We start from the raw sequence: 115343 nt of genomic DNA on the forward strand, positions 1-115343 counted from the left end.
TGTTATACCCCTGAAACTCACGGGTATGAATCACGCAGGCGGGATGACGGCAACCAAATTAACAGGTCCAGAACCTAGGGATTGTGCCGCTCAAAGGCGATAGGGCTGGCTAGGACGGTTGGCAAGATCGCGATGTGGCCAAGATCTTGGAGAAAGCTAACAAGTATAGAAGTGGCTACCTTGCCCGCGCAATCAGGCGCCGGGTAAGTGAAGTTTTTGCTAAGTATTAGCTAGAGCTTCACGCCGCCGCGACTGGGCCTGAAGTCCGAACCTTTTGGCCGTTGCTATCAGCGGACCCGGTTTCGGTTGGCGTTCCCTTGGCGACTTGCACCTGATTGCGCCCTTTGTCTTTTGCCATATACAGCGCGTCATCGGCGGCGCGCATTAAATCTTGCGGCATGGTGCCGTGCGCCGGGTAATGCGATAAACCAACCGAAATCGTTATTCGCGGCAGCGACTTGTCACCGTATCGGACCGAAACCGCTTCGACCGACTGCCGTAATTTCTCGGCACGGCTCACCGCGTCATCCGGGGTGTTGTCCGGCAAGATCAGCATGAATTCCTCACCACCAATACGGCAGGCAACCTCGTCCCGGTCACAGCCCTGTTCCAAGGCGGCTCCGACTGCGCGCAGCACCATGTCGCCTGCATCATGGCCATGAGTGTCGTTGAACTTCTTGAAATGATCGACATCAACGGCGATCAGGCTCAGCGGTACACCGGTCTGTTGACTGCGTGAAATAGACTTGCGCAGGGTTTCCGTCATATGACGACGGTTGAACAGTCCGGTCAAAGGATCACGCACGGACTGGTCGTGCAGCTGATCGCGCATCCTCACATTTGCAATGGCCATGCTGATCTGTTCAGCACAGAGCTGCGCCAGTTTCCTGCTGACGTGAAACTCTTCTTCGCAGTTTTCATGTGCCCGAAGATGCAACAATCCAACCGTCTCGCCATGAGCCAGAATCGGAAAACAGAAATATTGGCGCCCGTCATGCGGTTCCGCATGTTCGCAGATGAAATCAATCTCGGAGGCGCCGAATTCATAGGTACGCCCCCGGCGCAGACCCCAGCACCCCTCGGGGTGGATATGTGCCTTATGGGTGCCGCCGTTCCAACTGGCACAGCCATCAAGCACATCGCGCGAGTTCGAGTAGACGTAAACGCTGCCCTCTGCTTCGGGCAGGATATGGGTCATAAAGCGCGAAACCATATCGAACAGTTCATCCAGCGAACGGCTGGATTGCAGCCATTCGTTCAGCTCCCCTAGCAGCCGCACCTCACGCGCCAGGCGGAGCTGGTCTGCCATCAGATCACGCTCTTTCTCGGATTGTTTGTGCAAAGAGCGCAGTTGCGCCCGGTTGGTCCTGTAGGTCACCAATGACACCATCGCCAGCGCCAACAGGGCCACACCGCTTAGAACGATCAGCGAAATTCTCAGCCGGGTTATGAAGGTCGCCCGCAAACCCGAGATATCGGTAAAAAACTCTATCGCACCGATGAAGCGACCGTTTTTGGTAACCGGCATAAAGACTTTGACTATGTGATGCGCACTGGAGTTCTGAATGTTGCCTGTGTGCAAGTCCAAGCCGTCAATCTCGGATAGGGGCACAACCTCTTGTAAATAGTACACCATTCCCCGGGCAACATCGGCGCGAAAGAACGCGCTGTCTTCGCGCAGGCCGACCTCACCTTGACGAGTGGACCAGACCACGCGTCCACTCGTGTCGAACAACCTGAACCGGTAGACATCCGATGCTTCGGGCATCGAGGTCAGAAACTCTGCGTCATGCCCATCTATATGGCCGGTTCGCAGCGTTGTTTCGGGGTCTTCAAGGTGCAAAACAACCCTGCGTTTCCACAATTCTGACTGTTTGAGGATATCTGTCCGCAGCATCCGTTCCACCAAGGGCGCAGGGAGCCTATAGACACCCCAGCCCGCTCCAATGGCGAGGCTGATCAGTAATAGGGTGATCCCGGTCCATTTGAGTCGATGATTGATCGTCCCCCGCTCAGCCAATGCCATATCCATGTGCTCCCAAACCTTTGGGCCAAGCATCTGACCTAAGGCTTTACAGAGAGTTAATGGCATCAGTCGAACACCGCTTCATTTGGTTAGAATTGAACGCTAGGAAAATCTTAAAAGCTTGTGAACAAGCCGTGAACAAAGCCTTTCCCTTTGCGCCCATCCGGCGTAGTTTAAGCGTATGAGCAGTTTTGACGAAATGGACGCCTTCGAGGGCGCATCGCTGTCGGCGCGGGCGATGGCGAGAAGGACTCCGCCGGACGACCTTCATCTAAAAGAATTGAATCCCGCACAACGGCAAGCTGCTGAGCAGGTCGCTGGACCTGTCCTAATTCTTGCCGGTGCCGGAACTGGAAAAACAAAAACCTTGATGGCGCGGGTGGCGCAGCTCATCAAATATGACCACGCTTTACCGCAGCAAATACTCGCGGTGACCTTTACAAACAAAGCGGCGCGCGAGATGGCTGATCGGCTGAGAAAAACGCCGTTCGCTTTGGATCACCCGATTAAATGGATGGGTACCTTCCATTCGCTCAGCGCGAAATTATTGCGCCGCCACGCCGAACTAGCAGGCTTGAAGTCGAATTTCACCATTCTGGACACAGACGATCATCTTCGCCTGTTAAAGCAACTACTTAAAGTCAACAATATTGATGACAAACGCTGGCCCGTGCGGATGCTGGCGGGGATCATCGACGACTGGAAAAACCGCGCGCTGACGCCAGATAGAGTGCCTGCTGCGGATGCCGGAGCTTATAATAACAAAGGCATTGAGCTTTATGCCCAATACCAGACCCGCCTGCGTGAGCTGAATGCGGTGGATTTCGGCGATCTGCTGTTGCACATGGTCACGATTTTCCAGACTCACCCAGACGTCTTGGAACAATACCAGCGCTGGTTCCGCTACATCCTGGTGGACGAATATCAGGATGCCAACGTCGCGCAGTATCTCTGGCTGCGTCTGCTGGCCGGGGGGCATAAGAATATCTGCTGTGTTGGCGATGACGATCAGTCGATCTATGGCTGGCGCGGGGCCGAGGTGGGCAACATCCTTCGGTTCGAGAAGGACTTTCCCGGCGCCTTCGTGGTGCGGTTGGAGCAGAACTATCGCTCGACCCCGCATATTCTGGCGGCGGCTTCGAACGTTATTCGGGGCAATGAAAGCCGGTTGGGCAAAGAGCTTTGGACCGACAGAGAAGAGGGTGAAAAGGTTCGCCTGATTGGACATTGGGATGGTGAGGAAGAGGCGCGTTGGATCGGAGAAGAGATCGACGCGATGCAGGGCGGGACGCGTGGCGTGCGCCCGATGAACTTGGACGAAATGGCTATCCTCGTGCGCGCGTCGCACCAGATGCGCGCGTTCGAGGATAGGTTTCTGACCATTGGGATGCCCTACAAGGTGATTGGCGGGCCGCGGTTTTATGAGCGGATGGAGATTCGCGATGCCATGGCCTATTTCCGGCTGGTGGTCAGCCCCGAGGATGATCTGGCGTTTGAGAGGATCGTTAACACGCCCAAGCGCGGCCTTGGTGACAAGGCGCAGCAGACCATTCAGGTGGTGGCGCGTGAAAACGGGGTGTCCCTGGTCGAAGGGGCGCGGATCGTGGTCGAACAGGGGCTGATCAAGGGCAAGGGTGGCAAGGCGCTGCGCGAGTTGACCGACGGGCTGGCTCGGTGGAATGCGATGACACGCGGACCACGTATCGAAGTGGATGATGACACCGTCATTGATGACGGGGTGTCTCCGATCCGCTATGGCGCGCCCGAGCACACGCATATCGAACTGGCGCAGATCGTGCTGGATGAATCCGGCTATACCGCCCATTGGCAGAATGAGAAAACGCCCGAGGCGCCGGGGCGGCTGGAAAACCTCAAGGAACTGGTCAACCAGCTGGACAATTTCGAGAACCTGCAAGGGTTCTTGGAACATGTCAGCCTGGTCATGGACAATGAAAAGGAAACGGATGGGGCAAAGGTCTCGATCATGACACTGCATGCGGCCAAGGGGCTGGAGTTTCCCGCCGTGTTTCTGCCGGGTTGGGAGGATGGCTTGTTCCCGTCGCAGCGGTCGATGGACGAGACCGGAATCAAGGGGCTCGAAGAGGAACGGCGCCTGGCCTATGTGGGCATCACCCGTGCCGAAGAGGTCTGTACGATTTCCTTTGCCGCCAACCGCCGGGTGTTCGGGCAATGGCAGAATTCGATGCCATCACGGTTTATTGACGAACTGCCCGAGGAGCATGTCGAGGTTCTGACGCCTCCGGGACTCTATGGCGGGGGGCAGCCCTCGGCCGGGATCGAAACCCGTGCGGCTGAGGCAAATGTCTATAACTCACCCGGCTGGAAACGGCTGCAGGCGCGGCAGGGACAATATGGCATGTCGCAACCGCGCGAAACCCGCAACACGGTGATCGACGCAACCGCAGTGGCAAGTTTCACGCTGGGCGAACGGGTGTTTCACAAGAAATTCGGCTATGGCGCTGTGGAGGGCATCGAGGGCGACAAGGTTGAGGTCGCGTTCGACAAGGCGGGCACCAAGAAGGTTGTTGCCCAGTATCTTTTTCCGAAGGACGACGTTCCGTTTTAACCAAAAGGAATGCGCCTGACGGCGCATGCTCAATGTTTTGAAAGGCGCCTGGGTGGGCGCCTTTTTCTTTGGGAGAAACGAAAAACGGCGGTTCCCAGGGAGGAGGAAGGAAACCGCCGTTCTTTTCAACACCAGGGCAGGGAGGAGGAGAGCCCCGATGTATCCGAACCCGGGTTTGATCCCGGTATGAGGAAGACGCGGCGACGTCAGGGAGGAGGAGAGACGTCGCCGCGTACTTTCAACATCAGGGCAGGGAGGAGGAGAGCCCCGATGTATCTGCTTCCGGCGTTCAGGGCCGGTATAAAAGGCGGCAACGTCAGGGAGGAGGAGAGACGTTGCCGCAGATTGCAGACCCAAGGGAGGAGTAGGGTCTGATCTCTGTATTGCTGTGCGCTTAACGCGCGAATTGTTCTTCTGCGGCCTGCATTGCCAGCCGACGGATCATTGAGCGGTGCAGGCCCAGGTCGGCCAACTCGCGATCGGACAGCTCGGACAGTTCGTTAACCGTCTGGCGGTAGGCTCGATAGCGTGCAAACCGGGTCTTTGCGGTTTCGATCATCGAAGCCAGGCCGAATGCCGGAGCGCTTCTCAGAGCGGTTTGTTGTGTTGCTACACCCATCTGCGTAACCCGTTTCGTATGTTGGTGCCGAAGTGTTTCGGCGTTTGCTTGAGGATGAAAATAAGCAAATGCTGCGATTGCACAATAGTTGACGTCGTCAATGCTGCTATGCAGCAAATGCATGGATATCAAAGAGTTGAATGTTGGCAATCGAATATGCCTTAAAAATATGGGTTTGAGTTGCGCCAAGGGTGTCGCTTCTAATGCGGTTCCACTGAAAACCATAGGATCGTGACGTAAGGTCCGATTGCTTCGGTACGGTTATCGAAGAAGCCGAACGGCTGTGCTCGTGCGTATATGGGAAATCGTGGGTTCAGGTGGTTTTTAGTGACTTGGGGGTGCATGGGAGCCGAGCCACCTTTGTTGATTCGTAGTTTGGAATGGAGGATTTGCTGGCTCTATCTACGGGGAATCGACGAAAGTAAAAAAATGTTGGGAATTCATGGGACGCTCAGAATTTCTCTGATTTATCTATATATGGTTACTATAAGGTAGTTGTATCCTAATTCTGGTGTATAAATTGAGTTTCCATTCATTTTCTTATCGATTACATTGTGAGCTGGGGCATGAGTGTGAGAAATTTTCTATTGATTTCCATGAATTCCCATGCCATCCCTTAGTTATCCGATGAGGACGAGGCACATGGGGCGCTAAACGACCCCGAACCAATAAAATCAGGTTTCATACAGGCTTCTCGCTTTCATCAATCAAGAGATCCGGCGCGCGGGCGAGCAGACATCCCCCCAGGTGGCGCGCGCAGCTGGACATCCCGCAAAGCGGGTCAATGCGGCGGGTTGATCAGTGGCAGCAGATCAACCCGCCGTTTTAATTCTGGGGGGAGTGAGAATTTCAAGTGGGGCGCAAGCGAAAGGGACAGTCGTCTTGGCGCGCAGGTTTAGAGGTGAAAGCCACCATAAGGTGGACACGAAGGGCAGGGTATCAATCCCGGCCTCGTTTCGCCGTGTGCTTGAAGCTTCTGATCCCAACTGGAAGCCCGGTGACAATCCCGAACTTGTAATTGTTTATGGCGACCACAGGCGCAAATTCCTTGAATGCTATACTATGCAGGCGATTGACGAGGTTGACGCCAAGATCGATGCGCTTCCGCGCGGTTCGATGCAGCGGAAAACCCTGCAGCGTATGTTCCACGGGCAATCCTTTCCGACCAATGTGGACGAGACCGGGCGTCTGGTCCTGCCTGCCAAGCTGCGCAGCAAGATTGACCTAGAGGGCGAAGCCTTCTTTATTGCTGCCGGCGACACGTTCCAGATCTGGAAGCCTGAAACCTATGAGTCTGATGAATTAGCGGCGGCCGAAGAATGGCTGGATGATCAGCCCGAAGATTTTGACCCTCTGGTGTTCCTAGATGGCGTCGGGGACGCGTGACGGCATGGCCGGTGCGCAACCCTCTTCTGACAAACCACATATTCCGGTATTATTGCGCCCTTTGCTGGCTGCGGTCTCTCCGGTGTCGGGTGTTTGGTTGGACGGAACCTTTGGTGCCGGGGGATATACCCGTGGCCTGCTCGAGGCAGGCGCGGACAAGGTCGTCGGCGTTGATCGTGATCCGCTGGCCTTTGAAATGGCTGCGGACTGGGCCAAGGGCTATGGCGATCGGCTGGTGATGCAGCCCGGCGTCTTTTCGCGTCTGGACGAATACGCGCAGGACTTAGACGGGGTGGTGCTGGACCTTGGGGTTTCCTCCATGCAGCTGGATTTGGCCGAGCGTGGCTTTTCCTTTATGAAGGACGGCCCGCTGGACATGCGCATGAGCCAGGACGGCGAAAGCGCGGCTGATCTGGTCAACACCGCAAGCGAAGCGCAACTCGCCGACATCCTGTTTCACTATGGTGAAGAACGCGCCAGCAGGCGAATTGCCAGGTCTATAGTCAAGGCGCGGGCGGAAGAGCCGATCACAACCACTTTGCGGTTGGTGGGGCTTATCGAATCCTGTCTGCCCAGGCCCAAACCCGGTCAATCGCATCCCGCGACACGCAGCTTTCAGGGGCTGCGCATCGCGGTGAATGCAGAATATGAAGAATTGTTCCAGGGCCTGATGGCCGCTGAGCGCGCGCTGAAACCTGGCGGGCAGCTGGCTGTTGTGACGTTTCATTCGATCGAAGACCGCATGGTCAAGCGGTTCTTTCAGTCGCGGGCGGGCAAAACAGGCCGGGCAAATCGCTATGCGCCCGAAATTGCGCAGGACCAGCCGCAATTTACGCTCAAAACCCGTAAGGCAGTGGGGCCGGACGAGCAGGAATTACAAGAAAACCCGCGTTCGCGCTCAGCCAAGCTGCGTGTTGCTGTGCGCACTGAGGCTCCGGCGGGGGAAATTGAAGCCCGCGCCATTGGGATGCCGCAATTAGGGGGAAGGGCAAAATGAAGAGTGTATTGTATGTGTTGACTGCCTTGGCCGTGTTCGGGGTGGCCCTTTGGGCGTATCAAGAGAACTACCGCACCCAGCAAGTTGTGAAAGAAACGCAAACACTGCAACGAGAGATCGGCGTGGCGCAGGTCCGACTGGCCGTTCTGAATGCGGAATGGGCTTATTTGAACCGTCCTGATCGTCTTCGAGAGCTGGCGGATCTGAATTTTGAACGTCTCGGCCTGCTGCCCTTGCGAGCAGAGCAGTTTGGGCGCGCGGATCAGGTTGCCTATGCCGAGGATCCAGATCTTCCGATTGTCGATCCCATCGAATTGCAGGCGATAACCAACATTAAGGCGTTGGGAGAGGTTCAGTTCCCATGACGCGCACGCCCCTCCGCCCTCTGGCCCGTGTCCTGGATGCGCGTGCACGCGGTGAAAATCCCAAGGTTATCGAGCGCGAAAACATCCAGAAGCGCCATGAAGATATGAAGGACAGGGCCCGTGCTCGGGCCGAGGGCCGTTTGCTGGTGCTGGGACTTTTCTTCTTTTGCGCCTTCTCGGTGGTTGGTGTTCGGATGGGGATGCTTGCGACATCCGAGGCGCAAGAACCCTTGGCCAACGCCCCCGGTGCCACAATCGCGATGCAGCGCGCCAATATTGTTGACCGCGAAGGGCGCATTCTGGCCACCAACCTGGACACCTATTCCGTCTATGCCCAGCCGCCGTTGATGATCGATCCGATTGCCGCCGCGGATCAACTGGTGGCAATCTTCCCGGATTTGGAAAAAGACCGTCTGATCAAGGATTTCACCGGCAATCGCAAGTTCCTGTGGATCAAAAAGCGCATCTCGCCCGAGCAGAAGCAAGCCGTGCATGACATCGGTGATCCAGGTATTCTGTTTGGCCCCCGCGAAATGCGCCTTTACCCGAATGGCAAGCTGGCGGCACATATCCTTGGCGGGTCAGGTTTTGGACGTGAAGGCGTGAGCGCTGCCGAGGTGATCGGCGTGGCCGGGATTGAAAAGCAGTTCGACGATTATCTGCGGGACCCTGCCAACGGAAACAAGCCGCTGCAACTCTCGCTGGATCTGACCGTACAGGCCGCTGTCGAACAGGTGCTTTTTGGTGGCATGAAGATCATGAACGCCAAAGGCGCCTCAGCCGTTTTGATGGATGCGCATACGGGCGAGGTCATCTCGGCGGCGTCGCTGCCATCCTTTGATCCTAATGATCGCCCGCGCCCCCCGACGTCGGGGTTTGACCCTTCGGACAGCCCCTTGTTCAACCGCTATGTGCAGGGCGTGTACGAGTTGGGATCGGTGTTCAAGATATTCACCGCCGCGCAGGCAATTCAGCTTGGTCTGGTGAATTCTGAAACGATCATCGACACCTCGGGTCCGATGAAAATCGGTCGTTTTCCGATTGGTGAGTTCAACGGCAAGAATTACGGAAAGATCAGCGTGGCGGATGTGATCGTCCACAGCTCGAACCGGGGTACTGGGCGTCTGGCGCTGCAAATTGGCGCGCAGCGGCAACAGGAATTCCTGCGTTCGCTGGGCATGTTCGAACCGACCCCGTTCGAGATTGTCGAAGCAAAAGGTGGCGAGCCGCTCAAGCCCAAGAAATGGGGTGAGCTGAGCACAGTGACCATTTCTTATGGCCATGGCTTGTCGACCAGCCCGATGCATCTGGCGGCGGGATATGCGGCGATTGCCAATGGCGGGTATTATGTCAGCCCAACGATTCTGCGCAGGAGCGGGTCACAATATGGCCCGCGCGTGATGTCTCTGGGCGCTGCGACGCAGGCGCAGAAGATGCTGCGCAAGGTTGTCACCGACGGCACAGCGAGCTTTGGCGATGTCGCCGGCTATGACGTGGCAGGTAAAACCGGTACGGCAGACAAACCGAAGCCGCGCGGTGGGTACTATGATGACAAAGTCATCGCCACTTTTGCGACGATCTTCCCGGCCTATGATCCGAAGTACGTACTTATCGTCACTCTGGATGAACCTTCCATCGTGGCCTATGGCGAAAAACGCCGTACAGCAGGGTGGACAGCCGTACCTGTGGCTGCGGAGCTGATCGGGCGTGTCGCGCCCTTGTTGGGATTGCGCCCCCGGCTTGAGCCTGAGGCACGCGCTGCTATAACGCTGACCTCGAATTAGGCGTCCGGCGAAAGGTGGGTCATGGGCACTAGGACTAAGAAACTCAGCCAACTGGCCCTGACCGCACGTGCGGGTGCAAACCCTGAGATTACCGGGTTGGCCGTTGATAGCCGCGAGGTCAAAGACGGTTATCTGTTTGCGGCACTTCCGGGAACGCGGGTCCATGGCGCAGAGTTCATTCAATATGCTCTGCGCATGGGGGCCGCCGCAATCCTCACCGATGCCGAAGGGGCCGAGGTCGCAGCGGGCGTGCTTGCGGGGTCGGATGCCGCGCTGGTGGTGGTTGAAGACCCAAGGCAGGCGCTGGCAGGATGCGCAGCACTGTGGTTCGGAAAGCAGCCTCAGACCATCGTGGCTGTGACGGGGACCAATGGTAAAACCTCTGTCGCGACCTTTGTCCGCCAAATCTGGATGGAACTGGGTCATGCGGCCGTCAACCTGGGCACAACCGGGGTCGAGGGCGCATGGACTGCCCCTTTGGCGCATACAACGCCCGAACCGATCACCCTGCATCGGTGTTTGGCCGACGCGGCTGAGAACGGTGTGACACATGCCGCGATGGAAGCATCCTCGCATGGTCTCGAGCAGCGCCGCCTCGACGGGGTACAGTTGGCGGCAGCGGGTTTCTCGAATTTCACCCAGGATCATCTGGATTATCACGAGACTTTTGAGGCGTATTTTGCCGCCAAAGCAGGACTTTTCGACCGCGTGTTGCCTCAGGACGGCACGGTTGTGGTCAACATGAGCGATCCAAAGGGTGGGCAGGTTCGTCGTATCGCTGAAACCCGTGGGCAAAATGTGCTGACCGTTGGATTGGGTGATGCAGATCTGTGTCTGCTCAATCAGCGCTTTGATGCAACCGGGCAGGATCTGCGGTTTTCGTGGCAGGGTAAGGTATATCAGACCCGATTGAACCTGATCGGTGGGTTCCAGGCTGAAAACATCCTGCTGGCATGTGGGCTGGTGATCGCTGGTGGCGAAGATCCCACGCGTGTTTTCGAGACCCTGCCGCATCTGACGACGGTCCGGGGACGGATGCAACTGGCTGCGACGCGTGAAAACGGAGCTGCTGTGTTTGTCGATTACGCCCATACGCCAGATGCTGTGGCCACGGCACTCAAGGCTTTGCGCCCTCATGTTATGGGCCGGCTGATTGCCGTCATCGGTGCCGGCGGAGATCGTGATGCGACCAAGCGACCGCTGATGGGCAAGGCTGCGGCCAATAACGCTGATGTGGTATTTGTTACCGACGACAATCCCCGCACCGAAGACCCAGCTACCATTCGTACTGCGGTGATGCTGGGCGCGCCCGAGGCAACCGAAGTGGGTGATCGTGCCGAAGCCATCCTGCGCGGCATAGATGCCCTGCAACCGGGTGATGCGCTGCTGATCGCCGGTAAAGGACACGAGACAGGCCAGATCGTGGGCGATCAGGTTTTACCTTTCGACGACGTAGAACAGGCCAGCATCAGCGTGGCCGCCCTCGACGGGAGGGTAGCATGACGCTCTGGACTGCGGCCGAGGCTGTTGCGGCCACTGGCGGGCGTGCCACCGCCGATTGGCAGGTCAATGGCGTATCCATCGACACCCGCACATTGCAGCCCGGAGATCTATTTGTTGCGCTGAAGGCGGCGCGCGATGGTCACGACTTTGTGACGCAAGCGCTTGAGAAGGGCGCAGGCGCCGCGCTGGTCTCGCAGATACCCGAAGGCGTTTCCCCGGACGCGCCGTTACTGATCGTCGAGGACGTGCAGACCGGGCTTGAGGCGCTGGGACAGGCGGCTCGTGCCCGGACAGAGGCGCGCGTGGTCGGTGTAACCGGCAGCGTCGGCAAGACATCGACCAAGGAAATGCTAGCCAATATTCTGGAAACGCAGGGGAAAACTCATGCCAGCGTTGCCAGCTACAACAACCATTGGGGTGTGCCGCTGACGCTGGCGCGGATGCCGCGCGATACCGAATTCGCTGTGATCGAGATCGGGATGAATCATCCCGGAGAGATTGCTCCGCTGGCGCGTCAGGCCCGTCCACACGTGGGAATGGTCACCACAGTTGCGGCAGTCCATCTGGAAGCATTCGAGTCGGTTGCAGGTATAGCGAAAGAGAAAGCCGCGATATTCGAAGGGTTGGTCCCGGGCGGTGCGGCCATCGTGAATGCGGATATCGAACACGCCGACATCCTGCGCCAATACGCAGATGAGGCCGGAGCAGGGATCGTCGATTTTGGGCGCGCTGCGTCAGATTACGTGCTGACCGGAGTTGTGCAAAAACCTGACTCGGTCCATGCAACGGCCGGCGTCGACGGAAAAGACATCTCTTTTGATGTGCAATCAGCAGGCACTCATTTCGCCATGAATGCGCTTGGGGCATTGGCCGCCTGCGTTGAACTTGGTGTTGACCTGAACGACGCCATCACCGGCCTGCGCAACTGGTCGCCGGTAAAAGGTCGCGGCGTTCGCGAGCAGATTTCGCTGGCCGGTGGTGGTCAGATCGAATTGCTGGACGACAGCTATAACGCCAATCCAACTTCGATGGAGGCTGCCTTGGAAGTTTTGGCCGCCTCACAGGGCATGCGCCGGATCGCGTTTCTGGGTGATATGAAAGAGCTGGGCGCGCAAGAGATCCCCATGCATGCAGCGATGGCGAATGTCGCGGCTATGACGCAGATGGATCAGGTTCACTGCATTGGCCCGCTTATGAAAGCGCTTTACGATGCGTTGCCAGCGGAAAAGCGCGGACTTTGGTTTGAGACCAGCGTTGAGATGGCTGAACGGCTGCCAGAGCTGATCTGCGCAGGCGACACTGTTCTTGCCAAAGGATCACTCAGCATGGCGTTGGCGCGTATTGTTGACGGTTTGCGGAAAATGGGGCAAGGGGACGCGCTTGAGCCATGATCGGCGCACGGGAAAGGTATTGATATGCTCTATTGGTTGACCGGCCTGTCGGACGGAGGGGACTTTTTCAACCTCTTCCGGTACATCACATTCCGGGCGGGCGGTGCCTTTATGACGGCGCTGATTTTCGGCTTTATCTTCGGTAAACCGCTGATCAATGTGCTGCGCCGCAAGCAGGGCAAAGGCCAACCGATCCGCGATGATGGCCCCGAGGGGCACTTTTCCAAAGCGGGTACGCCGACCATGGGCGGCTTGCTGATCGTGGGCGCGCTTGTCACATCCACACTGGTCTGGGCACGCTGGGACAACCCCTATGTCTGGATGGTCTTATTCGTGACGCTGGCCTATGCCGCCATCGGGTTTGCAGATGACTATGCCAAAGTCTCCAAACAGAACACCAAAGGCGTTTCGGGAAAAATGCGGCTGGGACTTGGGGTGATTATCGCGGTTTTGGCCTCGGTCTGGGCCACGATGCACCACCCCGAGGCGCTGCAGAATCAGCTTGCTGTGCCGGTATTCAAAGACACGCTGCTCAATCTGGGAATATTCTACATTCCCTTCGCGATTGTCGTGATCGTTGGGTCAGCAAATGCGGTGAACCTGACCGACGGGCTGGACGGGCTGGCGATCATGCCCGCAATGATCGCCGCATCGACCCTGGGGATTATCGCCTATGCAGTGGGCCGGGTCGACTTTACCGAGTATCTGGATGTGCATTACGTGCCCGGAACCGGCGAGATCTTTATTTTCACCTCGGCCCTGTTCGGCGCTGGCCTTGGGTTTCTATGGTACAACGCGCCGCCTGCGGCCGTGTTCATGGGCGATACTGGATCGCTTGCCTTGGGCGGCGCTTTGGGAGCGATTGCGGTGGCCACCAAACACGAATTGGTGTTGGCTGTCGTCGGAGGTCTGTTCGTGGTCGAAGCGCTGAGCGTGATCATCCAGGTGCTGTACTTCAAACGCACAGGACGCCGCGTGTTCCTGATGGCGCCGATCCATCATCACTATGAGAAAAAAGGCTGGGCCGAACCCACCATCGTGATCCGGTTCTGGATCATCTCTCTGATCCTGGCGATGATCGGTCTGGCCACGCTGAAAGTGCGCTAACAATGCCTTTTCCTTGCAAGTTTCGCCCGAACTCAGGCGAAACCCACCTTCCAAACGCGCCACATGCCGGTATGGTGGCGCAATAGATTGTGGATTGGTGCGGCGTTGGATTGGCTTGCAGATTTTGGGTTTTCCATTTGGGCTTGGTTTGGGGATGAGGATCACCAAAACAGGGTGACGGCAATTTCGGCTGCGGTCGCAGTTTTCTTGACGTTAATCGGGATGGTACTGGGTGCGATCTGGTTTTGTATTCAATGGATATCGCCAAAATCAAAACCCCTGCACGACGACCCTAAACCAACCCCGCTTCCGGACGTCAACGTGCTGACTCTGGATCAGCATTTGGCGATTCTAGAAAACGAGAGCATCACTTAGAGCAGAAACTTGCAACTGCCCATGATGATGAGAAAGCGCAGTTAACTGCGCAGATCGCTGAGCTTAAAAATCAGATGGCCAATCCAGACGCGTCGCTTGCAACAGCGCGAAAACGTATTGCCGAGTTAGAAGCGTTGTTGGAACGATCCGGCAATGAAATCGGCGGGGATCGTCTGGCAGAGGCGCGGGAGGCTTTGGAAAAAGGCGACTACTCCATCGCGGATGATTTGTTTGCCGAAATTGAGGAGCGTCGCAAACTGGAGATCGAGGAAGCCGCGCGCGCAGCCTTCGGTCGAGGAGAGATTGCTGAGGCCGAAGTCCGCTGGGCTGATGCCGCAGAGCACTACGCCCGTGCAGCAAAATTGGACGCTCGTTTTGAGAACTTGCAAAAAGCCAGTGATCTTGCCCAGCGCTCAGGGAATTACGAATCGGCTTTGCGTTTCAGTGGCGAACTTTTGGAGTTTGCGCGCTCGAATGAGGCTGCGGGACCTCTCGCTGAGGCACTTAATCAACACGCAATCAATTTAAATGCGTTGGGCCGCTATGATCAGGCCGAGCCGCTCTATCGCGAGGCGCTGCAGATCGACCGCGACGTGCTTGGTGTCGAACATCCAATTTATGCCACCCGTCTTAACAACCTCGCCCTGTTGCTGAGGACAATGGGGCGTTACGATAAAGCCGAGCCGCTTTTTCGCGAGGCGCTGGAGATTGACCGTAAGGCGCACGGGGTAGAGCACCCCGACTATGCAATTGACCTCAATAATCTCGCCGGTTTGCTGACTGCAACGGGTCGTTACGATGAGGCTGAACCGCTTTATCGCGAGGCGCTTGATATTGGTCGCAAAACGATCGGTGTCGAGCATCCGAACTATGCGATCAGACTCAACAACCTTGCGGAGTTGCTGAAGGAAATGGCACGCTATGATGAGGCCGAGCCGCTTTATCGCAAGGCACTGGAGATTGACCGCATTGCCCTGGGCTCCGAGCACCCCGACTATGCAATCGATCTCAACAACCTAGCGGGGTTGCTGGAGGCAACGGGTCGCTACGATGAGGCCGAGCCACTTTATCGTGAGGCGCTGGAAATTGACCGCAACGCGCTTGGAGACGAGCATCCCAGCTATGCAACCGATCTCAACAACCTCGCAGGGTTGTTGGTAGCAACGAGGCGTTACGGTGAAGCCGAGCCGCTTTGTCGCGAGGCGCTGGGCATTCTTGAGAAGGCTCTAGGGTTCGAGCATCCAAACACGGTAACGGTCCGGAAAAACTTGGATGTCTTGCGCGCAAATAAGTCCAGCTAACCGCGCTTGCATTCCACCTCGCGGCCTGTACAGGGTAGTCTGCGCGGCAAACTGCAAGGATGGAGTGCACGAATGATCCCGGTCAAAGGGTTTTCAGGACAGAAAGTTGCGGTTCTGGGGCTGGGTCGGTCCGGCCTGACCACGGCGCGCGCCTTGCGGGCCGGTAAGGCTGAACCCGTCTGCTGGGATGACAATCCGGCTGCGCGCGCTGCGGCCGAAGCTGAAGGGTTCAGCTGTCAGGATCTGGGACGCCACGGGGCGTTTGATGAGGTTGCCTGTCTGATTGTCTCGCCCGGGATACCGCATCTCTACCCATCGCCGAACCCTGTGGTGGCTGCCGCGCTTGAGGCCGGGGTGCCCGTGGATAACGATATCGGTTTGTTTTTCCGCTCGTTTGCCGGGCCGGAATGGGACAATCTGGATACTCCGCCCCGCGTGGTTGCGGTGACCGGGTCGAACGGGAAATCAACCACCGCCGCCCTTATCCATCATATCCTTATCGAAGCCGGCCGTGAGGCACAGCTGGCGGGGAATATCGGCCGAGGCGTTTTGGACATTGATCCAGGGGGCAATGGCTCGGTCGTGGTGTTGGAGTTGTCGAGCTATCAGACAGAGCTTGCGCGGTCGCTGACACCTGATGTGGCCGTTTTCACCAATCTGTCACCGGATCATCTGGATCGTCACGGCGGCACGGGGGGCTATTTCGCCGCCAAGCGCCGTCTGTTTGCCGAAGGTGGCCCTGACCGTGCCGTGATCGGCGTGGATGAGGACGAAGGCGCCTTTCTGGCTGGTCAGCTGGCCGAAGCGCCAACGGATGACCGGGTGATCCGTATTTCGGTTGCCCGCAAGTTGACCGGACCCGGATGGCAGGTATTTGCGCGCAAAGGGTTCCTGTCGGAATATCGCAAGGGGCGACAGGCGGGGTCGATTGACCTGCGCGAGATCAAAGGTCTGCCCGGTGCACATAATCACCAGAATGCCTGTGCCGCCTACGCCACGTGCCGCGCGTTGGGGTTGGCCCCACGGATCATTCAGGATGCGTTGCACAGCTATCCGGGCCTGCCGCATCGCAGTCAGATCATTGCCGAAGCGGATGGGGTCACCTATGTGAACGATTCAAAGGCGACCAATGTCGACAGCGCTGTAAAGGCGTTGAACGCGTTCAAGAAGGTCCGCTGGATCTGTGGCGGGCTTGAGAAAGAGGGCGGGTTGTCTGCACTCAACTCAGCCAGTGAACATGTGCTCAAGGCTTATGTGATCGGGCGCGAAGCTGCCGGATTTGCAATGCAGTTACAGGCAGATACCGTGGTTTGCACCACAATGGCAGAAGCCGTTGAACAGGCAATGAACGACGCGCAGTCGGGCGAGACGATTCTGCTGGCCCCTGCCGCAGCCAGCTTTGATCAATATGACAATTTCGAACAACGCGGTGAGGATTTTGCCGAACAGGTTCGCAAACGGCTTTAGGACACGCCATTTGCAATAGATCGCCGGTTGGGCCAAGCTGAGATGCTATCAGCTTGACGCGCCATATTTTTTGGTTTTGCTACCCGTCAAATTCAACACGAGGTTATGACTATGCCATATCGTAAGTTTTCCCTGATCCTGCCTGCCATTCTGATTGCGGGTGCCTGCACCAACACTGGCGCAAACTACCAACCGATCATCGATGGTCCGGTTGGCCCGAATTACAACGTTGATCTGCAGCAGTGCCAACAGCTTGCGGCATCGCAGGCATCTGTTGATGGCACCACGGCCGGGAATGCAGCCATCGGCGCCGTTGGCGCAGCCGCAGTGACCGGGATCGTACAGGACAGCAGCGATAATCTGGGCCGTGCTGCAGTTGCAGGTGCGTTGGTTGGCGCCGGTGCGGATGTGATCAACAAGAACCAGAACAAAGAAGTGTTGGTGCGTAACTGCATGCGTGGCCGTGGGTACAACGTCGTCGGCTAGTGCCGCGCAAATACCGTGTCGGCTAACCACGACTGGCGATTGCAGTTCCAGCGGCATGGCCTGAGGACCATGCCCATTGGAAATTGTACCCACCCAGCCAACCGGTGACATCCACCGCTTCACCTATCGCATAGAGGCCGGGGACATCCCTGGCCTCCATCGTTTTTGACGACAGATCATCGGTGTCGATGCCGCCCAGCGTGACCTCGGCGGTGCGATAGCCTTCGGTCCCGGAAGGGGTCAGATGCCAGTTCGACAGGGCCTCGACCAGGTCCGAAAGGGCAGTGTCCGATTGGTCGGCCAGATTGCCCTGCATGGGAATGTGTTGGCTCAGGAAATCGACCAATCGCGCGGGTAACTGCCGGGAAAGTTCAGTAGTCAGGGCTTTGCGTCCGCTGTTTTGGCGCTGATCTCGCAGCAGGTCGAACAGTGGCATATCCTGGATGAGGTTGACCCGGATCGCCTCACCCTCGCGCCAGTATGAGGATAGTTGCAGCGCAGCTGGTCCGCTGAGGCCGCGATGGGTGAAAAGCAAAGCCTCGTCAAAGCTGGTCCGGTCGTTCGACAGCCGCGTCGGCAGCGAGACACCGGACAGGTCCTTGAACCTGCCATCGGAAAAGGTGAACGGCACCAGAGCCGCGCGTGTCTCGGTCATCCGCAATCCAAACTGGTGCGCGATGTCATAAGCCAGACCCGTCGCCCCCATTTTAGGGATCGACTTGCCGCCTGTGGCCAGTACCAGATTGGTGCAGGTCAGGGCATGACGCTGCCCCTCGCGCTCAACCGTCAGCGCGAAACCAGTGTCGGTTTTGCGCAGGTCCTTCATCTCGGTCCTTACCCACAGCTCAGCCCCGGCGCGCTCTATTTCATCCAGCAACATTTGGATGATCTGTTTCGAGGAACCGTCGCAGAACAGCTGTCCCAGTGTTTTCTCGTGCCAAGCGATGTCATGACGCCCGACCATTTCAATGAAATCCCACTGCGTGTAGCGCGCCAATGCGGACTTACAGAAATGCGGGTTCTGAGACAGGAAGTTGCCTGACCCTGCATACATATTGGTGAAATTGCACCGCCCGCCGCCCGATATGCGGATTTTCTCACCCGGCGCCTTCGCGTGATCGATCACCAGAACGCGCCCAACGCAATGGGCGGCACACATCAAGCCAGCAGCACCGGCGCCCAGGATGATCGTATCATAAGTCATGCGCGGGGGATGGCGTGGAATGGCTGGGATGGCAAGGGGGAGACGTGAAAACGCGCTGCAAACGTCCGTCCGTGACTGTGGCTCCGTCCTCTGATTGGTTTGGGAAAATGGAATGAAATTGGCAGTTGGAACATTTGTGATATTGGCCGGAATACCATGTGCCAGAATACGCCCGACAAAGAAGCTCAATATGACGCTCTGCACAGGAGGGCGGTTCAGTGATCACGCGCATTTCCCAAGTCACAGTTCAACTGGGAAAAAGGCTGAATTGGTCGAATCCAGGGGGATAAAGCACAACGATCTTGTTCCCTAGGCGATCCGAACGCCCGGGACGGGAAGCCCTGAAGCGGATCACTGGCTTGAAGGCGCCAATTTCCCCCTGTTGCGGCGTCATTCCACTAGCCCAAACGCTAAAACCCCTGTAGACTCGCACGTAGACCCCGAAAACGGGGCGTTGTCGAGGCAGATAGTGGCGGTATCTCATGACTGAGATGGTGTATGGCGCGGTCCAAGACCAGCGCGGAGAACCGATTCTACCGAAGTGGTGGCGGACGATTGATCGTTGGACGATGTCCTGCGTACTGATCCTGTTTGTCATCGGGCTGTTGCTGGGGTTGGCCTCATCGCCGCCGCTGGCTGGTCGCAACGGGTTCGATCCGTTCCATTATGTCGAACGCCAGGCGTTGTTCGGCGGATTGGCGCTTGTTGCGATGCTGCTGACTTCGATGATGTCGCCCACACTGGTTCGACGTCTGGCGGTGTTGGGGTTTCTTGCTGCTTTTGTCGCGCTGGTCTTCCTTCCCGTCTTTGGCACAGATTTTGGCAAAGGTGCGGTGCGTTGGTATTCGCTTGGCTTTGCCTCGCTGCAGCCGTCTGAATTTCTGAAACCCGGGTTTATCGTTGTGGCGGCCTGGTTGCTGGCCGCGTCACAACAGATCAACGGCCCGCCCGGTCGGCTATGGTCTTTTGCGCTGTGCATGGCGATTGTCGCCATGTTGGTTATGCAGCCCGATTTTGGTCAGGCCTGCCTGATCCTGTTTGGCTGGGGCGTGATGTATTTCGTTGCCGGTGCGCCGATGTTGTTGCTGGTTGGTATGGCGGGGTTTGTCGTGCTAGGCGGTATGTTCGCCTATTCCAACTCGGAACATTTCGCCCGACGTATTGACGGATTTCTGAACCAAGAGGTCGATCCGACCACCCAGCTGGGCTATGCCACCAATGCGATCCGCGAGGGCGGGCTTTTCGGTGTCGGCGTGGGTGAAGGGCAGGTGAAATGGTCGCTGCCCGATGCCCATACGGATTTCATCATCGCTGTCGCGGCCGAGGAATATGGCCTGATCCTGGTGCTGATCATCATCGCGCTGTATTCCCTGATCGTCGTGCGGTCATTGCTGCGGCTGATGCGCGAGCGCGACATGTTCATCCGCCTGGCGGGCACCGGTCTGGCCTGCATGTTCGGGGTTCAGGCGATGATCAATATGGGCGTCGCCGTGCGCCTTTTGCCTGCCAAAGGCATGACTTTGCCGTTCGTTAGCTATGGTGGGTCCTCGCTGATTGCAGGTGGTATTGCAATCGGCATGCTTCTGGCGTTTACCCGCACCCGCCCACAGGGCGAACTTGGTGATATTCTACGCGGACGAGGCTGATGGGCAAACCCTACCTTCTGATTGCGGCTGGCGGGACCGGGGGCCACATGTTCCCGGCTCAGGCGCTAGCCGAGGCGATGCTGCACAGGGGCTGGCGTGTGCGCTTGTCCACCGATACGCGCGGCGCACGATATACGGGTGGCTTTCCGCATTCGACTGAAATTGTCGAGGCGTCCTCGGCAACCTTCGCTCGTGGCGGACTGGCCGCCAAACTGATGGTCGGTCCCAAGATCGCAGGTGGTGTCGCCGGTATGGCGTTTCAGATGCTGCGCGACCGACCGGACGTAGTGGTCGGCTTTGGCGGTTACCCCTCGATCCCAGCGCTGGGTGCTGCGACGATGTTGAAGATCCCGCGCATGATCCATGAACAGAACGGCGTTTTGGGCCGCGTGAATCAGCTGTTTGCGACCCGCGTGGCGCAGGTGGCTTGTGGTGTCTGGCCGACTGATCTGCCGGACGGTGCAAAGGGCATACATACCGGCAACCCGGTTCGGGCCGCCGTGCTGGACCGGGCTGCGGCGGGCTATATCCCACCGGGCGATTACCCGATGTCGATCCTGGTGATGGGTGGCTCGCAAGGTGCGCGCATCCTTAGTCAGATTGTGCCCGAAGCGATTGCCGCGCTGCCTGATGAGATGCGCCGCCATATTCGTGTCGCACATCAGGCCCGTGACGAAGACGGCGCCCGTGTTTCCGCGTTTTATGACGACCACGGTATCCGTGCCGAAGTGAAACCGTTCTTTCAGGATGTGCCCCGTCGTATGTCCGATGCGCAGCTGGTGATATCACGCTCAGGTGCGTCAAGTGTTGCGGATATTTCCGTCATCGGACGGCCCTCGATCCTGATCCCGTATGCCGCCGCAGCGGGCGATCATCAGACCGCCAATGCACGCGGGCTGGTTCAGGCCGGAGGGGCAATCATGATCCCAGAGAACCTGCTTGACGTTCCTTCGCTGACACAGCAAATCACCGCAGTTCTGACAAACCCCGAAGCCGCGCAAAAGATGGCCCATGCCGCCTTATCGACCGGCGCACCGGACGCGACCGAACGTTTGGTCGCCCAGGTCGAACAGTTGGCGCAGAAGGAGACCGCATGACCCCAGCAACCAAACTGCCGCAGGATGTCGGGCCGATCCATTTCGTGGGTATCGGCGGGATCGGGATGTCGGGCATTGCCGAGGTGCTTTTAAATCTGGGCTATCGGGTTCAAGGCTCGGACCTGAAGGCGTCGAAGATCACCGACCGTTTGGCGGGTCTGGGGGCCGAGATCTTTGTCGGTCAAAGTGCTGAAAACCTTGAGAACGCCGCCGTGGTTGTGGTGTCGACCGCGATCAAACCGGGCAACCCGGAGCTGGACGGTGCCCGTGCGCGCGGCCTGCCAGTGGTGCGTCGGGCCGATATGCTGGCCGAGTTGATGCGCTTGAAATCCAACATTGCCATTGCTGGAACCCACGGCAAGACCACCACCACCACGATGATGGCGGAACTGATGGTGGCAGGGGAATTTGACCCGACCGTGATCAATGGCGGTATCATTCACGCTTATGGCTCGAATGCGCGGATGGGGCAGGGCGAATGGATGGTGGTCGAGGCGGACGAATCCGACGGCTCGTTCAACCGTCTGCCTGCGACCATCGCCATTGTCACCAATATCGACCCCGAGCATATGGAGCATTGGGGCGATTTCGACCAGCTGCGCGACGGGTTCTACGAATTTGTCTCGAACCTGCCGTTTTACGGGCTTGCCGTCTGCTGCACCGACCACGCCGAAGTGCAAACACTGGTGGGTCGCATCACAGACCGGCGCGTGCGGACCTATGGTTTCAACGCACAGGCGGATGTGCGGGCCGAGAACCTGACCTATAAGGGCGGCGTCGCACATTTCGACATTCACCTGCAATACGAAGACAAGAGGATCGAGGGCTGCACCCTGCCGATGCCAGGCGACCACAACGTCTCGAACGCATTGTCGGCCGTCGCTGTTGCCCGCCACCTGGGCATGAAAGCCGCCGAAATCCGCGAAGCGTTGGCTAATTTCGGTGGCGTCAATCGTCGCTTTACCAAAGTGGGTGAGGTCGATGGCGTCACGATCATCGACGATTACGGTCACCACCCGGTTGAAATCGCAGCGGTTCTGAAAGCCGCACGCCAGGCCACCGAAGGCCGAGTGATAGCGGTCCATCAACCCCACAGGTATTCGCGTTTGTCTAATCTGTTCGATGATTTCTGTACCTGTTTCAATGACGCCGACGTTGTTGCCATCGCCGATATTTTCGCTGCCGGAGAGGACCCGATCGAAGGGGCGTCCCGCGATGACCTGGTTCAGGGGCTGATCCGGCATGGGCATCGACATGCCCGCGCTTTGATGGACGAATCCGATCTTGAACGCCTGGTTCGTGAACAGGCCCGCCCCGGAGACATGGTTGTCTGCCTTGGTGCCGGTACGATCAGCGCCTGGGCCAATGGCCTGCCTTCGCGCTTGCAGAAATAACAGGCGATGTGACGTAATGGACTCTTTTGTGGTGCAACCCTAAAGAGTGATCGTGCAACCGCAGAAAAAGCGGTCTCGGAGGCAAGATTTGGCGTATTCGGTATTATTTGCAGGGTTGTGGGTCATAGCATCGACTATCGTGGCCATGCTACCGATGCGCCTGCAATTTCCACCGGGGATTGTGTTGGTTATCGTTGCGCCGGCGCTGATTGTCTGGCTGGGTTACGATTTCGGCTGGTTCTTTTCGGTCCTGGGCTTTGCGGCTTTTGCATCCATGTTCCGAAACCCAATTCGCCACTATTGGCAACGTTGGACAGGCCGAGGGGACGACGAATGAATTGGTCCATTGCCCTTGCCGCCCTGTGGGGAGTTGTTGCGAATGTCCTGGCGATGATCCCCAGCAAGGATAATCACTGGACCCGCGCCTATTTCTTGATTGCTGCGGGTATTCCTATCGTTGGCTATGTCACGCTGCAGAACGGTCCGTGGATCGGGTTGATTGTTCTGGTTGCTGGGATCTCGGTACTGCGTTGGCCCGTGATTTATCTGGGCCGGTGGTTGCGTCGGATCCTGGGTGCCGCGCAATAGCGGATACAGCTTGCTTTGGCGGTTCGAATCCGCGAATTAGCGGCCATGACTTCTGTTCCCTCGCCACGCGGCAAGCTCACCCAGAACCGCCCGCTGAATGATCTGACCTGGTTGCGGGTCGGAGGACCGGCGGATTACCTCTTTCAACCCGCCGACCAGGAAGACCTGCAGCAGTTTCTGCGCGACTTGCCTGACGATATCACGGTTTTCCCGATGGGCGTCGGCTCAAACCTGATCGTCCGGGACGGTGGGCTGCGCGCCGTAGTGATCCGGTTGGGCCGGGGATTTAATGGCATCTCGATTGAGGGCAACATTGTCACCGCAGGCGCGGCAGCGCTGGATGCGCATGTGGCGCGCAAGGCAGCTGATGCGGGCGTGGACCTGACGTTTTTGCGAACCATTCCGGGGTCGATTGGCGGCGCTGTGCGGATGAATGCGGGATGTTATGGCAGCTATACGGCGGATGTTCTGTGCAAGGCGACGATCATTACGCGGCAAGGGCAGGTCGTCGATCTGACGCCCGAAGAACTGAATTTTCGCTATCGTCAGTCGGATCTGCCTGAGGGTGCGGTGCTGATCTCGGCCACGTTCGAAGGCCCCCTAGATGATCCTGATGAACTGCATGCCCGCATGGACTCGCAGTTGAAAAAGCGGGATGAGACCCAGCCGACCAAAGATCGCAGCGCGGGCTCGACCTTTCGCAATCCGGCGGGATTTTCCTCAACCGGTCGCGCGGATGATGTGCATGACCTCAAGGCCTGGAAGGTGATCGACGACGCGGGAATGCGGGGCGTGATGCGGGGCGGGGCGCAGATGAGCCCCAAGCATTCCAATTTTCTGATCAACACCGGCTCTGCCACCGCTGCCGACCTCGAAGGGTTGGGCGAAGATGTGCGAAAAAAGGTTTACGAAACAAGCGGCATCACGCTAGAGTGGGAAATCATGCGGGTCGGTGATCCGCTGACAGATTAAAGCTCCGACCGTCAGACCCAAAACAGGCAAAATAGGGCGACGGATCAAAGGCATAAAGCAGGACGGACCACCACATAAGGTCCGCAGAATTTGAGGCGCACGACGTGGGTAGTTCGAGCAGGACAAACCCCAAAGTGGCGGTATTGATGGGTGGACCCTCGGCGGAACGTGAGGTGTCTCTCAGCTCTGGGCGCGAATGCGCGGCCGCCCTAAGGGGAGAAGGCTTTGAAGTGGTCGAACTGGACGCGGGTCCGGACCTCTATGTGCGCCTTTTGGATATCAAGCCGGATGTGGTCTTCAACGCTCTGCATGGTCGCTGGGGCGAGGATGGCTGCGTGCAGGGTCTGCTGGAGTGGTTGCGTATTCCCTATACTCATTCCGGTGTGCTGGCATCGGCGTTGGCCATGGACAAGCAGCGCAGCAAAGCGGCGTTCCGTATCGCGGGTCTGCCAGTCGCCGAAAGTGTGATCGAGGCCAAATCCGAAGTTGCCGCGCGTCACACGATGGAACCGCCCTATGTGGTCAAGCCCAACAACGAGGGTTCCAGCGTCGGCATTTATCTGGTGCATGAGGGCGCCAACACTCCACCGAAACTGGCAGACGACATGCCCGAACTGGTAATGGTCGAACAATATGTGGCTGGCCGCGAGTTGACCGTCACAGTCATGGGCGACCGCGCTTTGACCGTGACAGAAATCATGACGGATGGCTGGTACGATTACGATGCCAAGTACAAGCCGGGCGGGTCGTGGCATGTGCTGCCTGCTGAAATCCCGCAGGACATTTTTGACCTGTGTATGGGCTTTGCCAAACAGGCGCATGATCTGTTGGGGTGCAAAGGCGTCAGCCGCACAGATTTTCGGTGGGATGACAGCAAGGGCGCAGAGGGCTTGTTCCTTCTGGAAACCAACACCCAGCCAGGAATGACGCCGACGTCACTGGCTCCGGAACAGGGCGCGCATTGCGGGATAACCTTTGGCCAGTTTTGCGCATGGATGGTGGAGGACGCATCATGCGACCGCTGACAGCCACCCGTGCGCCGGTTATCCACCGGTCAAAGCCACTTGCTGGTCCGGATGCCGATTTCGCTTCGGGGGACCGCAACAATGTAGAACCCAAGTTCCGCCTGCGGCGGCTTTGGGGGCGTAAGTCATCGGCGTTTGATCCGGCGCCGTCTCGCCTAAGCTATCGGTTACAGCGCTGGATGTTGACGCCTGGTGTTCGCCGTGGCCTGAAATACGGGCTGCCGGTCTTCGCTGTGTGTGCTGCGCTTGGCGGGTATTTCAGCTCTCAGGACCGGCGCGAAGCGATTGTGGCTCATGTCCATGATGTGAAAATCTCGATCCAGCAGCGACCAGAATTCATGGTCAACCTGATGGCGATTGATGGGGCGGGAACCAACCTTTCGGAAGACATTCGTGAAGTGGTGCCGCTGGACTTCCCAATCAGTTCCTGGGACCTTGATGTCGAACAGATGCGCGAAACGATCACAGGATTGGATCCGGTTAAATCAGCCTCTGTGCGCATCCGTCCAGGGGGTATCCTGCAGGTGGATGTTGTCGAACGGCAGCCCGCCATTGTCTGGCGTACCCGCCGAGGGGTCGAATTGCTGGATGAAACCGGCGCGCATGTTGAAATCATCGCATCGCGGCAGGATCACTCCAATCTGCCACTGATCGCGGGTGAGGGCGCGGATTCCTATGTACCCGAAGCGCTGCAACTGACGGCCACAGCCAGCAGTCTGGGCAATCGGGTGCGCGGTCTGGTGCGAATTGGCGAACGTCGCTGGGATCTAGTTCTGGATCGCGGTCAGCGCATCATGTTGCCGACGGAACGGCCAGTGCGCGCATTGGAACGCGTGTTGGCCGTGAACGAGGTTCAGGATCTTCTGGAACGCGATGTGGCCGTGGTGGATATGCGCCTGGGTCAGCGACCGACAATCCGAATGACCAAAGCCGCCAGCGAAGACTGGTGGAATACAAAAGTAGATGTGAGTAGCGGGCAGTAACGACAATGATGACCGATCTTTATCAGTCCCAACGGGCCATGCGGCAAATGCGCAGGCAGGCGATGCAACGCGGCGTTGTCGCTATTCTAGATGTCGGGAGCTCTAAGATTTCCTGCCTTGTGCTGCGGTTCGACGGCGCCGGGCGTTTGCACGAGGACAGTGGCATCGGGTCTCTGGCCGGACAATCCGGGTTTCGGGTGATCGGTGCCGCGACCACGCGGTCCCGTGGTGTGCAATTTGGCGAAGTCACTGCGATGCAGGAGACCGAGCGCGCCATTCGAACCGCGCTTCAGGCCGCGCAGAAAATGGCAGATATCCGTGTCGACCATGTGATCGCCTGTTTCTCGGGGGCAAACCCGCGGTCCTATGGTTTGGATGCCCAGGTGGATCTGGAAGGTCAGCTGGTAACCGAGGCCGAAGTCGGCCGGGTTCTCAATGCCTGTGACGTGCCCGACTATGGTGCGGGCCGCGAAGTCCTACATGCTCAGCCGGTGAATTTTGCGCTGGATAACCGATCGGGCTTGATCGACCCAAGGGGTCAGATGGGGCAATCGCTGGCCGTCGATATGCACATGCTGACCGTGGACGCGGTTGCAATCCAGAATATCGTGCGCTGTATCAAGCGTTGCGATCTCGAATTGGCCGGTATCGCGAATTCGGCCTATGTCTCGGGTATTTCGGCGCTGGTTGAGGATGAACAGGAACTGGGTGCCGCCTGTATCGACATGGGCGGTGGCACCACGAGCGTGTCAATATTCATGAAGAAACACATGATCTATGCCGATTGCGTGCGCATGGGTGGGGATCATGTGACCAGTGACATCTCGATGGGGCTGGGCGTTCCGGCGTCTGTTGCCGAACGGATCAAGACATTCAATGGCGGCGTTCACGCGACCGGCGCGGATGATCGTGACCTGATCGACATCGGAGGGGATACCGGTGATTGGGAACATGACCGTCGTACGGTCAGCCGGGCCGAGCTGATCGGCATCATGCGCCCGCGTGTCGAAGAAATTCTGGAAGAAGTGCGTGTCCGGCTGGATGCTGCCGGGTTTGAGCATATGCCCAGCCAGCAGATCGTGCTGACCGGTGGCGGCAGTCAGATTATGGGGCTCGACGGGTTGGCCTCTCGTATTCTGGGGCAACGTGTTCGCCTTGGTCGCCCGCTTCGGGTCCATGGGTTGCCGCAATCGGCCACGGGGCCGGGGTTCTCTTCGGTTGTGGGGCTAAGCCTGTTTGCAGCCAACCCACAGGATGAATGGTGGGATTTTGAAATCCCCGTAGACACCTATTCCGCACGCCCGTTCAAGCGCGCTGTGCGGTGGTTCCGTGACAACTGGTAAGGCCGCGATCGCGGCGCTGGTCATGGCTGTGCCGTCAGCGATAGAGGCTCAGACCCGTATCACACCCGAAGCCTTCCTGGGGGCCGTTCAAGGAAAGACCGTAAAGTTTCACGTCTATGACAGCGGTATGCTGGTCGGCACCGAAGAGTTCCTGAGCCCGACTCTCTCGGTCTGGCGTATGGAGGGCAAGGGTTGTGTGTACGGGAAAATTACAACTCCTAATGGGCAGATTTGCTTTCTGTACGACGATGACGAGGATGGTCTGCCAGTTTGCTGGTGGCCGTTTTTGTATGAAGACCAGTTGATGGTGCGAATGGTCGGTTTCTCTAGGGCAGAAATTCAAGAGGTCAGGGACATTTCTGAGAAGGATCTTAACTGCCCAAGTGCCCCAATTAGCTAAAGAAATATCTTGCAGGGGCTGTCAAAATCCCACAAGATATCCTCAGGGCCCGTCAGAGGCCTTGCGAGAGGGCTTGAGCAGTTTTCCGCAGACAGAATGTGAATGAATTGCAAGTGACGCGCCCGTCAACAGTGGCGCGAGCGTCGCATGTTTTGTGGTGCTTTGAGATAATTCCGCAACATCTGGCAATCTTTGCCAAATACTGTTTCCAGGTGCCTTATTTCCTCCATATTTTGTGGATTTTCGCGATTTTTGGCGTGACGTTTGCCGTTTGGATCGGTAGGATTGTTAGTGGATAGGTAAGAAAAACACCGCGTTGGCGGGTTATATAAACAGGCGGACAGAAGCATGACATTGAATCTTTCGATGCCCGGGCACGACGAGCTGAAGCCTCGGATTACAGTTTTTGGCGTTGGCGGAGCGGGCGGTAACGCCGTCAACAACATGATTGAAAAACAGTTGGACGGTGTCGATTTTGTCGTTGCCAACACCGATGCCCAGGCGCTGCAGCAAAGCCAGTCTTCGTCACGAGTTCAACTGGGCGTGAAAGTCACCGAAGGTCTGGGTGCGGGCGCGCGTCCGACAGTGGGTGCGGCAGCGGCCGAAGAAAGCATCGAGCAGATTGTAGACCATCTGGCAGGCGCGCATATGTGCTTCATCACGGCCGGTATGGGCGGTGGCACCGGCACGGGTGCCGCACCGATCATCGCGCAGGCAGCGCGTGAATTGGGTGTTTTGACCGTCGGTGTTGTGACCAAGCCTTTCCAGTTCGAAGGCGCCAAGCGGATGCGTCAGGCCGAAGACGGTGTTGAAGCCTTGCAGCGCGTAGTCGACACGCTGATCATCATTCCAAACCAGAACCTGTTCCGTCTGGCCAACGAAAAGACCACGTTTACCGAGGCGTTTTCGATGGCGGATGACGTTCTGTATCAGGGTGTCAAAGGCGTGACCGACCTGATGGTGCGTCCGGGCCTGATCAACCTCGACTTCGCGGATGTTCGCGCCGTTATGGACGAGATGGGCAAGGCGATGATGGGCACGGGCGAAGCCACCGGCGAAGATCGCGCCGTACAGGCCGCCGAGAAGGCCATCGCGAACCCGCTGTTGGATGAAATCAGCCTCAAGGGCGCCAAGGGCGTTCTGATCAACATCACCGGCAGCCACGACCTGACCCTGTTCGAACTGGACGAAGCCGCAAACCGTATCCGTGAGGAAGTGGATCCTGAGGCGAATATCATCGTCGGCTCCACGCTGGACACCGCAATGGAAGGCGGCATGCGCGTTTCGGTTGTGGCAACAGGTATCGACGCCAGCGAAAAGCAGGATGATGTGCCTGTCGCGCGTCGTTCGATGTCGGCACCGCTGACCCGTTCGGTTTCTGCAGAGGAAGCGGCCCTGGAAGAAATGTCAGTGGCGGCAAGCGCCGAACCTGAACCTCAGCCCGAACCAACGCGTGAACCTTCGCTGTTTGAGGCAACTGAAGAGCCGATGGAACCGCAGTTCCAACCGCGCGCAGAACAGGATGATGACGGCCTGCCACCCCCGGCTTATCAGCCGCGCGTGGCCGAATTCGAGCCGACTCCCGAGCCGGTCGAATACGCCCCAGAAAGCTTTGTCGCACCTCAGCCGCAAGCACCCGCAGGATCGCCATCACCCGAAGCTCTGAGGCGCTTGCAGGCAGCCGTCCAGAATGTACCTCCGGCTGAAAGAGGTCATCCTGCGCCTCGGCCACAGGAGGTCTCCGATACTCATGGGGATGCCGACCGCCCGCGATTTGGTTTTAACCGCCTGATTGATCGCATGACCGGCCACGCAGCCGATACTCCGGCGCAGCAACCGGCCCGCCAGCAGCCGGTATTGCGCCAATCTGACGCTACGGCACCTGCACATGTCGAGGACGACCCGGAGCAGGATCGGATCGAAATACCGGCCTTCCTTCGCCGTCAAGCCAACTGATCGCGGTAACAATATACTAAAGAGGGGCTGCCATTTGGCGGCCCTTTCTTATTTTAAAACAGTGCATTATCCCTATGTGAGCAGGGTTTTGCCGACCTGTCACATTCATGTTTCATTCGGTTGCAAAGAGTGAGTTGAGCCTTTTGACCTGCTTCCTTAGTTGAATGCCAACACGGCCATCACAGGTCGGACGCCACTCACCGAGGTCACACTTGCAACATACGCTCAAATCTCCGATCACGTTTACAGGCCTCGGGCTGCACAGCGGTAAGCCTGCGACGATGATCCTGAAGCCGGCTGCTGCTGGCCACGGCATCTGGTTCAAACGGACGGATATCGAGCTGGGCAATGCGTTGATCCCTGCAATCTACGATGTGGTCGATCGTACTCCGCTTTGTACCCGACTGGTCAATGAAGCGCGCGTTACGGTTTCCACCGTCGAGCATATCATGGCAGCCTTGGCTGGATGCGGTGTCCACAATGCGCTGATCGAGATTGATGGCCCCGAGGTGCCGATCATGGACGGGTCTTCGATTGAATTCGTTCGTGGCATCATGTTGAAAGGCGTGCGTCGTCAGGCAAGCCCGGTCCTGGCCTATGAGGTTCTTAAACCTGTGACCGCAACCCGTGAGGGTGCCAGTGCTTCGATTGCGCCTGCGGACGGGTTGATTATCGATTTTCATATCGATTTTGAAGACAGCGCCATTGGTCGTCAGACTAAGACGCTGGATATGTGCAATGGCTCTTTTGCACGCGAGCTTAGTGATTGCCGGACATTCTGCCGTCGTACCGACGTCGAAGCGATGCGCGAGAACGGCTTGGCTCTTGGCGGCACGCTTGAAAATGCTGTGGTCGTTCAGGGCGACGAAGTTCTGACCCCGGGTGGCCTTCGCCACGCAGACGAGGCGGTGCGTCACAAGATGCTAGATGCTCTGGGTGACTTGTATTTGGCGGGTGGACCGATTCTGGGTCATTTCACCGGCGACAAGTCTGGTCATGCGATGACAAACACGCTGCTGCGCAAGCTGTTTGAAACGCCCGGTGCTGTGCGTCCGATCCTGTGTACCCCCGAACAGGCCGCGCGTCTGCCCGGACAGGGTCTGGTCTGGGACGAAATCCCCGAAGTCGCCTGATTGGTTCCACTCTGCTGACAAATCCGCCAAAGGGCCTACTAAGGCGTTTTGCACTGGAATTTTATGTGCTAGACCAAGGCCCAAACCGGGGTATTCCCATTAAGCAAGACGACAAGGATTGGCGGAATGATAGGCACCAAAGCGGCGGTCAGATTCGCAGGGGCGGTACTTCTGACAGCAGTTTTGACAGCGTGCAACAGCGGGGGCGCTGACCGCAATCAGAACCTAGAAGGGTTCACCCCCGAACAGATTTTCACGCGTGGGGAATTTGAGCTGTCGGAGAATCGTTCCGACGATGCAGCGTGGTACTTCTCCGAGGTTGAACGTCTTTACCCTTACTCTGACTGGGCAAAGCGCGCGCTGATCATGCAGGCGTTTTCATACCATGCAGATGAGAATTACGAAGAAAGCCGTGCAGCAGCACAGCGCTATATAGATTTCTATCCAACTGACGAAGATGCGGCCTATGCCCAATATCTGTTGGCACTCAGCTATTATGACCAGATTGACGAGGTGGGCCGCGATCAGGGCCTGACGTTCCAGGCGCTTCAGTCATTGCGCACGGTGATCGAAGTCTATCCGGACAGCGAATATGCCACCTCCGCCGTGTTGAAATTCGATCTGGCCTTTGACCATCTGGCTGGCAAAGAAATGGAGATCGGACGTTATTATCTGCGTCAGGATCACTATACTGCCGCGATCAACCGGTTCCGCGTTGTGGTAGAGGATTTTCAGACAACTTCGCATACCGCTGAAGCGCTCTATCGCCTGATCGAGGCCTATCTCTCGTTGGGTCTGGTGGATGAGGCGCAATCGGCCGGTGCAATTCTGGGTTACAACTACCAATCCTCAGAATGGTATGACGCTGGCTATAAGCTGCTGACCTCTCGCGGGCTGAAACTCAAAAGCCGCGGCAACAACTGGCTCAGCACGATTTATCGCCAGACCGTCAAAGGTCAGTGGTTGTAATCGCCATGGCTAAAGGCGTGGGACGCTGAGACCCGATGCTGCGCGCCCTTGATATCCGCGATATGCTGATCATCGACCGGTTGGAACTGACGTTCCAGCCGGGATTGAACGCGTTGACCGGCGAGACCGGCGCGGGCAAGTCGATCCTACTGGATTCGCTTGGGTTCGTTCTGGGCTGGCGCGGGCGGGCCGAGCTGGTGCGTCAGGGGGCCGCTCAGGGTGAAGTTGTGGCCGAGTTCGAGCTGCACGAAAACCACCCCGCACATGCGATTTTGGCCGAAGCCGGATTGCCCGGAGGTGAAGAGCTGATCTTGCGCCGCGTGAACACAGCCGAGGGCCGGAAAACCGCGTGGGTCAATGACCGGCGTTGCTCGGGCGAGGTGCTGCGGGCCTTGTCGGAAACCCTGGTGGAACTGCATGGCCAGCACGATGATCGCGGCCTGCTGAACCCACGTGGCCACCGCGCGATGCTGGATGATTTTGCCGGGGCAGGGGGGCAACTGGCCACTGTGCGCTCTGCATGGTCCGAGATGTCGCGTGCGCGCAAGCTTTTGTCTGAGGTCGAATCTGCCTTGGCTGCCATGCGGGCAGAGGAAGAATTTCTGCGCCATGCGGTCACTGAGCTTGATAAGCTTGATCCGCAGCCCGGCGAGGATGCCGAACTGGATGCAAGGCGCCGCATGATGCAGGGGGCAGAGCGGATTCGCGATGACGTCGCCCGTGCCTATGACTTGCTTGGCAGTGATGGGGCCGAGGGCGCGATGTCTGATGCTCTGCGCTGGTTGGAAGGCGTGTCCGATAATGCGGGCGGGCAGTTGGAAGAGCCTGTTGCCGCACTGGGGCGTGCACTGGTCGAATTGGGCGAGGCGCAAGATGGCGTTAATGCCAGTCTTCAGGTGCTGGACTTCAATCCGGCTGAACTGGAGGCAGTCGAGGAACGGCTTTTCGCCATTCGTGCGTTGGCCCGAAAGCATGACGTTGCCCCGGACGACTTGGGCGGGTTCGCGGAGACTTTGCGTGAGCGGCTGAACCGTTTGGATGCTGGTGACGCTGATCTGGCCGACAGGCGCGTTGCGGTTGAGACTGCGCAGGCAGTTTATCACAAGGCTGCGGAGGCACTCAGCAGCCTGCGCCAACGGGCAGCGGGTGAACTTGACACCGCTGTGATGGCCGAGCTTGCACCGCTGAAAATGGAACGCGCTGTGTTCCAGACCGAGATCACCCCGTCCGATCCCGGCCCCGAAGGTGCGGATGCTGTGGCGTTCACCGTTGCCACCAACCCCGGTGCACCGTCTGGACCGTTAAACAAAATCGCCTCGGGCGGTGAACTGAGCCGCTTCTTGCTGGCGCTCAAGGTCTGTCTGACCGGCGATGACAGCGCGCGCACGATGATCTTTGATGAGATCGACAGGGGTGTTGGCGGCGCGACCGCGGATGCTGTTGGCAGGCGTCTGGCTGCGCTCGCGCAGGGGGGGCAGGTGTTGGTTGTGACGCATTCGCCGCAGGTCGCCGCCCGTGCCGCCTATCACTGGCGTGTTCAGAAACATGTGACCGACGGGCAAACCCTGTCGACCGTGGTTCCATTGGCCCAAGCCGACCGGGTGGACGAAATTGCCAGGATGGTCGCCGGTGACACGATCACGGACGAAGCGCGTGCCGCTGCCCGTGCTCTTCTGGACGCATAGGCCCTCACAGACGCGCGATCCGGCTTTTATCCGTGCCCTCCGTGGCTTAGTAAGGGGTGTATCCTGATCCCCCGAGGGCAAATGACCCAGTCAACCCGCACCGTTCTGCGCAACCAGCTCAATCAGGCTCTGGCCGCGATGAAGGACGCGTGGCGGGTGATGCGCAGGCGCGGGCCCAGCCAAATTCAGTTCTGGTTCATCGCGCTGGCGATTGGGATTGCCGCAGGCTTTATGGCATTGGGATTTCGTAAGGCAATTCAGGCATTGCAGGCCTATGTCTACGACACCGGGGATATCTCGTTACTGCACAGCCATGTGGAAAAGCTGCCGTGGTTCCTGATCCTGATCACACCGATCATCGGCGGTCTTATCGTTGGCATCATCCTGCACCGGTATACCGATGACGGGCGCGTGCGTTCAGTTGCCGATGTAATCGAAGGCGCTGCCCTCACCGATGGTCGGGTCGAAGGCAAGGCGGGTATCGCGTCTTTTTTCTCCTCGCTGATTACGCTGAGCACAGGTGGATCTACGGGTCGAGAAGGGCCGGTTGTGCATATGGCAGGCGTGATCTCGACCTGGGTCAGTAATCGTATCCATGCCGACGGAATTACCGGGCGTGATTTGCTGGGATGTGCGGTGGCGGCGGCAGTTTCGGCCAGTTTCAACTCACCCATTGCCGGTGCTTTGTTCGCGCTTGAGGTGGTGCTGCGCCATTTCGCGGTGCATGCTTTTGCGCCCATCGTTATCGCTTCGGTCGCCGGGACGGTGATTAACCGGCTGGAATACGGCGACGTGACCGAATTCACGCTGGATACGCCCGGATCCCTGCAATTCTATGTCGAGCTGCCCGCGTTTCTGATCCTTGGGTTGATCTGCGGGTTGGTGGCCTTGCTTCTGATGCGGTCGATCTTCTTTGCAGAAGATATTGGCAATCACATTCAAAGCCGGCTTTCCTTGCCCGGATGGCTGCGCCCCGCTGTGTCGGGCGCCATGCTGGGCCTTATCGCGATCTGGTTCCCTCACATCATTGGCGTTGGATACGAAACCACGATCCGGGCTCTGGCCGGAGATCTGGTTCTGACAACTGCCATTCTGTTCGCAATCATCAAAACTGTGGCTGTTGCGATCACGATGGGGGGACGTATGGGTGGCGGTGTGTTTTCACCCTCTCTGATGATAGGTGCGTTAACCGGGTTGGCATTCGGGTTGATTGCAACGGGTTTGCTGCCCGATGTATCGGGTACCCATACCCTCTACGCATTTGCCGGGATGGGCGCGGTGGCCGCTGCCGTGCTTGGTGCCCCGATTTCGACCACGATGATTGTCTTTGAACTGACCGGAGATTGGCAGATCGGTCTGGCGGTGATGGTGTCGGTTTCAATGTCCACGGCGCTGGCTTCGCGCCTCGTGGATCGATCCTTCTTCCTGACCCAACTGGAACGGCGCAATGTGCATCTGGCCGCGGGGCCACAGGCCTATCTTCTGGCGATGTTGCGCGCAGGCGCAGTGATGCGACCGCTTGGCGATGCACGTTCAATCACCCGGGAAGAAGCACAGGTTTTGATTGATCAGGGTCTTTTTGTTCAAGCAAGCGCTACGCTTGAGGCGGCGATGCCGTTCTTCGACCGAGACGAAATCCTCTGCATACCGGTGGTGGTGAGCGGTGATGACGGAGCTGAGACGCCAGTCGGTACGCTCTACCATATTGATGCGCTAAAGGCCTATAACCGCGCGTTGGCAGCCACGGCTGCGGAAGAACATTCATAACAGAGGCCCCTGTAACATTGGTCTTTGTCCATCTTGTTCCTTGATACAGGCGAGGCATTGAAGCGATACGATCTTTGGATCTGCACTTGCCGGGCGTGGCCAGTCGAAATCCAGAGGCTCATGTGTTCGATCTGACAAGCTGTGCAGAACTGAGCTTTCTAGCTGAAAAACATTAGGCCTTGGAGCGCTGGTGAAGGACTAACTTTACCTCACTGACGCTCTGGAATTTGTGGAACGACGCGCAACTTTGAGCCGCCGACAGCTTCCCAGAATCTTTTCGAGCCAGCGGGTCATGCAATATTGGCGGTAACATCGAGAAATTCTGATCTATTGCGGACTTTTGTCGGTATTTGGTCAAAGAACGGCAGAGCGGCGCAGCCCAATTCAGCGCCGGCTGCGTCAATGTCTGATTTTGGAAGTTAGATTCAATTTCCGCAGAATCCGGTTTGCACACTCTTTGTCTGTCATCGCGCTCTGAGGGCAACAATCCGAGCTAGTGATGAACTTTGCGCCAACACCGCACCTTACGATCTGTTGGCATTCGCAGCTGGAAGGAGGCCATCCGGGCGCAACAGCAGCAGCAAGATGACTGAGGCCAGAACCATTGCATCCCGGTATGGGGCCAGACTGTCTGGCAGGAAAGCCTGTAGCAGAACCTCCAGCCCGCCGACGATGAACCCACCAAGGACAGCGCCGCCCAAGCTGCCCAAACCCCCAAGTACGGTCGCAATGAAGGCCTTGAGAACGGGGAAAAATCCCATCAGTGGATCCACTGACCCGCGTTGTGCCGTCCAGATGACAGCGGCAATACCCGCAAGTAGCCCTGACAGGGCAAAAGCCACAGCAACGACCCGGTTGGCCTTGATACCCAGCAGTTTGAGCATCTCGATATCTTCGGCAGCGGCGCGCATGGCCATGCCAATCGTTGTGCGCCGCAACACGAATGTCAGGCCTGCAAGGGCTGAAAATGTTACGATGATTGATACGGTCGGGATAATGCCAAATGTCGTCTGGCCGATATGATACGTGCCAGACCATGACGCTGGAAAAGAGATCGGGACGGGTCTGGCGGAAATTCCGTTCTGGAACAGAACTTTGAGGATCTCGGATACCGCGAAAGATGTGATCAAAAGTGCAACGACATCCGCGCCGCGCATGGCGCGAAACGCTGTACGCTCCATTGCCATGGCCATGAACACAGAAGCGCCAAGCCCGACAACAAGAGCGGCGATCGGCGGCAGGCCAAAGCTCATGGCCAGAAAGATGCCATAGCCCCCGAAAGTCATGATTTCGCCATGCGCGAAATTGATCAATCGCACAATAGAGAACACAATCGCCAGCCCCAGGGCCAGCATCGCATAAATTCCCCCAAGGCTAAGCGCGTTGATCATTTGTTGAAGAAGAACATCCATCGCTCAAGCCGCCAGATATGCGGATTGCAAGACCGCGTCATTTGCTAGTTCCGATGGTGCACCGGCAGCGGCAACAGCGCCATTCGCCAGCACCACGGCATGATCGGCAATGTCCAGGGCAAGAGCCGCGTTTTGCTCGACCAGAAGCACTGAAATACCGTCGGCTTTCAATTCTTCTACGATGTCGAAAATCTGATCCACGACCTGCGGCGCAAGACCAAGCGACGGTTCGTCCAGCAACAGCAAGCGCGGTCCGCTCATCAAGGCACGTCCCACCGCCAGCATCTGTTGTTCGCCCCCCGACAAAAGCCCCGCCATCTGACGGCGGCGTTCGCCCAGGATCGGGAAACGCTCTTTCATCTCGGCCAAACGTTTGGCGCTGAGCTTCTCGTCGCCCAGAATTGATCCGGCCAGCAAAAGATTTTCTTCGACCGTCAGCTGCGCAAACACGCGGCGTCCTTCCGGTGAGATGGCCACACCCGCCCGCACAATGGCGTCGGGTTTGGCCCCTGTCATATCCTTGCCAAAAAGGGAAACAGCGCCCGATACCACGGGCAAAGCACCTGCGATGGCCATGACCGTCGTTGTCTTGCCTGCGCCATTGGCCCCTAAAAGCGCCGTTATGCCGCCTTTGGGGACGATCAGGTCAATGCCCTGAACCGCGCGGATTGGGCCATAGCGGACGTGCAAGCCTTGGATATCGAGTGCTGTTTCCATTGGGTTCAGACCTTACGGCTGTGGCAGGATTGCGGGATCAGCTGAGGTGCGCAGGACAAACTCTTTTTCGCCTGCATCGGTAATCCGCGCGACCACAACATCACGCAGAGGCATCCGGTCGGTCCCCGCGAAAGTGAAGTTGGACATGATACCCTCACCATTCTCAATGCCGGCCATTGCGGCAGTCACGGCAGCAGGGTCTGTCGTGCCAGCCGCTGCGACAGCATCCTCGATCATATGCGCAATATCGCAGCCATTGACGTAGTAATTGTTGTCAGGCGTGATTCCCTTTGCAGCAGAGAACCGCGCGATGAAATCGGCATAGGCAGAGCCTTCGTCTGGGAAGCCACCAGATGTATGCGCTACGCCTGTGACGACATCACCAAGGCCGCGTACGGTTGGTGAATCGAGTACGTCACCTCCCATCACCTGGGTATCAACCCCGGCACCGCGCAGCGCACGGATGAAGGCCGGGAAATCAGGCTCCCACGCCCATGTGACGATCACGTCCGGGGTGGTATCCGCATTCTTGATGGTCGTCACGATGGCAGAAAAGTCCGGCTGGTTCAGCGAATAGTTGCTTTCTCCGACAACGGCGCCACCAAGCGATGTGAAGGCCTCGCCAAAGTACTCGGGCCCACCCAATGTGTAGGCACTGTCCGGGGATTTCACGAGCCAGACACGTTCGAACCCTTGCTCGCGTGCGTGGCCTGCCAGTACGGCGGCCTGTTGGTTGTCCGCAGGGTAACTGCCAAAGACATGTTCACCGACTTGCGTCAGAACCGGGGCTGTTCCGGCAAAGGTCATTGTTGGGATGCTGTCAGCCGCTGTGATCTGGGCCGCGGCGATTGTCGGATCGGCATCGGCTGACGCCACGATGAACTGCGCGCCGTCATCGATCATTTCCTGTACGACTTTAACGCCTTCGGCGATGTCAGACCGGGTGTCGCGCACGATCAGCTCAACCGGTGTTGTGCCGTTTAGGCCCCCCTTGGCGTTCATTTCGTCAATGCAGAACTGGAACCCGGCATAGGCGGGTCCATCATAGGGGGCCAGATAGCCCGATTGCGCGGACATTACGCCGATTTTATAACTCTCAGCCATCGCTGTTCCAGCCAGGCCGGTGATAACTGCTGTTGAAAGAAGAAGGGCATTACGTATCATTTTATTGCTACCTCTGTTGGTTGACTTCGGTTGGTTTCGCTAATTTCTGCTTTTTGGGCTGTGCGCCCTTTGCCGATGTAAGCCTCGATGACTTTGGGATTTGCGCGCACGTCTTCAGGCGTGCCTTGCGCGATGACGCCACCTTGGTGCATCACCACGATCCAGTCCGACAGGCGGTTCACGAACCTCAGGTCATGATCGATCAGAAGGACACCGATGCCGCGTGTTTTGCCGACCTTAATCAGCCGATCAGCCAGGTCATCTGTTTCGCCGGGATTCATGCCAGCGGCCGGTTCATCCAGTAAAAGAATCTTCGGGTCTTGTGCCAAAGCGCGGGCGATTTCCAGGCGCTTGCGGGCACCATATGGCAGGCTGTCGGCGCGATACCCGGCGACTTCCCCAAGATCAAAGGCATCTAGTTCACGCAGGGTGATAGCCGCGGCAGTCTTGCGGTCGTGACCTGCGGCCAAAGCGGCAACAAGAACATTTTCGTAGGCTGTCAGACCGCTGAACAGGCGCAAGTTTTGGAAGCTACGCGAGACACCAAAGCCTGGCACTTTGTGATGCGAGACACGGGTCAGATCAACCTCGCCCATATGCGCAGAACCGGTGTCCGCCTGATAGGCGCGTGTCAGCAAGTTAACAAGCGTGGACTTGCCAGCACCGTTGGGGCCAATCAGGCCAGTGATGCGCCCAGTCGGAGCTTCGAAACTGACGTCTCTTACGGCTTTGACGCCTGCGAAACTTTTTGACAGGTTTGATGCTTTCAGCGTGGCTGGGACGACGGGCTCGGGCGTGCGCGCAGGAGTTACTCGGGACTTCAGGCGCCCGAGCAGGTTTGCATCGGCGCCAGGGCCAAGTTCAAAGCCTCCGACCAGACCCTGAGGTCGCGCCCAGATCACCAGCAGGATGGCAAGCCCCAGGACAATCGTCGTCAGGCCAAAGACCTCGGGCAAGGTGACGCCAAGCACAGTTGAGCCGCCTTCGAACTGGCGCACAGTGTCCTGCAGCAGCGTCACCGCGATCACCCCGACCACTGCGCCGCCAACCGATGACATTCCACCGACAATCATCATGACCACCTGCGCAAAGACGAGCCCAAGGTAGAAGGATGCGGGTGAAAATGCCCCCAGCATATGCCCGTAAAGTGCACCCGCGACTGTCGCCATGGTACCAGAGGCACACCAAGCGATGAATCTTGTGCGTCGGGCATTGATGCCAAGTGCTGTTGCGGCATCCTCATCGTCACGGGCCGCGCGGGAAAACAGGCCCAAACGGCTTTCGCGATACCAACGGGCCAGCAGGATTGCGACCGTGGCCGCGCCGAGGGCCAGAACCAGATCTGTCACCCTTGGCACACCGTAAAACGTCTGGCTGCCGCGTGTGATCTCGCGTGCGGCGATGGCCACGCCATGGGCGATGATCAGCAGGCCAAGCGTGGCAATCGTGGCAGACGCACCCACAAGCCGAGCGATGGCGCTTCCGGTTAGGGCTGCAAAGGCAAGTCCCGCAAGGGCGACCACCGGCAGCGACACCCAGATCGTTACTTCATGGCCTGCCAGAAATGACGGAAGATCCGGCAGGGCAGAACGTTGAAGAGCAGCAGGCATGGTGAGAATGCCTGACAGATAAGCGCCTAGCGCCAAAAACGCGCCATGCCCGAAAGACACAATGCCCGTGTTGCCGCAATAAATCGCAAGGGCCACTACAGCGACCACATTGACACACATCTGTACAGCAATCCGCTCGCCAGTGCGTCCAAAAATCAACGTCAGCCCAAGCACCACAGCCAGCAGCACAGCAACCGCCGCCGCCGTCCGGAGCAAGTTGGACGCCCGCAAGCGTCCGGGATGTGTATGAAGGGGGGCGATGCTCATGAGGGAATGTCCCCTACCGCTGTAACGATTGCGTCTGCCAGCAGATCCGCCCACAGCCCGACTTGCGATTGTTCGCGGATTTGATCGTTTCGAATTTCAATCAGGCAATGCACAAGCTCACGGGGTTCTGCATGCGCTGGAATAAACCAATCGCCCTCAGTTTCGATCTGATAGGGCTTGTTCAACGCAAAGGTCATGTCAGGGCGGCGCTGCGCGATATGTGCCATCAATGCTTTGGCAGCACCGCCTGTTCCGCGGCTTAAAAAGCCTGCCTGCCAAGGCCGGTCCTTGCCATCGAGATGCGGTGTAAAGGAATGGATCGAAAACGCGGCACGACGCGGACGGTTGGCAAAGAGCCGATTCAACTCTGCATCCATAGGTCGAAAGATTTCATCGACACGCATGGCCCGGCTCAATTCGGTGATCGCGCTGTTCCCCGGCACCTCAACCTGGTCGCTGATCGCAGGGACCGCCAAGGGGCTGTCAGGGGGACGGTTACAGTCAAATACCAGCCGTGAGTAATTTTGGATGACGAGAGGCGCGTTCAACTGTTCAGCCAACTGGCGCGCTACATTCTGGGCACCAATGTCCCAGCCGCGGTGGCTTTCAATGACGTCGCGGGGGACGCCCAAATCTCCAAGCATCTCGGGGACCGCATTGCCTGCATGCTCACACAGCAGCACGATCTCCGACGTGCTATCTGCATTAACGACGTCAATCGGCGCAGGATCGTTCGGCCCCAATAAGGTATGAGTACACAAATTCATGCAGCTTGGACCGCACGGTGTGTGCATCGTCTTATTATACCGAGCAGATCCTTGGGGTCGTGCGGGTCGGCAACCAGATCCAGCATTTCGCTTGGGGCGCCGTCAGTCGCTTTTTGGTGCAGCCAGCGTGTGGCCGAGAAATCCTCGACCACAAAGCCAACACCATCAAAAACCGTGATCTGATCGTCGTAGGTTCGTCCCTTTTTAGAACCGGTTAGAACCTGCCACAGTTCGTTGACCGCGTGATCCGGGTCGAGTTGCTGGATATCGCCCTCAATGCGCGTCTGTTTTGGGTACTCTACAGAAATGTCATTGCGCATCAGAATATCCCGTTGCCGATACTCGCAGCGGTTTTAGCTGATTTGGGGGCCAGTATACGCGTCACCATCGCCGATATTGCCACCGTGCGAAGCGCCGTTAGAAGGGTCATTTCAGAAATGAGTCGTCGATAGCCGGTATCAACAGAGGCCAGCACACCAACGACGGTAAGGGTTTGCAGGCCGACCTTGGTGTTCGATCGGTGTCCGTTCATGGACTTGAAGGTGTGATCCACACCATCATAGGTTGGCATCAGTTCAATCACACCGACCTTAGAATGGGACGCCACGCGCGGTGTCTTGTCAAATACCGGCCAGCGTTTGAAATCGGCTTTGATCATATTGGCCAATCCTGCAAGGCAGTCCCGTAGGCCATGCTTATGGACCAGGGACCGCATGTTTTCGACGCTGACAAATGGAACCAATGCTCTGTCAGAGGGCGCGCTCATCAGTATGTTCCTTCGTACACGGCGCATTTCTGTGCTGTGTCCATGTCTTTTACCGCGTCGATTTCTGCAGCCTTATGGGCGGCGTAGACGCTCGCGAAATCTGGTCCGAACCAACTGGTGACGGTCGTATCCGCCTGAAACGCCTCAAGGGCGGCCTCAAGCGTTTCGGGCAGGCGCACAAAACCACGCGCCGTGAGATCATCCGCTGACAGAAGCGACAGGTCTTCCTCGGTCGGCGCAGGCGCTTTCAGCCCATCTTCGATCCCCTGAACACCAGCATGTACAACAGCGGCCAAAGCCAGGTAAGGCGACGCCGCTGCATCCGCCGCGCGGTATTCAATGTTGAATTGTCTGGCGATTGAAGCGGGGTCCTTTGCCGTCACAGGGCAGACCCTTAACGAGGCCTCGCGGTCTCGGAACCCGAGATTGTTATACGCAGCCGACCACCGGTGCGGAGTAAGGCGTTCGTATGACACGACAGACGGTGCCGTCAGCGCTAAAATGTTAGGCAGGTATTTTAGCACGCCAGCAGCGAACCCATCAGTAAGTCTGGACATCCCGCAGGGGCCGCTTGCATCAAATGTGACCGGCTCGCCGGCATCGTCGACAAAGCTCATGTGGATATGAACGCCATTGCCGACGCTCGCCACATCGCGGATTGGCGTAAAGGTTGCAGCCTCACCCAGGTGACGCGCTGCCGAGCGAGTAAGCTCGCGCAGGATTACTGCCGCATCTGCCGAGCGCACACCTTTGGCAGGGCCGATAACGACCTCGTATTGATTGGGGCCGAATTCCTTCATGATACTGTCTGGCTCGAGCCCGTTTTCGGCGAGTGTCGCCATCAGCACTTCGCAAAGCTTCCGCTGAATCTCGAACCCTTCGCGTCCGTATCCCTGGTTTTCCACCGCCGGTGGGCTTTTCAGTTGAAACTCGTGCTCGAACGCCGAGATCAGATGAACGCCCGCCACATCATGCAGGCGCTTCAGCGCGGATTTGAGGATAGCGCGCGTACAAAAGGCCCAAGGATCCCCGTCAAGCGTGACGACATCGCCCATCAGGAAATGCTCGGTCACATCTCCAAATGTCGCCCGGGCCTCTGCGTTTGCATCGGGAATCAAAAGCAAATCACCTAGTGCGCCGAACGGGCTGTCAGCGATTATGTCGAAACAGGTGATCTGCACATTGGTAGGGGTCCAGCCGACCCCCCGCACCAGCCGTTTTTCCAACTGATCAGCGGGAAAGGCTTTGCCGCGCACCTTTCCGGCAACATCGGATATGGCAGCAAAAATTAGCGGCAGGGTCATTTTTCATTTTCCTCTTGAGTAAAGCGCAAAGCATCCCAGGCCTTGATGCGGTCTCGGGTCTGTTCCCAGTTGTCCTCGGCAATCCGCGTCACGATGGCCTCGGTCACCGAGAGTGCCGCCGAGTAAGTATCCCACAAGGTGCCGCTATCAATTGGCACCGGCATGACCTCATGGGCGTGTTTGGCAATCGGTGAAATCCATTTGTCCGTCATCAGGATCACACGGGCATTCCGATCGCGTGAGGCAACAAGCGACAGCTGCTCCAGCGCCGGTTGGTAACGGCGAAAATCAACAGCATAAAGGATATCCCCGGGCCGCATCCGCAACAGATATTCTGGCCAGCCTTCAGGCGTATCAGGCAGATGAAACACATCCTTGCGGATCTGACGCAGGTGGAACGAAAGATGCTTGGCGATCGTATCGCTGATCCGGCCACCCAGCACGTAAACGCTGCGTTTCGGGTCGGTCAGAAGGGTGCAGATCTGGTTAAACTGATCTTCGGTGATAGCATCAGCCGCCATGGCCATCTGGCTGGCCGATTTGGAAATAAAGTCCTTCAGATATCCCCCATGAACGGGCCGTTCCGCCTGGTGGAGTTGAACCGGCGAGCGGTGCCCTTCTTTCAATTCCGCGATAAGATCACGTTGGAAATCCTGATATCCATCAAGTCCAATCTTGGTAACAAACCGTGAGATTGAAGGCGGTGACACCTCGGCGTGTTTTGCCAGCTCCTGGATCGAGGAAAGGCCAGCAAATGGGTAATCCGACAGGATAGCTGCAGCAAGTTTGCGCTCTCCGCTGGTTAGCATATCGGCTGCGTTTTCGATGCGGTCTCTGATCAACATGCGCTATATGGTGGTGGAAAAATATTTTCTGTCAATCTAAATTTAGTTGACTTTGGAATTTTATTTTCTTTTAGTGTGGACGTCATGATCGCCCTCATTCATAAAATTAGACCTCTTGGGCAAACATTTGAAAGCAGAGACAGACATGGAATTGACCCGCGATCTTCCACTAGAACATGACCAATCGGGATTGCTATTTATTGACGTGCAGAACTTTGCAGCCCACAGGGATGGTGCCGAATTCGAAGGGCTGACAAATGCCGATTTTGACGCAAAGTTTGGCTGGTTTTTTGAGCAGCTGAAATCCCGTATCGTACCTAATATGCAAGCCTTGCAAAAGGGATTTCGCGCGGCGGGAATCGAGGTTCTTTATACAACGATTGAAAGTCTGACCAAAGACGGGCGCGACAGATCTCTGGATTACAAAATCACGGGCTTCAACGTGCCCAAAGGATCCTGGGACGGCAAGGTGATCGACGAACTGGCACCAGCCGATGATGAGATCGTGTTTCCAAAATCTTCGTCCTCAGTCTTTGTCTCGACCCACATAGATTACGTGTTGCGCAATCTCGGCATAAAGCAATTGGTGCTGGCGGGGATCGTGACCGATCAATGCGTCGAAAGCGCAATTCGCGATGCCTGTGATCTGGGCTATCTGGTCACCCAAGTGACGGATGCTTGCATGACCTACACGCAAGAGCGTCACGACAATTCCCTGCAAACGATCAAAGGCTACTGCCGTCAGGTGACGACAGCCGAATTGCTTGACGAAATCGGTCGTGGCTAGGTCGGTGAGGCGCCCAGCCGATCCGTTTGACGGCGCGTATCAGGCGTTACCCACACCCGTTTTCTCGCCAAATTCCGATTTTTCCCTGCGCGTCAGTCCAACCTGTCATCATCCAAAAAAGTCGCTCAGAAATATTTGGCGAGGCACACTCAAAACAGCATGTGAGATCAGAGACAAACCAACACTTTTCGGTAAAACGTCCAAGCATTATCTGCCCTCACCACATGTTTTCCTTGATGCAGCGAATGCCAGTTTCAGAGTGACATAGTAAAAAGGCTACATAAGTGGTCACGGATTTGCCGATACACAAAGTAAATGCCAGGTTGAAACCATTTTTTTGATCGGTATCGGGGCCTTGGGAACAGCGTTAGGGCCACGAGCGTTGTAATTGCGGCTCCAAGTGGTTACATAGGGAACACTAAAGTTCTGGTTTTCTGCAGCCCAGGCGTATCGCCTGCTAGAGTGAACTAAGTTCTTCCATCATGAAAATTCAGCTGTCACGTCCTCTACTTGGATTTGATGTTTGGGAAAGTTGCCGATGTTATCGCGCACGACCACATCGCTTGTGATGTTAGTTGATCCGTTTGTGGTGATCAGACGCACCGATGGCTTGCCAATAAACCACAACGCAACCGTTGATCAAATGAGCTTCCGATAGGCAAGAACTGCGCCTATCGACCATCGCGTCCTGAGAATGGCCTGGGCGCAAGATTAAGATTGCGCAGAAAGACATAAAACAGCGAGGCGGCGCTTTCTCCGCCAGAGGAACTAAAATGACATTTCCAGAATGGACGAAACCAGGCATCTACGGTGCTTTGTGTGGTGCGGTTGCGGTCTCAATCCTTGGCTTTACCTGGGGCGGATGGACAACCAGCGGCAGCGCTCAAGAATTGGCGAAAGACCATGCAAGCGAAGAAGTAACGCTTGCGATGGTGCCGGTCTGCCTGAACAGGTCAACCGCTGACCCCAAGCGCGAAGAAATAATCGAAACACTGCAAGAGGCCTCTGGCTTTAACCGCCGCAAGGCCATGATGGATACAGGTTGGGCAACACTGCCGGGGTCAGATTCGCCAAGCCGCGACCTCGCAGATGCCTGTATCGCGGGGCTTGAGCTGGATGGATCATAAGGCAAAGGCAATGCCGCAACTCTTTCGGACGGCTTGGCGCGCAAATCTGTCACTAGGCATTCAGATGAGTGCGGTGCTGATTGGGTTTACACTCTGTGCTTTGCTTTTATTTTCGATGCCTGCATTCGCTCAATCTACATCGCAATCGGTGCCAGAAAATGCCACTGCAACAAGTTACGGTGACGGTTGGAAATGCAACGCCGGGTATAGGTTGAGTGGCGACATCTGCGCAGCTGTCGTAGTGCCAGAAAATGCCTATCCGACCAACCGTACCTATGGTTTAGGTTGGGAATGTCTTCATGGTTTTCGCGAGAACGATGAAGCGACCTGTGTTGCGGTGATTGTACCCGATGGCGGATTCCTTGATTCATCAGGTGAACGCTGGCATTGCTCTCGCGGTTTTCTCAAAATCGACGATACGTGCCAAGAAATTGTCGTACCCGCAAACGCTTATCTGGCTGATACGACCTATGGACCCGCGTGGGAATGCAAACGTGGGTTCGAAGCATTGGACGACCGTTGCGTCGCCATTGTGGTCCCGGCTAACGCGTATTTGAATTCATCAGGATACGGCCAACCCTGGACATGTGAACGTGGATATTTTGTAAAGGATGGCACGTGCGCGGCCGTCGTGATCCCTGAACATGCCTACTTGGACGATGCAACGTACGGCACGGGATGGAAGTGCGAGCGGGGATACGCGACCTCAGGTGTGAATTGCGAAACAATAGAGCTTCCTGCGAATGCCCATCTTGACAGGTCCGGAAACCGTTGGAACTGCAACAAGAATTTCAAGTCATCTAAAGGTCTGTGCGTTCTCGATAACTGAGCGCGCGGCGCGACTATTTCGACTTTGGTATCCGATGGTGACGACCGTGTTGCCTTGGGTGTCGACCACACAAAGGAAACATCATGAAAACCGACTTTAACGTGGCAAACACGATCCGTCGTCCTGTTAGCGGGGCGCAGGCGCCGCCATTTACCAGCGACGAACCCATAAGATCAACTTCTGCCACTCAGATCATCTTGCCGCCAACTGCGATTGTCTATTGCCAAGGTAACTTTGCCAAGGCGGATGGCAAAACTGCAAATGGCCTCGTTCGCCATTCAGAGGCCTATAGGATCCTGTCTGTCATAGATAGCGATCACGACGGCAAAGACAGCGGGTTGGTTCTTGACGATACTGTAAACCACATTCCGGTCTTCAGAAGTCTGGACGCTGCTGTTGTCCATGAAGCTGTAATCCCGGATACCCTCATTTACGGGATGGCACCATCTACGGGCAGGCTCTCATCGACAGATCGTGACGTTGTTCTCGACGCGATATCACTTGGTATGAACATCGTCAGTGGATTGCATGAGTATCTGGGCGATGATCCAGAAATCGCCTCTTTTGCGGCCGAACGCAAAGTCACCATCCGAGATATTCGCAAACCTAAACCCAGCAAGGATATGCGCCTGTTCGATGGGAGTATTTCTGGTGTGAAAGCACTGCGCATAGCGGTTCTTGGGACCGACTGCGCCATCGGAAAGCGGACAACAGCGACTGTTTTAGCCCGTGCCTTGAACACAAGAGGCATCAAGACTGTCCTTGTTGGTACGGGCCAGACAGGTTTGATGCAGGGTGCAAAATATGGGGTGGCAATGGATGCCGTACCACCGCAGTTCTGTTGCGGCGAACTTGAAGGCGCGATCGTCGACGCTTCCGAGTCTGAACGACCCGATGTCATATTGATCGAAGGTCAAGGGGCGTTGAGCCATCCGGCATTCTGCACATCCGCCTTTATCCTGCGGGGCAGCCAGCCGGACGCCGTAATCCTCCAGCACGCTCCAAAGCGCGCGCATCGCTGTGACTTTCCCAATATGCCGATGCCCAAGCCTGCAAGTGAGATTGCCCTAATCGAAGCATTTGCTGACACAAAGGTCATTGGTGTCACGCTCAATCATGAGGGGATGTCCGAGGCCGAGGTAACCGACACGATCGCCGCACAGTCACAAATACTCGGGCTGCCTGTAACGGATGTACTCAGCCGGCCGGCTTCGCATTTGCTTGCAATGGTTGTTGCCGCTTACCCTGGGTTACGTCACTCCACACCCGTGGCTGCGATATGAGTACCCCTCGCATTGAGGTGCATCTGAGCAAGATACGTCACAATGCGAAGACTGTTGTCGAGCGCCTCAAGACACGCGGCATCGGTGTCACCGGTGTGACCAAGGCAGTGTGCGGGCATCCGGCCATCGCTCAGGCAATGCTCGACGGCGGCGCTGTGGGGCTTGCGGAAGCGCGGCTTAGTAACGTGCGAAGGTTACGCAACGCGGGCATGACATGCCCGATCACATTGATCCGTACACCAACGCTGAGCCAGGTCGATCAGGTCATCCAATACTGTGAGGCGAGCTACAATACAGAAATCCTCGTGATTACCGCTCTGGCCGCCGCCGCGATCCGGAAAGACTGCATTCACGGCATTATCCTGATGGTTGAGATGGGCGATCTGCGCGAAGGGATCATGCCAAAGGACCTCGGCTCGGTTGCACAGCAAGTGGTGGACATGCCCGGCGTTACACTGAAAGGCATCGGAGCGAACTTTGCATGTCTGGGGGGAATTGCCCCGAATGCTGCAGATATGGAGGCCCTATCTGACCTGGCTAATGAAACAGAGGGGCAGTGTGGTCCCTTCCTTCACACGGTATCTGGCGGAAACTCGGCCAACCTTCCTTGGGCCCTCGGCGGACACCCAGCTTGTCGCATCAACGATCTAAGGCTGGGGGAAGCAATACTTCTGGGCGTTGATCCGGTTTCCGGAGATCAAATAGGCGGGATGTATACGGATGCCTTCATACTTATCGCTGAGGTAATTGAAACAGGGTCCAAACCTGCATCTCACCCTCAGAGCATCTGCGATCCGGTATTCAAAAGACTTCACCTCGTCCCGAAAAGCGGACAGAGCACACAAATAATTCTGGCCGTTGGTCAGCAAGATACGGACATTTTGGGGCTTTCGATGCCCCCTGGATACAGGTTTATCGGTGCAACAAGCGATCATCTTGTCGTTGGCACTTACCATTCGACGCAAAGCGTAGGATCGGAAATGAAGTTCCAAATGAACTATAGTGCATTGATGAATGCTATGTCCGCTCCTGACGTTAAGACAAAGCTGCTCCGTGGCAGTCATTCACGACATGCGCATGTCTCTCAAGGATCAGGCAATCACCTGGCATCGATTTGAACACTCAACTGATAAATGCACCGTTGAAAACGGTTAGGAGAATAACCATTGGCAAAGCTGACAAAAAAAACTGTCTTCAATGCACACGTTCCCAAGGCGGAAACACCGATGGACAAAACAACGCGGATCGTTAGAGAAATGGTCAACGAAGAAGCAGAGCAAAGACAGATCAAGAATGCCCGGCTCCGCAAAACTCGGCTCGAAAGGGATGCGAATACATTATCTGAAGCCTGTCCGCCGAAGCCCGTCAAAAAGCGGTGACAGGATTGTCGCCCCTTCTTTTTGCGCGACTGGAATTATCGAAACACGAACAAAGCGGCTAGCGAGCATTGTTTTTCCCATGCATCAATCGCACCCATACTCATTTTACGGATACTGCCATGACAATCTCAGATGAGAGCTCAGAAAAAATTCACTATATCTGCCAGACATATGTGGAAAATAAGCCCGGTCGCGGAGGGCAAGGAAACTTGAAAATTGGTAAGCAATTTGAATATTCCACGGCGGCAGAGGCACAAAACAGAGCAGAAAGGGAAGCGCTATCCGACGATTGCGCTGGCGCTGATGCCTACATGGTCAGTGAGGACCCGAACAGTGGCGAGGTCGGGGCGCCGAGTTTCATCATTAGGCTTGGAAATGTTCCGGAATTTGATGAGTTTTAGATCTTGAGCAGGCTTCAGTTTAACTCTCTAAATTCACATTGATTGCGGCATTAGATCGACCAAAAACAAATCTATTTGGTGCCAGAAAAACAGACCATTTTGGGCGTGGGTTTTGCCAAGAAACTGCGCCATGAATACCGGAAAAAAGCAGTTTTTAGTGTAGGTGCAGCGAGAAATCCCAAGGTGCAGGTCGGGCTCGTTTGATACTTTCGTGGTATCCAGCGTAAAGGATCGTTCACTTACTTCGATCCAGATTTTGACGTGAAGGCCAAAGCGATCTGGCCTTTCATATTGTGCAACAACTCGATTGAGTAGAGGTATTGCGCATCTGGGACATGCGTCAGATTTGTTCGACCTTCACGGAATCAAGCGGGTAGAAGGCGACATGGCCTTTGATGTCTAAGGCAGAATGGATCGGGTCTTCATAGCTCCAAGCAGCGTTTTCAGTGACCGAGGATTTGTTGACGATCGAAAAATGCGTGGCTTGGCCCTTGTGTTTGCACTGCGTGACCTTGTCGGTAACATCCAGAAATGCCATCGCGATATCGGTACGAGGGAAATAGATGACCGGATCAAGATTGCCCTCGAGCAATTCCAGAGCATTTGTGGTTTCACCCAGAATGGCGCCTCCTGAACGGACGCTCCATTTGCCTGGTGTCTTGCGAATGGTGATCTCGGTCATCTTTGCTCTTCCTCTGGTCCGGTTTCCCGCTTGTCCACTGCCCGGTATATGTAACGATGCGATGTCAGATCGGTGCGGTTGCGGCATCCAACCACAGTTGGGCGTCATCTCCCAGCCTTGGTCGAACTTTTTCGGCAACTTCGCGGTGATATGCGTTCAGCCAGTCGCGTTCGACTGCCGTCAGCATATCGGTCAGAACCAAGCGTCGGTCGATAGGGACATAGGTCAATGTGCGCCATTCCAACATGGGACGTTCCGCGTCACCACTGGGCAGGGTAGGGGCAGATTGCACCACCAAAAGGTTTTCAATCCTGATTCCAAACGCACCTTCGCGGTAGTAACCCGGCTCATTCGACAAGATCATGCCCGGCAGCAAGGGCTCATGGCTGGCTTTGGACAGACGCTGAGGGCCCTCATGCACACTCAGATAGGCACCGACGCCGTGCCCGACACCGTGATTAAAGTCCTGACCCGCTGCCCATAGGGGCATACGCGCCACGGATTCGATATCACGTCCAGCCAACCCGGCAGGCCAGCGCAGCATAGACATGGCGATCATGCCTTTCAGCACGCGAGTAAAGCAGGCTTTTTCTTCTTCACCCACATTGCCGATAGCAATGGTCCGGGTAATATCAGTCGTGCCATCCAAATATTGTCCGCCGCTGTCCAGCACCAGGATATGACCGTCTTGCAGCAGGCTGTCGGTTTCCTCGGTCACCCGGTAATGCATGATCGCGCCATTGGGTCCTGTCCCTGCAATCGTATCGAACGAGATATCCTGCAGGGCATTATCCTTGCGCCGGTTCTCCTCAAGCCGAGTGACCACCTGCGTTTCCGTAACATCGCCAGCGGCTTGCGCATCCAGCCAGCACAGCGTTTCGATCACAGCGACAGCATCGCGCAGATGTGCCTCGGCACTGCCTGCGATTTCGGCAGGGTTCTTGCAGGCTTTGGGCAGCGCACAAGGGTCGCCGCCATCGACCATCTGCCCTTCTAGTACATCGGCCACTGCCTGTGGCAGCGTACCAAGATCAACCTGAACCTTACCGTCAAGCGCTGCGACAGCCGTCAAAAACGTGTCCGGCGCATGAACTGTGACTGAATCGGCCATCGCCACGTTCAGCTTTTGGTGCGCCATGAACAGATCCACGCGGCCATCCGCATGCAGTATAGCAAACCCATGCGCCACCGGGTTGTACCCGATATCGGAGCCCCGAATGTTCAACAACCACATGATCGAGTCGGGCAGGGTAATCACCGCTGCGCCACAGCCCGTGTCCTGCAGGGACTGCGCCAGACGCGCGATTTTGCTGTCTGCGCTTTCGCCCGCGAATTCGATCGGGTGCAGCTTTACCGGGTTCATTGGTGGATCGGGTTGATCCCACCAAACCCGGTCCACCAGATTGTCGCTGCGCACCAGTGTAATATCTCGGCCTTCAAGGTCGGTCTGCGTTTTCGCGATCTGACCCGCCGAATGTAGCCACGGATCAAAGCCAACCCGACCACCCTGCGGGAGTTGTTCCGTTAGCCACGCGGCAAGGCTGACCTCGGGCCATGGAACAGGTGTGTAATCGGCGGCGACCTGCGCTTTGACCTGCGTGCGATAACGTCCGTCAATGAAGACGCCGGCCTTATCTGCCAAAACCACGCAGAACCCGGCCGAACCTGTGAACCCGGTCAGCCAGGCAAGCCGTTCGTCGCGCGGGGCCACATACTCGCCTTGATGCACATCTGCGCGCGGGACCAAGAAACCGTCCAACCCATCGCGTGTCAATTCGGTCCGCAGATCGGCCAGCCGAGGCGGGCCCTGTTCCGGCCGTGCGGTCACGGCGAAGGACTGAAACATGTCATACCTCTATCAGTTTGGAGCGCGCGACGCCATGTTATGGAAAAGGCGATTCAGCCTACTCTCTTCATTCCCATCACCCGCGCTCGTGCGCGCGGATCACTGTCAAACAGAGCGGCCAGTTGCTCGGTCATGGCTCCGGCCAGTTGCTCGACATCCGTGATGGTCACGGCGCGGTCGTAATACCGGGTCACGTCATGGCCGATGCCGATGGCAAGCAATTCCACCATCTTGCGCTTTTCGACCATCCCGATCACATCGCGCAGGTGCTTTTCCAGATAGTTTGCAGGGTTCACGCTGAGCGTTGAATCATCGACCGGCGCCCCGTCCGAGATTACCATCAAAATCTTGCGCTGCTCGCGCCGTGCCGTCATCCGGCGATGCGCCCATTCCAGCGCCTCGCCGTCGATATTTTCCTTCAGTAGCCCTTCTTTCATCATCAGCCCCAGATTGGGCCGGGCGCGTCGCCACGGGGCATCCGCGCCTTTGTAGATGATATGGCGTAGATCGTTCAGACGACCGGGCTGCTGTGGGCGGCCATCGTTCAGCCAGGCTTCGCGCGCCAGCCCGCCTTTCCACGCTCGCGTGGTAAAGCCCAGAATCTCGACCTTGACGTTGCAGCGTTCCAGCGTGCGTGCCAGAACATCCGCGCAGATCGCCGCGATCGAAATAGGTCGCCCGCGCATCGAGCCCGAATTATCCAACAGCAGCGTCACCACCGTATCGCGGAATTCAGTATCCTTCTCGACCTTAAAGCTCAGCGGTGTGGTTGGGCTTGCAACAACACGCGCCAGACGGCCGGCGTCCAGAATGCCTTCTTCGCGGTCGAACTCCCAGCTGCGGTTCTGTTGCGCCTGCAACCGGCGCTGCAATTTGTTGGCCAAACGGCTGACGGCACCTTTCAGCGGTTCTAGCTGTTGATCCAGATAGGCCCGAAGGCGTTCCAGCTCAGCGGGCTCCGCCAGATCCTCGGCGGCGATCTCTTCGTCATGGGTGCTCAGGTAGACCTTATAGTCGGGATCAGCATCGGATGCAGGCGGAGGGGCAGGCGGCTCCAGCGGGGCCTCGCCCTCGGGCATCTCGGCCTCTTCTCCCATTTCATCCTCGGCCATCTCATCCATGGAGACTTGGGCCTGAGACTGATCCTGCTGTTCTTCCTGTGACTGCTCAGGGGTCGCATCCGCGTCCTGTTCGTCCTGATCATCCTGACCAGTGCTGTCGGGGTCGGGCTGTTCTTCGGCGTCGTCTTCGGCCTGATCTTCCTGATCTTCGTCCAGCTCATCCGGGTCATCGCCCAGCTGATCGCCATAGCCCAGATCCTTGATCATCTGGCGTGCAAACTTGGCGAATTCGGCCTGGTCCGAAAGCACCTCGTCAAGGTTCTCCAGTACGCCCCCTGCCTGATCTTCGATAAACCCGCGCCACAGGTTCATGACATTGTCAGCCGCAGGCGGCAGGTCGCGACCAGTGGCCAGATGCCGGATCAGATAGCCGGCGGCCACCGAAAGAGGCGCGTCAGCTGGCTGTTTGCATTGATCATACCCACGCCGGATCGCTTCGTGCCCGATCTTGACGTCGATGTTGGACGCAGTGCCTGGCATGTCCCGCGCACCCATCGCTTCGCACCGGGCAACCTCCATCGCCTCGTACAGATCGCGGGCCATGTCACCTGGAGGCGCATAGCGATTATGAGTAGCATCATCGTGATAGCGTCGCTGCAAAGCCAAAGCATCCGCGGTCCCGCGCGCCAACAGAACCTCTTCCCGCGTCATGCGCCGCGAGACCTGAGGCAACCGCATCGACTCACCCGACAGGCCCGACGGGTCGACCGTATAGCTCACCGTAAGTTCCGGATCGTCGGCCATCACTTTGGTGGCTTCGGCCAGAGCTTTCTTGAACGGATCAGCGGGGTTGTCTTTGGGTTTGCTCATCGGTGGCAGGTCCGGTCTTGTTCTACTCGGGCAACCTAGAGCCAATCATAGGTCTTGACCATAGGGTCGGCCTTGTTTTCCGGGTAATCAGCGGCACGCCCGAATTGCAAAAACGCCAGACCTGTAGAAAAGAGGCAACGCCCGGCTTCTGCGTGGCCTGTGATTCTAACTGGGGGTGACTTTTCCGTCAGTACAATGCAAAACGAACGGTACACGAACGCGTGATATAGTTATTTGTTTGGGACGGTTTAATGGGACTCAGAAGACAATTTCGAAAATTGTTCGGGATCAAAAGACAGACTATAGAATTACAGCCCTCGGGCTGGCTAGCCGAGAATGTTTTCTGTCAGTCACCCTCAACGCCGCTGAGTGAGATAGTTCACGTTTTCGATCCCAAATACAAAGATCCTGACCCAATCAACCTGGTGCATATCGTCAATTTCTTTTCTGTCGACGGAGCGATGAATGATGTCCAGCGCGCTACGTTGGATAGCATGGTGACTGCCAAATCAGATCCGTTGGCTGGTGAAGGTGAAACAACTTTGGTGCAGGTTCCGGTGCATGGGGACGAAGATCTGATTCAAGCCCATTACGGCCTGCAAGTTGCGACAAAACTGGAACGCACGGTTCTGGATGTCGGAACGTTTCGAATTCCTCGGCCTTTGCCACTTTTGTTTGATGTTCTGGAAAAGGGTGCATCCGTTGCTAAACCCGGAGATTTTGTAATCTACACTAATGCAGATATTTGTCTTCAGCCCTATTTTTATGGCGCGGTACGTCAGCTTATTGCGGGTGGTTTCGATGCCATCACGATCAATCGTCGGACATTTGGCGATGCGCATGGGTTTTCCCATGACCCCCTGTCTATGGGCGAGGTTGGTATGCAGCATCCGGGTTTCGACTGCTTTGTTTTTTCCAAAGAAGTTTTCGATCAATTTGTTCGCACAGATTCCTGCCTCGGGATGTCTGGGGTCATACAGCCAATGCTATTCAATCTCGCTGCGCACTCGAAACGAATGCTGATGCTCAAGAATGTCAGTCTGACGTTTCATTTCGGCGATGATCGGCCGTGGAAAACCCAGGACTTTGATGATTATGCCATGCATAACTTCACAGAGGCGGCGGATAGTTTAACCAAATTGGCGGAAGACGTCAGTAAACGCGGTCATCTTCGCGAGTTCTGTGACAATCACATTGGAATCTGGAAACTTGACGACGATGGATTGTTGGCTCCAGATGCGGCTCAAGAAGTTGCACAGGCACATTTGGCCAATAATGCATAAAAGCTAACTTTCGTAGCTTTTGATGATGTGGCCCTGCAAGAGCTTCCGAAAGCCTGTGCCACGCACAAGCCCCCGGAAATTCCGTATATTTTGTTATCCCAAGCTGGTGCTTGCAGCGCTTTCCGGGAGTTCCTCGTCAAAACACCGCTGATAGAACTCGGCCACTGTCTGGCGCTCCAGCTCGTCGCATTTGTTCAGAAAGGATAGGCGGAAAGCATAGCCGACATTGCGGAAAATCTCGGCGTTTTGGGCCCAGTTGATTACCGTTCGGGGGCTCATCACGGTCGAAAGATCACCGTTCATGAACGCGGTCCGAGTCAGATCGGCAACGGTGACCATCTGAGCGACGATCTTGCGGCCCTCGGCAGTGTTGTAATGCGGTGCTTTGGACAGAACGATCATCGTTTCTGCGTCATGGCTAAGGTAGTTCAGCGTCGCGACCAGAGACCAACGGTCCATCTGGGCTTGGTTGATCTGTTGTGTGCCGTGATACAGGCCGGTCGTGTCACCCAGCCCAACAGTATTGGCGGTGGCAAACAGGCGGAAATACTTGTGCGGGGTCAGAATCTCGTTCTGGTCCAGCAGGGTCAGGCTGCCATTGGTTTCCAGAACGCGCTGGATCACAAACATCACGTCTGCGCGCCCGGCATCGTATTCGTCAAAGACGATAGCAACAGGGTTACGCAGAGCCCAGGGCAGAATTCCTTCGTGGAAATCCGTGACCTGCTTGCCGTCGCGCAGTTTGATCGCGTCCTTGCCGATCAGGTCGATCCGGCTGATATGGCTGTCGAGGTTCACACGCACAGCCGGCCAATTCAGGCGTGCGGCAACCTGTTCGATATGGGTCGATTTACCGGTGCCGTGATAACCCTGAATCATCACGCGGCGGTTATGGGTAAACCCTGCGAGGATTGCCAGCGTCGTATCTGGGTCGAACTTATATGTCGGGTCGATCTCGGGAACCCGTTCTGTCTGTTCGTAAAAGCGTTTGACCTGCATGTCAGAATCGATGCCGAACACATCTCGGACCGAAATCTCTTCTGTTGGTTTTGCGTTTGCGTCAATCGGCCAATCCATGCCTGTCGTCCTTATCCTGATACCGCGGCCCCCGCGCGGGCTTCTGAACCCGTGTGTGGTGCAACATATTGCGGGTAAGGGCAAGGGGAAGCGGCGAGGCTAAAAGACTGAGGCGCAGTTTCATTCGTATTGACGCGCTCGGCATACCGCCTCCGTTCGTTTCAGATAAAGGCACAGTGCCCAATCGGATTACACATAAGGAGATGGTCTTGGTGAAATTGCACTTTTACATCAGGCGATATTGTTGGCCAGCAGGCAACACTATGCATTCAAATATGAAAATATCACTTAGTTTGGGGGTAACTGTGTTTTAGACTGAACATATTGGTGAGTTTTGATGGGTTCCGAGTGAGGTAGTTTATGAGAAGCTTGGTTAAGGCTGCTTTTAGTTCTGTACTTTCCATGGTCATTTGTTGGCGCATTCGGTCGTCAGCATCCTGGGCCTGACCAATGGCTTTTGATGCCCTTCTCCATACTGTCAACAGCACTGGCCGCGGAGACCTGATCGTTCAGGACACGACCGTTCCTGCCATTATCTCTGGCTCTACGATCTCGTTCGATGGTGGGGCAACGTTCCAGACCTACACATATCTTGGCCAAGGCAATTACCGTGGCACAGGGGAATCTGGCGAGTTCATTCGGGTGGGCGGCCAGGTTTATGCCTGGGACACGGCGAACCCGACGGGCCCGATGACATTGGGGAACTGGAAGATCACGACCTCGGATCTTGATCCAACAGACCCGCCTTGTTTTGTTTCCGGGACTTTGATTGATACCGACAACGGACCGGTCCCGGTCGAGAAATTGGTTGTTGGCGACAGGGTGCTCGTCTCGAATGGCGGGGCACTGCCTATTGTCTGGATCGGCAAAAGGGCTCTTAGCACTATGGCTTTGCACAGCAGGCCAAAGTTCAGACCTGTCTGCATCCGGAGAAATGCCCTGGGCAAAGGGGTGCCGGATCAGGATTTGTACGTGTCGCCTCAGCATCGGATCGTGCTGGAAGGCTGGCGGGCCGAGTTATTGTTTGGCGAAGCAAAGGTTTTTTCGGCTGCCATCCATTTGGTCAATGGCGATACGGTCTATCAAGTGTCGCCCGATAAGCCGGTAGAATATTTTCACATTGCCTGCGAACGGCACGAGATTTTGACATCCAATGGCGTGCGCAGCGAAAGCCTGTTTCTGGGCGACAGGGCGCTGCAATCCTTTCACCGCGAAGACGTCGACGAATTGCGCGCGCTATTCCCTGAACTGTGTGCTGAGGCGTCGGTTCCTCGAACGCGGTTACGTTGCTTGAAACGCCCCGAAGTGCTGGCGCTGCAGGGTATGGCCAGCAATTAAAACGCCTATTTAAAGTTCCGGCTGTCTTTGATCTGGTCCCAGGCCCAGACAACTTCTTGCAGCTGCTCTTCCTGCGAGCGGTCGCCGCCGTTCATATCGGGGTGCAACACCTTGATCAGCTTTTTATAGGTCTTTCGGATTTCGGCCTTGGACCAGCTGTCATTGGCTTCCAGAATCTCGATAGCGCGACGTTCGGTCGGGGGCAGGCGGCGGCCGCCTCCGCCTGTAGTGCGCCCTTTGTTCTGGGTACTGTTCGCGCCCAGCACCTGGTGCGGGTCTTCGATTCCCAAACGGGCCCAGGCACGTGCCTCGGGATCGCCCATGGGTTTGGTTTCACGCTCCCAGACTTTGTCCTTAGACTGTTGAGCATTCATTTCGGCCTCGGTCGTGCCGTCGAAGAAATTCCATTTCTGGTTATACTCGCGCACATGCTGCTGGCAGAACCAGAAGAAATCATCCAAAACATCCGGTGCTTTCGGGGCCCGAAATTTACCAGGCTCTTCACAGCCCTCATGGTCACAGATTCGCACCGAAGTTTCAGACGCGCCAGACATACCACGCCGTCCACGCGGGTTTTTTTTCTTCGCGCTGGAGACGGACATATCGAATCCAAATGGGTCTGATTTCGTCATGCTATGATCCTTAAGAACGCATCTTCTCGACTCGGAGGCAGCAGTTTAGTCTAAGCAGCCGAAAGTAGAAGAGGGGGGCGGTAATATTTTTGCCGCTGAGCGTAAAAATGACCGTGACCGAAGAAATGCGAAGCCGCCTGCAATCGGCGTTTGATCCACATGAGCTTGAAATCGTTGACGACAGCGAAAGCCACCGCGGGCATGCCGGATTCCAAGAAGGTGGTGAAAGCCATTTCAACATCCGAATCCGCGCAGCTGCATTCGAGGGGCAATCTCGCGTTGCCCGCCACCGCGCAGTGCACAAGGCGCTTGGAGATATCGTGCCGCGGATCCATGCTCTGGCATTGGATATCGGTGTTTAGGCAGGCTTTTGTAACGCGGCCCGGAACGGTCGCACCCCTGCAGCGAAGACAATTTGCGTGTTTTGCCGTGATCGTTCAGAGATTGGTACAGGGTCGCGGGTTGGATAGGTGAAAGCCGGCCGGTAATTTTTCGGTGTTTTGGTGATTTCGACCGGTTTCTTGCACTGATTGCAACAAATCAGGAAATTCAGCCTGAATGTGAAAACATTCCATGCATAACAGTTGCTCGAACGCGGGCCCTAATCTACCCTCCTTTGACGGGATGTTTTTCAGGTATTTGGTTTTGAGAGTTCTTTTTGTGCAGGCTGGATTTGGGCCTGGGGGGGCAGAGAAAGTAATCGCGATGCTTTCAGGGCATTTTGCCCGGCGCGGTTGTGCTGTCCACGTCACCGGTTTTCAGATGCCGACCGATGGTCCCTATTTCCCGATGCATCTCGATGTTGAACTCAGCGTTGCAGAAAAGGCGACGGGACAGGCGTCACGTATTACGCATATCCGCTCTGTCATAAAGAAATTCCGACCGGACGTTGTAATCTCATTCCTGACCAAGGTGAATGTTCAGACTCTTCTGGCAAGCGTTGGAACCGGGATTCCCGTTATCATTTCTGAACGCAACAATCCGCTGCGACAGGACGCACATCCCCTTTGGGCACCGCTTCAGGGGATTGCGGGGATAAAGGCAGCAAAGGTTGTCGGGCTGACACATCGCGGATTGGCGGATCTTCCCTTCACTTTGCGCAAGAAGGGGATGGTTATTCCGAACCCGATCCTCCCCTTTGAGCGAGTTGAATCCTCTGGCACGAGGCGGGGTGTGCAACTGGTTGCGGTTGGCCGCCTCGTTCGGCAAAAGGGGTTCGACATGTTGCTGCAGTCGATGCAGCGTATTCATTCCCAAGCTCCAGATACCAGGCTGATTATCTATGGTGAGGGCAGCGAGCGGGAAAATCTGCAGAAACTGCGCGATGATCTGGGGCTACAGTCGGTTGCTCGGCTGCCGGGCAATACGATCGAGGTCGGGGAATGGGCGCAGCGCGCGGACATTCTGGTAGCGACCTCGCGGTTCGAAGGGTTTCACAATGTCGTCGCTGAGGCGGCGGTCAGCGGGATACCAGTCGTGTCTTTCGATTGCGATTACGGTCCGTCAGAGTTCATTCAAAACGGACGGAACGGATATCTGGTTCCCGTCAACGATGTCAGTGGTTTGGAACAGGCAGTGCTGAAGCTGATCCATGAACCCGACCTCAGGGCGCAGATGTCCAAGGTGTCACCTATGCTAAAGGCCGATCTGTCCCCAGATCAGGTCTTTGCCCAATGGGACACGCTAATTCGCGACGTCACGAGCTGAGATTCAAAACGCTACTCCTGACAGCCGTTTTTTTTACAGACCCGGTTAGGGCAATCAGGTTTTTTGACCTTCAGTCTCTGCAGTTTCGACTTCCGATTTTTCTGTTTCAGCACCTTTCAGCGACAAAGGCGGCTCTTTGGCCTGTTCCGCAATGGGGGCCGGGGCCTGAACGGTATCGGGACCAGGAACAGGTTGAGCAAGAGCAACGCCATCCTTCGTTTCGGTCGGGCCAGGTGTCGGGGCAACAGGCACATCAATTTCACGGCGAAATATCAGCACATTGCGCCAGTTCACGGTGCTGCCAGTCAGGCCGGAGCGTTCCTCGCTGGGCAACAACTCGGCGCGTTGATATTCCCAGCCATCCTGCCCCATCTGGTTTAGCACTTGTTCAATAGAAGCAGCGAAACGTCCCTCGGCTGACTTTTCACCCTTGGTCTTGGCAGACTTTTGGGGGGAAGGGACAACTTTGTATTCGTAGCGGGGCATCGGAATTCCTACCTGTAAGTTCTGGGTAATCTAGCAGGTTGATCACAATGGGAAAGTCATCATAGCGCGGCGGGCGAATTCCGGCACATCTGCTGGTGCGGGCCTGGTGCCACAAATGACAAGCGGCGGGACTTTGCGCAAAGGCTAAAGTCCCGCCGCCGAAATCAGTAAAACCGAAAGATCTACGATCCCAGTTTCTTGGCAATCAGCTCGTTGACGGCCTTGGGATTTGCCTTGCCACCAGTCGCCTTCATCACCTGACCAACGAACCAGCCGGCCAGTTTCGGGTTTACCTTGGCCTTCTCGACCTGTGCCGGATTGGCGGCTATGATCTCGTCCAAAGCGGCCTCGATCGCGCCGGTGTCCGTCACCTGCTTCATGCCGCGGTCTTCGACGATCTGCGCCGGATCTCCGCCTTCGGTATAGACGATTTCGAACAGGTCCTTGGCGATCTTGCCCGAGATTGCGTCCGAGGAAATCAGGTCGATGATGCCGCCAAGCTGTGCAGGTGAAACCGGCGAGTCGGTGATCTCGTGATCTTCCTTTTTCAGGCGGCCAAACAGTTCGTTAATGACCCAGTTTGCGGCCAGTTTGCCATTGCGTCCTTTGGCGACCTCTTCGAAATAGGCAGCTGATTCCACATCGGCGGTCAGTACCGACGCATCATAGTCGGTCAAGCCGAACTCGCTGATAAACCTTGTTTTTTTGTCGTCCGGCAGCTCGGGCAGCTTGGCGGCAATGTCGTCCACCCAAGCCTGTTCGATCTCCAGCGGTAGCAAGTCAGGGTCGGGAAAATAGCGGTAATCATGCGCTTCTTCCTTCGACCGCATCGAGCGGGTTTCGCCCTTGTCCGGGTCATACAGGCGGGTTTCCTGGTCGACCTTACCACCCCCTTCGACGATGGCGATCTGACGGCGGGCCTCGACCTCAATGGCTTGCTGGATGAAGCGCATCGAGTTCATGTTCTTGATCTCACAACGGGTGCCCAGATGCGAGAAATCCTGTGTTTCCTGATACTTTTCATAGGCCCCCGGCAAACAGATCGAGACGTTCACGTCTGCCCGCAAATTGCCGTTCTGCATGTTGCCATCACAGGTGCCCAGATAGCGCAGGATCTGACGCAACTTGGCGATATAGGCGGCGGCCTCTTCCGGGCCGCGAATGTCGGGGCGGCTGACGATCTCCATCAGGCAAACACCGGTTCGGTTCAGGTCGACGAAGGACATATGCGGGTCCATGTCGTGGATCGACTTTCCCGCGTCCTGTTCCATGTGGATGCGTTCGATCCGCACCATGCGCGCTGTGCCGTCGCCCATCTCGACCAAAACTTCACCTTCGCCGACAATAGGCTGATAAAGTTGGGAAATTTGGTAACCTTGCGGCAAATCAGGGTAGAAATAGTTCTTGCGGTCAAAGGCCGATTTCAGGTTGATTTCTGCCTTCAGGCCCAACCCGGTGCGTACCGCCTGCTCAACGCAATACTCGTTGATCACCGGCAGCATCCCCGGCATTGCCGCGTCCACGAAGGCCACGTTCGAGTTCGGCTCGGCCCCGAATTGGGTCGATGCGCCCGAGAACAGCTTGGCATTGGATGAGACCTGCGCATGCACCTCCATCCCGATTACCAGTTCCCAATCGTGCTTGGCCCCGGCAATGGTTTTGGGCTTAGGCATTTCATATGTCAGGTCGAGCATGGCGCGCCTCATTTCCGCAGAAGTCTAAGCCTGCGTATTAGGCCCGGCGCGCCAAAGGGGCAAGGGGGAATCAGTGTCCGGACAGGTGCAACCCTGTCGGAGTAAAGGTCACATCCATGCCGCTGCGCAGTTCCTCGCGAAACAGGTCGCCGATTGCCCGCAACGCATCGCGGTGCCCGCGGGCTGCAAACCGTTCGGGCGAGTTGATGCGGACCGAGTTATTGAACCCTTGTGCCGCATGGGCCCAGATCAGCGGATGCAGTTCGGTCAGGTGATCACGGATCAGCCAGTTGGCCGCGTCGTGGATCTGAGCGCGCACCGCGTCGGCCTTTTCATTCCCTCCAAGGCCGTTCTGGATGGTTATCGCACAATAGGCAGCCAGCATATTGACCATCTGCTGGTCGGGGCGGTTGCGCAGTATATCGTGCAAACCCTGCAGGAAGTATTCGATATCCAACCGTGCGCAGGCTTCGTCGTCTAGGGCGATGGCATCAAACTGGACCCAAGTGTAGCCACCGGCGCCCCAAAGGTCATGGGTACGGGCTGCATTGCGCAGGGCCTGAACCTCAAGCTCTTCATAGCTGCCGAACCAGCGTGGCAGCAGATGAGTGCCCATTGCACGCATATGGCGTTGGTTATGCGGGTCCAACGTAATCAACTGTTCATACTGATCAGCCACGCGCAGATTGGACTTGCGCTGACCTGCCAGCAGAGCACAGCCAACAGCCGCAACCAGCACATTGTTGGGCGCGGCTTCGCGGCATTTTGGCAGGATATCGGCCGCGCGGTCGAAATGGGCGGTGCAGCGAGACCGGTGTAAGGGGGGAAGAACTGCGTTTGTCGCAGTGCCACGCCACGCCCAGGCCAGGTCAATATGCGCCATAGCCACAACAAGGGCGATCATCGGATCATCCTCATGCGCCCGCATTTCATCCTCTAGCTCAGAAATTCCGCCAAGAAGATCATAGTCTGACAATGCCCGATAATCGGACAGAGCGTGTTCGGCCGCCAGCACCACATCGGACCGAGCGCCGAATGCCAGCAAATCCGCGATTGGCATCCCATCGGGCGCAGTTTCGCGTGCGTCATCGGCGGCACGCATCTTTGCAGAAAGGTCTGCCCACCGATCCTGACGGGCCAGATCGCGGCCAAGTTCGATGACGTCCTGACCGATCAGTTCATCGGCCGAGACATTTGCGACGGGGATATTTACCGAACCCTGATCTGGCAGAGCAGCGGCCAGCACTGCATCGGCCGCGTCGAAATCTGACGCAATTTTCAAGGATGGATGTGGAACGCGGGCCTTTTGGGCCATCAGAAACCGGAACATGCTTACACTCGAAACAAAAAAAATCGTAACCTAGCTTTAAAGACTGGCCTCTATTTGGCTCAAATTCAAGCTACAACCGTCTTATTGTCGCTTTGTTCCGGTCAATGTGCCCTGAGGTTCGGGATCGTTTCAAAATGGGCCGAAATGATGCCGTTCAACCTTTAGACCAGCCTCTTTCAGGCGGGACTCGAGTTCCTTATGCGGAGGGGTCGACTCATCGGGCAGGCGAATCTGCTTTTCCGAGGTCAGCACCAGCGACATGCGCACCGAGAAATCCCAGCGTGTATCCAGACGCACATGGTCGATTTCGCTCAATCTTACGCCAGCCTCGCGCCGCCCCGAGAACCACCGCAGCCCATCCTGATCCAGCCGGAGCCCCGAACGGGTGTTTTGTGCAAAGTCCCATAATGCGGGCAGGGTGAACAGGGCCAGCAGGCCAATCAGCCACCAGACGGCATCAAAGGCGATGACCAACACAGCCAGCGCGGCATAGACCGACAGTAGAATTGCGATGACCTGCGGTGACCTGTTATGCCGTGTATAGGAATAGGGGGTCATGCGTTCAGGATGCGCGTCACCATTTCGGTCGTGTCCCGTGAAAGGTCTGGCGTTTCGGCGATGCGGGTCAGCTGGTTGCGGATAAGGGCCTGGCGATCTGCGTCATAGCGCTTCCACGTCTGGAATGCCGAACACATCCGCGCCGTGGTCTGCGGATTGACCGGATCCAGTTTGATCAGCCAGTCCGCCAGCAGAGAATAACCAGCTCCATCAGCACGGTGGAAACCGGCGTGATTCGTCGCCAATGCCCCTAGAACAGCCCGGAAACGGTTCGGGTTCTTCCAGTTGAAATCCAGATGCCCGGTCAGGTGGCTTACGATATCTGCAGTCTCTGCCGGGGCTGACATCGCCACCTGCAGGCCGAACCATTTGTCCATCACCAGCCGGTCATCTTGCCACCGGTCATAAAATGCGTTCAGTTCCTGTTCCCCTTTGCCCGCACGCAACAGGCAGGACAAAGCCGAAAGCTGAAGGGTCATGTTATCGGCGCGCTGATAATCCTCGGCCGCTTTTGCACCCCCGTCCAGCCGTGAGGTCAACGCCAGTGCGGCCCCACCCAGAGCCCGCTGGCCAGCTTGTTCTGCGTCCGGGCTAAAGGGGGCTTCGATGCTGGTTTCGCTGTGCAGGCGGGGCAGCAGATCCTGAACGTGCTGGGCCGTTACCTGCCTCAGCGTTTCAACAGCGGTCCAAATGGCCATCGGGTCGGGCGTGACACCCTGTTCATGCATCATCGCAGCAAGTTCAGATTGGGACGGCAACCCCAGCATCAAGGCGCGATAAGACGGGTCAAGATCGCTGTCGCGCAATACGGCGAGGATGCCATCGAGATAATCCGTTTCCGGTGCCGCATCCGTCAAGATCATCTTGATCAGCGTGTCTTCGGCTAAAGATCGCCCCGCCTGCCAGCGGTTGAACGGGTCGCTGTCATGAGCCAGCAAAAAGGCCCGCTCAGCGCTGCTCTGGTCATGTTCCAGAATCACAGGGGCCGAGAAATCGCGCAGGATTGAGGCCGTGGGTTTGGGCGGATTGGCACCGGACACGCGTTCCGGTCCTTCGCAACCCTGCAAGCGCCAGCCTTCTACTGTGTATTCGAAAGCAAAGCTTTGGATTTCCTGCGTGAACTCCAGAATGGTTGTGGGCATGGTTTCATCCCCGTTCGCGCCGATCAGCCCGACCGCAACGGGGATAACCTGCGGCAGTTTTTCTGTCTGTCCGGGGGTCGGGTCGGTGCGCTGTCTCAGCGTCAAGGTGTAGATGCCATCAGTCCATTCTTCGGTCACCGATACGCGCGGGGTGCCAGACTGGCTGTACCAGCGTTTGAACTGGGTCAGGTCGCGACCTGTGGTGTCTTCAAACACCTTGATCCAGTCCTCGATGGTGCAGGCCTGACCGTCATGCCGATCAAAATACAGCTCCAGCGCCTGCGCATAGGCCTCGTCACCTACCAGACGTTTCAGCATGCCGATCACCTCGGCGCCTTTTTCGTAGACCGTCGCGGTGTAGAAGTTGTTGATCTCCTGAAAGCTCTCTGGCCTCACCGGATGTGAAAGCGGGCCGTTATCCTCGGCGAACTGGCGCGCCCGCAGGTCTATGGCATCGTGGATGCGCTTCACCGGGGCTGAACGCATGTCCGAGGTGAACTGCGCATCGCGGTACACCGTCAGACCCTCTTTCAAGCACAGTTGAAACCAGTCGCGGCAGGTGATGCGGTTGCCAGTCCAGTTGTGGAAATACTCATGCGCGATGATCGCCTCGATCCGTTCGAAATTCATATCGGTGGATGTCTCAGGGCTGGCCAGCACGGCGGACGAGTTGAAAATGTTCAGACCCTTGTTTTCCATCGCCCCCATGTTGAAATCATCGACGGCGACGATGTTAAAGACATCCAGGTCGTATTCGCGGCCATAGACGTCCTCGTCCCATTTCATCGACTTCTTCAGCGCCTCCATACCGAAGGCGCATTTTCCCTCATCGCCCGGGCGCACCCACAGGTTCAGTTCAACCTCGCGGCCCGATTTGGTTGTGAACTGACCGGGATGTGTAATCAGGTCGCCTGCGACAAGGGCGAACAGATAGGCGGGTTTGGGCCAGGGGTCATTCCATTCGGCCCAGCCATCCCCCTTGCCGGTCGGGTTGCCGTTCGAGAGCAGAACCGGCAACGCGCCATTAATGCGTACGGTGAAGATCGACATCACGTCGGGCCGGTCGGGATAGAAGGTGATCTTGCGAAACCCCTCGGCCTCGCATTGGGTGCAATACATGCCGTTCGACATGTAGAGCCCCTCAAGCGCAGTGTTGTTGCCTGGGTCGATTTCGACCTCGGCTTCCCAGACAAATGCCGCGTCGGGAACAACCGCTGTCAGGCCGGTCTCTGTGACGTCTGGAGTGATCTCAACCCCGTCAACAGTAGCACGGATCAGTTTCAGTTGCTCACCATGCAGGAAAAACTGACGGTCTAAGGCATCAGGATTGGGCCGGAAGGCGATGCGCGAAGTCACTCGGGTCGCATTTGGGGCCAGATCAAAGGTCAGATGTACGCTGTCCACCAGATAACCAAACGGTGTGTAGTCTTTCAGAAAGATCGTCGTGGGGGCTGCGTCGCGCATCGGTGGCCTCGAATGGGTTGGTATCAGGCGCGACGTTATGGGTTGCTGCGATGGGCTGCAAGCGGTGCAAGTAAGCTTGCTCAATAGGCGATAAGCATCTGTCGATGTCGAAGTGGCCTGACGACCAAAGACCCAAACTGACCAAGACATGTTGCCTATCGGAAATATCCGCCCTAATTGGGGCCTGTATACAACGGCGTACATACGAGGGAATGTGGCATGAGCAGCAGACGGATGCGGAGCGGACTCAAGGTCGACGGGATTCTGACCGAATTCATAGAAGGGCATGCTCTGTCTGGAACAGGCGTTGCGGCTGACACCTTCTGGAACGGGCTTGCGCAGATGGTTCACGAGTTGGGCCCAAAGAACCGTACACTTTTGGCAAAGCGGGCCGATATCCAGGGGCGCGTCGATGCCTGGCATCTGGAAAACAATGGCCAGCCGCATAATGCTGCCGCCTATCAGGATTTCCTGCGCGAGATCGGTTATTTGGTGGCTGAAGGCGGGGATTTTCAGATCGAAACTGACAATGTCGATCCCGAGGTCGCGTTGATTCCCGGTCCTCAGCTGGTGGTTCCTATTACCAATGCGCGTTTTGCACTGAACGCTGCGAATGCGCGCTGGGGCAGCTTGTATGACGCGCTTTATGGCACCGACGCGATGGGCGATCTTCCCGTCGGTGGTGGTTATGATGATGCGCGCGGAGCACGCGTGATTGCTTGGGCCAAAGCGTTTCTGGACGATGCCGCCCCGCTGGCCAGCGGATCGTGGGCTGAAATGTCAGAACTGCGCGTTGAAAATGGGGTTCTGGTGCCCGCGCTGGCAGATCCAGCGCAGTTTGTGGGTTTTGGCGGTGCCGCTGAAAACCCGGACTTTGTTCTGCTGAAGAACAACGGTCTGCATGTCAAAGTCGTGATTGACGCTTCCAGCACCATTGGCGCCACCGACCCGGCCGGTATTGCTGACGTGCATCTTGAATCGGCGCTGTCGACGATCATGGACTGCGAAGATTCAGTCGCCTGTGTGGATGCCGAGGACAAGGTGGTTGCCTATGGCAACTGGCTGGGCCTGATGAAGGGTGATCTGACCGAAGAGGTCAGCAAAGGCGGCACGACTTTTACACGCAAACTGGCCGATGACCTGACCTTTACCGCGGCGGACGGTGGCGCTGGTGTTCTTAAGGGCCGGTCGTTGATGCTGGTCCGCAATGTGGGGCACCTGATGACCAACCCTGCCGTTCTGGATGCCGAAGGGCGCGAGATCGGCGAAGGTCTGATGGACGCGCTGTGCACCACTCTGATTGCGATGCACGACCTGCAGCGCGATGGCGGCAACTCGGTCACTGGTTCAGTCTACGTGGTAAAGCCCAAGATGCACGGCCCCGAAGAGGTCGCCTTTGCCGTCGAAATTTTCGATATGGTTGAAGACATCCTCGGCCTGCCGCGCAACACCGTAAAGCTCGGTATTATGGATGAAGAGCGCCGCACCTCGGCGAACCTCAAGGAATGTATCCGCGCCGCCAATTCGCGCGTGGCCTTCATCAACACCGGCTTTCTGGACCGGACCGGGGATGAGATCCACACCTCGATGGAGGCAGGACCAATGCTGCCCAAGGGAGACATAAAGAACACGCCGTGGATTGCGTCTTATGAAGATCGCAATGTTGATATCGGTCTGGCATGTGGCTTGAAGGGCAAGGCACAGATTGGCAAAGGCATGTGGGCGATGCCCGACCGTATGGGTGACATGCTGGACGCCAAGATCGGTCACCCGAAATCGGGTGCAACTTGCGCCTGGGTGCCGTCGCCGACTGCCGCGACACTGCACGCAACACATTATCATAAGGTCAACGTCCTAGAGCGCCAGGACGAATTGGCTGCCGGTGGCGCACGTGGTACGCTGGATGATCTGCTGACCGTGCCTTTGCTGGGCGGCCGCAACCTCAGCGATGATGAGATTGCGCGTGAGATCGAAAACAACGCGCAAGGCATCCTGGGCTATGTGGTTCGCTGGGTCGATCAAGGCGTTGGCTGTTCGAAAGTGCCGGACATCAATGATGTTGGCCTGATGGAAGACCGTGCCACGTGCCGGATTTCGTCTCAGGCCTTGGCCAACTGGCTGCATCATGGCACTGTCGATGAGGCGCAAGTCATGGCCGCGATGCGGAAAATGGCCGTGGTGGTCGATCGGCAGAATGATAGCGATCCGGCGTATCGCCCAATGGCTCCCGGTTTCGACGGGATCGCCTTCCAGGCGGCCTGTGATTTGGTTTTCAAAGGCCGTGTTCAGCCTTCGGGTTATACCGAACCTGTCCTGCACGCCCGCCGACTGGAGATGAAAGCCAGCCTTTAACCCAACAGAAATGACTGGATCGAATATGGTAATTTCTTTGCGCAAAGCCCGTACCCTTATCCGCAAAGCCCTTGAAAAAGGGCGCGAGTTGGGGCTGAAACCCCTCTCGGTCATCGTTCTTGATGCTGGTGGCCACGTCATCGCGTTTGAGCGTGAAGACGGTGCTGCCCCTGGTCGTTTTGCGATTGCGCAGGGCAAGGCCTATGGCTCGGTCATGCTGGGGATGGCGGGCACAGCCCAGATGCAACGCGCCGAGGCGCAGGCCTATTTCATGGCCGCCGTAAACGGTGTTTATGGCGGTCAGGTCGTGCCGGTTCCGGGTGGCGTTCTGCTACGTGACCGAAAAGGTGCCGTAATCGGCGCAGTCGGTGTGACCGGCGACACGTCGGATAACGACGCCATCGCTGCCATGGCCGGGATCGAAGCGGCCGGGCTGACTGGCGAAGTTTGACCTTTGGTGAACTCGGAGAGCCGGCAAAGGCTCTCCGATCTTTACGAGGCACAAGCGGCGCGCAAAGCGAATAGGGCCTATTCGGCGGTGGTCCGATCAGGCCCCTTGTTGTGCAGGGGTGAACAGAGACTTGCGCTGACACACAGGCTATGTGCTATTGCGCGCCTGTGACCCTGTCGATACCTTTCCCGGAACGTACGGAAAGAACTAGGAAAGAATAATGGCTCGACCTGTCGTCGGTATCATCGGCAATTCATATTTGATGAACGATCAATATCCGACTCATGCCGGCGGCACGATGAACTCGGACGCCGTGGCCAATGTCTCGGGTTGCTTGCCGATGCTGATCCCTGCCGACCCGCGGTATGTCTGTGTCGAGGAACTGCTTGAGGTCTGTGATGGTTTCCTGCTGACAGGGGGGCGTCCCAATGTTCACCCCGAGGAATATGGCGAACCTGCGACCGACGCGCATGGCGATTTCGACCGGGCGCGCGATGCGATCACGTTACCCTTGGTGCGGGCCTGTGTCGAAAGAGGGCAGCCCTTTTTCGGCATCTGCCGCGGCTTTCAGGAGGTCAACGTGGCCATGGGCGGAACGCTTTATCCAGAAATCCGCGATCTGCCGGGGCGCATGAACCATCGGATGCCCCCCGACGGCACCTTGGAAGAGAAATTTGCCCTACGCCATGTGGTCAACCTGACCGAGGGGGGCGTGTTTCATCGGTTGATGGGCGCTGCCGAGGTGATGACCAACACGCTGCACGGGCAGGGGATCAAAACTGTTGGACATCGCATTGTGATTGACGGCGCTGCACCAGACGGCACGCCCGAGGCGATTTATGTGCAGGACGCGCCCGGTTTCACCCTGTCGGTGCAATGGCACCCGGAATGGGACGCGGTCAATGACCCTGTCTCGCGGCCGCTTTTTGAGGCGTTTGGCGATGCGGCACGCGACTGGTCCGCAGGAGTGCGATCGGGATTGGTTAAACAAACCGCCTGAGTCCCTCCGCCGGCCCTGATTGAAGGGACCGGCGCTTTGCTGTCAAACCAGCAGATTGAATTGATTGATCAACGGCAAGCTGCGGGCGCGCTTGCCGGTAAGGTCGAACAGGGCGTTGCCAAGTGCTGGCATCGACGGAGGCGTGCCCGGTTCACCCACACCACCCAGATGGCGATTGGTTTCCAGAATACGAACCTCGGTCACCGGGGCGTTATGCATCCGCAGCGCGTCATAGTCGGGGAAGTTATATTGCTCGACCTCACCGTCGGCGAAGGTGATCTCGCCCATCACGGCTGCTGACAGGCCATAGATCATGCCACCGAACATCTGCGCCTCGACCGTTCCGGGATCCAGCGCCAGACCCACATCGCAGGCGATCCACGCCTTTGCGATGCGAATGGTGCCGTCCTCATCGACCACTTCGACCACCTGCGCCACAGGCGTGCCAAAGCTGTAGGTCATTGCCACGCCACGACCAACACCGGCGGGCGTTTCACCCGTCCAGCCTGACATTTCCTTGACGGCTTGCAGGACAGCTGCCGACGGTGCGTGCTCGGCTTGGGCCAGCTCAAGACGGAACTCCAGCGGGTCACGACCGGCGGCCAGGGCCAGCTCGTCCATGAATGTCTCGTGGAAGAACCCGTTATGGCTATTGCCGACCGAACGCCAGAACCCGACAGGTACATGCAGATCGGCGATGTGGCCGCTGACGCGGTAGTTCGGCACGGCATAGGGCTGGTTAAAAAGACCTTCGACCAGGACCTTGTCGGGGCCAGCGCCGGGCAGGCCCGATATGCGTTCCACGGCCTGCTGTGTGCAGGATTGCGATGCAACCTTGGCGTCGATCAGAACTGCCTTGCCGTCTTTGACCGCGCCGCGCATCCGCGCCAGCGCGCCGGGGCGGTAGAAATCGTGGCGCATGTCCTCTTCACGGCTCCAGGTGGTCTGGACCGGAGTATTGGGCATGGCCATGGCGACCTTGGTTGCGATTTCGATGAAATCCAGCTCTCCGCGACGACCAAATCCGCCACCAAGATAGGTGGTGTGAATCTCGACCACTTCTTTATCCAGATTCGCCGTGTTTGCAGCGCGGGTCAGAAGGAAGGTCGGCGCCTGGTTGCCACACCACAGCTCGAGCCTGGAACCGGTGAACAGCGCGGTGGCGTTCATCGGTTCCATCGTGGAATGTGCCAGATAGGGCACCTGATATTCAGCGGTAATTTCGGTGGCCCCTTCGGGCAAGGTTTCAACATCGCCATCGTCGCGCATTGTCGAATTTGGCGAGTCGTCAAACGCCTCGGCAATTTTTGCGAATAAACCGTCAGTATCCGGCGGGTATGGGGCGTCGGCCCAATCGACCTCTATGGCCTCAACCGCTTGAATGGCCAGCCAGGTGTTATTGGCAATAACGGCCACGCCGTTGCCCAGATCGACCACCTTTTCCACGCCGGGCATGGATTCCGCGGTGCTGGCGTCAAAGCCGTTCATCGCACCGCCCAGTTTCGGGTTCATCCGAACAGAGGCGAATTTCAGTCCCTCGGGGCGCACGTCAATGCCGAACTCAGCCGTGCCCGTGGATTTTCCAACCATGTCGACTCGTGGCAGATTCTGTCCCAGCAAACGCCAGTCTGAGGGATCGCGCAGCTCGACCTGCATGGGCTCGATCTGTCCGGCGGCCTCAGCCAGTTCGGTATAGGGAATGCGCGTCCCGTCCGGCGCGATCACGGCGCCGTTTTCGGTCTTCAACTGGTCACGCTCCAGGCCCAGACGATCAGCCGCTGCTTGTTTCAGCGTTTCCCGGGCTGTGGCCCCGGCTTCGCGCATGCGTTCGAACCCATCGCGCATCGAGGTCGAGCCGCCGGTGACCTGCAGGCTGACAACCTTGCCCAGAACGCCTAGCGATTGTGCGAGATTGTGCTGGAAGTTCGAGATGTCATATCCCTTGTTCGGCAGGCTCTCACCCAAAATGGCCGAGTTGTAATAGGCGGCTGCCGCAGGCCCGTGAAGGACCCGGATATCGTCCAATTCGACGTCCAGCTCTTCGGCAATCAGGGCTACCCAAGTGGTCATTACGCCCTGTCCCATCTCGGCACGTGGCGCGAACAGGGTTACGCCCTGCTGATCAATCAGGATGAACGGGCTAAGCGCGGTTTCCCCATCGCCAGGCTTCAGCGGGTTGGCTGCCGGGCGGCTGACATAATAGGCGCCAAACGCGACGCCGCCAACAATGGCGGCTGAGCCGATAAGAAACGTGCGGCGAAGAATTTTTCCTACGGAGGCCATCGCTTATGCCTCCTTCAGTCTGGAGGCTGCGTCATGGATCGCGGCACGGATACGGGGATAGGTGCCGCAGCGGCACAGATTGCCCTGCATCGCATCGTCTATGTCCTGATCCGTGGGGCTGGGGTTCTCGGCCAATAGCGCGGCGGCTTGCATGACCTGACCCGATTGGCAATAACCGCATTGCGCAACCTGATGGTCAATCCAGGCCTGCTGTATCTTGGCCATCGCGTCCGGGCTGCCCAGACCTTCGATTGTGGTGACGTCACCCCAGACATCGGACAAGGCAACCTGGCAAGAGCGCACGGCTTCTCCGTCTATATGAACGGTACAGGCGCCGCATGCCGCAACCCCGCAGCCAAACTTGGTGCCGGTCAGTCCGATCTCGTCGCGCAGAACCCATAAAAGGGGGACATCCTCGGGTAGATCGACCTCATATGACGTCCCATTTATCTTTAAGCTGGCCGTCATAGCTGCGTCTCCCTCTTGGCATTTAGTGACGTTCTGACATAAATGGGTGTGAGTGTCAGAGTGTCAACTGACAAATTGAGTGAAAAGTGTCAAAAGGTTCAGATGAGAGACTTCGTGCTAGACGCAAAGTGCCTTGCCATACTGGATTCGGCGCGTAAGGCATTCGCGGCTTACGGATTTAAAAAGACGTCGATGGATGAAATCGCAAAGGGCGTGGGGATCTCGCGCCCGGCATTGTATCTGTATTTCGACAACAAAGAGGCGATCCTGCGCAGACTCACCGAGTTGCACTATGAGGAGAAGATCGAAGCCGTTACGAAAGCCTTGCAGGCAGATGGCTCGGTTTCGCAGATCATCGGCCAGGCAATCCACGTGCAGACCGATGGTATGGCTCAGATCATGTCCTCTCCACACGGGATGGAACTGTTGGATGCAGGAAAGTCGCTGGCCTCGGATATCATCACGCAGGGCGAGGCCCGGCTGCAATCTTTATATACCGGGTGGCTACAGAAAGAAGCGTCGAATGATCGTGTCCGTTTGTTTAATGGCGCAAGAGAGACTGCGGAGACCATTGCCTCTGCGCTGCGGGGAAACAAAATCAGCGCGACGGATTTTCAAGAATTTGACCGGATGAACTCGAACCTTGCCGCCATGATTGGTGCAGCGTTGGAAATCAGGTAACCCGCTGTCTGACTTTGTATTCCGGTGCGTCCCATAACCGGTTGGTCATGATGTCGGCCAGAATGTCCACCGCGCCGTTTACATCCTGCTCGTCGATATAAAGCGGGGTGAACCCAAAGCGTATGATGTCCGGAGCGCGGAAATCACCGATCACGCCGCGCGCGATCAAGGCCTGCATTGCGGCATAGCCATCGGCGAAACGGAATGAAACCTGACTGCCACGCTGCGCAGGGTCGCGGGGGCTGGCCAGTTTCAGGTCAGGGCAGGTGGCCTCGACGCCCGAAATAAACAGCTCGGTCAGTTCGATTGACTTGGCGCGCACGTCCATGATGTTGGCCATGTCCCAGATGTCCATCGCCGCAGACAGCGCGGTCATCTGGATGATCGGAGGTGTGCCGACACGCATCCGCTCGATACCCTGTCCGGGGCGGTAATCCAGATCGAACGTGAACGGGGCTTCATGGCCCAGCCACCCGGATAATGCAGGGCGCACGCGATCCGCATGGCGGGGCGCCACATAGATGAACGCCGGCGCGCCGGGGCCTCCGTTCAGATACTTATAGCTGCAGCCAACGGCAAAATCCGCTTTGCAACTGGACAGCTCAACCGGGATCGCCCCTGCGGAATGGGCCAAATCCCAAACGGTTATTGTGCCGTTCGCATGAGCCTGTTCCGTCAGCGCCTTCATGTCATGGATCCGGCCAGACCGGTAATCGACCTCGGTCAGCATCAGAACCGCGACGTCTTTGGTGATGTTTTCGGCAACATCCTCGGGTGCGACCACCCGTAATTCGTATTCCGATCCGAGTGAACGCAGCAGACCGTCGACCATATAAAGGTCCGAAGGGAAATTGCCGTTATCAGACAGCACAACCTTGCGGTCGGGGCAAAGCTCCAGCGCCGAGGCAACAGCCTGATAGACCTTGATCGACAGGGTATCGCCGGTCACGATGGTACCCGGTTCCGCACCGATCAACCGTCCGATACGGTCGCCAAGCCCGGTCGGAAGCCCCATCCACCCGGCCTTGTTCCAACCGGTGATCAGCATTTGACCCCATTCGTGTGTCATCATTCCACTCACCCGCTCGGCGGCAGCACGTGGCAATGGGCCAAGCGAGTTGCCGTCCAGATAAATGGTTCCATTCGGCAGATCGAACATGGCTTTGGTTGCAGCGAAATCAGTCATGGAGGTCCTGTGCAGAATTCTGACAAATGTCTGACTAAAGGGCTATCTGATCAGTTCTGCCGTGTCTACGCGTTCGGCCGAAAATGCACAGATGCGACCAACTGTGGTTTTGCTTTCGTGGATGCAAAGCGGTACATACCCCGACAAATGCGACATCCATACCGCAGGATCAGAGGAACAAGCATGAAGCGCAAACTCGACATTCCGCCCGCTTGGTTGGTGGCCTTTGCTGTTCTCGCCTGGCTGCAGGCGACCTATACGTCCTTCGGTCTGTCGCTGGCCAGCGGGTTTACCGACCTGCTCAGCGGCCTTCTGATCGGGGGCGGCGTCGTTCTTGTCGTGCTGGCGATTGCCGAGTTTCGTCGGCATCGAACGACCGTCCTGCCGCATGAAACTCCATCGAGTCTGGTTCAAACAGGTATCTTCAAGCGCAGCCGCAATCCGATCTACGTTGGCGATGTACTTATTCTGGCCGGCTTGATTCTGCGTTTTGACGCGGTGCTGTCCTTGGTGTTGATGCCTGTTTTTGTCTGGATTTTGGAACGCAGGTTTATTGTGCCGGAAGAAAACCGTATGCGCCGTGCCTTTCGCACGGATTTCGCCAGATATGAAAGGCAAACCCGCCGCTGGATCTGAGGTTGACGGGATTTTACACGACGTAACAATGCTGCGCTTGCGAAATAATCTTGCGCAGTTAAAACTGGTTCTTCAGATAGAATGCCAACTATCCTTGCGAACTGACCGAAAATTAGGGGGACGCGCCGTTGAAGATTGGAACGCCAAAGGAAACATTTGACGGTGAGAACCGGGTCGCGATGACTCCGGATTCAGCCCGTCAACTGCAAAAGCTCGGGTATGAGTGCCTGATCGAGAAAGGGGCCGGCGCTGCGGCCGGGTTCTCGGACGCCACATATAAAGAGGCGGGTGTCGAGGTTATCGGAACCGCGGCGGCGCTGTGGAAAGCCGCCGACATCGTCGCCAAGGTACGTCAGCCAAATGAAACCGAGCTGAAGCGTCTTGCAAAGGGCAAGACATTGATCTCGTTCTTCAACCCCGCAGGGAATGAAAAGGGCATGGAGGCCGCCAAGTCCAAGGGCGCCAACGTGATCGCCATGGAAATGGTGCCGCGTATCAGTCGTGCCCAGAAGATGGACGCTCTGTCGTCGATGGCCAATATCGCGGGCTACCGCGCGGTGATCGAAGCGGGAAACAACTTTGGCCGGTTCTTCACCGGTCAAGTGACGGCTGCTGGTAAAGTACCGCCTGCCAAGGTTCTGATCGTAGGTGCCGGTGTGGCCGGTCTGGCCGCGATCGGGACATCGACCTCGCTGGGGGCAATCACCTATGCGTTCGACGTGCGCCCCGAAGTGGCCGAGCAGGTTGAATCCATGGGCGCCGAATTTGTCTATCTGGACTTCGAAGAAGACCAGCAGGACGGCGCGGCAACCGGCGGTTACGCCAGTGTTCAGTCCGATGAATTCCGCGAGGCACAGCTGGCCAAGTTCCGCGAACTTGCTCCGGAAATGGACATCGTGATCACCACCGCGTTGATCCCGAACCGCGAAGCGCCCGAGCTTTGGACCAAGGACATGGTCGAAGCGATGAAACCGGGTTCGGTGATCGTGGACCTTGCGGCGGAAAAAGGCGGCAACTGCAAGCTGACCGTTGCTGACGAGAAGATCGTGACCGATAATGGCGTGACCATCATCGGCTATACCGATTTCCCAAGCCGGATGGCGGCGCAGTCTTCGTCGCTTTACGCAACCAACATCCGTCACATGATGACAGACCTGACGCCTGAAAAGGATGGTCAGATCAACCATGACATGGAAGACGACGTGATCCGCGGCGCAACCGTGACGCATGAAGGTGAAATCACCTTCCCGCCACCGCCGCCGAAAGTTCAGGCGATTGCCGCTCAGAAAAAGCCTGAGGTCAGGGAGCTGACCCCGGAGGAGAAAAAGGCGCAGGAAGTTGCGGCCTTCAAGGCGCAAACCAAACAGCAGTTCACCTTGCTGGGTATCGGCGGTGCGCTAATGCTGTTGATCGGTCTGATTGCTCCGGCCAGCTTCATGCAGCACTTCATCGTCTTTGTGCTGGCGATCTTCGTGGGATTCCAGGTGATCTGGGGCGTCGCGCACAGCCTGCACACACCGCTTATGGCGATTACCAACGCGATCTCGTCGATCATCATCGTTGGCGCAGTGATGCAGATCGGATCCGGGTCGTTCCTGGTTATTCTGCTGGCGGCTCTGTCCGTTTTCATGGCCGGGATCAACATCTTCGGTGGCTTCCTCGTAACTCGGCGCATGCTTGCCATGTTCCAGAAATCTTAAGGAGGCCGGGCACATGGATTATGGCTTCACCACTGCCGCCTACGTTGTTGCGGCTGTTCTGTTCATCCTCTCGCTTGGCGGCCTGTCGAACCAGGAAAGCGCCAAGCGCGCTGTCTGGTATGGCATCGTCGGTATGGCGCTGGCGGTTTTCGCTACGCTGGTCGGCCCCGGTTCGGGCTTGTGGCTGCTGTCATTGCTGCTGATCATAGGTGGTGGTCTGATCGGTCAATATGTGGCGCAGCGCGTCCAGATGACCGAGATGCCACAGCTTGTGGCTGCGATGCATTCGCTGGTTGGTTTGGCGGCTGTGTTCGTGGGTTTCAACGCGCATTTTGAAATCAAGAATGTCGCCGAAGTTTTTGCGGTTGTTGATGCCGCCAAAGACGTCGACCTTTCCGACCTGGGCGCGTTTGCCAAGCTGATCGCCAAGAAGACAGCGGCAGAGCTGGCAATCCTGCACGTGGAACTGTTCCTGGGCATCTTCATCGGCGCGATCACCTTTACCGGTTCGGTCGTGGCTTATGGCAAGCTGGCTGGCAAGGTTACATCGACGGCAACCAAACTGCCCGGTGGTCACGCGCTGAATGCGTCTGCGGCGGGGCTCTCGCTGATCTGTCTGGTTTGGTACACGTCCACGGGCGGATTCCTGCCCCTGTTCCTGATGACGCTGGCCGCCTTGTTTATTGGTTATCACCTGATCATGGGCATCGGCGGTGCCGACATGCCGGTGGTTGTGTCGATGCTGAACAGCTATTCAGGCTGGGCGGCTGCGGCCATCGGCTTTTCGCTGGGCAACGACCTGCTGATCGTGGTCGGTGCGCTGGTGGGCTCGTCCGGTGCGATCCTCTCCTACATCATGTGTAAGGCGATGAACCGGCACTTTGTCAGTGTGATCCTGGGTGGCTTTGGTGGTCCGCAAGGTGAGCAGATGGCTGTCGAAGGCGAGCAGATTGCAATCGAGGCCGACGGTGTTGCCGCAGCCCTGAATGACGCCGACAGCGTGGTGATCATTCCGGGCTATGGCATGGCCGTGGCGCAGGCACAGCAATCGGTGTCCGAACTGGTTCGCAAGCTGCGGGCGCAGGGCAAGAATGTGCGCTTTGCGATCCACCCGGTTGCCGGTCGTTTGCCGGGCCACATGAACGTTCTGCTGGCCGAGGCCAAGGTGCCGTATGACATCGTTCTGGAAATGGATGAGATCAACGACGACTTCCCGGATACGGATGTTGCCATTGTGATCGGCTCCAACGACATCGTGAACCCTGCGGCGCAAGAAGATCCCAACAGCCCCATTGCCGGCATGCCGGTTCTGGAATGCTGGAAGGCCAAGCAGGTGTTTGTATCCAAGCGTGGTCAGGGCACCGGCTATTCGGGCATCGAAAACCCGCTGTTCTTCAAAGAGAACACCCGCATGTTCTATGGCGACGCGAAACAATCGCTGGACAAGCTGCTGCCAATGATCGATTGATCTAAAGCCTTAACCAAAATGCAAAGGGCGCCTTCGGGCGCCCTTTTCTTGTTTGTCATGTTGGGGGCTTTGCCTCCAAGCCCCCAATATTTTTTTGGCCAGATGAGGCGGGCAGAATGTGGTATCCTTGGGCTATTATAGAGAGACAAGGAGGTGCCCCATGGAAAAGGTCAACGGCATAGGTGGCATGTTTTTTCGCGCCAGAGATCCGGAAGCGTTGCGGGATTGGTACGAGACCCATCTTGGCGTTCATCATTACGATCCCGTCCCCTGGAAACAGCGCGAAGGCTATACGGTCTTTGCCCCGTTTGCGCAGGACACCGATTATTTTGGCCGCGCCGAGCAGCAGTGGATGATCAATTTTCGGGTTGATGATCTGTCTGCCATGACGACCCAGTTGCAAGCCGCAGGCATTGCCGTCGAGACCAATCCTGAATGGGATAGCGAGGTTGGAAAATTCGCACGTATTCACGACCCTGAGGGCAACCCAATCGAACTGTGGCAGCCAAATCAATGACATAAGGGGTTTGTATACCGTAGTATCCATGTAAGCTATTGAAATAAAAAGATAATTGATGTATTTTTGAACTGTCGTATAGTGCGCCGGACAACGCCGGAGCATTCAATGACGCCGATCGACGATCATCCATTGCGCTATTCGCTGGCCAACGAGCTGCATGCGCGCCCGTTTCCCGTGGCCTCGACGCCATGCACCGTTGCGTTTTTGGCCATCAAGAAACCCGTGGCGGCGGTTGCGCGGGACCGGAGCGAAGACATTGCCCATCTGGTCAATCTTCTGGACCGTCACGGTGCGCAGCACCCGCAGCCGGACGCGACGCATTACGCTGGTCAGATCGGGCGTCACTGGCTCAAGTGGGAGCAGCACACGGAATTTGTGACCTATACGGCGATCACCCGGAATGTCAGTGACCGGGCCTTCAACCCCGCTGATTTTGAGGCTTTCCCACCTGATTGGCTGATGGCCAGCCCGGGCCAGAGGATAACCTCGGCCATGGTTCGGGTGACCGAAAGACCAGATGATGAGGCGGTAAAAGCCGCGCTGGCCGAATGGTTCGAACCCGAAAGCCTTGCGGTTGCGCGCGTGCTGGATGATGCTGCGATTTGTGCCAGTGACTTTCGGATTGATCCGGCTGGGCATATGCGGTTCGCGCTCTTCGTGACCAAGGGAACAGGACAGCGCCGAACCGGACGCATCATCCAGCGCCTGTGCGAGATCGAAACCTACAAGGCCATGTCCATGTTGGGCTTTGCTCGCATCAAGCAACTGATGCCGAAAATCGGAGAGCTGGATGGAAAGCTGACCCGGCTTATGGGGCAGATGACAGATAACTCGGCGCATCCTGACGAACTACTGCCGGATCTGCTGTCTACATCCATCGAATTGGAAACGCTTTCTGCCCGATGCGCATTTCGCTTTGGGGCTACCGGGGCCTATGAAGCCATCGTGAACCAACGGATCGAAGTATTGCGCGAGGAAAGGTTCGAGGGCCGTCAGTCCTTTGCCGATTTCATGATGCGCAGGTATGAGCCCGCAATTCGTACTGTTAAAGCCACGGAAAGTCGGCTGCAGACCTTGTCCGACCGGGCGATCCGGGGGGGTGAGTTGCTGCGGACCCGGGTAGATGTGGAACGCAGCGCCCAGAATCAGGCATTGCTGGAAAGTATGGACCGCCGTGCTGATCTGGCCCTGAGGTTGCAGCACACAGTCGAGGGGCTTTCCGTGGTGGCGATTAGCTATTATGCGGTCTCACTGGCCAGCTATCTGTTGTACCCGTTGACCGCCACCGGGATCAGCAAGGGGATGCTGACCGCGGCGGCAACCTTGCCGGTTGTCCTGTGTGTCTGGCTGGGTATCAGGCATATACGAAAGCGGTTGGCCTAATCCGCGTTTGCTAAAACTTCCCTAGGCTGTAGAACTGACAGGGGCGGGCGCGGAGCAAAGGAAAATACGTGATCGGAATTATGGCCGCTTGGCGGGCCGTGGCGGCCATGTTCATTTTGAACGGCGCTTTGTTCGGGATCTGGGCCTCGCGTATTCCCGCAGTCAGGGATCACCTGGACCTATCGCACGAAGCGCTTGGCTATGGCTTGCTGTTCATGGCGGCTGGGGCTGTGTGTTCGTTCCCGGTTACCGGACGTCTGACAGATCGGTTCGGGGCTGTGGTGATCACACGGATCATCGCCATTCTTTATACCGCATCCCTTATCTTGCTGGCCTTTGCCGGAAGCTTTTGGGCATTGGCGTTTTTCCTGTTCGTATTCGGGGCCTTCCACGGCTCAATGGATGTGGCGATGAACGCCTGGGCAGCAGAGGTTGAGCGCGCTTATGACAGGCCCGTTATGTCGTCTTTTCACGCGATGTGGAGCCTGGGGGCCGGTCTGGGAGCGCTGAGCGGATTTGGTGCGATACAGATGGGCCTGACGGTGACACAGCACTTTTTGCTGGCCGGTGGCATCGTAGTTGGGCTGACACTGGCTCTGTCCCGTGTGCAGTGGAATTCACGCCGCGTTGCGCCCTCGGGCGGGGCGATATTTGCACTTCCGTCGGGTGCGTTGATACTTGTCGGGTTTATTGCCCTGTGCGGGGCATTGGGTGAAGGGGCCGTCGCGGACTGGAGCGCGATTTTCCTGCGGGATGTGACCGGTGCACCCGAAAGCGTCGCGGCGCTGGGATATGCCGTCTTTTCGGTGACAATGGTCGCGTTCCGTCTGGTGGGTGGTGTCGTGATCGCGCGGTTCGGACCAACCGCGACGGCCCGTTTCGGAGGGGTATGCGCCGCTTTGGGGGTGCTGGCTGTGGTATCGGCCTATGATGCCGGGATTGCTCTGGTTGGGTTTGGACTGATGGGGCTTGGATATGCAGTGATCATGCCGCTTGCGTTCAGCAGGGCGGCAAATGATCCGCATGTCCCGCCTGGTCAAGCCATCGCCAGCGTGGCCACATTAGGGTATGGCGGGTTGTTGATTGGCCCGCCCCTTATTGGGTTTCTGGCAGAGATGCTTACATTGCGTCTTGCATTCATGGCCTTGCTGCCGCTGGCTGTTTTCATTGTCCTGTTGTCAGGCGCGTTGCGTCCCGGTGACAGCGACGAACGATGATTTTGGGAGATACACATGCCGATCAAAAACCGCTTCGCAGAACTGCAGAGTGAAATCACGGAATGGCGGCGTGATATCCACCAAAATCCAGAGATCCTGTTTGAAACCCATCGCACCAGTGCGCTGGTGGCGGAAAAGCTGAAAGAGTTCGGCTGCGATGAGGTGGTCACCGGAATTGGCCGAACGGGCGTGGTGGGTGTGATCAAGGGCAAGGCGGACACGGGCGGCAAGGTTATCGGTTTGCGTGCCGATATGGATGCGCTGCCGATCCATGAGGCGACCGGATTGGACTATGCCTCGAATACCGATGGGGCGATGCACGCCTGCGGCCATGATGGTCATACTGCGATGTTGTTGGGGGCGGCGAAATACCTTTCGGAAACGCGGAATTTTGACGGGACAGTGGTGGTCATTTTCCAACCTGCCGAAGAAGGCGGCGGCGGTGGTCGTGAGATGTGTGAAGACGGGATGATGGATCGCTGGGGCATTCAGGAAGTATACGGAATGCACAACTGGCCCGGACGTCCGGTGGGCAGTTTCGCCATCCGTCCCGGCGCGTTTTTCGCGGCAACCGATCAGTTCGACATTGTGTTCGAGGGCAAGGGCGGTCACGCAGCCAAACCCCACGAAACCGTGGACACAACCGTTATGGCGGCGCAGGCGGTTCTGGCATTGCAGACCATCGCTTCCCGGAATGCCGATCCGGTGGATCAGGTGGTTGTGTCGGTGACTTCGTTTGAGACCTCTTCAACCGCATTCAACGTGATCCCTCAGACTGTAAAGCTGCGCGGTACGGTCCGTACAATGAGCCGGGACATGCGGGATATGGCCGAAAAGCGCGTGACCGAGATCTGCACCGGAGTGGCCGCCACATTTGGAGGAGCGGTTGAGGTGACCTATTACCGGGGCTACCCGGTGATGGTGAACAGTGATGATCAAACCGATTTCGCAGCGCGGGTGGCGCGGTCCGTCTCGGGCGATTGTGACCAGGCCCCGCTAATCATGGGCGGCGAGGATTTCGCCTTTATGCTCGAAGAACGCCCCGGCGCTTATATTCTGGTGGGTAATGGGGACACCGCAGCAGTTCACCATCCCGAATATAACTTCAACGATGAAGCCATCCCCGCGGGATGCAGCTGGTGGGCCGAAATCGTGGAGCAAAGGATGCCAGCGGCTTGACCCCAAGGGGTAGGCACCTGCGCTGCCCCTAATGCCCTTAGCCAGATGAAGGTTTGGTCTCCAGTTTCAACCGGGCGCACAGTGTCTCGACAATGGAATCGAGCGCGGATTTCTGCGTGTTGACGCAGGATTTCGCGGCAGCGCGCGCTGCATTCAGCGCGGCCTGATCGGTGAGCCAAATCGTGACCGCGTTTGTCAGGTCTTGCGCAGAGTTCACCTCAATCGCGCCACCGGTTTCGATGAGCGGCGCGAAGGTTTCGGCAAAGTTGAAGTATCCGGGACCGGTTATTACCGCCGCCCCAGCCTGCGCGGGTTCGAACGGGTTATGGCCGCCGATCTCGTGCAGCGAACCGCCCAGAAATACGATTGGGCACAGCGCATACCACGTGCCCGTCTCGCCCAGTGTGTCGGCAACATAGACCTGTGTTTCAGTTTCGATCCGCCCCTCCGATGTTCGGAAAACTGCGGATTGACCGGCCTGTTTCAACAGCGCGGCCACATCCTGTCTGCGTTCGGGGTGGCGCGGGATCAACAACAGCAGCAGGTCGGGCCAACGTTCCAGCAATTTTGCATGGGCAGCCAGAACGATTTCTTCTTCTCCGGCATGGGTCGAGCTGGCGATCCACACAGGACGCCCTGCAATCTGGGTCTGAATATCTTCCAACACAGAATTATCGACCGGAAGCGGATCGGACATCGCTTTGAGGTTGGTTCCCGGTTGCACGCGGTCCGCCACAGCCCCCATGTCCACCAGATTAGCGGCGGTTTTGCCATTCTGGGTCAGGAACAGGCTGAAATTGTCCAAAATGAATCGTGCGGTTTGTGGACGTTTTTTCCAACTTTCGACGGATTTATCTGAAAGGCGCGCATTCAACAGGGCCAGAGGGATTCCCCGTCCAGCCGCGTCAACGATCAGGCGTGGCCAGATTTCGCTTTCGACAAATACTCCGGCTTCGGGGCGCCAGTGATCCAGAAATCGCCGGACCGGCCCTGCGGTGTCCAGCGGCGGATACTGGTGTCGCGTACGGGGTGGCATCCGTTTTTCGATCAGCGCCGCCGAAGTTGGGGTGCCCGAGGTAACCAGGAACTGGGCATCCGGCAGGCGTTCACCCAGCCGTTTGATCAGGCTGATGACCGACAGGGTTTCTCCCACACTTGCAGCGTGGAACCAGATCAATCGGCCCTTGGGGCGTGGTAGGCTGGCATGGCCGAGCCTTTCATGCTGGCGAATTGTCGGGACATCTGCCGCCAGGAGTTTCTTGCGCACGGTGCGCCAAGCCAAAGGTGCAGCAACGGCGGTCAGGCTGCAATACAAACGGTAAAGCAGCGTCGGCTGGCCAGAGGGGGCGGTCATGTCAGCCGCCCGTATGGCTCATGTGGCGGCTCATCTTGCCATCGACCGCCTGGCGGGAATAGTCGAAGTCGTGGCCTTTGGGCTTAAGATTTATCGCCGCGCGGATGGCCTGTTCCAGCGGCGCCTCGGTATCGAGATGATCTCGCAGGGGGGCACGCAGATCGGCCATATCCTCTTGCCCCAGACACATATACAGCTCACCCGTACAGGTCAGGCGGACGCGATTGCAGCTTTCGCAGAAATTATGCGACAGCGGTGTGATAAAGCCGATCTTCTGGCCCGTTTCTTCAAGCCGCGCATATCGCGCTGGTCCACCAGTGCGTTCTGCCAGATCGGAGACGGTATAGTGGCTTTCATATTCCTTGCGGACATCCTTGAGCGACCAGTACTGATCCAGACGGTTCTCGTTCCCGATATCGCCCATCGGCATCACCTCGATCCAGGTCAGATCCATGTCGCGCTCAGCGCACCATTGGGTGATTGTTGGAAGTTCGGCCTCGTTGAACCCCTTCAGGGCCACAGCGTTGATCTTGACCCGCAGGCCAGCCTTTTGGGCAGTATCAATTCCGTTCAGAACCTGTTTCAACCGGCCCCAACGGGTGATCTGGCTGAATTTCTCATCATCCAACGTGTCCAGCGACACATTCACCCGGCGCACGCCCGCCGCATAGAGATCGTCAGCAAAGCGATGCAGTTGTGAGCCATTGGTTGTCAGCGTCAGCTCTTTCAACGCGCCGCTGTCCAGATGCCGGGTCATGGCATTGAAGAATGACATGATGTTTCGGCGGACCAGCGGCTCGCCCCCGGTGATGCGCAGCTTTTCCATGCCCATCTTCACGAAGGTCGTGCACATACGGTCCAGCTCTTCCAGCGTCAGCAGATCCTTTTTCGGCAGGAACTTCATGTCTTCGGACATGCAGTAAACACAGCGAAAATCACAGCGATCCGTAACGGAGACGCGGAGATAGGTGATGGCACGTGCGAACGGGTCGATAAGCGGAGCTGTCATGAGTCATACGTAAAGCGGCGACTGGCCTGGGACAAGCCTGAACTGTGCTTTGTGCTGGCACAGTCCTGTGAGGGGGGCTAAGTTCAGGCCATGAAATACACTCTGCTGACCATTTGTATCCTTGTTGCGGGCTGTGACACTGTCCGCTCGACAACTGATCGGGTTTTCGGTCGCGACAAACCTGCGGCTGAACCAGAGGTCGCCGCGGAAACTGACGTCACCGAATCCGTTCCGGTCCCCGCAACCGCCGCTGGTTGGGTTGGCGCCAAGACCACCATTGCCAGCTTGGGTGATCCGACAACGCCGGGACGCTGGATGGAAACGCCTTTGGTCGAGACAGAGTTCACAGGACGTGTTGTTGTGCCCAGAACAGGGGCGCAGGCCTATATCACGCTGGTCCCGGCCCGTGGGCCCGAAAGCGGCGGCAGCAGGCTGTCGCTGGATGCAATGCGGGCGCTGCTTTTGCCTTATGACGAACTTGTCGAGCTGGAAGTTTATTCCAACTGACCTTTCAGATATTTGCCTGCTTCACGCCGGGCAAAGGGCTTCATGGCCGCACTATGGTCGCGCAGAAAGTTAACCACTCGGTCCGCGTCATGTTTCGACAGCTCGCGCAGCCACCATGCGATTGCTTTCTGGATGAACCAGTCACGGTCGGGCACATAGCCCGCTGCCCAGCCAAGAATACGGTCGCGCCGGTTCAGGTCTTCTGGCTTGGGGTGGTTCTGCTTGGTCCAGGGCAGGGTGGCCACCAGCGCGGCGCGCCGTGTCCACATGTGGTCTGACGCTGTCCAGCTTTCGACCTGTTCCAACCGCGCCGGGTCCGCAGACAAGCGTTTCTGCATCGCCATACAGGCGTGATCTGCCACCGCCCAGGCGTCGAAATCTGGTAACCAGCTTTGCAGCAGGTCCCAAGCAGCCTCATCGGGGCGGATACGGGCTTGGGTTAGCAACTTGGCTGCGGCCAGACGGCCCTCATGGATATCGGTCTGCCAGAGGGCGTCAGCCAGATCCACCCGCGCAGCAACGTCCAGTTCCTGTCGCCATAGTTTGCTCAGGTCGTTCAGAACCGGATTTGCAACGCCCAGATAGAGGCGTTCGACCTTGTGATAAGCCGCCATCTGCACGGCGCGCTCTGGGTCGGCATGGGCCCGGATCTGGTCAAGATAGGTGACGGGCGTCATAGGTCCGCAGCGCGTGTTGGCTTGCCGTCGATCGTCTGATGGTTCCGCTCAACCCAATAATCGCGGATATCGTCATCGGACTTACCGTCGACCCATTTCTGCATCGTGTCCCGTTCGGACTGGTATTCCATGAACGGTACGGCATATCCGCAAGAGGTCTGAACCATGTCAATCGCAAGGTCATAGATCTGGCGGGCGCTGCGGTGGTCGGGAAACAGCCCGGCCAACGCGTCCCAGCCCTTGTCCCCGGCATGCAATGTACGCGCGGTGCCATAGGTCCGCAGGATCAGCGGGCGTGTGGTGAAAGAACTCCACATGAGGGTCATGCGATTGACCTCCAGCAAATGCCCGGCGGTTTCATTGCCACTGCCGGTCAGGTTCATCCAGACAATCCGATTGGGCCCCAGTACCCGCAGCGAGTCCATCCCTTTGGGAGAGATATTGACCCGTCCTTCATGTCCGGCGGTGCCGACGAAGAACAGATGCTGATCCTCGATAAACTTGCAATGGGCGTCATCCAGCGCCGGAAATTGTTTGGACATGCGTCACTCCACCGTTACGGATTTCGCCAGATTGCGCGGCTGGTCCACATCCGTGCCCTTGGCCACCGCCGTATGATAGGCCAGCAACTGAGCGGGCACCGAATAGAGGATCGGCGCAAGGCTGGGGTGCACATGCGGCATGCGGATCGTGCTCCAGACCCCGTCTTCCGCCTCGGCGATGCCGTCATCATCGGACACCAGGATGACTTTACCCTTGCGTGCCATGACCTCTTGCATATTCGACACGGTTTTGTCGAACACCGTGTCGCGCGGGGCCAGAACCACCACAGGCATGTGTTTGTCAATCAGGGCAATGGGGCCGTGCTTTAGCTCACCCGAAGCATAACCTTCGGCATGGATATAGCTGATTTCCTTGAGTTTCAGCGCCCCTTCCATCGCCAGCGGGTACATCAGGCCGCGTCCCAGAAACAGAACATCGCGCGCCTCGGACAAGCGCTGGGCGGATTTCCTGATGGCCCGGTTCTGATCCAACGCGGTGTTCAGCACCGAAGGCAGCCCGCGCAACGCGGCGGCGTGATCGGCAAGTTCCTCGTCGCTCAACGTGCCACGGTCCGCGGCAGCCTTGAGCGCCAGCATCAGCAACACGCTCAGCTGACAGGTGAAGGCTTTGGTCGAGGCGACGCCTATCTCAACCCCGGCATGGATCGGCAGGGCGATGTCGCTTTCACGTGCGATCGAGCTTTCTGGAACATTGACGACTGAGACGACCTTGTCCGCTTTGCCGTCGCAATACCGCAGGGCGGCCAGCGTGTCGGCGGTTTCACCCGATTGGCTAACAAACAGCGCCATAGTGCGTTCCGGGATCGGAGGTTCACGATAGCGAAATTCGCTGGCGATATCGACTTCGACCGGTATTCTGGCAAGTTGCTCGAACCAGTATTTGGCGGTCAAACAGGCGTAGAAAGCAGTCCCGCAAGCGACCATCGTCAGACGGTCCAGCTTGGTGAAATCCAGATCCCCCGGCAGAACGACCTGATCCCCGGCAGAGGGCAGGTAGGACCGGATCGCCTCGGCAACCACAATCGGCTGTTCCGCGATTTCCTTGGCCATGAAATGCTTGTGCCCGGCCTTGTCGGCGCGGCTGTGATCCACTTTGATCTTGCGGGTTTCGCGATTGGCAAGCTCACCTGCTTCGTTGCGGATTTCCAGCGATGTGCGGGTCACAACCGCACGGTCACCTTCTTCCAGATAGGTGATGCGATCCGTCAGCGGCGCTAGCGCGATGGCGTCCGAGCCGACAAACATCTCTCCGTCCCCGTGCCCGATTGCCAGTGGCGAGCCTTTGCGCGCGGCCACGATCAGGTCATCTTCGCCGTCAAACAGAAAGGCCAGGGCAAATGCGCCGACCAGCCGGTCGATGGTTTTATAGGCGGCTTCAACCGGGGGCAGCCCTGATTTGAGGTAATGTTCAGCCATCAGGGCGACGGTTTCCGTATCGGTTTCGGTTTCGAACCCGATCCCGTGTTCCGCCAGCTCTGTCCGCAGCTCTCGATAGTTTTCAACGATGCCGTTGTGAACAACGGCAACCGGCCCGGCCCGGTGGGGATGCGCATTCGAAACTGTCGGCGCGCCATGGGTGGCCCAGCGGGTATGGCCGATACCGGATTTACCGGGAAGCGGGTCATGCACCAGCAGGTCGCTGAGGTTTACCAGCTTGCCTACAGCCCGACGCCGACCCAGGGATCCGCCATTGACCGTAGCAATGCCTGCACTGTCATACCCCCTGTATTCCAGCCGTTTTAGGGCCTCGACCAGGATGGGGGCAGCTTCGTGCTTGCCCAATACGCCTACAATCCCACACATCTGTCAGGCTCCTTTGTCGCGACGAGCCTTCTTCGCCGTCAACATGTCAAACAATTTACGCGCATAACCGGGCTTGTTGTCCTGCTTGGCGCGCGCAACGGCCAAAGCATCCGCTTCCACATCGCGCGTCACCACGGTTCCGGTGGCCGTCATCGCGCCGTCACCAATGGTGACAGGTGCCACCAACATGGTGTTCGATCCGACAAAGACGTTCTGGCCGATGGTTGTTTGGTGCTTCATTACGCCATCGTAATTGCAAGTGATCGTACCCGCGCCGATATTCGTCGCCGCCCCAACCGTTGCGTCCCCGATATAGCTGAGATGGTTGACCTTCGCGCCTTCGGCGATCTCAGCATTCTTGATCTCGACAAAATTGCCGACGCGGGTGTTTTCTGCCAGCTCAGCGCCGGGGCGCAGGCGGGCATAGGGGCCGACGATGGCGCCGCGGCTGACATGGCAGCCCTCAAGATGAGAAAATGCCCGGATCGTCGCGCCGCTTTCCACCGTGACACCGGGGCCAAAGACCACATTGGGTTCTATCACTGTGTCGCGGCCAATGACGGTGTCGGCGGCCAGATAAACGGTTTCCGGCGCCATCAGCGTGACCCCCAGATCCAGCAGATCGGCGCGGGCACGGGCCTGAAAAACCGCATCCGCAGCGGCCAGGTCAACGCGCGAGTTCACACCCAGCGTTTGTGCCTCGTCACAGGCGACTGCGGTGACATTCAGGCCACGGGATCGGGCGATTGCCACGACATCCGGCAGGTAGTATTCACCGGCGGCATTGTCATTGCCGACGTCGTCGATCAGCGAAAACAGCAATTCAGCGTCACAGGCCAAAAGGCCAGAATTACAAAGTGTTATATCGCGCTCATTATCCGAGGCGTCTTTGTATTCGACGATGCGTTCAAGGGCCTGTCCGTTCATGACCAACCGGCCATAGCGTGCAGGATCTGCGGCCTCAAAACCCAGAATAACCAGATCGTTCTTGGCCCGCGCTTCGATCATACGTTCCAACGTATCGGGTTGCAAAAAGGGCGTGTCCCCGTACAGAACAACCACGTCGCCGTTGAAACCCTGCAGCGCTTCGCGCGCCTGTGCGACAGCATGGGCGGTGCCCAGCTGTTCGGCCTGAATGGCGATTTGTGCGGTCTCGTCCTCGGCCAGGGTTGCTTTGGCAACGGCTTCGGACCCGTGCCCGGTGACAATGACGGTCCGCTCGGGCGACAGAACAGCACCAGCGCGCATGGCATGGACCAGCATAGGCGCCTGAGCAATCGGGTGCAGGACTTTCGGGATATCCGAATTCATCCTGGTGCCTTTACCGGCAGCAAGGATGACAAGGGCGGTACTCATGAAATCGTTTTCTCTTTGTGTTTTGTTGCAGTCCGTTTTATCCGCTGAGGGTAAAGTCGCAAGCGGTTCAGCCATCAAACTAGATTGCCGTTTGCAACAAGACGTGGCGAAAACCCGCCGAGGCAGGAGGCGTAATGCGAACAGTCATCTTTGATCTGGACGGGACACTGGCGGATACTTCCGGGGATTTGCTGGAGGCCGCAAACCATTGTTTTCGCGATATGGGGCACGGCGATGTGCTGGTCCACGGGCAGGATGCTGGCATCGCTTTGCGTGGTGGGCGGATGATGCTGACCCACGGTTTGAAGCGGGTTGGGGCCTATGACGAGCAGGCTGTTCACGCTTATTACCCGATGCTTTTAGAGGCGTACTCGGAGGCGATTGACACCCATACCCGGTTTTATCCAGGCGCTCTGGACGCGGTTGGAAAGTTGAAAGAGGCCGGCTATGGCGTTGGTATCTGCACTAATAAACCCGAGGCTCTGGCACATCAGCTGCTGACCCAAATGGGTGCGCGCGACCGGTTCGGCTCACTCGTCGGTGCGGATACTTTGCCGGTTCGCAAACCCGATCCGGAGCCCCTGCGTGAAGCTGCCCGCCGGGCAGGTGGGCACCCGGATCTGTGCGTTCTGATCGGGGATTCCGACACCGACCGGAATACGGCGCGTGCTGCAGGTGTACCTTCGGTGCTTGTAACATTCGGGCCATCTGGCGACGACATGGCTGCGCTGAAACCCGAAGCGCTGTTACATCATTTTGATGACCTGCCGAAACTTGTTTTTGATTTGGTCGGAGCTGCAGCCTGACCCCTTGACCCCGGCCCATCGCGGCCTCAAGAGCGAAAAGATGACTGATAAGTTTACTGGCAATTTCACCCAGCAGGAACCAATCCCGGATGAGGCGATCGAGGCGGCTCTGGCCGTTTTGCGTCATGGCCGGCTGCACAGATATAACGTGTCGCCCGGCGAACTGGCCGAGACCGCCCTGTTAGAACAGGAATTTGCCGCGCAGACCGGTGCAAAATACTGTCTGGCGGTCTCCTCGGGCGGCTATGCACTGGCGACAGCATTGCGCGCCATAGGGGTGCAGCCCGGAGATACGGTTCTGACCAACGCTTTCACCCTGGCGCCGGTGCCGGGGGCGATTGCCTCGATCGGAGCCAAGCCGGTATTTGTCGGTGTGACCGAAGCGCTGACGATTGATCTGGATGATCTCGAAAGCAAACTGGATCAGTCTGATGTGCTGATGCTCAGCCATATGCGTGGGCATCTGTGCGACATGGATCGGTTGATGCAAATCTGCGATGCCGCCGGTGTGGCCGTGATCGAAGATTGCGCGCACACGATGGGCGCCGCATGGCGCGGGCAAAAATCCGGACGGCAGGGCGTTATCGGGTGTTATTCCTGCCAGACCTACAAGCACATAAATTCCGGTGAAGGCGGGTTGTTGATTACCGATGACGAGGAACTGGCTGCCAAGGCGACGGTCCTTTCAGGATCCTACATGCTGTATGAGCGCCACCTTGCAGCGCCGGGCCCGGAGGTGTTCGAGCGGATCAAGTACACCACGCCCAATGTCTCAGGGCGCATGGACAATTTGAGGGCCGCGATCCTTAGGCCGCAGCTTCGCAATCTGGAACAACAGATTGACCGGTGGAATGAGCGCTATGTCGAGATCGAAAAAGGGCTGCGCGGCACGCCGGGACTTACCATTGTCGAACGGCCCGAGGCGGAAACTTATGTGGGCTCGTCGATTCAGTTCTTGCTGCTGGACTGGTCACCCGAACGGATTGCTCTTGTGATGCAGCGCTGCGCGGCGCGTGGTGTGGATCTGAAATGGTTCGGCGGAGCAGAGCCCACCGGGTTTACTTCGCGCTATGACAGTTGGCGATATGTGGAAAGCGCGCCTCTGCCTGCGAGTGACCGCATTTTGACCGGGATCATGGATATGCGGGTGCCATTGACTTTTTCACTGGATGATTGCCGGTTGATCGCACGGATCATTCGCTCCGAGGTCGGCGCGGTGTTCCAATCCTGATCACATTTCCTGTGATTCGAGCGGGGATTTTTGGTTCTTCCGCAGCCGCTCGACCAGTCGTTTTTGCAGCCGATTTTCAGGGATCGGATAAGACGGCACTGTATTCTGGGCTTCCAGCAGATTTGGAAGGATCATTTGGATTTCTTCGCGGGCCTGCGCCGTAACGGATGCCAGCGACGTGTCGGTCAGCAACAGGCTTTCGCTCGGGGCGCCATTTGCAAAAACGATTTCGTGATTGTCGAACAGCAGGTGGTAATACACAACCTGATCAAGGCTGTTGTCTATCTCGATTCCCGGCAATTCCGACAGCTTGATGGCCGCGACCAGCACATCCGGCGATCCGAACATGCGCTGCGCCACCGCCGAAGAGATTTGCATTCTGTGCTGCCGGGAAACCAGAAGATCCTGTTTCGGCAAACCGTCCCCTAATGCGGATTTCGCGATTCGAACCGGTTTCAGGTTTGGATTGATTGCCAGATCGGTTGCCGAAAGATGCCGCTGTCCGATCCATCTGACAGGTTTCAGCCCCGATCGGGTCAGCACAAGATCACCTTCACGCAAGGTTTCAACGGGATGTTCCCCGAGTTCCGTCTCGATCAGGGTGCCCTGACAAAAACACACCAGTAACTCGATGTTATCGACAATGGCGCCAAGGCTATCATTAAGGCCAAGTTCGGTAAGGCGCAGGGTATAGTCACCGGCGGAAGGGAAATCGACCTGCATGGTGAATGTGGAAAAGCTGTTCGCAGTCGGCAGAACGGTCATCGAGGCGATAACGACGCCGTTGCTGTCCAGAATCTCGACTGTAAATCCTTCGCTGCCTGCATTTGAGTTAGATGCCGTCCTAAGTGCGGAATCCAGGCTAAGCTCGCCGGATTTGGGGTCATCCAGCGTAAAGGTTTGCTCCATCACCGTGACTTGGCTTGCGTTGCCATCCATTTCGGCCACACGATTCGATGAACCATTCCCGAGATAGGCACCCTCAGTGTGGTCAGCTTCGATATCCGTACCAGACCAATTTGCGGAACCGCTATTAAAAGTACCATTTACGATGACATTGGTTGGGGCCATTCGCAGAATCCTTGAAGCAAAAAAACTTAACGGCTTAGGCGATCTAATCGTCGAGTATGGTGAATTTGTGACGCTCCGGATCGGCTCGCGGGTGAACCTTTTTCGGTCAGCGCTTGACCCGGGTTCATGGTCATGGCAGATTATTTGAACAATCGTTCATTTACTGGGAGGGTTCGATGTTCACGGCGGCCATGCAATTCGATCTGGGTGAAGATGTGAACGCACTGCGTGAAATGGTGCATCGCTGGGCGCAAGAGCGGGTGAAGCCGATGGCCGCGAAGGTCGATGCCTCGAACGCGTTTCCCAATGAACTTTGGCGCGAGATGGGTGAGTTGGGCCTGCTAGGAATTACAGTGCCCGAGGAATATGGTGGCGCGGCCATGTCCTATCTGGCCCATACCGTCGCGGTTGAAGAAGTGGCGCGGGCCTCTGCCTCAATCTCATTGTCATACGGGGCGCATTCAAACCTGTGCGTCAATCAGATCAAGCTGAACGGCAGCCCCGAGCAAAAGGCGAAATATCTGCCTCGGTTGATTTCCGGCGAACATGTGGGCGCGCTGGCCATGTCTGAGGCGTCCGCCGGATCAGACGTCGTTTCGATGAAGCTGAAGGCGGAAAAGCGCAATGATCACTACCGGCTGAACGGAAGCAAATACTGGATCACGAACGGGCCGGACGCGGATACTCTGGTCGTTTACGCCAAGACGGATCCTGATGCTGGATCCAAAGGGATCACCGCCTTTCTGGTCGAAAAAGAGATGACGGGCTTTTCGACCTCGCCCCATTTCGACAAGCTGGGCATGCGCGGATCAAACACGGCGGAATTGATTTTTGATGACGTCGAGGTGCCCTTTGAAAATGTTCTGGGCGAAGAGGGTAAAGGTGTCGCGGTTCTGATGTCAGGGCTGGATTACGAACGCGTTGTGCTCGCCGGGATCGGAACTGGAATCATGGCCGCCTGTCTGGACGAAGTCATGCCGTATTTGGCCGAGCGCAAGCAGTTCGGCAAACCGATTGGCAGCTTTCAGCTGATGCAAGGCAAGATTGCTGACATGTACACGGCCATGAATTCAGCCCGGGCTTATGTCTACGAGGTCGCCAAGGCCTGTGACCGCGGGGATGTGACCCGGCAAGATGCGGCAGCGTGCTGTCTGTATGCTTCGGAACAGGCCATGACGCAGGCCCATCAGGCAGTTCAGGCTATGGGCGGCGCGGGGTTCCTGTCGGATTCGCCGGTCAGCCGCATATTCCGCGACGCCAAGCTGATGGAAATCGGCGCCGGTACCAGCGAAATCCGCCGGATGCTGATCGGACGGGAACTGATGAACGAAATGCTCTGAGCAAAAAAACGCCCCGCCGACGAGGTAACGGCAGGGCGTTCTGTGTAAAGGATCAGAAGCGGTGAACGTAGGATACGCCGACCAGCCAAGGATCGATTTCAGCGGTGCCGATATCGGTGCCGTTCAGTTTGACGTCCGAGTCGATATCGAACCAGCGAACGTTCAGACGAACAGCGCCTTTTTCGGTGACCATATAGTCCAGACCGGCCTGCAGTGCGAGGCCGACCGAGTTGTCGAGCTCGAGATCACCCAGGGCCGATTTTTCGTCGAAGAAGATGGTATAATTGATGCCCGCGCCGACATAGGGTTTCCAGACCGAGTTGGTCGGGAAGTGATAGTTCAGCGACAATGTGGGCGGCAGGTGTTTGACGGTCCCTGCGTCGAGGCTGCCACCCAGTGTGACCTCATGGCTGAACGGTGTGGCGGCCAGCAGCTCGATACCCAGATTATCCCGAACGAAATACTCGGCAGTAAAGATCGGGCGTGTGTCGGAATCGACATCTGCATCCAGCCCGGCGAGGGATCCATTGTCGGATTTCGGGTCGAGATAGCCGACACCGACACCAACGGTCCAGTCGCCCTGATTTTGGGCGAAAACGGGCGCAGCAAACGCGACGAGCGCGGTCGAAAGGGTCAAAGCGGCGAGTTTCTTGGTCATTTTACGGCCTTTGGATTTGTTGATGACCGGGTTTTGCATGAAGCAAAGCCCGCCGACTCTGATCTGCATCAAATTCCCGTGACCGTCTTTGGTGGCTCGATTCAGGAAAAACCTATAAAAACAAAGGGTTTCGGTAATGTGTCCCGCTGAAGGCATACCTGGTTTGCATCAGGGTGGGGGCTGGGACCTGCCGGACCGGTTGAACATGGCGCGGCAATGCTTGGAACAACCCCCAGAGCAGACGGCGATCATCGACCTGACCGGGGGTGAGGGCAAGGTCGTCTCGTTTGCACAACTCGGACGCTTGGCCGATGACATCGCACACGCCTTGCTCGATCGGGTGCGGCCTGGGGATCGCGTTGGAGTACTGCTCAGTCAGTCACCCGGCTGCGCGGCGGCGCATCTTGCGATCTGGAAGATCGGCGCGATTTCGGTGCCTTTGTTTAAATTGTTCAAACATGACGCGCTGGCCTCGCGTGTCGCGGATGCAGGGGCGCAACTGGTGTTGACAGACGCAGAGGGTGCTGCACTGCTGGGGGATCTTGCCGTACCGGTTCTGGTCGATCAGATAGCTCCGTCTGATGATCCGGTGCCCTTTGCGGATACCGGCCCCGAGGATCCGGCAGTTCTGATCTATACTTCCGGCACAACCGGCAGCGCCAAAGGCGCGCTGCATGGGCATCGGGTTTTGACCGGCCATTTGCCGGGGGTCTCGATCAGCCACAGCCATCTGCGCGAAGGTGACTGTCTGTGGACGCCCGCCGACTGGGCATGGATTGGCGGGTTGTTCGATGTGTTGATGCCAGGGCTGGCGCTGGGCATTCCGGTGGTCGCGGCCCGGCTCGAGAAATTCACCCCCGAGGCCTGTGCGGATGTGATCGCGCGCGGCGGGGTACGGAACGTGTTCTTTCCGCCTACCGCATTGCGGATGCTCAAGGCCACGGATCAGGCGATCCCCGGTCTGCGCTCGGTCGCTTCCGGAGGGGAGCCGCTAGGTGCCGAGATGTTGGAATGGGGGAAGCAGGCGTTCGGCCTGACGATCAACGAATTCTACGGCCAGACCGAATGCAACATGGTGGTGTCTTCCTGCGCTCAGGATTTTCCCGTGCGCCCGGGTTGCATCGGTAAACCGGTTCCGGGGCATGAAGTTGCAGTGATCGACCAGGATGGCCAGCCCACAGATCAAGAGGGCGACGTGGCCATCCGCCGAGGCTCGGCCTCGATGCTGCTGGAATACTGGAATCGACCTGAGGCCACGGCCGAGAAGTTCCGAGGCGACTGGCTGATCACTGGGGATCGCGGCGTGTGGGAGGGGGATTATCTGCGCTTCGTCGGTCGCGACGATGACGTGATCACCTCGGCCGGTTACCGCATCGGTCCGGCCGAGATCGAAGATTGCCTACTGACCCACCCGGCGGTGGCGACAGTGGGTGTGGTCGGCAAGCCCGATCCGTTGCGGACCGAAATCGTGAAGGCCTATGTCGTGTTGAAACCGGGAGCCACGGTTGCGGAGCGAGAGTTGCAGGATTGGGTCAAGGATCGTCTGGCGCAGTATTCCTACCCGCGCGAAGTGGCGTTTCTGGAGGAACTGCCGATGACTGTGACGGGGAAAGTGATCCGGAAGGAATTGAAGGCGCGGGCGGCGGGGGAAACTGAAACGCAGAAGAGGCCGAAATCATGAGTAAGATGTTTTGGCCGGGGTTGGTTGCACTGCTAATTTCCGCAGCGGCCCTTGAGGCGGACGAAAGCATGGGGCAAGCTTCGGAGCCGGTCATAGGTGTCGAAAATTGGTTGGATGGGTGTACGCAACTTAGCAAAACGACGGTGATGTCTGTTCCAAAAATGACGTTGGATATGGATTGTGTTGCATCTGCCTTGGATTATTGCACAAATAATCAGGAAAACTCCTACCAGGACATTTGCCACGAGATTTTAATTGAGCACATTCGTCTCAGAAGTGCAGAAATTTCGGGGTATTTACCAGCGAACCCAAACCTCAAGGGTTTCAAGCGCTCCTCTTATGCGAATGCGCGGCGACGAACTTCCGAAGATTTTCAAACGAAATGCGAAGCCGACATGTCTGAAAATGAATGCCTATTGTTAGATGCTACTATGAAGTGGCTGAACTTGCGATTGGCCGAACGGCTTTTGGAGGGTAAACACCAATGAAGCTCAATTCCAAAGCCATACCCACCTCTGAGGGTTTCAAAGCAAACCGCGCGGCTCATCTCGACGCGCTGGAGCAAATCTCTGCCGCTGCCGAAGCGGCCCGTCTGGGCGGAGGTGAGAAATCCCGCGCGCGGCATGAATCGCGGGGCAAGATGCTGCCGCGCCGTCGGGTGGCGAACCTGCTGGACCCGGGGTCCCCGTTTCTGGAAATCGGCGCGACGGCGGCGCATGGGATGTATGGTGATGCCGCGCCAAGTGCTGGTGTGATTGCGGGCATTGGCCGGGTGCAGGGGCGCGAGGTCATGGTGGTTTGCAACGACGCCACCGTGAAGGGCGGCACTTATTATCCGATGTCGGTCAAGAAACACCTGCGCGCGCAGGAGATTGCCGAGGAAAGCCAACTCCCCTGTATCTATCTGGTTGACAGCGGCGGGGCGAACCTGCCCAACCAGGACGAGGTCTTTCCCGACCGCGACCACTTTGGCCGCATCTTCTATAATCAGGCCCGAATGAGTGCCAAAGGAATCCCTCAGATCGCGGTGGTCATGGGTTCGTGTACGGCGGGCGGGGCCTATGTGCCCGCGATGTCGGATGTGACGATCATCGTCAAAGATCAGGGCACGATCTTTCTGGCCGGTCCGCCTTTGGTCAAGGCCGCGACCGGAGAGGTCGTCAGCGCCGAGGATTTGGGCGGTGGCGACGTCCATACCCGCCTGTCCGGCGTGGCCGATTACCTGGCTGAGGACGACGCCCACGCGCTGGCTTTGGCGCGGCAGGCGGTGGGATCTCTGAACCTGCGCAAACCGCAGACCGTGGATTGGGCCAGCCCCGAAGACCCGGCTTATGACCCCGAGGAAATTCTGGGCGTTGTTCCCGCCGACCTGCGCACGCCCTATGATATCCGCGAGGTGATCGCGCGGCTTGTCGATGGCTCGCGATTTGACGAATTCAAACCGCGCTTTGGTGAGACGCTTGTGACCGGGTTTGCCCATGTCAAAGGCTGCCCGGTTGGGATCATCGCCAACAACGGCGTGCTGTTTTCCGAGGCCGCCCAAAAGGGCGCGCATTTTGTTGAGCTGTGTTCGCAACGCAAAATCCCGCTGGTCTTCCTGCAAAATATCACCGGCTTTATGGTGGGCCGCAAATACGAAAACGAAGGCATTGCGCGGCACGGGGCAAAGATGGTGACAGCCGTTGCTACGACTTCGGTACCCAAGATCACCATGCTTGTCGGGGGCTCGTTCGGGGCCGGGAACTATGGCATGGCGGGGCGGGCCTATCAGCCCAGGTTCCTGTGGACTTGGCCGAACTCGCGTATTTCCGTAATGGGGGGCGAGCAAGCGGCGGGCGTGCTGGCCACCGTCAAACGAGACGGGATCGAGCGGCAGGGTGGCAGCTGGTCGGCTGAGGAAGAGATCGAATTCAAGCGCCCAACATTGGATATGTTCGAGGAACAATCTCACCCACTCTATGCCTCGGCGCGCCTATGGGATGATGGCATCATCGACCCGCGCAAAAGTCGCGATGTTCTGGCCTTGTCGCTGAGTGCCGCCCTGAATGCCCCGATTGAGGAGACACGTTTCGGCGTGTTCAGGATGTAAGATGAACGTTTCTTTGAATGATGTCATGGCCCGCTATCCGGGTGCTCAGACTTTCAAGTTTGGTGACAACGCAACGTTGAGCGCAGAACTTTTGGCCTTAGTGCGTGCAGGAAGGAAAACAGCGACCTGCGGTACTTTGCGAGACTATCCCGAAGGCAGTGCGGATACTCCGGTCGTTGGGCGGCGCGATATCGCTTTGGACTGGGATGGTCGTCCCGCGCTGGTGATCGAAACGAATGAGGTAACGACCTGCCGATATTGCGATGTGACCGAGGATTTCGCGCTGGCCGAGGGCGAGAATGAGGCGCTTGAAGGATGGCGCGAAGATCACCGCCGGTATTTCGAGCGAAACGGCGGGTTTGATCCCGAAATGGAATTGCTCTGCGAGCGGTTCCGACTTGTCGAAGATCTCGGGGTTGAGGGATAAGCCATGTTCAATAAAATCCTGATTGCTAACCGAGGCGAGATTGCCTGTCGGGTGATGGAAACGGCTCAGAAAATGGGTGTGTCCTGTGTTGCAGTGTACTCGGACGCGGACGCCTCGGCCAAGCATGTGCGAATGGCGGATGAGGCGGTGCATATCGGTGGCGCGGCCCCGGCGGACAGCTATTTAAAGGGTGATGTGATCGTTCAGGCAGCGCTGGATACGGGCGCGCAGGCGATTCATCCGGGCTATGGGTTTCTGTCTGAAAACCCCGGTTTCGTTGACGCGGTTGAGGCTGCGGGTCTGATCTTTATCGGGCCCTCGGCGGATGCGATCCGCAAGATGGGCCTCAAAGACGCGGCAAAAGTGTTGATGGAGCTGGCGGGCGTGCCCGTGGTTCCGGGTTATCACGGCGATAACCAAGACCCTGATCATCTGGCGGGCGCGGCCCAGACCATCGGATATCCAGTGCTGATCAAGGCCGTTGCGGGGGGCGGCGGCAAGGGCATGCGGCTGGTAGAGCACCCCGAAGACTTTACTGAGGCTCTAGACAGTGCGCGGGGAGAGGCGAAAACCGCCTTTGGCAACGATGCCGTTCTGGTCGAAAAATTCGTTTCCAAGCCCCGGCATATCGAGGTGCAGGTGTTCGGCGATGGCACCCAGGCGGTGCATCTGTTCGAACGCGATTGTTCGCTGCAGCGGCGGCACCAGAAGGTGATCGAAGAAGCTCCGGCGCCCGGAATGACGGTTGAAATGCGTGAGGCCATGGGGCAGGCGGGCGTGCGCGCCGCCGAGGCGATTGGCTACAAAGGCGCAGGTACGGTTGAGTTCATCGTTGATGCATCGGACGGGCTGCGCCCGGATCGGTTCTGGTTCATGGAGATGAACACGCGCTTGCAGGTGGAACACCCCGTGACCGAGGCGATTACCGGCGTTGATCTGGTCGAATGGCAGTTGCGAGTCGCCTCGGGTGAGGCGTTGCCAAAAACGCAGGATGACCTGACGATCAACGGGCATGCGTTCGAAGCCCGGCTTTACGCCGAGGACGTGCCCAAAGGGTTTTTGCCCGCAACAGGTACGCTGACACATCTGCGCTTTCCTGCGGAATGCCGCGCCGATAGCGGAGTGCGGTCCGGCGATACAATCAGCCCCTGGTACGATCCGATGATTGCCAAGGTCGTGGTGCATGGCCCGACGCGTGCAGTGGCGCTGGAAAACCTGCACCGGGTTCTTCGGCGGACCGAGGTTGCCGGGACGGTCACGAATCTCTCGTTTCTTGGCGCGCTGACCCGGCACCCCGGATTTGTGGCGGGCGATGTCGATACCGGGCTGATCGGTCGGGATATCGACGGGCTGGTCCGAACTTCTGATGCGCGCGCGGGCTTGATTGTTGCAGCAGCCATGACGGCGCTTGATCTGGTCGAGACCGGGCCCGACACGGGTTTCAGCCTGTGGGCGCCGCTGCACCGGGCCGTCCAGTTGAAGTACGATAGCGAGCTCATTGATCTAGACGTACAGGTCGAAGGACCTGACCGGCAGGTCTGGCAGATCAAGGACACAACGGTTCTGGCGCAACGGCGCAATGGAGGCTGGTACATTGATGATCGCCCGATGCCGCCCGTGGCACTGGCTGGTGCGACAATCACAGTATTCGATGACTATGGGCAAGTGTTTGAGCATGTCGATCCGCTGGATCGCGATGCAAGCGCCTTGGGCGATACCAATGTGGTCGAGGCGCCGATGCCCGGTCTGGTCAAGGCCATGTTCGCCACCGTAGGGCAAGCCGTTTCAGAAGGTGATCGACTGGCCATTCTGGAAGCGATGAAAATGGAACATTCCTTGCTGGCTGCCCGTGATGGCGTGATCGCCGAGGTGCTGGCCGAAACGGGCGCTCAGGTCGAGGCCGGCGCGGCGCTGGTCCGGCTGGAGGAGGAATGATCTGTCCCGCTGCGCCGCAACGTGGCACAGTCGGGACAACACGGCATAACGGGAGGCGAAAGCTATGGGTGAACGGGTCGACATTTTTGAAGTAGGGCCACGTGATGGGCTGCAGAACGAACAGCGGGAAATTCCTGTTGCCGAGAAGGTCGCTCTGATCGATTGCCTGAGCAAGGCGGGCTTCAATCGGATCGAAGTTGCCAGTTTTGTGTCTCCGAAATGGGTGCCCCAGATGGCTGGCAGTGCCGATGTTCTGGCCGGGATCCAGCGGGTTGGTAAGGTGCGCTATGCGGCGCTGACGCCAAATATGCGCGGGTACGAGGACGCCTTGTCTGCCAAAGCGGATGAGATTGCCGTATTCGCGTCTGCCTCGGAAGGGTTCTCGAAGGCCAATCTCAACGCGACCATCGCCGAATCCATTGAGAGGTTCAAACCGATCCTAGAGGCTGCGCGCCATATTGACCTGCCAGTGCGCGGTTACGTGTCCTGCGTGACCGACTGCCCCTATGATGGTCCGACCCCACCCGAGAAGGTGGCCGAGATTGCGGACACACTATTTGCGCTGGGTTGCTATGAGGTATCGCTGGGAGATACGATCGGGCAGGGAACACCGGACACTATCGCCCATATGCTTCTGGCGGTGCGTGAGACGGTGCCTGTTACCCGCTTGGCGGGACATTTCCACGACACCAATGGTCGGGCCATCGACAATATCGACGCTGCATTGACGCTGGGCGTGCGGACATTTGACTCAGCAGTCGGGGGGCTGGGCGGTTGCCCCTATGCACCCGGCGCCGCAGGGAACGTGGCCACCGAAGCCGTGGTCGCGCATTTAGAGCGTCTTGGATATGAAACGGGACTTGATCTGGGGATCGTGGAACAAGCGGCACAAATGGCACTGGCCATGAGGGCGGAGTAGGCGATGTTTGAAACGATCTCGGTCACGGTTGATCCACGTGGCGTTGCAACCCTGACGCTGAACCGCCCGGAAAAGCATAATGCGATGTCCGCGCAGATGATCCGGGAACTGACACAAGCGGCAGTACAGTTGGGCAGCGATGGAACTGTGCGCGTCGTCGTTCTGACCGGAGCAGGCAAAAGCTTTTGTGCCGGTGGGGATCTGGGCTGGATGCAGGACCAGATGGCAGCGGATCCTCAGACACGCTTTGTCGAAGCACGCAAACTGGCCGAGATGTTGCAGGCGTTGAACGTGATGCCCAAACCGCTGATCGGAGCGTTACAGGGCAACGCCTTCGGTGGCGGCGTGGGCCTTGCCGCTGTCTGCGACGTGGCAGTAGGTGTCGAGACCCTCAAAATGGGCCTGACCGAGACGCGACTGGGTCTGATCCCGGCCACCATCGGCCCCTATGTTGTCGCTCGGATGGGGGCGGCACGTGCGCGGCGGGTCTTTATGTCGGCCCGATTGTTTGACGCGGCCGAGGCCGTCGATTTGGGCCTGTTGGCCAAAACGGTCTCAGCAGAAGATCTGGCGGACGCTGTCGAGGCCGAGGTTGAACCCTATTTGTCATGTGCGCCTGGTGCGGTGGCCTCGGCCAAGGCCTTGGTCCATAGTCTGGGGCCGCGTGTTGACGATCCCGTTATCGACCAAACGATCCGGGCGCTGGTTGCGCGCTGGGAAACTGACGAGGCGCATGAGGGAATCAGCGCATTCTTCGACAAGCGAAAACCTGTATGGAATAGTTAGGTTTACGTTCTGTCGGTCTGGGCGTTTCACGGATCGAAGTTCGGCTGGAATGAAACGGAATATTAGGGTGCCATGCGGTTGTGTTTGGTTGACCCTCTGACCCCGCGCGGATAGAGAATGTCCAGTCAACACGCTAATTGACGGCGCTCCCCTACGGGGCACGCGCAGGAAAGGAGCTATTCGTGGAAGACCTGCTGCGGGAGTACCTCCCGATCCTGGTGTTTCTGGTCGTCGCTGCGGGCCTTGGAATCGTCCTGATTCTTGCCGCTGTGGTGCTGGCCGTCCGCAATCCCGACCCGGAAAAGGTCAGCGCATACGAGTGCGGGTTCAACGCCTTCGACGATGCGCGCATGAAATTCGACGTCCGGTTTTACCTGGTTTCGATTCTCTTCATCATCTTCGATCTGGAAATCGCGTTTCTGTTTCCCTGGGCCGTCGGTTTCAAGGACATCAGCGATGTGGGCTTCTGGTCCATGATAGTATTCCTGGGCGTTCTGACCATCGGCTTTGCCTATGAATGGAAGAAAGGGGCCCTGGAATGGGAGTGATGACGGGTGCAAACACCGCTGGCGTCGATAAAGAAGTCGCCACCCAGGCCCTGAATGCCGAGCTGCAGGACAAAGGGTTCCTGCTAACTTCGACCGAGGATATCATCAATTGGGCGCGCACCGGGTCGTTGCACTGGATGACCTTCGGGCTGGCCTGTTGCGCAGTTGAGATGATGCATACCTCGATGCCGCGTTATGATGCAGAACGGTTTGGTATCGCGCCACGCGCGTCCCCACGTCAGTCGGATGTGATGATTGTGGCCGGAACGCTTACCAACAAAATGGCGCCTGCGCTGCGTAAGGTCTATGACCAGATGCCCGAGCCGCGCTATGTGATCTCGATGGGATCCTGCGCCAACGGCGGCGGGTATTACCATTATTCCTATTCTGTTGTGCGCGGCTGTGACCGCATTGTGCCGGTCGATATCTACGTGCCCGGTTGCCCTCCGACGGCTGAGGCGCTGTTGTATGGTCTGATGCAGCTGCAGCGCAAAATCCGCCGCACCGGCACCATTGTACGCTGAGGAGAGGGCAATGAGCGAAGCACTCAAAGAACTCGGCGCGCAGCTGGAACTCAAACGGACCGATTGCGTTCTGTCCTGGGATGTCACCCATGATGAGTTGAACGTGGACGTGGCCCCGTCGAACCTTGTGGAATTTATCGAATTTCTGAAGGGCGATGCCAGTTGCAAGTTCTCGACCCTGGTGGACATCACAGCCGTTGACTATCCCGAGCGGGCCAAGCGGTTCGATGTGGTCTATCACTTCCTGTCGATGTACCAGAACCAGCGTATCCGCCTGCGCGTGTCGATCCGTGAGGATGACATGGTGCCGTCGATTGTCGACGTTCACCCTTCGGCCAACTGGTTCGAGCGCGAGGTGTTCGATATGTTCGGCATCCTTTTCTCGGGCCATCCTGATCTGCGGCGAATCCTGACCGACTATGGCTTTCGTGGCTATCCGCTGCGCAAGGATTTCCCGACCACCGGTTATACCGAGGTCCGTTATGACGAGGCGCAAAAGCGTGTGGTCTATGAGCCGGTCAATCTGGTGCAGGAATACCGTCAGTTTGATTTCATGTCTCCGTGGGAGGGTGCGAATTACATCCTGCCCGGCGATGAGAAACAGGAGAGCGAATAATGGGTGGCATTTGGTGGCTGATCCTATCTGCACTGACCATCATCCCGATGGTGAAGATTTTGCCGTTCTTCGGGATTAACAAATACTGGTGCCTGCTCTGTCTGATCCCCTTTGGCACGATCGCGTTGCTGTGGTGGGTCGGGCTGAAACTGCAAGAGCTGGAGCGCCGCTGAGATGATGATGCTGGGGGAACTGATCGTGCTGGGTGCGCTGGGGGTCCTTCTGGCGGGGGCTGCAGCCAAGGCGGCCGAGGCCGAAAAGGTCCGGGTTCGGGCTGATGCAAAAAAGAATAAGCGGGGGCGTTGATGGACGGCTCAAGATATGATGACGGCAGCACGGACGCGCTGAGCGGAGAACAGAAGATCCGCAATTTCAACATTAACTTTGGCCCGCAACACCCTGCGGCGCACGGGGTTTTGCGGCTTGTGCTTGAGCTGGATGGCGAGATTGTTGAGCGTTGCGACCCGCATATCGGTTTGTTGCACCGTGGCACCGAAAAGCTGATGGAAAGCCGGACGTATCTGCAGAACCTGCCGTATTTCGATCGTCTCGACTACGTTGCGCCGATGAACCAGGAACATGCCTGGTGTCTGGCCATTGAAAAGCTGACCGGAGTTGAGGTGCCGCGCCGAGGTTCTCTGATCCGGGTGCTGTATTCCGAGATCGGGCGCATCCTGAACCACTTGCTGAACGTGACCACGCAGGCGATGGATGTGGGGGCGCTGACCCCGCCGCTCTGGGGGTTTGAAGAGCGCGAAAAGCTGATGGTGTTCTATGAACGCGCCTGTGGTGCCCGCCTGCACGCGGCCTATTTCCGCCCCGGCGGTGTGCATCAGGACCTGCCGCCGGAACTGCTGGACGATATCGAGGCGTGGAGCCACGAATTCCCCACCATTCTCGACGACATTGATGGTCTGCTGACCGAAAACCGCATCTTCAAACAGCGCAACGCCGATATTGGCGTGGTGACCGAGGATGACATCCAGAAATACGGTTTCTCGGGTGTCATGGTACGCGGATCGGGGCTGGCCTGGGATTTGCGCCGCGCGCAGCCCTATGAATGCTATGACGAATTCGAGTTCCAGATTCCGGTCGGCAAGAACGGCGACTGCTATGACCGCTATCTCTGCCGCATGGAAGAGATGCGCCAGTCCTTGCTGATCATCCGTCAGGCCATCGCCAAAATCCGCGAATGCCCCGGAGATGTGCTGGCCCGCGGCAAGATCACCCCGCCCAAACGCTCGGATATGAAAACCTCGATGGAAAGCCTGATCCATCACTTCAAGCTGTATACCGAAGGCTTCCACGTGCCCGCGGGCGAGGTCTATGCCGCCGTCGAGGCCCCGAAGGGCGAATTCGGCGTCTATCTGGTCGCCGATGGCACCAACAAGCCTTACAGGGCCAAACTGCGCGCGCCGGGCTTCCTGCACCTGCAAGCCATGGATCACATCGCCGGAGGCCACCAACTGGCCGACGTCGCAGCCATCATCGGCACCATGGACGTTGTGTTCGGGGAGATTGATCGGTGAAGAAGCTCTTAGCGTTTACCTTAGCTATCCTTCCTATGGGCCATGCGGTATCGGCGGCGCCTTTGAGTGATTTTTGCCTCTTTCTATCCCCAGACATTCTGGAGAAAGTAGCCGACTGTAGGGCAACGAAAGGTTGTTATCCGGTTGACGAGTTTCCGGAGGTGTTCGAGCACTACAGATCGCTTGAAGAGCGCGCTTCGAACTATGTGTTGAGCAAACTTAGCTCATCAGAAAGCTGCATGGTGTATTCTAGATTGTTGGCGGGGTCAGGCGTTGAGAACTGTCCCGCCGGACAAGAGCCATTTTTGTGGGCCATTTTTGATCTAGTGGACGCCAAAGTGATCTCGTCCAATAATTCAAATGATCCAAATTTATGGAAACTTGGATTGGCAGAAAATGGGGAATGTGCTTAATGCTCCGCCGCCTTCATCCAGAACAACCCGAAAGCTTTGCCTTCACCGCTGCCAACCAGCAATGGGCCGAAGCGCAGATCACCAAGTATCCCGAGGGCCGTCAGGCCAGCGCGGTGATCCCTCTGCTATGGCGCGCGCAAGAACAAGAGGGCTGGCTGAGCCGTCCGGCGATTGAATCTGTCGCTGACATGCTGGGCATGGCCTATATCCGCGTGCTCGAAGTTGCCTCGTTCTACTTCATGTTTCAGCTGCAGCCGGTTGGCTCGGTGGCGCATATTCAGGTCTGCGGGACTACCTCTTGCATGATCTGCGGGGCCGAGGATTTGATTGCGGTCTGCAAGGACAAGATCGCCGCCAAGCCGCATGCTTTGTCCGCCGATGGCAAGCTGAGTTGGGAAGAGGTCGAATGCCTGGGCTCTTGCACCAACGCGCCGATGGCGCAGATCGGCAAGGACTATTACGAAGACCTGACCGCTGAGGGTTTTGGCAAGATCATCGACGATCTGGCCGCTGGCAAAGTGCCGACACCGGGCCCTCAGAACGGGCGCTATGCGGCAGAGCCTCTGAAGGGGCTGACCAGCCTGTCCGAATATGACAGCGGCCGAACCCAGTATAATGCCAGCGTTCAGTTGGCGACTGATCTGGGGGATACCGTCAAACGCATCGACGGGACCGAGGTTCCGATCCTTACGCCATGGCTGGGCAAGGATGGCAAGGCAGCGGCGACAAAGGCTGCTCCGAAACCTCCCAAGGCCCCCGCACCTGCCAAACCTGCGGTGAAACAAGCGGCTGAAGCGAAGGCGGTCAAAGAAGACCAGCCCGATACGCTTTCGGGTGCGCGGGACGGCAAGTCGGACGATCTGAAGCTGCTTAAAGGTGTCGGGCCTAAGCTTGAGAAGACGCTGAACGAGCTGGGCTTCTATCATTATGATCAGATCGCCAAATGGACGCCTGAGCAGGTTGCCTGGGTTGATGCGCGGCTGAAGTTCAAAGGCCGGATCGAGAGAGACGGCTGGATTGATCAGGCCACCAAGCTGGCGGCGGGTGAAGAAACCGAGTTCGCCAAGCGGGCCAAGGACGACGGTACATACGAAGACTAGGATGTGTGCCCGCTCTGGGCATTTAGGACAAGATGGACAAGGACAAGGAACAGGCCATGGCCCGCAAGGGTCGACATATCGGGGTGGTCATCGCCGTGACCATGCTGATCTGGCTTGCCATGACGATGTTCATTGGCCCTGCGATGGAACTGCCGGGACGCTATGCGCTGTTGTTTGATTTTGCCGCGCTGGCCGGTTTCATCTATGCGGGCGTCAACATATTTCAACTCTGGCGCATGCGTCAGGACAGCTGAAGGTAATACATGATGCTGAAGGATCAGGACAGGATCTTTACCAACATCTACGGGATGCACGAGCGTACTTTGCGCGGTGCACAGACCCGGGGGCATTGGGACGGCACTGCTGGCCTGATCGGCAACGGGCGCGACTGGATCATCCAGACGATGAAGGATTCAGGGCTGCGCGGCCGGGGCGGCGCGGGTTTTCCAACCGGTCTGAAGTGGTCCTTCATGCCCAAGGAAAGTGACGGTCGCCCGTCCTATCTGGTGGTGAACGCGGATGAATCCGAGCCTGGCACCTGCAAAGACCGTGAAATCATGCGCCACGATCCGCATACGCTGATCGAAGGCTGCCTGATAGCCTCTTTCGCGATGAATGCGCATACTTGCTATATCTACCTGCGCGGGGAATACATCCGCGAGCGTGAGGCGCTGCAGGCCGCGATTGACGAAGCCTATGACGCCGGTTTGTTGGGCAAGAACGCCGCTGGGTCAGGCTGGGATTTCGACTTGTTTCTGCATCACGGGGCGGGCGCCTATATCTGTGGTGAAGAAACTGCCCTGATCGAAAGCCTTGAGGGCAAAAAGGGCATGCCGCGGATGAAGCCACCGTTCCCGGCGGGCGCAGGTCTGTATGGGTGCCCGACCACGGTGAACAATGTGGAATCCATTGCGGTAGTGCCGACGATCTTGCGTCGCGGGGCCGACTGGTTCGCAGGCTTTGGCCGTCAGAACAATGCAGGCACCAAGCTGTTTGCGATCTCGGGCCATGTGAACAACCCCTGTGTGGTCGAAGAGGCAATGTCGATCCCGTTTGAACAGCTGATCGAAACCCATTGCGGCGGCATTCGCGGCGGCTGGGACAATTTGCTGGCGGTTATTCCGGGTGGTTCGTCGGTGCCCTGTGTGCGCGGTGAGAATATGCGCGACGCGATTATGGACTTTGACCACCTGCGCAACGATCTGGGCTCGGGCCTGGGTACGGCTGCGGTGATCGTGATGGATAAATCCACAGATATAATCAAAGCGATCTGGCGATTGTCGAAGTTTTACAAACATGAAAGCTGCGGTCAGTGCACGCCGTGTCGCGAAGGCACCGGATGGATGATGCGCGTCATGGACCGCCTTGTGCGCGGTGAGGCCGAGTTGGAAGAGATCGACATGCTGTTTGACGTGACCAAACAGGTGGAAGGCCACACGATCTGTGCCCTCGGTGATGCGGCAGCCTGGCCAATCCAGGGCCTGATCCGCAATTTCCGGGAAGAAATCGAAGACCGCATCAAGGCCCAGAAATCGGGCCGCACGGGTGCGATGGCAGCGGAGTGATTCAAATGGAAGTATTTTCGGACTATGGCCATGCACTTGCATCGGTGATGATCTTCACCCTCGTCGTCCTGTTCCTAGCCCCATTTTCGGCAATGGCCAAACAGGGTAAGGGGCTGGCGCCAGGCGCCACGCCCGAGCAAGATTATTCAGACAGGGCCTATCGGTTGAACCGTGCCTATCTGAACGGCACTGAAACGCTTCCTGCTTTTGCGGCTGTGACGATAGCGGCAATTTTGTTGGGGGTCAGCCCGTTTTGGGTAAACTTGCTCGCCTCCGTGGCACTGGTTTCGCGTCTGGCAATGCTGTTTGTTCATCTGCGTGGACTGGGTAAGCCGAACTCTGGCTTGCGCTCGGTTCTTTACGTGGTTGCCTGGCTTTGCATGTTCGTGATGGGGATCATGGCATTGGTGGCGGCGTTTTAATGATTGAACGAACTGTTGATCTTGTGACCAGAACCAAGAATGGTTCCCTCATCGGCGCAGTTTTACTGCTGGTGGCGGTTTCGGCCTGCGGGCTGATTAAGCCTTCGGAAGATCGTATTCTATTCGATGGCAAGTCGTTCAGAGCCAAAGCAAAGCACATCAACAAAAAAGCGTCTCCTTCGGATTTCACCGTTGTGATCAAAGGAGTATCTGCCTCATTGGATGGTGCGCGCGAGGCTGGCCGTTATGAGGGCACTAAGTTTTGCATCGCGAATTTCGGATCCTCCAGGATCGACTGGAAGGTCGGGCCGGATACCGAACCACAAAACCTTCAGATCAACGATGACAGACTAACCTTTGCCGGGAGCTGCCGCCGTCCATGAAGCGGGTTTTTGCATATCACGCCGTGACAGGCCCATTGCTATTGCATAGCAATGCTGGCCTCCGTCGTCTTGGTCTTTCCAAGACGAAAGGATTTGTCATGTCTGGTATCAAAATGCTTGCCGTTGCAACGGCGCTGACACTGCCTGCGGTTGCTTTGGCTAAACCTCCCTTGCGCGAAGTCAAAGAGATCGACAACGAACTCTATTACATCGCAATCGCGAACGAAATTTCGGAATACTGCCCCTCCATCAGCGGACGGCGTATGAAGGCGATTGGTGTGATGTGGGGCTTGCGGTCGAAAGCGAACCAGTTGGGCTATTCCGACAGTGAAATCCGTTCTTATGTCGATTCGGATGCAGAAAAAGACCGAATGCGCGCCAAGGGCGAGGCCTATCTGGCCCAAAATGGCGTGTCGTATGACCGGCCGAATTCCTTCTGTACGCTTGGTCGCGCGGAAATTGAAAGAAACAGCGCCATCGGCGTGTATTTGAGGGCGAATTGAGTATGGGTTTCAGAGCTTTGATGACGGGCTTTGCTGGTGTTTTGCTTTTGGTCTTAGCTGGATGCGAGTCAACATCCAGCCAAGCTTTGGACGCTGACACATCTCGCGCTCAGTTTCGTACACAGGTTCCGCAGAGCCTCTATGATGTGGCCTTTGCCAACGCTATGGCAGAGCAGATTGCAGGCGGTTGTCCGAATTTGTCGCTCAATCGTTCGCAGATCAGGCAAAGCATGAAAACGGTAGCTGACGACCTAGAAGCCAAGGGGTATCGGGAAAGTGATTTTGTCTATCTCGAAAGAAATTTGCCGCGGAAGCGGATACAGGACGACGCTATTCGCTATATCCAAGGAAACGGCATCGTGATTGGCGTTCCAGATACGATGTGCTCGGCAGGGCGAAGCGAAATCGCCAAAAAATCTGCTATCGGCACATTCCTGAAAGGGTAGTTTAAATCATGTCTGACCTCCGCAAAGTTAACATCGACGGACAGGAAATCGAAGTCGATGGTGCGATGACCCTGATTCAGGCCTGCGAACAGGCCGGGGTCGAAGTGCCGCGCTTTTGCTATCACGAGCGTCTGTCGATTGCCGGGAACTGCCGGATGTGTCTGGTCGAAGTTGTTGGAGGGCCGCCCAAGCCTGCGGCCTCTTGTGCCATGCAGGTGCGCGATCTTCGTCCGGGGCCGGAAGGACAGGCACCGGTGGTCAAAACCAACTCGCCCATGGTCAAGAAAGCCCGCGAAGGAGTGATGGAGTTCTTGCTGATCAACCACCCGCTGGATTGCCCGATCTGCGATCAGGGTGGCGAGTGCGATCTGCAGGATCAGGCGATGGCTTATGGTATGTCGGGCACGCGGTTTAAGGAAGCCAAGCGCGCGGTCGATGATCTGGATCTGGGTCCGCTGGTTGGTACCGCGATGACCCGCTGCATCAGTTGCACCCGCTGCGTGCGCTTTACAACCGAAGTGGCCGGGATCACTCAGATGGGTCAAACCGGGCGGGGCGAAGACGCCGAGATCACGTCATATCTGAACCAGACGCTGGATTCGAATCTGCAAGGTAATATCATCGACTTGTGCCCCGTCGGGGCGCTGACCTCGAAACCCTATGCTTTTACCGCGCGCCCTTGGGAACTGACCAAGACCGAAAGCATCGACGTGATGGATGCATTGGGTTCGAACATTCGTGTGGATACCAAAGGGCGCGAAGTCATGCGCTTTTTGCCGCGCAATCATGATGGCGTGAACGAAGAATGGATCAGTGATAAGACGCGGTTTGTGTGGGACGGCCTGCGTCGTCAGCGGCTGGACAAGCCATACTTGCGTGAAAACGGTAAGCTGCGCCCGGCGACGTGGCCCGAGGCGTTGACCAAAGCGGCCGAGGCGTTGAAAGGGGCTGAAAAGCCCGCCGGTATCGTGGGCGACTTGGCCCCGGTCGAGGCTACGTTTGCTCTGAAGCAGATGATTGAAGGGCAGGGCGGGGTTGTCGAATGCCGTACCGATGGCGCCAAGTTGCCAACGGGCAACCGCGCGGCCTATGCCGGGACCGCTGCGATCGAAGATATCGACAGCGCCGAGCGCATTCTGCTGATCGGAACCAACCCGCGTGATGAGGCGCCGGTGCTGAACGCGCGCATTCGCAAAGCCTGGGCGCATGGGGCCGAGATTGCTGTGGTCGGCCCAGCAGTCGATCTGACCTATGATTACCACCATGTCGGCGATGATCGTGCGGCATTGCAGCAGGTGGTGGATATGGGCGGAGATGATGAGGTCAAGGGCAAACGCTCGTTGGTCATCATTGGTCAGGGTGCATTGCAGGAAGCGGATGGCGCTTCGGTTTTGGCCGCTGCGCAAACCATTGCGGCGAATACCGAAAGCGGTTTGATTGTCCTGCACACAGCCGCCTCACGTGTTGGTTCTATGGATGTCGATGCCACCAACGAAGGTGGCATGGATACAATCAGCGCGGCGGATGTGATCTATAATCTCGGTGCCGATGAAGTTGAAATCGGCGACGGCGCCTTTGTCATCTATCAGGGCAGCCATGGCGATCGAGGTGCGCACCGCGCCGACGTGATCCTGCCGGGCGCAGCCTATACCGAGGAAAACGGCCTGTTCGTGAACACCGAAGGCCGCCCGCAACTGGCGATGCGTGCCGGGTTTGCACCAGGTGAGGCGAAGGAAAACTGGGCGATCCTGCGCGCTTTGTCTGCCGAACTGGGTGCAACGCTGCCTTATGACTCGCTGGCGCAACTGCGCACCGCGCTGATCGAGGCGGTGCCGCATCTGGCCAGTATCGACGAGGTGATCGAAAACGAGGTTCAGGCGCTGAAGCTCGGCCCTCTGGGCAAGGCGAGCTTCCGTCACACCGTCAAGGACTTCTACCTGAGCAACCCGATTGCACGGGCCTCGCAGTTGATGGCTGAGCTATCGGCGCAGACGCAGGCACGCAAAGGCGAAAAGATCGCGGCGGAATGAACCGAAACTCTGTCATATCGCATTTCGACCCTGTGCTCGTCGGACAGGGGCTCGCCCCTGTTTTGCCTATGAAACGGAATAAAAAGGGTGGCGTAGAGGCTGCAGATGCTGTTTACACCAACGCGCCGACCCAGACGCACTTTGCGCAGGCACATGGCCTTAGCATTTCGTGCGGAAAACGGAATACCCACGGTGTGAGGACCAATGGCTGAATTCTTTAACACCCCAGGCGGAATAGCCCTCATCATTCTGGCACAAGTGCTTGCCGTTGTGGCCTTTGTGATGATCTCGCTGTTGTTCCTTGTCTATGGAGACCGGAAGATCTGGGCGGCGGTTCAGATGCGCCGTGGCCCCAACGTGGTGGGCGTCTATGGCCTGCTGCAATCGGTGGCCGATGCGCTGAAATATGTTGTTAAAGAGGTGGTTATCCCAGCGGGTGCAGACCGCACCGTCTTTATCCTCGCGCCGTTGACCTCATTTGTTCTGGCGATGATCGCCTGGGCCGTGATTCCGTTCAACGACGGCTGGGTGCTGTCGGATATAAATGTCGCCATCCTGTATGTCTTCGCCGTGTCCTCGTTGGAGGTTTATGGCGTGATCATGGGGGGGTGGGCGTCGAACTCAAAGTACCCTTTCCTTGGCTCATTGCGCTCTGCCGCTCAGATGATTTCCTACGAGGTCTCGATTGGTCTGATCATCATCGGTGTGATCCTGTCGACCGGGTCGATGAACTTCGGTGACATCGTGCATGCGCAAGACGGGCGCTTTGGGTTCTTCAGCTGGTACTGGTTGCCGCATTTCCCAATGGTCTTCCTGTTCTTCATCTCGGCGCTGGCCGAAACCAACCGCCCACCGTTTGACCTGCCAGAGGCGGAATCCGAACTGGTCGCGGGCTATCAGGTCGAATACTCGGCCACGCCTTTCCTGTTGTTCATGGCTGGCGAATATATCGCCATTTTCCTGATGTGCGCGCTGACCACGCTGCTGTTTTTCGGCGGCTGGCTGTCCCCGATCCCGGGCCTGCCCGACGGCGTGTTGTGGATGGTCGCTAAGATGGCGTTCTTCTTCTTCCTCTTCGCAATGGTCAAGGCGATCACGCCGCGCTACCGCTATGACCAGCTGATGCGGCTGGGTTGGAAAGTCT

General features: G+C 57.4%; 106 protein-coding genes and 1 pseudogene (1 of these 107 running past the window's edge). 75 read left to right on the forward strand and 32 right to left on the reverse strand.

What is annotated here, in order from left to right:
* Positions 1-238: 238 nt before the first annotated feature.
* The gene (locus AC2FJV_RS05790; protein ID WP_496713168.1) at positions 239-2026 is read right to left on the reverse strand and encodes a sensor domain-containing diguanylate cyclase; all 1788 of its coding nucleotides are present in this window, start codon (positions 2024-2026) and stop codon (positions 239-241) included.
* Between the two features lie 181 nt (positions 2027-2207).
* On the opposite strand from AC2FJV_RS05790, the gene AC2FJV_RS05795 reads away from it, so the two are divergent.
* The gene (locus AC2FJV_RS05795) at positions 2208-4613 is read left to right on the forward strand and encodes an ATP-dependent helicase (protein ID WP_496712999.1); all 2406 of its coding nucleotides are present in this window, start codon (positions 2208-2210) and stop codon (positions 4611-4613) included.
* A 394-nt stretch (positions 4614-5007) separates the two neighbouring features.
* Here the strand turns inward: AC2FJV_RS05795 and AC2FJV_RS05800 are convergent, their stop codons facing one another.
* Positions 5008-5232 (reverse strand): DUF1127 domain-containing protein, encoded by a 225-nt coding sequence (locus AC2FJV_RS05800; RefSeq protein WP_142635057.1) that lies wholly within the window; start codon positions 5230-5232, stop codon positions 5008-5010.
* Positions 5233-6150: 918 nt separating this feature from the next.
* On the opposite strand from AC2FJV_RS05800, the gene mraZ reads away from it, so the two are divergent.
* The 10 genes from mraZ to AC2FJV_RS05850 all read left to right on the forward strand — a co-directional run bounded on the left by mraZ (position 6151) and on the right by AC2FJV_RS05850 (position 17394).
* A complete protein-coding gene (mraZ, locus tag AC2FJV_RS05805; protein ID WP_271950297.1) occupies positions 6151-6618 on the forward strand; it encodes a division/cell wall cluster transcriptional repressor MraZ in 468 nt (155 codons plus the stop codon).
* 4 nt (positions 6619-6622) lie between these two features.
* Positions 6623-7615, forward strand: a complete 993-nt coding sequence (rsmH, locus tag AC2FJV_RS05810; RefSeq protein WP_271950310.1) for a 16S rRNA (cytosine(1402)-N(4))-methyltransferase RsmH — start codon at positions 6623-6625, stop codon at positions 7613-7615.
* Positions 7612-7980 carry a cell division protein FtsL gene (gene ftsL / locus AC2FJV_RS05815; protein WP_142635053.1) on the forward strand — a complete coding sequence of 123 codons (369 nt, stop codon included), beginning with the start codon at positions 7612-7614 and terminating at the stop codon, positions 7978-7980. The genes rsmH and ftsL overlap by 4 nt, the downstream gene beginning before the upstream one ends.
* Complete coding sequence (locus tag AC2FJV_RS05820; RefSeq protein ID WP_142635051.1) at positions 7977-9764, forward strand: peptidoglycan D,D-transpeptidase FtsI family protein; 1788 nt, start codon at positions 7977-7979, stop codon at positions 9762-9764. Before ftsL ends, AC2FJV_RS05820 begins: the two co-directional genes overlap by 4 nt.
* 21 nt (positions 9765-9785) lie before the next feature.
* Positions 9786-11267 (forward strand): UDP-N-acetylmuramoyl-L-alanyl-D-glutamate--2,6-diaminopimelate ligase, encoded by a 1482-nt coding sequence (locus tag AC2FJV_RS05825; protein WP_496713001.1) that lies wholly within the window; start codon positions 9786-9788, stop codon positions 11265-11267.
* Positions 11264-12658, forward strand: a complete 1395-nt coding sequence (locus AC2FJV_RS05830; protein WP_496713003.1) for a UDP-N-acetylmuramoyl-tripeptide--D-alanyl-D-alanine ligase — start codon at positions 11264-11266, stop codon at positions 12656-12658. The genes AC2FJV_RS05825 and AC2FJV_RS05830 overlap by 4 nt, the downstream gene beginning before the upstream one ends.
* Positions 12659-12682: 24 nt before the next feature.
* Positions 12683-13765: a phospho-N-acetylmuramoyl-pentapeptide-transferase gene (gene mraY / locus AC2FJV_RS05835; protein WP_496689709.1), complete on the forward strand. Its 1083-nt coding sequence runs from the start codon at positions 12683-12685 to the stop codon at positions 13763-13765.
* 449 nt (positions 13766-14214) lie between these two features.
* Positions 14215-15441, forward strand: coding sequence for a tetratricopeptide repeat protein (locus tag AC2FJV_RS05840; protein ID WP_496713004.1), 1227 nt, complete (start codon positions 14215-14217; stop codon positions 15439-15441).
* Positions 15442-15513: 72 nt separating this feature from the next.
* A complete protein-coding gene (murD, locus tag AC2FJV_RS05845; RefSeq protein WP_496713006.1) occupies positions 15514-16908 on the forward strand; it encodes a UDP-N-acetylmuramoyl-L-alanine--D-glutamate ligase in 1395 nt (464 codons plus the stop codon).
* A gap of 111 nt (positions 16909-17019) precedes the next feature.
* Complete coding sequence (locus AC2FJV_RS05850; RefSeq protein WP_246097157.1) at positions 17020-17394, forward strand: glycine zipper family protein; 375 nt, start codon at positions 17020-17022, stop codon at positions 17392-17394.
* Between the two features lie 22 nt (positions 17395-17416).
* Here AC2FJV_RS05850 and AC2FJV_RS05855 read toward each other — a convergent pair whose 3' ends face one another.
* Positions 17417-18598 (reverse strand): BaiN/RdsA family NAD(P)/FAD-dependent oxidoreductase, encoded by a 1182-nt coding sequence (locus tag AC2FJV_RS05855; protein WP_142635040.1) that lies wholly within the window; start codon positions 18596-18598, stop codon positions 17417-17419.
* A gap of 482 nt (positions 18599-19080) precedes the next feature.
* Between AC2FJV_RS05855 and ftsW the strand changes: the two genes are divergently transcribed.
* The 15 genes from ftsW to AC2FJV_RS05930 all read left to right on the forward strand — a co-directional run bounded on the left by ftsW (position 19081) and on the right by AC2FJV_RS05930 (position 35556).
* Positions 19081-20244, forward strand: coding sequence for a putative lipid II flippase FtsW (ftsW, locus tag AC2FJV_RS05860; protein WP_142635039.1), 1164 nt, complete (start codon positions 19081-19083; stop codon positions 20242-20244).
* Positions 20244-21341: a UDP-N-acetylglucosamine--N-acetylmuramyl-(pentapeptide) pyrophosphoryl-undecaprenol N-acetylglucosamine transferase gene (locus tag AC2FJV_RS05865; protein ID WP_496693954.1), complete on the forward strand. Its 1098-nt coding sequence runs from the start codon at positions 20244-20246 to the stop codon at positions 21339-21341. The genes ftsW and AC2FJV_RS05865 overlap by 1 nt, the downstream gene beginning before the upstream one ends.
* Positions 21338-22735, forward strand: a complete 1398-nt coding sequence (murC, locus tag AC2FJV_RS05870; protein ID WP_282021454.1) for a UDP-N-acetylmuramate--L-alanine ligase — start codon at positions 21338-21340, stop codon at positions 22733-22735. Before AC2FJV_RS05865 ends, murC begins: the two co-directional genes overlap by 4 nt.
* Positions 22736-22787: 52 nt before the next feature.
* Positions 22788-23072, forward strand: a complete 285-nt coding sequence (locus tag AC2FJV_RS05875) for a DUF2484 family protein (RefSeq protein WP_496689714.1) — start codon at positions 22788-22790, stop codon at positions 23070-23072.
* On the forward strand, positions 23069-23323 hold the full coding sequence (locus tag AC2FJV_RS05880) for a DUF2484 family protein (protein WP_142635031.1): 255 nt from the start codon (positions 23069-23071) through the stop codon (positions 23321-23323). The genes AC2FJV_RS05875 and AC2FJV_RS05880 overlap by 4 nt, the downstream gene beginning before the upstream one ends.
* Positions 23324-23368: 45 nt before the next feature.
* Positions 23369-24295: a UDP-N-acetylmuramate dehydrogenase gene (gene murB, locus AC2FJV_RS05885; protein WP_142635030.1), complete on the forward strand. Its 927-nt coding sequence runs from the start codon at positions 23369-23371 to the stop codon at positions 24293-24295.
* Positions 24296-24399: 104 nt separating this feature from the next.
* Positions 24400-25320 (forward strand): D-alanine--D-alanine ligase, encoded by a 921-nt coding sequence (locus AC2FJV_RS05890; protein WP_281972767.1) that lies wholly within the window; start codon positions 24400-24402, stop codon positions 25318-25320.
* Positions 25308-26303: a cell division protein FtsQ/DivIB gene (locus AC2FJV_RS05895; RefSeq protein ID WP_142635027.1), complete on the forward strand. Its 996-nt coding sequence runs from the start codon at positions 25308-25310 to the stop codon at positions 26301-26303. The genes AC2FJV_RS05890 and AC2FJV_RS05895 overlap by 13 nt, the downstream gene beginning before the upstream one ends.
* 8 nt (positions 26304-26311) lie before the next feature.
* Positions 26312-27646, forward strand: coding sequence for a cell division protein FtsA (gene ftsA, locus AC2FJV_RS05900; protein ID WP_281972769.1), 1335 nt, complete (start codon positions 26312-26314; stop codon positions 27644-27646).
* Positions 27633-28046 carry a hypothetical protein gene (locus AC2FJV_RS05905; RefSeq protein ID WP_496713009.1) on the forward strand — a complete coding sequence of 138 codons (414 nt, stop codon included), beginning with the start codon at positions 27633-27635 and terminating at the stop codon, positions 28044-28046. Before ftsA ends, AC2FJV_RS05905 begins: the two co-directional genes overlap by 14 nt.
* Before the next feature lie 348 nt (positions 28047-28394).
* Positions 28395-30002 carry a cell division protein FtsZ gene (gene ftsZ / locus AC2FJV_RS05910; RefSeq protein WP_281994908.1) on the forward strand — a complete coding sequence of 536 codons (1608 nt, stop codon included), beginning with the start codon at positions 28395-28397 and terminating at the stop codon, positions 30000-30002.
* Between the two features lie 212 nt (positions 30003-30214).
* The gene (lpxC, locus tag AC2FJV_RS05915) at positions 30215-31135 is read left to right on the forward strand and encodes a UDP-3-O-acyl-N-acetylglucosamine deacetylase (RefSeq protein ID WP_281994907.1); all 921 of its coding nucleotides are present in this window, start codon (positions 30215-30217) and stop codon (positions 31133-31135) included.
* Positions 31136-31261: 126 nt separating this feature from the next.
* Complete coding sequence (locus AC2FJV_RS05920; RefSeq protein WP_142635022.1) at positions 31262-32104, forward strand: outer membrane protein assembly factor BamD; 843 nt, start codon at positions 31262-31264, stop codon at positions 32102-32104.
* A gap of 35 nt (positions 32105-32139) precedes the next feature.
* On the forward strand, positions 32140-33789 hold the full coding sequence (recN, locus tag AC2FJV_RS05925; RefSeq protein ID WP_496713012.1) for a DNA repair protein RecN: 1650 nt from the start codon (positions 32140-32142) through the stop codon (positions 33787-33789).
* A gap of 81 nt (positions 33790-33870) precedes the next feature.
* Complete coding sequence (locus tag AC2FJV_RS05930; RefSeq protein ID WP_281972772.1) at positions 33871-35556, forward strand: chloride channel protein; 1686 nt, start codon at positions 33871-33873, stop codon at positions 35554-35556.
* A gap of 524 nt (positions 35557-36080) precedes the next feature.
* Here the strand turns inward: AC2FJV_RS05930 and AC2FJV_RS05935 are convergent.
* From AC2FJV_RS05935 to AC2FJV_RS05970, 8 genes and pseudogenes are all read right to left on the reverse strand, one after another.
* Positions 36081-36968, reverse strand: a complete 888-nt coding sequence (locus AC2FJV_RS05935; protein WP_496690891.1) for a branched-chain amino acid ABC transporter permease — start codon at positions 36966-36968, stop codon at positions 36081-36083.
* A gap of 3 nt (positions 36969-36971) precedes the next feature.
* Positions 36972-37685 (reverse strand): ABC transporter ATP-binding protein, encoded by a 714-nt coding sequence (locus AC2FJV_RS05940; protein ID WP_142635014.1) that lies wholly within the window; start codon positions 37683-37685, stop codon positions 36972-36974.
* Positions 37686-37697: 12 nt separating this feature from the next.
* Positions 37698-38849 carry an ABC transporter substrate-binding protein gene (locus AC2FJV_RS05945; RefSeq protein WP_142635012.1) on the reverse strand — a complete coding sequence of 384 codons (1152 nt, stop codon included), beginning with the start codon at positions 38847-38849 and terminating at the stop codon, positions 37698-37700.
* Positions 38846-40726, reverse strand: coding sequence for a branched-chain amino acid ABC transporter ATP-binding protein/permease (locus AC2FJV_RS05950; protein ID WP_496689717.1), 1881 nt, complete (start codon positions 40724-40726; stop codon positions 38846-38848). The genes AC2FJV_RS05945 and AC2FJV_RS05950 overlap by 4 nt, the downstream gene beginning before the upstream one ends.
* Positions 40723-41493: an N-formylglutamate amidohydrolase gene (locus AC2FJV_RS05955; RefSeq protein ID WP_496713014.1), complete on the reverse strand. Its 771-nt coding sequence runs from the start codon at positions 41491-41493 to the stop codon at positions 40723-40725. Before AC2FJV_RS05955 ends, AC2FJV_RS05950 begins: the two co-directional genes overlap by 4 nt.
* A pseudogene (locus AC2FJV_RS05960) lies at positions 41490-42259 on the reverse strand (Rossmann-fold NAD(P)-binding domain-containing protein). The gene AC2FJV_RS05955 and the pseudogene AC2FJV_RS05960 overlap by 4 nt, the downstream one beginning before the upstream one ends.
* On the reverse strand, positions 42259-43563 hold the full coding sequence (locus AC2FJV_RS05965; protein WP_496713016.1) for a glutamine synthetase family protein: 1305 nt from the start codon (positions 43561-43563) through the stop codon (positions 42259-42261). Before AC2FJV_RS05965 ends, AC2FJV_RS05960 begins: the two are co-directional and overlap by 1 nt.
* Complete coding sequence (locus AC2FJV_RS05970) at positions 43560-44408, reverse strand: MurR/RpiR family transcriptional regulator (RefSeq protein ID WP_271950266.1); 849 nt, start codon at positions 44406-44408, stop codon at positions 43560-43562. Before AC2FJV_RS05970 ends, AC2FJV_RS05965 begins: the two co-directional genes overlap by 4 nt.
* Before the next feature lie 145 nt (positions 44409-44553).
* Here AC2FJV_RS05970 and AC2FJV_RS05975 point away from each other — a divergent pair, with 145 nt between their 5' ends.
* The 7 genes from AC2FJV_RS05975 (at position 44554) to AC2FJV_RS06005 (ending at position 50214) form a co-directional block, all read left to right on the forward strand.
* Entirely contained in the window at positions 44554-45195 is a 642-nt protein-coding gene (locus AC2FJV_RS05975; protein WP_281994901.1) for a cysteine hydrolase family protein, read from the forward strand.
* A gap of 773 nt (positions 45196-45968) precedes the next feature.
* The gene (locus tag AC2FJV_RS05980; protein ID WP_142635000.1) at positions 45969-46322 is read left to right on the forward strand and encodes a hypothetical protein; all 354 of its coding nucleotides are present in this window, start codon (positions 45969-45971) and stop codon (positions 46320-46322) included.
* The gene (locus AC2FJV_RS05985; protein ID WP_496713019.1) at positions 46312-47151 is read left to right on the forward strand and encodes a hypothetical protein; all 840 of its coding nucleotides are present in this window, start codon (positions 46312-46314) and stop codon (positions 47149-47151) included. Before AC2FJV_RS05980 ends, AC2FJV_RS05985 begins: the two co-directional genes overlap by 11 nt.
* A gap of 83 nt (positions 47152-47234) precedes the next feature.
* The gene (locus tag AC2FJV_RS05990; RefSeq protein WP_281972778.1) at positions 47235-48434 is read left to right on the forward strand and encodes an N-acetyltransferase DgcN family protein; all 1200 of its coding nucleotides are present in this window, start codon (positions 47235-47237) and stop codon (positions 48432-48434) included.
* The gene (locus AC2FJV_RS05995; RefSeq protein ID WP_496689722.1) at positions 48431-49552 is read left to right on the forward strand and encodes an alanine/ornithine racemase family PLP-dependent enzyme; all 1122 of its coding nucleotides are present in this window, start codon (positions 48431-48433) and stop codon (positions 49550-49552) included. Before AC2FJV_RS05990 ends, AC2FJV_RS05995 begins: the two co-directional genes overlap by 4 nt.
* A gap of 48 nt (positions 49553-49600) precedes the next feature.
* A complete protein-coding gene (locus tag AC2FJV_RS06000; protein WP_281972780.1) occupies positions 49601-49813 on the forward strand; it encodes a hypothetical protein in 213 nt (70 codons plus the stop codon).
* A 119-nt stretch (positions 49814-49932) separates the two neighbouring features.
* Positions 49933-50214 carry a hypothetical protein gene (locus AC2FJV_RS06005; protein WP_142634991.1) on the forward strand — a complete coding sequence of 94 codons (282 nt, stop codon included), beginning with the start codon at positions 49933-49935 and terminating at the stop codon, positions 50212-50214.
* A 340-nt stretch (positions 50215-50554) separates the two neighbouring features.
* On the opposite strand, the gene AC2FJV_RS06010 is transcribed toward AC2FJV_RS06005, so the two are convergent.
* The 3 genes from AC2FJV_RS06010 to cobT all read right to left on the reverse strand — a co-directional run bounded on the left by AC2FJV_RS06010 (position 50555) and on the right by cobT (position 54673).
* Positions 50555-50896, reverse strand: a complete 342-nt coding sequence (locus tag AC2FJV_RS06010; RefSeq protein ID WP_281972781.1) for a DUF427 domain-containing protein — start codon at positions 50894-50896, stop codon at positions 50555-50557.
* 64 nt (positions 50897-50960) lie between these two features.
* Positions 50961-52742, reverse strand: a complete 1782-nt coding sequence (locus AC2FJV_RS06015) for an aminopeptidase P family protein (protein ID WP_496713021.1) — start codon at positions 52740-52742, stop codon at positions 50961-50963.
* Between the two features lie 53 nt (positions 52743-52795).
* The gene (cobT, locus tag AC2FJV_RS06020; protein ID WP_142634986.1) at positions 52796-54673 is read right to left on the reverse strand and encodes a cobaltochelatase subunit CobT; all 1878 of its coding nucleotides are present in this window, start codon (positions 54671-54673) and stop codon (positions 52796-52798) included.
* Positions 54674-54924: 251 nt separating this feature from the next.
* Here cobT and AC2FJV_RS06025 point away from each other — a divergent pair, with 251 nt between their 5' ends.
* Entirely contained in the window at positions 54925-55956 is a 1032-nt protein-coding gene (locus tag AC2FJV_RS06025) for a hypothetical protein (RefSeq protein WP_281972783.1), read from the forward strand.
* Positions 55957-56049: 93 nt separating this feature from the next.
* Here the strand turns inward: AC2FJV_RS06025 and cobS are convergent, their stop codons facing one another.
* Entirely contained in the window at positions 56050-57033 is a 984-nt protein-coding gene (cobS, locus tag AC2FJV_RS06030; protein WP_496690879.1) for a cobaltochelatase subunit CobS, read from the reverse strand.
* 450 nt (positions 57034-57483) lie between these two features.
* Here cobS and AC2FJV_RS06035 point away from each other — a divergent pair, with 450 nt between their 5' ends.
* Positions 57484-58371: a Hint domain-containing protein gene (locus tag AC2FJV_RS06035; protein ID WP_496690878.1), complete on the forward strand. Its 888-nt coding sequence runs from the start codon at positions 57484-57486 to the stop codon at positions 58369-58371.
* Between the two features lie 5 nt (positions 58372-58376).
* On the opposite strand, the gene AC2FJV_RS06040 is transcribed toward AC2FJV_RS06035, so the two are convergent.
* Positions 58377-59003 (reverse strand): J domain-containing protein, encoded by a 627-nt coding sequence (locus tag AC2FJV_RS06040; RefSeq protein ID WP_496689725.1) that lies wholly within the window; start codon positions 59001-59003, stop codon positions 58377-58379.
* A gap of 107 nt (positions 59004-59110) precedes the next feature.
* Here AC2FJV_RS06040 and AC2FJV_RS06045 point away from each other — a divergent pair, with 107 nt between their 5' ends.
* Both AC2FJV_RS06045 and AC2FJV_RS06050 read left to right on the forward strand, forming a co-directional pair.
* Positions 59111-59365: a BolA family protein gene (locus AC2FJV_RS06045; protein ID WP_142634975.1), complete on the forward strand. Its 255-nt coding sequence runs from the start codon at positions 59111-59113 to the stop codon at positions 59363-59365.
* Positions 59366-59627: 262 nt separating this feature from the next.
* Positions 59628-60710 carry a glycosyltransferase family 4 protein gene (locus tag AC2FJV_RS06050; RefSeq protein ID WP_496713023.1) on the forward strand — a complete coding sequence of 361 codons (1083 nt, stop codon included), beginning with the start codon at positions 59628-59630 and terminating at the stop codon, positions 60708-60710.
* Between the two features lie 54 nt (positions 60711-60764).
* On the opposite strand, the gene AC2FJV_RS06055 is transcribed toward AC2FJV_RS06050, so the two are convergent.
* The 5 genes from AC2FJV_RS06055 to pepN all read right to left on the reverse strand — a co-directional run bounded on the left by AC2FJV_RS06055 (position 60765) and on the right by pepN (position 67384).
* Positions 60765-61196, reverse strand: coding sequence for a DUF4177 domain-containing protein (locus AC2FJV_RS06055; RefSeq protein WP_496713025.1), 432 nt, complete (start codon positions 61194-61196; stop codon positions 60765-60767).
* Between the two features lie 182 nt (positions 61197-61378).
* A complete protein-coding gene (gene gatB, locus AC2FJV_RS06060) occupies positions 61379-62890 on the reverse strand; it encodes an Asp-tRNA(Asn)/Glu-tRNA(Gln) amidotransferase subunit GatB (protein WP_496713027.1) in 1512 nt (503 codons plus the stop codon).
* Positions 62891-62960: 70 nt separating this feature from the next.
* Positions 62961-64172, reverse strand: coding sequence for a hypothetical protein (locus AC2FJV_RS06065; RefSeq protein ID WP_496713029.1), 1212 nt, complete (start codon positions 64170-64172; stop codon positions 62961-62963).
* A 177-nt stretch (positions 64173-64349) separates the two neighbouring features.
* Complete coding sequence (locus AC2FJV_RS06070) at positions 64350-64778, reverse strand: hypothetical protein (RefSeq protein ID WP_496693943.1); 429 nt, start codon at positions 64776-64778, stop codon at positions 64350-64352.
* Entirely contained in the window at positions 64775-67384 is a 2610-nt protein-coding gene (gene pepN / locus AC2FJV_RS06075; RefSeq protein ID WP_496713031.1) for an aminopeptidase N, read from the reverse strand. The genes AC2FJV_RS06070 and pepN overlap by 4 nt, the downstream gene beginning before the upstream one ends.
* 219 nt (positions 67385-67603) lie before the next feature.
* Between pepN and AC2FJV_RS06080 the strand changes: the two genes are divergently transcribed.
* The 3 genes from AC2FJV_RS06080 (at position 67604) to AC2FJV_RS06090 (ending at position 71187) form a co-directional block, all read left to right on the forward strand.
* Entirely contained in the window at positions 67604-69736 is a 2133-nt protein-coding gene (locus AC2FJV_RS06080) for a malate synthase G (RefSeq protein ID WP_496713033.1), read from the forward strand.
* A gap of 25 nt (positions 69737-69761) precedes the next feature.
* Positions 69762-70187, forward strand: coding sequence for a GlcG/HbpS family heme-binding protein (locus AC2FJV_RS06085; RefSeq protein ID WP_271950308.1), 426 nt, complete (start codon positions 69762-69764; stop codon positions 70185-70187).
* A 220-nt stretch (positions 70188-70407) separates the two neighbouring features.
* A complete protein-coding gene (locus AC2FJV_RS06090; RefSeq protein WP_142634959.1) occupies positions 70408-71187 on the forward strand; it encodes a gamma-glutamyl-gamma-aminobutyrate hydrolase family protein in 780 nt (259 codons plus the stop codon).
* A gap of 42 nt (positions 71188-71229) precedes the next feature.
* Here the strand turns inward: AC2FJV_RS06090 and AC2FJV_RS06095 are convergent, their stop codons facing one another.
* Both AC2FJV_RS06095 and AC2FJV_RS06100 read right to left on the reverse strand, forming a co-directional pair.
* The gene (locus AC2FJV_RS06095; protein ID WP_496713035.1) at positions 71230-73470 is read right to left on the reverse strand and encodes a xanthine dehydrogenase family protein molybdopterin-binding subunit; all 2241 of its coding nucleotides are present in this window, start codon (positions 73468-73470) and stop codon (positions 71230-71232) included.
* 3 nt (positions 73471-73473) lie between these two features.
* Positions 73474-73938 carry a (2Fe-2S)-binding protein gene (locus AC2FJV_RS06100; RefSeq protein ID WP_282021435.1) on the reverse strand — a complete coding sequence of 155 codons (465 nt, stop codon included), beginning with the start codon at positions 73936-73938 and terminating at the stop codon, positions 73474-73476.
* A gap of 114 nt (positions 73939-74052) precedes the next feature.
* Between AC2FJV_RS06100 and AC2FJV_RS06105 the strand changes: the two genes are divergently transcribed.
* The gene (locus tag AC2FJV_RS06105; RefSeq protein WP_496713037.1) at positions 74053-74619 is read left to right on the forward strand and encodes a TetR/AcrR family transcriptional regulator; all 567 of its coding nucleotides are present in this window, start codon (positions 74053-74055) and stop codon (positions 74617-74619) included.
* Here AC2FJV_RS06105 and kynU read toward each other — a convergent pair.
* On the reverse strand, positions 74612-75805 hold the full coding sequence (kynU, locus tag AC2FJV_RS06110) for a kynureninase (RefSeq protein WP_496713039.1): 1194 nt from the start codon (positions 75803-75805) through the stop codon (positions 74612-74614). The two genes, AC2FJV_RS06105 and kynU, sit on opposite strands and share 8 nt — an antisense overlap.
* Before the next feature lie 183 nt (positions 75806-75988).
* Between kynU and AC2FJV_RS06115 the strand changes: the two genes are divergently transcribed.
* From AC2FJV_RS06115 to AC2FJV_RS06145, 7 genes are all read left to right on the forward strand, one after another.
* Positions 75989-76441: a methyltransferase family protein gene (locus AC2FJV_RS06115; RefSeq protein ID WP_496713041.1), complete on the forward strand. Its 453-nt coding sequence runs from the start codon at positions 75989-75991 to the stop codon at positions 76439-76441.
* A 128-nt stretch (positions 76442-76569) separates the two neighbouring features.
* Positions 76570-78141, forward strand: a complete 1572-nt coding sequence (locus AC2FJV_RS06120) for a Re/Si-specific NAD(P)(+) transhydrogenase subunit alpha (RefSeq protein ID WP_142634946.1) — start codon at positions 76570-76572, stop codon at positions 78139-78141.
* Positions 78142-78154: 13 nt separating this feature from the next.
* Positions 78155-79609, forward strand: a complete 1455-nt coding sequence (locus AC2FJV_RS06125) for an NAD(P)(+) transhydrogenase (Re/Si-specific) subunit beta (protein WP_271950227.1) — start codon at positions 78155-78157, stop codon at positions 79607-79609.
* Positions 79610-79769: 160 nt separating this feature from the next.
* Positions 79770-80126, forward strand: a complete 357-nt coding sequence (locus AC2FJV_RS06130) for a VOC family protein (protein ID WP_496689734.1) — start codon at positions 79770-79772, stop codon at positions 80124-80126.
* Positions 80127-80234: 108 nt separating this feature from the next.
* Entirely contained in the window at positions 80235-81512 is a 1278-nt protein-coding gene (locus tag AC2FJV_RS06135; protein ID WP_142634941.1) for a DUF3422 family protein, read from the forward strand.
* 68 nt (positions 81513-81580) lie between these two features.
* Complete coding sequence (locus tag AC2FJV_RS06140; protein WP_496693937.1) at positions 81581-82729, forward strand: MFS transporter; 1149 nt, start codon at positions 81581-81583, stop codon at positions 82727-82729.
* 15 nt (positions 82730-82744) lie between these two features.
* Positions 82745-83908 carry a M20 aminoacylase family protein gene (locus tag AC2FJV_RS06145; protein WP_496689736.1) on the forward strand — a complete coding sequence of 388 codons (1164 nt, stop codon included), beginning with the start codon at positions 82745-82747 and terminating at the stop codon, positions 83906-83908.
* 37 nt (positions 83909-83945) lie between these two features.
* Here the strand turns inward: AC2FJV_RS06145 and AC2FJV_RS06150 are convergent, their stop codons facing one another.
* Both AC2FJV_RS06150 and moaA read right to left on the reverse strand, forming a co-directional pair.
* Complete coding sequence (locus AC2FJV_RS06150; protein ID WP_496713043.1) at positions 83946-85262, reverse strand: 3-deoxy-D-manno-octulosonic acid transferase; 1317 nt, start codon at positions 85260-85262, stop codon at positions 83946-83948.
* Position 85263: 1 nt separating this feature from the next.
* Positions 85264-86271: a GTP 3',8-cyclase MoaA gene (moaA, locus tag AC2FJV_RS06155; protein WP_496713045.1), complete on the reverse strand. Its 1008-nt coding sequence runs from the start codon at positions 86269-86271 to the stop codon at positions 85264-85266.
* Between the two features lie 90 nt (positions 86272-86361).
* Between moaA and AC2FJV_RS06160 the strand changes: the two genes are divergently transcribed.
* Entirely contained in the window at positions 86362-86778 is a 417-nt protein-coding gene (locus AC2FJV_RS06160) for a hypothetical protein (protein WP_496713047.1), read from the forward strand.
* Here the strand turns inward: AC2FJV_RS06160 and AC2FJV_RS06165 are convergent.
* From AC2FJV_RS06165 to glmU, 4 genes are read right to left on the reverse strand one after another with little or no spacing between them, the layout of a single operon-like run.
* Complete coding sequence (locus AC2FJV_RS06165; RefSeq protein WP_496713049.1) at positions 86766-87455, reverse strand: DNA alkylation repair protein; 690 nt, start codon at positions 87453-87455, stop codon at positions 86766-86768. The genes AC2FJV_RS06160 and AC2FJV_RS06165 overlap by 13 nt on opposite strands.
* Complete coding sequence (locus AC2FJV_RS06170; RefSeq protein ID WP_496713051.1) at positions 87452-87997, reverse strand: pyridoxamine 5'-phosphate oxidase family protein; 546 nt, start codon at positions 87995-87997, stop codon at positions 87452-87454. Before AC2FJV_RS06170 ends, AC2FJV_RS06165 begins: the two co-directional genes overlap by 4 nt.
* A gap of 3 nt (positions 87998-88000) precedes the next feature.
* A complete protein-coding gene (gene glmS / locus AC2FJV_RS06175) occupies positions 88001-89821 on the reverse strand; it encodes a glutamine--fructose-6-phosphate transaminase (isomerizing) (RefSeq protein WP_142634924.1) in 1821 nt (606 codons plus the stop codon).
* 3 nt (positions 89822-89824) lie between these two features.
* A complete protein-coding gene (gene glmU, locus AC2FJV_RS06180; protein ID WP_496713053.1) occupies positions 89825-91177 on the reverse strand; it encodes a bifunctional UDP-N-acetylglucosamine diphosphorylase/glucosamine-1-phosphate N-acetyltransferase GlmU in 1353 nt (450 codons plus the stop codon).
* Between the two features lie 134 nt (positions 91178-91311).
* Between glmU and AC2FJV_RS06185 the strand changes: the two genes are divergently transcribed.
* Both AC2FJV_RS06185 and AC2FJV_RS06190 read left to right on the forward strand, forming a co-directional pair.
* A complete protein-coding gene (locus AC2FJV_RS06185) occupies positions 91312-91983 on the forward strand; it encodes an HAD-IA family hydrolase (RefSeq protein ID WP_496713055.1) in 672 nt (223 codons plus the stop codon).
* Positions 91984-92023: 40 nt separating this feature from the next.
* Positions 92024-93214, forward strand: a complete 1191-nt coding sequence (locus tag AC2FJV_RS06190; RefSeq protein WP_496713057.1) for a DegT/DnrJ/EryC1/StrS family aminotransferase — start codon at positions 92024-92026, stop codon at positions 93212-93214.
* On the opposite strand, the gene AC2FJV_RS06195 is transcribed toward AC2FJV_RS06190, so the two are convergent.
* Entirely contained in the window at positions 93215-94285 is a 1071-nt protein-coding gene (locus tag AC2FJV_RS06195) for a Hint domain-containing protein (RefSeq protein ID WP_496689743.1), read from the reverse strand.
* Between the two features lie 176 nt (positions 94286-94461).
* On the opposite strand from AC2FJV_RS06195, the gene AC2FJV_RS06200 reads away from it, so the two are divergent.
* Positions 94462-95625, forward strand: coding sequence for an isovaleryl-CoA dehydrogenase (locus AC2FJV_RS06200; RefSeq protein WP_271950212.1), 1164 nt, complete (start codon positions 94462-94464; stop codon positions 95623-95625).
* Positions 95626-95677: 52 nt separating this feature from the next.
* On the opposite strand, the gene AC2FJV_RS06205 is transcribed toward AC2FJV_RS06200, so the two are convergent.
* Positions 95678-96283, reverse strand: coding sequence for an OmpW/AlkL family protein (locus AC2FJV_RS06205; protein ID WP_271950306.1), 606 nt, complete (start codon positions 96281-96283; stop codon positions 95678-95680).
* Between the two features lie 136 nt (positions 96284-96419).
* On the opposite strand from AC2FJV_RS06205, the gene AC2FJV_RS06210 reads away from it, so the two are divergent.
* The 23 genes from AC2FJV_RS06210 to nuoH all read left to right on the forward strand — a co-directional run.
* Positions 96420-97964: an AMP-binding protein gene (locus AC2FJV_RS06210; RefSeq protein ID WP_496689744.1), complete on the forward strand. Its 1545-nt coding sequence runs from the start codon at positions 96420-96422 to the stop codon at positions 97962-97964.
* Complete coding sequence (locus AC2FJV_RS06215) at positions 97961-98452, forward strand: hypothetical protein (protein WP_496689745.1); 492 nt, start codon at positions 97961-97963, stop codon at positions 98450-98452. Before AC2FJV_RS06210 ends, AC2FJV_RS06215 begins: the two co-directional genes overlap by 4 nt.
* The gene (locus AC2FJV_RS06220) at positions 98449-100053 is read left to right on the forward strand and encodes a carboxyl transferase domain-containing protein (RefSeq protein ID WP_496689746.1); all 1605 of its coding nucleotides are present in this window, start codon (positions 98449-98451) and stop codon (positions 100051-100053) included. Before AC2FJV_RS06215 ends, AC2FJV_RS06220 begins: the two co-directional genes overlap by 4 nt.
* Position 100054: 1 nt before the next feature.
* Positions 100055-100480, forward strand: a complete 426-nt coding sequence (locus AC2FJV_RS06225; RefSeq protein WP_496713059.1) for an ASCH domain-containing protein — start codon at positions 100055-100057, stop codon at positions 100478-100480.
* Positions 100481-100483: 3 nt separating this feature from the next.
* Positions 100484-102415: an acetyl/propionyl/methylcrotonyl-CoA carboxylase subunit alpha gene (locus AC2FJV_RS06230; protein ID WP_496713061.1), complete on the forward strand. Its 1932-nt coding sequence runs from the start codon at positions 100484-100486 to the stop codon at positions 102413-102415.
* A 64-nt stretch (positions 102416-102479) separates the two neighbouring features.
* The gene (locus AC2FJV_RS06235) at positions 102480-103334 is read left to right on the forward strand and encodes a hydroxymethylglutaryl-CoA lyase (RefSeq protein ID WP_496689748.1); all 855 of its coding nucleotides are present in this window, start codon (positions 102480-102482) and stop codon (positions 103332-103334) included.
* Positions 103335-103337: 3 nt separating this feature from the next.
* Positions 103338-104120 (forward strand): crotonase/enoyl-CoA hydratase family protein, encoded by a 783-nt coding sequence (locus AC2FJV_RS06240; protein ID WP_496689749.1) that lies wholly within the window; start codon positions 103338-103340, stop codon positions 104118-104120.
* 182 nt (positions 104121-104302) lie between these two features.
* The gene (locus AC2FJV_RS06245; RefSeq protein ID WP_142634899.1) at positions 104303-104668 is read left to right on the forward strand and encodes an NADH-quinone oxidoreductase subunit A; all 366 of its coding nucleotides are present in this window, start codon (positions 104303-104305) and stop codon (positions 104666-104668) included.
* Positions 104659-105192 carry a NuoB/complex I 20 kDa subunit family protein gene (locus AC2FJV_RS06250; protein WP_037307875.1) on the forward strand — a complete coding sequence of 178 codons (534 nt, stop codon included), beginning with the start codon at positions 104659-104661 and terminating at the stop codon, positions 105190-105192. The genes AC2FJV_RS06245 and AC2FJV_RS06250 overlap by 10 nt, the downstream gene beginning before the upstream one ends.
* A gap of 10 nt (positions 105193-105202) precedes the next feature.
* Positions 105203-105808, forward strand: a complete 606-nt coding sequence (locus tag AC2FJV_RS06255; protein ID WP_271950203.1) for an NADH-quinone oxidoreductase subunit C — start codon at positions 105203-105205, stop codon at positions 105806-105808.
* The gene (locus AC2FJV_RS06260) at positions 105808-105981 is read left to right on the forward strand and encodes a hypothetical protein (RefSeq protein ID WP_170433422.1); all 174 of its coding nucleotides are present in this window, start codon (positions 105808-105810) and stop codon (positions 105979-105981) included. The genes AC2FJV_RS06255 and AC2FJV_RS06260 overlap by 1 nt, the downstream gene beginning before the upstream one ends.
* Before the next feature lies 1 nt (position 105982).
* Complete coding sequence (locus AC2FJV_RS06265) at positions 105983-106114, forward strand: hypothetical protein (protein WP_271950199.1); 132 nt, start codon at positions 105983-105985, stop codon at positions 106112-106114.
* Positions 106114-107337 carry an NADH-quinone oxidoreductase subunit D gene (locus tag AC2FJV_RS06270; RefSeq protein WP_271950197.1) on the forward strand — a complete coding sequence of 408 codons (1224 nt, stop codon included), beginning with the start codon at positions 106114-106116 and terminating at the stop codon, positions 107335-107337. Before AC2FJV_RS06265 ends, AC2FJV_RS06270 begins: the two co-directional genes overlap by 1 nt.
* Positions 107334-107750, forward strand: coding sequence for a hypothetical protein (locus AC2FJV_RS06275; RefSeq protein ID WP_496693926.1), 417 nt, complete (start codon positions 107334-107336; stop codon positions 107748-107750). Before AC2FJV_RS06270 ends, AC2FJV_RS06275 begins: the two co-directional genes overlap by 4 nt.
* The gene (gene nuoE / locus AC2FJV_RS06280; RefSeq protein ID WP_496713064.1) at positions 107750-108850 is read left to right on the forward strand and encodes an NADH-quinone oxidoreductase subunit NuoE; all 1101 of its coding nucleotides are present in this window, start codon (positions 107750-107752) and stop codon (positions 108848-108850) included. The genes AC2FJV_RS06275 and nuoE overlap by 1 nt, the downstream gene beginning before the upstream one ends.
* A 32-nt stretch (positions 108851-108882) precedes the next feature.
* Positions 108883-109104, forward strand: a complete 222-nt coding sequence (locus AC2FJV_RS06285) for a DUF5337 domain-containing protein (protein WP_271950193.1) — start codon at positions 108883-108885, stop codon at positions 109102-109104.
* A 12-nt stretch (positions 109105-109116) separates the two neighbouring features.
* Positions 109117-110415 carry an NADH-quinone oxidoreductase subunit NuoF gene (gene nuoF, locus AC2FJV_RS06290; protein ID WP_496689753.1) on the forward strand — a complete coding sequence of 433 codons (1299 nt, stop codon included), beginning with the start codon at positions 109117-109119 and terminating at the stop codon, positions 110413-110415.
* Between the two features lie 5 nt (positions 110416-110420).
* Positions 110421-110837, forward strand: coding sequence for an MAPEG family protein (locus tag AC2FJV_RS06295; protein ID WP_142634887.1), 417 nt, complete (start codon positions 110421-110423; stop codon positions 110835-110837).
* Positions 110837-111220 (forward strand): hypothetical protein, encoded by a 384-nt coding sequence (locus AC2FJV_RS06300; protein WP_496713066.1) that lies wholly within the window; start codon positions 110837-110839, stop codon positions 111218-111220. Before AC2FJV_RS06295 ends, AC2FJV_RS06300 begins: the two co-directional genes overlap by 1 nt.
* Before the next feature lie 98 nt (positions 111221-111318).
* Positions 111319-111723 carry a DUF5333 domain-containing protein gene (locus tag AC2FJV_RS06305; protein WP_271950189.1) on the forward strand — a complete coding sequence of 135 codons (405 nt, stop codon included), beginning with the start codon at positions 111319-111321 and terminating at the stop codon, positions 111721-111723.
* Positions 111724-111743: 20 nt separating this feature from the next.
* On the forward strand, positions 111744-112169 hold the full coding sequence (locus AC2FJV_RS06310; protein WP_271950187.1) for a DUF5333 family protein: 426 nt from the start codon (positions 111744-111746) through the stop codon (positions 112167-112169).
* Positions 112170-112177: 8 nt separating this feature from the next.
* Positions 112178-114199, forward strand: a complete 2022-nt coding sequence (nuoG, locus tag AC2FJV_RS06315; protein WP_496713068.1) for an NADH-quinone oxidoreductase subunit NuoG — start codon at positions 112178-112180, stop codon at positions 114197-114199.
* Positions 114200-114403: 204 nt separating this feature from the next.
* Positions 114404-115343: the 5' portion of an NADH-quinone oxidoreductase subunit NuoH gene (gene nuoH, locus AC2FJV_RS06320; RefSeq protein WP_142634879.1), read on the forward strand. Its footprint extends 98 nt past the window's final position; only the first 940 of its 1038 coding nucleotides appear in the window; it begins with the start codon at positions 114404-114406; its stop codon lies beyond the right edge, outside the window.

Source organism: Ruegeria sp. CDSA241, from assembly GCF_059611265.1.

Coding starts and splice junctions, on each gene's coding strand:
- AC2FJV_RS05790 (WP_496713168.1), bottom strand. CDS start 2,026: ATGGCATTGGCTGAGCGGGGGACGATCAATCATCGACTCAAATGGACC.
- AC2FJV_RS05795 (WP_496712999.1), top strand. CDS start 2,208: ATGAGCAGTTTTGACGAAATGGACGCCTTCGAGGGCGCATCGCTGTCG.
- AC2FJV_RS05800 (WP_142635057.1), bottom strand. CDS start 5,232: ATGGGTGTAGCAACACAACAAACCGCTCTGAGAAGCGCTCCGGCATTC.
- rsmH (WP_271950310.1), top strand. CDS start 6,623: ATGGCCGGTGCGCAACCCTCTTCTGACAAACCACATATTCCGGTATTA.
- ftsL (WP_142635053.1), top strand. CDS start 7,612: ATGAAGAGTGTATTGTATGTGTTGACTGCCTTGGCCGTGTTCGGGGTG.
- AC2FJV_RS05820 (WP_142635051.1), top strand. CDS start 7,977: ATGACGCGCACGCCCCTCCGCCCTCTGGCCCGTGTCCTGGATGCGCGT.
- AC2FJV_RS05825 (WP_496713001.1), top strand. CDS start 9,786: ATGGGCACTAGGACTAAGAAACTCAGCCAACTGGCCCTGACCGCACGT.
- AC2FJV_RS05830 (WP_496713003.1), top strand. CDS start 11,264: ATGACGCTCTGGACTGCGGCCGAGGCTGTTGCGGCCACTGGCGGGCGT.
- mraY (WP_496689709.1), top strand. CDS start 12,683: ATGCTCTATTGGTTGACCGGCCTGTCGGACGGAGGGGACTTTTTCAAC.
- AC2FJV_RS05840 (WP_496713004.1), top strand. CDS start 14,215: ATGGCCAATCCAGACGCGTCGCTTGCAACAGCGCGAAAACGTATTGCC.
- murD (WP_496713006.1), top strand. CDS start 15,514: ATGATCCCGGTCAAAGGGTTTTCAGGACAGAAAGTTGCGGTTCTGGGG.
- AC2FJV_RS05850 (WP_246097157.1), top strand. CDS start 17,020: ATGCCATATCGTAAGTTTTCCCTGATCCTGCCTGCCATTCTGATTGCG.
- AC2FJV_RS05855 (WP_142635040.1), bottom strand. CDS start 18,598: ATGACTTATGATACGATCATCCTGGGCGCCGGTGCTGCTGGCTTGATG.
- ftsW (WP_142635039.1), top strand. CDS start 19,081: ATGACTGAGATGGTGTATGGCGCGGTCCAAGACCAGCGCGGAGAACCG.
- AC2FJV_RS05865 (WP_496693954.1), top strand. CDS start 20,244: ATGGGCAAACCCTACCTTCTGATTGCGGCTGGCGGGACCGGGGGCCAC.
- murC (WP_282021454.1), top strand. CDS start 21,338: ATGACCCCAGCAACCAAACTGCCGCAGGATGTCGGGCCGATCCATTTC.
- AC2FJV_RS05880 (WP_142635031.1), top strand. CDS start 23,069: ATGAATTGGTCCATTGCCCTTGCCGCCCTGTGGGGAGTTGTTGCGAAT.
- murB (WP_142635030.1), top strand. CDS start 23,369: ATGACTTCTGTTCCCTCGCCACGCGGCAAGCTCACCCAGAACCGCCCG.
- AC2FJV_RS05895 (WP_142635027.1), top strand. CDS start 25,308: ATGCGACCGCTGACAGCCACCCGTGCGCCGGTTATCCACCGGTCAAAG.
- ftsA (WP_281972769.1), top strand. CDS start 26,312: ATGACCGATCTTTATCAGTCCCAACGGGCCATGCGGCAAATGCGCAGG.
- ftsZ (WP_281994908.1), top strand. CDS start 28,395: ATGACATTGAATCTTTCGATGCCCGGGCACGACGAGCTGAAGCCTCGG.
- AC2FJV_RS05920 (WP_142635022.1), top strand. CDS start 31,262: ATGATAGGCACCAAAGCGGCGGTCAGATTCGCAGGGGCGGTACTTCTG.
- recN (WP_496713012.1), top strand. CDS start 32,140: ATGCTGCGCGCCCTTGATATCCGCGATATGCTGATCATCGACCGGTTG.
- AC2FJV_RS05930 (WP_281972772.1), top strand. CDS start 33,871: ATGACCCAGTCAACCCGCACCGTTCTGCGCAACCAGCTCAATCAGGCT.
- AC2FJV_RS05935 (WP_496690891.1), bottom strand. CDS start 36,968: ATGGATGTTCTTCTTCAACAAATGATCAACGCGCTTAGCCTTGGGGGA.
- AC2FJV_RS05940 (WP_142635014.1), bottom strand. CDS start 37,685: ATGGAAACAGCACTCGATATCCAAGGCTTGCACGTCCGCTATGGCCCA.
- AC2FJV_RS05945 (WP_142635012.1), bottom strand. CDS start 38,849: ATGATACGTAATGCCCTTCTTCTTTCAACAGCAGTTATCACCGGCCTG.
- AC2FJV_RS05950 (WP_496689717.1), bottom strand. CDS start 40,726: ATGAGCATCGCCCCCCTTCATACACATCCCGGACGCTTGCGGGCGTCC.
- AC2FJV_RS05955 (WP_496713014.1), bottom strand. CDS start 41,493: ATGAATTTGTGTACTCATACCTTATTGGGGCCGAACGATCCTGCGCCG.
- AC2FJV_RS05965 (WP_496713016.1), bottom strand. CDS start 43,563: ATGACCCTGCCGCTAATTTTTGCTGCCATATCCGATGTTGCCGGAAAG.
- AC2FJV_RS05970 (WP_271950266.1), bottom strand. CDS start 44,408: ATGTTGATCAGAGACCGCATCGAAAACGCAGCCGATATGCTAACCAGC.
- AC2FJV_RS05975 (WP_281994901.1), top strand. CDS start 44,554: ATGGAATTGACCCGCGATCTTCCACTAGAACATGACCAATCGGGATTG.
- AC2FJV_RS05980 (WP_142635000.1), top strand. CDS start 45,969: ATGACATTTCCAGAATGGACGAAACCAGGCATCTACGGTGCTTTGTGT.
- AC2FJV_RS05985 (WP_496713019.1), top strand. CDS start 46,312: ATGGATCATAAGGCAAAGGCAATGCCGCAACTCTTTCGGACGGCTTGG.
- AC2FJV_RS05990 (WP_281972778.1), top strand. CDS start 47,235: ATGAAAACCGACTTTAACGTGGCAAACACGATCCGTCGTCCTGTTAGC.
- AC2FJV_RS05995 (WP_496689722.1), top strand. CDS start 48,431: ATGAGTACCCCTCGCATTGAGGTGCATCTGAGCAAGATACGTCACAAT.
- AC2FJV_RS06005 (WP_142634991.1), top strand. CDS start 49,933: ATGACAATCTCAGATGAGAGCTCAGAAAAAATTCACTATATCTGCCAG.
- AC2FJV_RS06010 (WP_281972781.1), bottom strand. CDS start 50,896: ATGACCGAGATCACCATTCGCAAGACACCAGGCAAATGGAGCGTCCGT.
- AC2FJV_RS06015 (WP_496713021.1), bottom strand. CDS start 52,742: ATGTTTCAGTCCTTCGCCGTGACCGCACGGCCGGAACAGGGCCCGCCT.
- cobT (WP_142634986.1), bottom strand. CDS start 54,673: ATGAGCAAACCCAAAGACAACCCCGCTGATCCGTTCAAGAAAGCTCTG.
- AC2FJV_RS06025 (WP_281972783.1), top strand. CDS start 54,925: ATGGGACTCAGAAGACAATTTCGAAAATTGTTCGGGATCAAAAGACAG.
- cobS (WP_496690879.1), bottom strand. CDS start 57,033: ATGGATTGGCCGATTGACGCAAACGCAAAACCAACAGAAGAGATTTCG.
- AC2FJV_RS06035 (WP_496690878.1), top strand. CDS start 57,484: ATGGCTTTTGATGCCCTTCTCCATACTGTCAACAGCACTGGCCGCGGA.
- AC2FJV_RS06040 (WP_496689725.1), bottom strand. CDS start 59,003: ATGACGAAATCAGACCCATTTGGATTCGATATGTCCGTCTCCAGCGCG.
- AC2FJV_RS06045 (WP_142634975.1), top strand. CDS start 59,111: ATGACCGTGACCGAAGAAATGCGAAGCCGCCTGCAATCGGCGTTTGAT.
- AC2FJV_RS06050 (WP_496713023.1), top strand. CDS start 59,628: ATGTTTTTCAGGTATTTGGTTTTGAGAGTTCTTTTTGTGCAGGCTGGA.
- AC2FJV_RS06055 (WP_496713025.1), bottom strand. CDS start 61,196: ATGCCCCGCTACGAATACAAAGTTGTCCCTTCCCCCCAAAAGTCTGCC.
- gatB (WP_496713027.1), bottom strand. CDS start 62,890: ATGCTCGACCTGACATATGAAATGCCTAAGCCCAAAACCATTGCCGGG.
- AC2FJV_RS06070 (WP_496693943.1), bottom strand. CDS start 64,778: ATGACCCCCTATTCCTATACACGGCATAACAGGTCACCGCAGGTCATC.
- pepN (WP_496713031.1), bottom strand. CDS start 67,384: ATGCGCGACGCAGCCCCCACGACGATCTTTCTGAAAGACTACACACCG.
- AC2FJV_RS06080 (WP_496713033.1), top strand. CDS start 67,604: ATGAGCAGCAGACGGATGCGGAGCGGACTCAAGGTCGACGGGATTCTG.
- AC2FJV_RS06085 (WP_271950308.1), top strand. CDS start 69,762: ATGGTAATTTCTTTGCGCAAAGCCCGTACCCTTATCCGCAAAGCCCTT.
- AC2FJV_RS06090 (WP_142634959.1), top strand. CDS start 70,408: ATGGCTCGACCTGTCGTCGGTATCATCGGCAATTCATATTTGATGAAC.
- AC2FJV_RS06095 (WP_496713035.1), bottom strand. CDS start 73,470: ATGGCCTCCGTAGGAAAAATTCTTCGCCGCACGTTTCTTATCGGCTCA.
- AC2FJV_RS06100 (WP_282021435.1), bottom strand. CDS start 73,938: ATGACGGCCAGCTTAAAGATAAATGGGACGTCATATGAGGTCGATCTA.
- kynU (WP_496713039.1), bottom strand. CDS start 75,805: ATGACTGATTTCGCTGCAACCAAAGCCATGTTCGATCTGCCGAATGGA.
- AC2FJV_RS06115 (WP_496713041.1), top strand. CDS start 75,989: ATGAAGCGCAAACTCGACATTCCGCCCGCTTGGTTGGTGGCCTTTGCT.
- AC2FJV_RS06125 (WP_271950227.1), top strand. CDS start 78,155: ATGGATTATGGCTTCACCACTGCCGCCTACGTTGTTGCGGCTGTTCTG.
- AC2FJV_RS06130 (WP_496689734.1), top strand. CDS start 79,770: ATGGAAAAGGTCAACGGCATAGGTGGCATGTTTTTTCGCGCCAGAGAT.
- AC2FJV_RS06135 (WP_142634941.1), top strand. CDS start 80,235: ATGACGCCGATCGACGATCATCCATTGCGCTATTCGCTGGCCAACGAG.
- AC2FJV_RS06145 (WP_496689736.1), top strand. CDS start 82,745: ATGCCGATCAAAAACCGCTTCGCAGAACTGCAGAGTGAAATCACGGAA.
- AC2FJV_RS06150 (WP_496713043.1), bottom strand. CDS start 85,262: ATGACCGCCCCCTCTGGCCAGCCGACGCTGCTTTACCGTTTGTATTGC.
- moaA (WP_496713045.1), bottom strand. CDS start 86,271: ATGACAGCTCCGCTTATCGACCCGTTCGCACGTGCCATCACCTATCTC.
- AC2FJV_RS06160 (WP_496713047.1), top strand. CDS start 86,362: ATGAAATACACTCTGCTGACCATTTGTATCCTTGTTGCGGGCTGTGAC.
- AC2FJV_RS06165 (WP_496713049.1), bottom strand. CDS start 87,455: ATGACGCCCGTCACCTATCTTGACCAGATCCGGGCCCATGCCGACCCA.
- AC2FJV_RS06170 (WP_496713051.1), bottom strand. CDS start 87,997: ATGTCCAAACAATTTCCGGCGCTGGATGACGCCCATTGCAAGTTTATC.
- glmS (WP_142634924.1), bottom strand. CDS start 89,821: ATGTGTGGGATTGTAGGCGTATTGGGCAAGCACGAAGCTGCCCCCATC.
- glmU (WP_496713053.1), bottom strand. CDS start 91,177: ATGAGTACCGCCCTTGTCATCCTTGCTGCCGGTAAAGGCACCAGGATG.
- AC2FJV_RS06185 (WP_496713055.1), top strand. CDS start 91,312: ATGCGAACAGTCATCTTTGATCTGGACGGGACACTGGCGGATACTTCC.
- AC2FJV_RS06190 (WP_496713057.1), top strand. CDS start 92,024: ATGACTGATAAGTTTACTGGCAATTTCACCCAGCAGGAACCAATCCCG.
- AC2FJV_RS06195 (WP_496689743.1), bottom strand. CDS start 94,285: ATGGCCCCAACCAATGTCATCGTAAATGGTACTTTTAATAGCGGTTCC.
- AC2FJV_RS06200 (WP_271950212.1), top strand. CDS start 94,462: ATGTTCACGGCGGCCATGCAATTCGATCTGGGTGAAGATGTGAACGCA.
- AC2FJV_RS06205 (WP_271950306.1), bottom strand. CDS start 96,283: ATGACCAAGAAACTCGCCGCTTTGACCCTTTCGACCGCGCTCGTCGCG.
- AC2FJV_RS06210 (WP_496689744.1), top strand. CDS start 96,420: ATGTGTCCCGCTGAAGGCATACCTGGTTTGCATCAGGGTGGGGGCTGG.
- AC2FJV_RS06215 (WP_496689745.1), top strand. CDS start 97,961: ATGAGTAAGATGTTTTGGCCGGGGTTGGTTGCACTGCTAATTTCCGCA.
- AC2FJV_RS06220 (WP_496689746.1), top strand. CDS start 98,449: ATGAAGCTCAATTCCAAAGCCATACCCACCTCTGAGGGTTTCAAAGCA.
- AC2FJV_RS06225 (WP_496713059.1), top strand. CDS start 100,055: ATGAACGTTTCTTTGAATGATGTCATGGCCCGCTATCCGGGTGCTCAG.
- AC2FJV_RS06230 (WP_496713061.1), top strand. CDS start 100,484: ATGTTCAATAAAATCCTGATTGCTAACCGAGGCGAGATTGCCTGTCGG.
- AC2FJV_RS06235 (WP_496689748.1), top strand. CDS start 102,480: ATGGGTGAACGGGTCGACATTTTTGAAGTAGGGCCACGTGATGGGCTG.
- AC2FJV_RS06240 (WP_496689749.1), top strand. CDS start 103,338: ATGTTTGAAACGATCTCGGTCACGGTTGATCCACGTGGCGTTGCAACC.
- AC2FJV_RS06250 (WP_037307875.1), top strand. CDS start 104,659: ATGGGAGTGATGACGGGTGCAAACACCGCTGGCGTCGATAAAGAAGTC.
- AC2FJV_RS06255 (WP_271950203.1), top strand. CDS start 105,203: ATGAGCGAAGCACTCAAAGAACTCGGCGCGCAGCTGGAACTCAAACGG.
- AC2FJV_RS06260 (WP_170433422.1), top strand. CDS start 105,808: ATGGGTGGCATTTGGTGGCTGATCCTATCTGCACTGACCATCATCCCG.
- AC2FJV_RS06265 (WP_271950199.1), top strand. CDS start 105,983: ATGATGATGCTGGGGGAACTGATCGTGCTGGGTGCGCTGGGGGTCCTT.
- AC2FJV_RS06270 (WP_271950197.1), top strand. CDS start 106,114: ATGGACGGCTCAAGATATGATGACGGCAGCACGGACGCGCTGAGCGGA.
- nuoE (WP_496713064.1), top strand. CDS start 107,750: ATGCTCCGCCGCCTTCATCCAGAACAACCCGAAAGCTTTGCCTTCACC.
- AC2FJV_RS06285 (WP_271950193.1), top strand. CDS start 108,883: ATGGACAAGGACAAGGAACAGGCCATGGCCCGCAAGGGTCGACATATC.
- nuoF (WP_496689753.1), top strand. CDS start 109,117: ATGCTGAAGGATCAGGACAGGATCTTTACCAACATCTACGGGATGCAC.
- AC2FJV_RS06295 (WP_142634887.1), top strand. CDS start 110,421: ATGGAAGTATTTTCGGACTATGGCCATGCACTTGCATCGGTGATGATC.
- AC2FJV_RS06300 (WP_496713066.1), top strand. CDS start 110,837: ATGATTGAACGAACTGTTGATCTTGTGACCAGAACCAAGAATGGTTCC.
- AC2FJV_RS06305 (WP_271950189.1), top strand. CDS start 111,319: ATGTCTGGTATCAAAATGCTTGCCGTTGCAACGGCGCTGACACTGCCT.
- AC2FJV_RS06310 (WP_271950187.1), top strand. CDS start 111,744: ATGACGGGCTTTGCTGGTGTTTTGCTTTTGGTCTTAGCTGGATGCGAG.
- nuoG (WP_496713068.1), top strand. CDS start 112,178: ATGTCTGACCTCCGCAAAGTTAACATCGACGGACAGGAAATCGAAGTC.